Consider the following 109,609-nt stretch of genomic DNA (forward strand, 5'->3'; position numbering starts at 1 on the left):
GTTCACGGCTGCGCGCGACGTTCACGACGTCGTCGCGGAACTCCTTGGGATAGGGCTTGGGCATGGTGTACATCCTTCCATCGACGCCTCTCAGCGCCACAGATCAGGTGTCACCGAACCGTGCATCAGTCCCGACGTCGACGTCGACGTCGACGACGACGAACCCGACACCGAGCAACAGCAACAGCAACACCTGCGAGGGTGGTGTCGAGCGGCCCACCCACCACACCTCCATGGTGAAGAGAAAGGTCACCCCGATCACCAACCCGCCCGAGAGCCCCCGGACCTGGCCGATCAGCGTGGCGCGCCATCCTCCCGGTGTGGCTATTCGTCGCCCCGTGTTACGCCCTGGGGGCTGTTCCCGTTTCAGACGTTCCCGACCGAGGACAGGCAACAACGCTCGTGCGCGCCGCCTGGCCACTCCGGCTCGCACCTGTCGACCGGACTCGTGCGATCACTGGATCGGCACGGTTCCCGCTCAGCTGACGAGGATCTGGGTGGAGTTCTCCTTGAGCATGGCGTTGGCCCAGCGCAGTTGGCGCAGGGTGTCGGGGTGGCAGCGCTGGGTGACGTCGAGCAGGTCGTGGTGCTTGATGCCCTGGGCGGCCTGGCCGAGCATTTCCCAGTCGGCCGAGACCCCGGAGGTCATCGTGTACACCTCCCGCAGGTCCAGCAGGAGCAGCAGCGCGGCGTGGCTGCGGCGGCCGATGAGCTCGCTGCTCTTCTCACGCAGTCTCTCCCCGAGTCCGGTCTCGGTCCGGGGCTCGGGGTCGAGGTCCTGGTCGTAGTGCTTGCCGATCTCGGCGATCTCGCGCACGTGGTGCTGGGACCAGCGGGCGAGGTCCCGGGCGAGGTGGTAGATCGAGTGGTCGGCTTTGTGGCGCTCGGAGACGTGCAGCAGCTTGTGCGCCAGGTCGTTCTCGGAGCGGTGGAGTTCGTGCAGGACCAGACCGATCTTCATCGCCGTGCCTCCGCGGGGGTCTCGTGGATGTCCTCGTCCGCTGCGGCGGCCGGGCCGCCGACGGTGTGGTAGCCGACGTCGGTCACGGGGGCCGAGGCGGTGGTGGTCGGGGCCCGGGACGGGCCCTCGGCCGACACGATTCTCTCGATCCTGGCGGCGGCGGTCTTGAAGATCGGCTGCTTCGAGGCCGCGTCCCAGTCGGTGATGGTCAGCTCGTTGGCCGCCCGCCCGGCCTTGCCCGGCTCATGTCCTTTCTTGGTGTCCCAGTAGCCGTAGTGGAAGGGCAGGAACAGCACCCCGGTGCGGATGCCCGTGATCCGCACCTTCGCCTGCACCGACCCGCGCGGGGTGGTGACCTCGGTCAGATCGCCCTCGGCGAGCTCGATGGCGGCGGCGTCGGCGGTGGAGATCTCCACCCACACTTCGGGGGCGGCCTCCTGCAGCTGCGGGGCCCGGGCGGTCTTGGTGCGGGTGTGGAAGTGATAGAGGGTCCGCCCGGTGATCAGCTGCAACGGGAACTCCTCGCTGGGGAGCTCGTGCGGGGGCAGGTACTCGGCGGCCTTCAGGACCGCTTTGCCGGACGGGTTGAGGGCTTTGTACTCGGCCGGTTCCAGCGGGGCCCCGGTGACGAGATCGCGGCCGTAGCTCTCGCAGTACTCCGGGTCGGACCAGAAGGCCCCGTCGACGTAGATCCGCTCGGTGCCCTCAGGATGCTCCTCGTTGCAGGGCCACTGGATCCCGGAACCACCGCGCAGCTTGTCGTAACTCAGTCCGGTGTAGTCGCAGGGCCGTCCGGCGGTGCACTCCTTCCAGCCCTCGAACGCCGATTCCGGGTCGTGCCACTTGACCAGGGGGTCCCCGTCCTTGTCGCGCAGATCCAGCCGGCGGGCGTAGTCGATGAAGATGTCCAGGTCCGGTTTCGCCTCCCCGGGTGGGTCCACGGCCTTCTCCGACAGGTGCACGGTGCGGTCCACGTTGGTGAACGTGCCCGTCTTCTCGCCCCAGGTCGCCGCCGGCAGCACCACATCGGCCAGCTGAGCGGTCTCGGAGAGGAAGATGTCCTGGACCACCAGCAGCAGCCGGTCCTGCTCCAGGATCGAACGGACCCGGGCCAGCTCCGGCAGGGACACGGCCGGGTTGGTGCCGTTGACCCACAGCATGCGGATGGAGCCGTCCTCGACGTAGCGCATCATCTGCATCACGTGGGTGGGCGGGGAGTAGTGCGGAATCTGGAACGGCTCGATGTTCCACACCCGGGCCAGGTCTTCCACGTGCTCCTCGTTGGACCAGTTGCGGAAACCCGGCAGGTCCCCGTCGCCGCCGCACTCCCGGGTGTTCTGCGCGGTGGGCTGGCCGTTCATCTGCAGGATCCCGCACCCGGGTTCGCCCAGCATCCCTCGGATGATGTGGATGTTGTTGACCTGCACCGCCGCGGCGGTGGCCTGGTTGGACTGGTAGAAGCCCTGCAGCACCGTGGACAGCAACCGCTCCGCACCCCCGATGATGCGCGCGGCCTCCCGGATCTGCTCGGGCGGCACGTCGCAGATCGTCGCCACGGCCTCCGGGGTGTACTCGGCCACCCGCTTCGCCAGCTCGGCGTAGCCCACCGCGTGCGCGGCGAGGTAGTCGTGGTCGACCCAGTCGTGGGTGACGAGCTCGTGCAGCAGCCCGTTCATCAGCGCCACGTTGGTGCCCGGACGCGGGGCCAGGTGCACGGTCGCGTGCCGGGCCACCGGGGTCGGCCTGGGGTCCACGCAGATGATCTGCGGCGGGTCCTCCCCGGCCAGCCGGTCCAGGATCCGGGTCCACAGCACGGTCTGGGTCTCGGCCATGTTGTGCCCGTACAGGGCGATCACATCGGCGTGGTCGATGTCGGTGTAGGACCCCGGCTGCCCGTCGGAGGCGAAGGACTCCTTCAGCGCGGCGGCGGCGGTGGCGGTGCACAGCCGGGTGTTGCCGTCCACGTGGTTGGTGCCCAGCCCGCCGTGGGCGATCAGCCCCAGGGTGTAGTACTCCTCGGCGAAGAGCTGACCGGTGGTGTAGAACCCGATTGCGCTGGGCCCCTGCTCGGCCAGCAGCTCCCGGGTCCGGTCCACGATCCGGCCCATGGCGGTGTCCCAGTCGGTCTCCACGAGCTTGCCACGCTTGCGGATCAGCGGCTTCGTCAGCCGCTCCGATGAGGCGTTGGCCTGCCACCCGTAGAGGTCCTTCGGGCCCAGCCGGCCGTGGTTGACCCGGTCCGCCGCCCGGCCCCGGACCCCGACGATCCGCCCGTCCTTGACCGCGATGTCCAGCCCGTCACCGTTGGAGTGCAGGATCGAGGCCGACTGCACCCATTCGTCCACGTCTTCCGGGGCCACCCCCTCGGCCAGGTGGGTGTCGACCCGTACCGGCCAGTCCTCCCCGGCGGCATAGGGGGTGCGAGTGCCCCACGGCTCGGCGATCCGGTCCTTGCTCGTCATCGAGACCCCTCCGGTGTTCCCTCGACCCTGCTGCGGCCTGCTTCGACGCGGTGCCCGCGCCCGGACTGCTCCGCACTCTACGCACGCACCACGGTGACAACAAGCGTGCTGAGAGTTGTGGTCGGGGCCGATCGGCGCCCAGATCCACCCCGGACGCGGGGTGACCACCAGGATCCGGCGGACCTCTCCGCCGGCCGGGCCAGCCGCCGATGGCGCTCATGGATCGGTCCGGTTGCACGTAGTCGGGGGAGTCCAGGCCGGTGTGGTCCATGCCGTGGGCGGCCGGTCTGACCCACATCGCTTTCTGCCAGCGGGCGGCGATCGCCGCGTCATCAGCCTCGGAGCGCAGCAGGTGGCGCAGGTCGGTCTCCTGCCGGGAGAACAGGCAGCTCATCACCTTCCCCTCGGCCGTGATGCGGGTGCGGCGGCAGCCGGCGCAGAACGGCTCGGTGACCGAGGCGATGATCCCCACCGTGCCGGCCACCACTCCCGGTTCGGCCCGGCGTCGGACCTCCCAGCATTGGGCCGGGGCCCCATCGCGGCCCCGTGGGTCCGGGGCGAGCAGGAAGTCCTGCTCCAGGAGCCGGCGGATCTCCGCGGCGGTGACCATGTCATCGCGGGTCCACCCGTGGTCGGCGTCCAGGGGGCATCTGCTCGATGAACCGCAGCTCGACCCCTCGCACCAGAGCCCACTCCAGCAGCTCCGGAGCCTGGTGGTCGTTGATCCCGCGCATCAGCACCGCGTTGATCCGGGTCAGGCCGGCCTGTTGCAGAGCCGCGGCCTTGCGGTCCAGACCCAGGGCGTTGGTCGTCAGCGAGACCGGCAGATCAGGGTGCCGGGTCCGGAGATCGGCGATGATCTCCACCAGGTCGGCCCTCACCGGCAGCTCACCTCCGATCATGCGCAGCTGCCGAACCCCGAGACGGTCCACCCCGATGCCCACCAGCCGAACGATCTCCGCCCGGGGGAGCACCTGCTCCTTCGGCAACCAGATCAGACCCGTCGCGGGCATGCAGTACGTGCAGCGCACATGCACCTGTCCGTCAGCGACACCCGCAGATCCGTGGCCCGCCGCCCGTACCTGTCCACCAGCCCGGACCCGGCCTCTGTGGGTGCCTGCGAGGGCATTGCCAGTTCCACCCCCCATCCGCCGAGGCGACGTCCTCCCGGGCGCGGACCCCAGGCGTGGGCGAGGAGCGAACGTGGCACATGATGCCGTGCCCCAGCCCCGGTCAGGCCCCGACGTAGACGGAGATCAGGGCGAAGACGGCGAAGCCGCCGGTGAGCAGGATCGGGCCCCACACGCTGGTCTCACCCTCGTGGGCCTCGGTGAGCATCTCCTCGACCACCACACTGGTCAGCGCCCCACCGGTCATGGCCAGCACGGAGAGGGTGAGCGGTTGGGGGCTTGGCGCAGGGCGACGCAGCCCAGGCTCGCCCCGATCAGGATCGGGGCGGCGAAGCCCAGGGCCATCAGCACCCGGGTGCGACGCGGGATCCCGGCCGCCCGCAGGGCGGCGATGGCGGCGAGGCCTTCGGGCGCATCGGCCGGGACCTGGCCCAGGGCCAGGAGCAGCCCGAGGGAGGGGGTCAGGGCGGTGGCGGTGCTGGATGGAGTGGATGAGCTTCTCCAGGCCATGAACAGCGCCCCGCCGCCGACAAAGGCGGCGATCGGCACCCAGGGCACCGACGCCGCCAGGGCTTCGGGCATCAGTTCCAGACCGATCACAGCCGTGACGATCCCGGCGGCCAGGTGCAGCGCCAGGGACAGGACACGGTCGGAGACCTCGGGAAGCTCCGCGGCCACCCCGCCGGGGAAGTTCCCGGCCGCCGGCGGCGCGGCCAGCACCAGCACAAACCCTCCACGGAACCTCGTTCTCCTTGCCATTCACGAGACGGCGAGCGCCCCGTCCCCGATCGGGTCGGGGCGCCACCGCTCCACCGATGGTCAGTTGCCTGATGATTAGGCTGGCCGTACGACGGTGGACCCGTCCCGATCCGGCGGGCCAGGAGGGCGCCCATGAGGACCCCGGAGGTCCCCATCGCGGACGAGAACCACTCAGCCCGGGATACGGAGGACCCTGATGTTGAACAAGCTCAAGGACAAGGCGGGATCGATAGGTGCAGGCCTCTACGCTGCGGTCCTGTCGCTGGTCGTGCTGGCGGCCAGCGGGGCGGTCGGGTTGGCGCTGCATCAGCCGTGGCTGTTTCCCAGTCTCGGGCCCACGGTCATGCTGTTCTTCGAGTCCCCGCGGCAGAAGGCCTCCCGCCCGCTCAACGCCCTGATCGGACACGGGGTGGGGCTGCTGGCCGGGGCCGCGGTGCTCTACGGGCTGGGGCTGCAGGACGATCCCTCCGTCGCCTCCGGCGGTCTCACCCCGGCCTTCCTGCTGGCCGGGGCCGTGTCGGTGGCGCTGACCACTCTGGTGCTCACCGCGATCAAGACCCCGCACCCACCGGCCGGGGCCACCACCCTGATCGTGAGCCTGGGCATCCTCACCCGACCCGAGGAACTGGCCTCCATGGCCGGAGCGATCGTTTTGATCACCGCCCTGGGCTGGGGGCTGAACCTCGCGCTCGGCACCCGCCCGAACGACGGGAAGCAGTCCCCGCAGTAGCCGGTCACCGGGCCTTGCACGGCGGACCCGTGCCGCACGGGGGCCGTATCCGTCGTCTCGGGCAACCGGAGCGGATCTCGACGTGCACCGTTGCCGGTGCCCGCGGATCGCGCCAGCATGGAGGAACTGTCGACGACGAGAGGAGCCCCCGATGTCCCAGCATCGACCGCCCATGGACCCGAACACGTCCGAGGCCACCGGCCCGCAGCTCGAGCGCGCCCGCGCCCAGGGGGAGGCCTACGCCCAGGCCCTGAAGTACATGGCCGAGGAGGTCGCCCACGACGGCGGCACCCAGCAGGCCGGAGACTACCTGGTGGGCTACGCCATCGAAGACGCCGAGGGCATGTACTCCTTCCGCGACGGTGCGCTGAGCTGGGTCAACCCCGAAGAGGAGAACGTGCATGTGGAGATCGCCGTGTGCGACGCCGCCGACGGGAGATTCGTGCCGGCGGTGGGTGTGACCGCGACCCTGGTGACCCCGGGCGGGGAGGAGCTGGGCCCGTACGCCCAGGAGCTGGTGTGGCACCCGATGCTCTACCACTACGCGCGGAACTGGGTCGTGCCCGAGGACGGGGAGTACACCCTGCGGGTGCACATCGACCCGCCGGCCTTCATGCGCCACGACGAGGTCAACGGCCGCCGGTTCACCGAGCCCGTCGATGTGGAGTTCACCGGGGTGAAGATCCAGCGCGGTGCCGAGCCGGTCACCCCACCCCAACCCTGAGGAGTCGATCCCGAGACCGTTGAACCGGCCCTGTCGTGGCCTGCTCGGCCACCGCAGGGCCGGTTCTGCCGCTCTCGCACGCGGCAACAAAGCGGCCGTTCCCGCTGATCCGGGGGTGCTCCGGGCTCGGCGGTGGTGAATTTGTCGAGCTACTGCTGTTCGCCCTCGTGCTGGTCCTGCGTCTGGTCCTGAACGGTTCCCTTGTCGGCGGTCTCGGCCGGGTCCTTCTCCGGGTTCCTCTGCACGTTCTGCATCGGCTGCTCGCTGGCCCCGCTGGTCGATGATCCCACCACGGTCATCTTCTCTCGCAGGACTTCGCCGTAGCCGCTGATCGCAACGGCCACGACCTGACGACCTCATCCTCCACGGCCGTGGTCGCGGATGCCGGGCTCAGTCTCGGAGGCCTCCACATCACGTGCTGCAGAGTGCATGCTCCTGTCGCCACGGGCGCAACACCTGGTCGGAGAGCAGACGCCAACTACATCACTGAGAATTCCTGGCCGTCCGATCCATCAGCCATCGTGACCCGGCGTCTCGTTCTGTGGCTTCTACCGTCTGCGTGCCGTGGTCCATGAGGAGCTGTATGTCCTTCCTGCCCTGCCGCGATCACTTCCCGACGGTGTGGTCGGTCCGCGTCGGGTGGTCAGGAACCGGAGACGGAGTAACCGGCCTCCTCGATCGCGGCGCGCACCGTGGCCGGCAACAGCAGCCGGTCCGTGGCCACGGTCACCATCGACAGGCCGGCAGGAACCAGCTGAACCTGGACCTCTCTCACGCCCTCCACTGCTTTCACGGCATCGGTGACCCGCCCCACACAGTGCTCGCAGGTCATGCCCTCCACCTCGAAGACCGCGATCTGCGCCGGAGGGTTGTGCTGCTCAAAGGCGTCAGCGGCGGCTTCGGCGGTGGACGGAGTGGGGTCGCAGCAGGCGCAGCCGCCCCCGGCGTCGACCAGCGGCAGCGGGCGAGCGGTGATCTTCAGCGCATCGGTCACGAAAGCCCTCCTTAATTGACAGCGGATACACGACGCCCCGGTAGTGGAGGATGCGTCCAGACCAGCGAAAATATACCCCACTAGGGTATAGGTCAAGGTCAGGTCCGGGGCGTTGCCGGCCAGCACCCGCGTCAATGGCCCACGCAGAGGTCATGGGCCGTCGTAGCCGTCCCGGAGACGTTTGTGTCGCCCCGGGGTGCCTGCAGCCGGCGTTCGGTCACAGCAGGGGTTGTCGTTGGTCGAGTTTCTTGGCCACGACGACGTCAGTGGAGGAGTGGGCGAGGATGGACAGGAAGATCACCAGGGCGATGAGGTGGAATAGCTGGTCGGCCTGGCTGATCCCGGACTCCAGCACGAGCAACCCGTAGACCACCGAGGCGAAGCCCTTGGGCCCGAACCACATCGCGGCGATCTGCTGGCTGCGCGGCAGCCCGGAGCCGAGGAAGGAAACCAGCAGGGCCAGCGGGCGGGCGGCCACCAGTGCCAGGACGGCGAACACCCACCCGGTCCACGGGATCTCCTGGAAGAGGAAGGCCGGGGTGATCAGCGCGCCGAACACCAGGATCGCGGCGAGCTTGAGCAGCTCGGTGAGCAGCTCCCCGAACTGCTCGAACTCCTCCCGGAAGCCGGGACCGTAGGTGGCTACGGTGATGCCCGCGGCGAAGGCGCCCAGGAAGAGATTGGCGTGGGTGGCGGTGCAGATGGCCAGCACGAGCAGGCCGATCGAGACCGTCAGCAGCGGCTGGAGATTGTGCTGGGCCTGCAGGAAGGGCAGCCGCTCCAGGCGCAGCACGATCAAGGGCACGAGCACCCCGACCAGAACACCCAGGACGATCTCCTCGGCCAACTGCCAGCCCCCGGCCTCGGTGCCCCCAGCCGCGGCCAGCAGCACCAGCACGATGGGCAGCGCCAGTCCGTCGTTGACTCCGGACTCCACGTTGAGGAGGTGCCGCAACTTCGCGGGCACCTCCTCGCGTCCCACGATCGCCGAGGCGAACACCGGGTCGGTGGGCGCCAGCACGGCCCCGAGCAGGAAGGACTCCAACCAGGGCAGCCCGACCGCGAAGTGGGCCAGCACCGCGGTGAGCACCAGGGTCAGGGGCAGCCCCAGCAGCAGTGCGCGACCGGGCAGCCGCCAGGCCACTCGCAGATCCGTGAATCCGACCTTCATACCGTCGGTGAACAGCACCGAGAACAGGGCCAGCTCCGCCAAGGTCGCCACCACCGGGTCCCCCGAGCTGATCGGCACGACCCCGAGCACACCGCCTCCGAGGACGAACCCGCCCAGCAGGAACAGCACCGCGGTGGAGAGCACGGTGCGGCTGGCGCGTTCGGAGATCAGCATCCCGATCAGCAACAACACGGCGAAGGACAACAGCAGCGCGGACATGGAATCTCCTCCTACGGGGCCGGCCCCGTGCGGTCTTTCCCGCACGGGCGCACGACCGGACGCGTTCTCACTGGTAGCGACTCGCCTCTGAGGCGGTCCCCGTGGCAAAACGGTCGAAAAGTGAGCCGTGGCGATGGGCTGGTCTTCCGCATTGACCGCAACATCCGGCGGGAGCGTAGCCGTCGATATCATCGCCGAGAAGCTTCGACCGTCTGATGGACCGACCATCACGGCCTGACGTCTCGAGGGGGCGGGGTTTGCATGTGGCCGCTTCGCGGTCATGAAACCAGCTCAGACGTCCTCCGGTCGTGCAGGAAATCCTCCCGAGTTCATCCGCCAAGGAGGGTGTCTGTCACGCTCCAGTCGTCCTGGGCCTTGACGGATGCTGAGCCGGTCATCCAGGACATCGATGCTCGGATGTGCTTCCGGCACCCTGTTCCAGGAGCACGATGGGCATGGCTCAGTCTGGCGGGTCGTGGGGCAGGATCGCGCCGTCTCCGGCGTTGTCGGGGCCGATCACCGACAGCCGGCCGTCGGCCTCCAGGACCACGGCTTCGGCCTCCTGCAGTGAACCCATTCCGTGCTTGCGCACCGCCCCCTCGAGCTCTTTCTCGGTGAGCCGCTCCGCCCGCAGGGCATCGTGGAGCACCCGGCCCTGGTAGAGCAGCAGGGCGGGTTCGGCGGTGACCAACCGGGAGAACCGCTTGGAGCGGATCTGCAGGGAGGTCACCACGTACTGCAGGGTGATCAGCAGGGCGAAGGCGGTGACGGCCTCGACCAGGGGGACGCTGCGGGTGGTGAGGACGCGCCCGAAGGTGGCGCCGATCGCCACGGTGATCACGAAGTCGAAGCTGTTCATCCGTGACAGCGTGCGTTTCCCGGAGACCCGCAGAAGCACCACCAGTGCGGTATAGGCCAAGGTGCCGACGACCACGATGCGGGCCACCGGTTCCCAACCGTCGAAGAGGATGTTCACCACGGGTCTAGTTGTTGTGGGGCATGAGGTTCTTGCCGCGGGTGTGCCGATGAGATGAGGAACGGGCTCCTCGCCACAGGATGGAAGTTCCTACACCGTCCGTCCGCAGCAAGAGAGCCCGTTCATGCCCCACGTTAACGCACCCCTGACCCCAACCGGCCGGCTGCGCATGGTCCGCCGTCACCTCGAGGACGGAATCCCGAAGGCCCATGTGGCCGCCGAGTTCCGCGTCTCGAGGCCCACGGTGACGACCTGGGTGGCCCGCTACCTCGCCGCCGGTGAGGCGGGGCTGGCCGATCGTCCCTCAGTCCCAAGGCACAGCCCTCAGCGCACCCCGGTGGTCGTCGTGGAGCTCATCGAGTCCCTGCGGCGGGAACGGAAGTGGTCCGCCCGACGCATCCACCGCCACCTGCTCGGTCTCGGCCACGAGTTGCACCTGCGCACGGTGGGCCGGTGGCTGAACCGGCTGGGGATCTCCCGGCTGCGTGACCTCACCCCGGACGGGGACGACCTGCGACGCCCACCCCAGCGGATCCGGGCGGGGTGGCCCGGGCACATGGTGCACCTGGACGTGAAGAAGGTCGGACGCATCCCCGACGGCGGCGGCTGGCGGGCCCACGGCCGCGGATCCACCGCTGCCAAGGCAGCCAAGCGCGGGCCCGGAGCCAAGGTCGGCTACACCTACCTGCACTCGGCCGTGGACGGCTTCTCGAGACTGGCCTACACCGAGGCCCTCGCCGATGAGCGGGCGGTGACGACGATCGGGTTCTTCTGCCGAGCACGAGCGTTCTTCGCCGCCCACGGCATTGAGAAGATCCACCGGGTCGTCACCGACAACGGCGCCAACTACAGGGCCCGGGACTTCACCCGGTGTGTGGAAGCCCTGGCCGGGCGGCACCAGCGGATCCGTCCCTACACGCCCCGGCACAACGGCAAAGTGGAGCGGTTCAACCGGCTGCTGGCCGATGAGGTGCTCTACGCCCGCCCCTACGCCAGTGAGCGGGCCCGCCGGGAGGCGATCGGGGTGTGGGTGAACCACTTCAACTACCATCGGCCCCATACCGCCTGTGGTGATCAGCCCCCGGCCTCACGCGTCCCGGCCCGTGTCAGGAACGTCATGCCCTCTTACATCTAGTCCTTCCACCAGGTCCAACCGTCGTGGCGGACCAGCCCGAGCAGCGACCGGCGCCGCCCGTCCAGCCCGTCCACGGCCTCGGAGAACTCGGCCTCCTCCACGATGGGGATTCCCGCCGCACGCAGGCGTTCCAGCTCCGGGTGTGGTGGGGCCTGGTCGGCGGCGGGGATGAAGGCGGCCTCCAGGGTGTCCAGGAAGCTGTCCACCGTCGTTCGGGCGGCCGTCAGCTCCGCCTCGTCGGGGCGGGCCTCGGTGGGCACTCCGAAGCGCAGCAGGGTCAGCGCGTCGTCGAAGACCCCCACGGCCAGGGCCGGGGATTTCTGGGCCCGGGCCGCGTGGTAGTACAGCAGCACCGGATAGGACAGGTACTGCTCGGTCAGCTTCGACAGCTGCGACGTCAGCTCCGCCAGCTGCCGGTCCAGCGGGTGCAGGTCGTGGCCGTTCCACCCGGCGAGGACGACTTCGGCTCCGGTGCGCCCGAGGCTGTGCACGGAGGAGGCGAAGGCCCGTTTGTTCACCACCGCCGAGACCACCGACAGCAGGTAGGTGACGGACAGGGTCACCAGGAACATCCCGCTGGCACTGACCAGTCCGGCGAGGACCTGCCACATCCCGTCCTTGGGGCTGAAGTCCCCGTTGCCGACGGTGAACAGGGTGTAGCCGACGAACCAGATCCTCCCCGGCCAGGTGGCGTTGCCGCCGTCACGGGTGTCGGCCAGCGACTGCGGGTCCGCGGCGAAGAGCAGCACCCATCCGGCCCACAGGGCCAGCACCCACCCCACCACCGTCCCGATGAGAATCATCGGACCACACATGCTCAGCAGCCGATGCCGGCCCCTCCCCAGCCGTCGCACTGCCACCCAGGCCCAGGAGGTCACCCGCGAGGTGACCGGGCCCGCTGCCCCGTCCACCCACAGGGTCGTCCACAGGGCCTCGACGACGGTGACGACGAGTAGCCCCACTCCTAGGGCAGTGAAGACGATCTCCACGGAACCACCTCCTCATGTTCGGCCTTCGTGGCCTCTTCGATCGTGACGGTCCCGGCAGGGGCGTCCGGTCGGCAGAACACCACCGCGAATCAGCGACCGTGTCCACCCGGACCGGGCCGCTGGGCGCGGTCGGCGGATCCTTCGACCCCGGCGTGCTTCGCGCAGTGGGTGCAGCAGTAGATCGTGCTCCCGGCTTCCACGCCGTGGCCGAGGATGCGGCAGCCGCAGGTGCCGCTGGCGGCCATGAAGTCGTCTCCTGACACGGAGGTTCGGAGTCGGTTCGGGTGTGCCGGTGTCCCGGCGGGCAGCTCAGTCGAAGGAGATGAGTTCCACGAGCTCTCCGGCCCGGTTCTCGGGCATGGAGCGGGCGATGTCGGCCTGGCTGATCATGCCGACGAGATCGTGGCCGTCGATCACGGGCAGGCGGCGGACCTGGTGGTCGGTCATGGTCCGGATGGCCTCGTCCACGCTGTCGTCGGCGCCGATGGTCACGGGTTCGCCCTGGGCCAGCTGCCCGGCCTTGACCTGGCGTGGGTCGGTGCCGATCGCCAGACACTTGATGACGATGTCGCGGTCGGTCACCATGCCCTTCAGGCGGTTGTCCTCTCCGCAGATGGGCAGGGCGCCGACGTCGAGGTCCTTCATCTTCCGGGCCGCTTCCTCGAGCGTCTGGTTCTCCCCGATGCACTCGGTGCCCGGTGTCATGATCTCGCGTGCGGTAGTCATGGCTGCTCCTTCTCGGTGATTGCTGATGTCTTCGATACGGTTCTTGTCACGCCGGCCGGGGCCGGTCCCTCTCAGTCCTTGCGGGCCTGGCGGGTCTTGGCGTCGTTGGCCTTCTGCAGGGCCTGTACCAGTTCGTCCTTGTCCATGGTGGAGCGGCCCTCGACGTCGAGCTCCCGGGCCCGTTCGTAGAGGTGTTCTTTGGAGGCGTTGGCGTCCACCCCGCCGGCGGTGTCCTGCTCCGAGTCCCGGCCGCCCTCGGCGTGCTCGTCCGAGGGGCCGGCCTCGTCATTGGGTTCCCAGTGATCGCCGACGTTCTCGTGGGTGTGCTTGAGCGCGCTGTAGGCGGTGCGCGCGGCCCGGCCCTTGTCGTCGTACTCCTCGGCGGCGGAGTCGTAGGTCTTGGCGAAGGTGTCTTGGGCCTTCTGATCGGAGCGCTGCAGCGTCGAGGGCAGCTCCTCGTCCTTGGCGTGGTCGTTCTTGCCGGTCTTCGGCATGGTGTCCAGCACCCTTTCATCAGTGAACTGAGTATCTTGTGGTCAGCCTAGGGGGCGCAGGGGGAGATTGTCTGCCCTGCGCGGGCGCCGGGCGGATGGATCGATGTCGCCGGGTGCCGTGCTCGGGTCACTGGCGCTGATCCCCCTCGTGCGTGCGTTGGGCCCGCAGCTGCTCGGCGGCGCGGTCGTTGTTCTCCTGGGTGAGGCCGGTGAGCATCTGCTCGATCTGGCTCTGTGTTGCCCGTGGGGGCAGCAACGGTGTGGCGGGGTCGACGACTGCTTCGATCACGGTCGGCCGGTCGGCGGTCAGGGCGGTGGTCCAGGCGCCGTCGATGTCCTCGGGGCGGTCGATCCGGATGCCCTCGAGGCCGAGCATTCGGGCGTAGTCGGCGAAGGGGAAGGCCGGGACGTCCTGGGAGGCGGGGAAGCGGGGGTCTCCCTCCATCTCGCGCTGCTCCCAGGAGACCTCGGCGAGGTCGCCGTTGTGCAGGACGAGCACCACGAAACGTGGGTCGGCCCAGTCGCGCCAGCGGGAGGCGACGGTGATCAGCTCGGCGTTGCCGCTCATCTGCATGGCCCCGTCCCCGGCCAGCGCCACCACGGGCCGGTCGGGGTGGGCGAGCTTGGCGGCGAGCCCGTAGGGCATCGCCGAACCCATGCAGGCCAGGGTGGAGGACAGGTGCGCCGGCACCCCGGCCGGTAGGCGCAGGAAGCGGGCGTACCAGTAGACGACCGAGCCGACGTCGACGGCGACCTGCGCGTCTGCCGGCAGACGCCCTGACAGGGTGGCTATGACGGCTTGCGGGTTGAGGGGCTGGCCCGGTTGGGCGCAGCGGTCCTGGGCCACCTGCCGCCAGGTGGTCACCATGTCCTCCACCTCCCGGCGCCAGGGTCGCTCGGACCCCGTGAGCCGGGGCAGCAGGGCGCGCAGGGTTTCGGTGGCGTCTCCGGCCAGGGCCACCTCCACCGGGTACTTCGCGCCCAGGTTCCGGGCGTTGATGTCGATCTGCACGGCCCGGGCCTGCCCGGGGGCGGGATAGAACTCGGTCCAGGGGTCGTTGCTGCCCACGATCAGCAGGGTGTCGCATCCGGCCAGCAGATCGGCCGCCGCGGTGGTGCCGAGATGCCCCATCACCCCGCACGCCCAGGGAAGGGACTCGTCGACCACCGGTTTGCCGAGCAGTGAGGTCGCCACTCCGGCGCCCAGCCGCTCGACCACCTTCGCCACCTCCGGGGCGGCGCCGGCGGCGCCCTGGCCGACCAGCAGCGCCACGCGTTGACCGCTGTTGAGCAATCGTGCCGCCCGGTCCAGGTCCTCCTCGGGCGGGATGACCCGAGGAAGTGCGGTGACCGGTGCGCTGGGCACGATCCCGTGGGTATGCTCCTGCTCCGGGACCTCGGCCTGCTGGATGTCGTGGGGCACGATCACGCAGGTGGGGCTGGAGGTGGCGATCGCGGTGCGGAAGGCGTTGTCGAGCACCGCCTCCAGCTGCTCGGGGGCCGAGACGGTCTGGACGTACTGGGCGCAGACGTCCTTGAACAAGGTCGGCAGCTCCACTTCCTGCTGGTAGCCGCTGCCTTGGGCAGTGGTGACGACGTGGCCCACGATCGACACGACCGGTGTGCTGTCGAGCTTCGCGTCGTAGAGCCCGGCCAGCAGGTGCACGGCGCCGGGGCCCTGGGTGGCCAGGCACACCCCGACTTCTCCGGTGTACTTGGCGTGGCCGGTGGCCATGAATGCGGCCATCTCCTCGTGCCGGGCGGAGACGAACTCGATGTCCTCCTCCACCCGGGCCAGGGCGGCCAGCAGCGGGTCCACCCCGTCCCCGGCGTAGCCGAACACCCGGTGCGTTCCCCAGGCGCGCAGCCGGCCCACGATCCCGTCGGCGACATTGCCCATCTCGTTCCTCCTCGTGGTGCTTTCCGGGCCCGTGCTGCGGCGGCAGAGCGGCTGTCCTGCGACTGCCTCACCCGTGACGCAACGGCCCAGCTGTCATTCGGTGGTCAGCACGGTCTTGAGCCAGCCCTCGTCGCGGCGGTCGAAGCTCAGGTACGCGTCGACCACGTCGTCGAGGGGCTCGCGCTGGGTGACGAAGGGGGCCGGGTCGAACAATCCGGCGGCGACCAGGTCCAGCAGGGGAGGGGTGACCGACCGGTGGTCGCAGTTGCCGGCCCGCAGGGTGAGGTTCTTGTTGGTGGCGGCCCCGATGGGGAAGGAGGTCAGGTCCGGGGAGAACACCCCGATCATGCCGATCCGCCCGTACTTCGCCACGGACTCCACCGCCCACTGGGCCGACAGGGACGGGGCGTTGCCCGGCACCCAGTTCTCGCCCTGGACGTTGGTCTCCGGGGCGGTCTGGGCCACCTCGGCGGCGAACTGCTCGGTGCGCGCGGCGTACTTCTCCGCGGCAGGGCCGCGGGCCGGGCGCTGGGCGTCGACCCCGACGGCCTCGATGACGGCGTCCACGCCCACGCCCATCGTGGCGTCCATGATCGCCTCCACCGGGTCCTCGGCGTTGAAGTCGATGACCTCGGCGTTCTGCTCCAGGGCCTTGACGAGCCGGGTCTGCACCCCGTCGACCGCCCACACCCGGCCCGCGCCCTGGCGGTAGGCGGCGGCGATCGCCAGCTGCCCCACGATCCCGGCGCCGTAGACGGCCACCGTGTCCCCGCGCCGGATCCCGGCCAGCTGCGCGCCGAACCAGGCGGTGGGGAAGATGTCGGAGAGCAGGATCGCGTCGTCGTCGGAGACATTGTCCGGGATCGGGATGAGGGTGTTGGAGGCCCACGGGATGCGGGCGTACTCGGCCTGCAGCCCGTCCACCGGGCCGGTGGGCGCGGGGCCGCCGAAGAAACAGGTGCCGGCGGCCGGGCCGTTGGGGTTGGCCACGTCGCACTGGGCGGTCTGGCCCATCCGGCAGTAGCGGCACACCCCGCAGGACATGGTCGAGCACACGATCACCCGGTCCCCGGGGGACAGGCCCCGCACCGAGGCACCGACCTCCTCGACCACGCCCACGGCCTCGTGGCCCAGGATCGTGCCCTCGTGCATGCCGGCCATGGTGCCGCGGATGAAGTGCAGGTCGGTGCCGCAGATCGCGGACCGGGTGATGCGCACGATGGCGTCGTTCGCATCCTGGATCGAGGGGTCGGCCACGTCGTCGAGGCGGATGTCGCCCTCGCCGTGCCATACCAGTGCCTTCATGGGTCAAGCTCCTTCGTCAGAGGTGGGCGCTTCAAGGTTGTTGCCGTGGCCGGCGTCGTCGGCCGGGTCGGTCGGGGTGTCCTCCGCTCCGGCTTCGCCGTGCTGGTCCAGCCGGGGAGGGTGGGTCTTCTTCGCAGGGTGACCGGGGGCCCGTGGGGTGGCGTGGGGTGGGGCCGCACCGGGGTCGTCCCCGTGGTCGTCCGGGGTGGTCTGGGGCATGTACGCCCCTCCTTCCGTCCTGGATCCAGTCGGGGGTGATCTTCTCCCCGCCTCGAGGTCGGTGCCGGCGGGCCCAGAGGCGGCGGCACCGGAGATGTCGTCGGTGCGCCGGTGGAGTCAGGGGTGGAGGAGGACCTTGGTGTACCCGTCGAGGCGCTTGTCGAACTTGTCATAGGCGGTCACGGCCTGATCCAGGGACACCTCGTGGGAGACGATCCAGGACGGGGTGGAGCGCCCGGAGATGATCAGATCGCGCAGCTCACGGTTGTACTTCTTCACCGGGCACTGCCCGGTGCCGATGCTGATGCCCTTGGTGAAGGCGGCCCCGAAGTCGAAGGGAATCCGCCCTTCCTCGGCCAGCGGGTAGGCCGCCTCCGGGTCCTGGGGAACGTACACCCCGACCACCCCGATGGCCCCGGTGGCGCGCACGACCTTGACCAGGTTGTCGAGCACCATCTCGGGGTGTTCCTCCCCGGTGGCGTCGTGGGCCTGGTAGCCGACCGCCTCGATCCCGCAGTCCACCCCGAACCCTCCGGTGGCCTCGGTGATGGCCTCGGTGGGGTCGGTGTCGGCGAAGTTGATCGGGCTCGCCCCGATCTGCTCGGCCAGCTTCAGCCGGTCGGGTTCCTTGTCCACGACGAACACGCGCGCTGCGCCTTTCAGGTAGGCGCTGTGGGCGGCCATCAGACCCACGGGTCCGGCCCCGAACACCGCTACGGTCTTGCCGGGGGAGACCTGAGCCATTTCTGCGCCGTGGTAGCCGGTGGGGAAGATGTCCGAGAGCATCGTGAAGTCGGACTCGTGCTCGGTGCCCTCCGGCAGGTGGAGCAGATTGAAGTCGGCCCAGGGCACCCGCAGGTACTCGGCCTGCCCACCCCAGTAAGGACCCATCATCGGATAGCCGTAGCCGGCCCCGGGCTGCCCGGAAGGATTGGCCCGCAGGCAGGCATTGGTGTAGCCGTGATTGCAGTTGCGGCAAGTGCCACAGGCGAGGTTGAACGGCACCGAGACCCGGTCCCCGACCTTGATCCGCCCCACGCCGGAGCCGACCTCCTCGACCACACCCATGTTCTCGTGGCCCAGCACCATCCCGGCGTCCAGGTCCGCCCGGCCCTCGTAGGGGTGCAGGTCGGAGCCGCAGATGTTGGCGGTGGTGATCCGGATGACCGCATCCAGCGGATGCTCGATCTTGGGGTCTTCGACGTTCTCGATCGCCAGCTCGTAGGGGGCCTTGAAGACGACGGCTTTCATGCGTGCTCCTTCTGACTCGGCGGTCCGGGCCCGGCAGGCGCAGACCGCCGTGGTGGCCGCTGTCGCCGGCACTGCTGAGAGGACGGCGCCGGCTGCAGGTGTCTCAGGTGTTCACGTGCACTCCGGCAACCATAAGCACGCTTACGCATCAGCCACAACCCCTCGATTCCCAGCGCACCCGCTGGTCAGCCGCTTGCTCGGCCGTGAAGACGTGAACAGGAGCCGATCGCCGGGCAGGGGTTACCTCTGCGGGGAGGGGTCGATAGCGTGGGCATCATCGGTGCCCGGTGCTGAAGTGGGTTCCCGACCCGGGTGCCGTCTTCCATTCGATGCACGACCGACCCTGCTGCCCTGGATGGTGCCGGACCTTCAGCGACGGCACTCACGAAGGAGGTCGATCTGATGGCCATTGATGTCACCCCGGGCACGGTGGTGCTCTACACGGACATCGTCTGTGCCTGGTCGACGCTGTCGTTGCGACGGTTCTACGCCGAGCGGGAGAAGGCCGGACTCACCGAGGCCGTGCGGGTCGACCACCGGCTGTTCCTGCTCGAGGACCTCAACCGGTTCCCGATCCCGAAGAACTATCTGGATGCGGAGACCCCGGTGGTCGGGGCGCTGGACCCGGAACTGGGCTGGAAGCCCTGGCAGGGCGACCCTTCGACGTGGCCGATCACCTCGCTGCTGGCCAACGAGGCCGTGCACGCGGCCAAGTCCCAGTCCTGGGCGGCGGCCGAGGAGCTGGACATGGCCCTGCGCCTGGCGTTCTTCCGCGATTCGAGGCCGATCAGCCTGCTGCACGAGATCCTCGACGTCGCCGCCGGTTGCCCGGCGGTGGACACCGACGACCTCGTCGAGGCTTTGGATGAGGGGCGGGCGCGGGGGCCGATGATGGCCGACTACCGCGCCCACCACGGGCAGGTGCAGGGCAGCCCGCACTGGTTCCTGGCCGACGGCACCGACGTGCACAACCCCGGTATCCAACTGCACTGGGTCGGGGAGGCCGGGGCCGGGTTCCCCGTGGTCGATGCCGATGACCCCACGGCGATGGCGAACCTGGTGGCCCGGGCCGCGTCGGACAGGTAGTCGCCCGGGCGGGGCCCTCATTCGTCCGGCACGTCTGTCCTGCGACTCTTCCGTGACGGGTCGGCGTTCGACATGCACGTAGACCGGCCGGGGCCGGATCGTGGGCTGCCTGGGCTTCCCGGCAGCTCGCCGGGGGCAGTGCGGACTACGGCTGGTCCCCGCTGATGTCCTGGGCGGCGCCCTCGACGTCCTGACCATGGCCTCCGGCTCGGCCCACGGCGTTCTGCGCCAGCCCCTGCGCCTGCAGCTCCGCGTTGCCGGTGGCCGCGCCGAGCCTGTCCTTGGCCGCTCCCACCGCCCGGTCGGTCGTGGCGCCGATCCTGTCCGCGAGTCCCATCGGCGTCTCCTTCGACGTGGTGCACGAAAGAGCCCTCTGCTGGACCAGGGCCCACGGTGGACGACCCACCCCCGGAGTGCCCCGGACCTCGAGGATTGCGACCGATGCGGCGCAGCAGACGGTGGAGCAGGGGAGGCCACCGCCGCCGCCGCTGCCGCCGCAGGCGGACGTTTCCCGGGGTCGGAGCGCGAGGCCTTGCCGCGGCGAGGAATTTTGTCGCGGGCCGTGGACCGGGGGTGGTTCGCGGCGGGGTGGGCGTGGTCCGGGGGCCTGTTCCTGGTGGGGGAGGGTGCGGTGGTGCTGAGGTGTTCGGCGACCTGGCGCAATTCGGTGTTGGTGCGGGAGCTGGCGGTGCGCAACAGCAGGAAGGCTTGTTGGTCGGTGATCTTGTACCCCTCCATAAGGACAGCGAGGAGGTGGCCCCGGCGGCGGCGTGGGCGAAGGCGGGCCAGCGGTCCTCGTGTGCGAGGTCCGGCACGCACACGATCCGCTCCTGGTAGATCGCGTCCAGGCAGGGGCCCTGGTGGTGTTGTTGCTGGAGGCCGTCCACGACGGCCGGCAACTCGGAGGAGGGGGCGTGGGAGCGGAGGCGGCGCCGGTCCTCGAGCACCGAGATGGAGGCCGTGGCGGCTCCGGGGACGAGATCCAGGGCGGCGTGGACCATGGCGGCCAGGGTGGCGTCGAAGTCGGTCTCCTGCTGCAGGGCGCGGGCCAGCTCGCCGAGCTGAGCGGCCAGATCCCCGGGGCGGGCCTGTCCCGAGCAGAGGCCCTGGTCGGCGCGGGGGCCGGCGGGCAGGCCGCACGCCGGTACCGGCCGGGCGGTAGCGGCCGCCCGTGCGGCCGAGGACAGGCGGAACCAGCGGCGGCGGCACGTGCCGTGCTGCCGGCTGCCGGGCGTGGGGTGTTGGCCAGCGCAGGGTAAGTGTGCTTAGGGTGGGGGGACGGTTGAGAAGTGGCCGCACGTCTTCTGTTGGGAAGCAGGTGCTGTCATGGAGCCGAAAATCGCTGTCGTGGTGCAGGTGGATCTGGACGGGCGGCAGGTGCGGATCGAGGTCACCGGTGCGGTGACCGAGAACAATCAGCGGGGCTTGTGCCCGGTGATCGGCCGCGCTCGCCGGCTGGTGCCGGGCATCCAGGTGGTGGTGGATCTGCGCGGGGCCGAGTCCGTGGAGGCGGCCGCGATGGATCTGCTGCGTTGGTCGGCCGAGCACGAGAACCCGGCCGCAGGGGCGCGGAAAGTCAAGTTCCTGCTGGCCAGCCCCGGTGCCGCACCGGCGACCTCGACCCTCGAGGACGCCAGGCCACTGGGCCTTCCCACGATGCACGCGGCACCCGAAGCCGAGGTCACCAGATGAGCGCGGTGATGTCAGGCGTGGATGGTGTTGGCTCGCTGGCCCGCGGGGGACCCGATGTGCCCGAAGGGGCCCGGACATTCTCGGCCCCGGGTCTGCCGTTCGCCATGGCCCTGGGGGCGCTGCTCGGGCTGGTCGGCTGGTCGCTGCTGGCAACAGCCGGTCCCGGACAGGAATGGGTGGCGTTGCTGTGGCTGATCTGCGCAGCCGGTCTGGTGCCGATGCTGACGACGCTGCCCGACCGGCGCGACACCACCACCCACCGCCTCGGGGCGGCAGGCCTGCTGGCCACCGGGACCTCGGGACTGACCGTGGTGTTGACTGCCGGGTCCGCAGGGGTGCTGGCCGTACCGTTCCTGCCCCTGCTGGTCGCCTACACCGCCCTGCTGATGACCACCGGTGAGGAGGTGCCACCACAGACCGGCCGACACCAGATCGCCGCCCATGGGTGACGGTCCGTACCCCCGCCACCATCCCCATCACGTGCGCAACCAGGCGTGGCAGTGCTGACCGGCACCTGGCCGCCGAATTCACGGCCCCTGCCCGGAGTCGTGCCCACCACGATCGAAACGAGGCAAGACCATGACCGTTCCCACCCACCGCACCACCCCCCGCCGTTCGCCCGTCCAGACCGCCGCTCTTTTGTACGGCGCGGTCTTCCTGCTCGTGGGCCTCGCCGGGTTCATCCCCGGCATCACCACGAACTACGACCAGCTCATGGTCGCCGGCCACCACTCCGAGGCCATGCTCCTGGGCATCTTCCAGGTGTCCTGGTTGCACAACATCGTCCACCTGCTCTACGGCGTGGCCGGTCTCGCTCTGGCCCGCTCCGCCTCCGGGGCGCGCCACTACCTGCTGTGGGGCGGGGTGGTCTACCTGGTCCTGTGGATCTACGGTCTGCTCGTGGGCCAGGAGTCGCAGGCGAACTTCGTTCCGCTGAACACCGCCGACGACTGGCTGCACCTGTTCCTGGGCGTGACCATGGTGGGCCTGTCCTTCCTGCGCCGCGACACCCACGACCGCAGCGCCACGCACAACACCACCGGCCCGGCCTACTGACCAGCAGTTCCCGGCAGGGGAGCACGACAGCGGCGAGCAGTCCGCCGTCCCGGCACCGACCGGCCTCACCGCACCGTGCTCGGGAAGACTCCCGGCTGTGCCCGTCCGTTCCGTGTCATGCGGGACGGGCGGGCACCTCTGCTGCCGGGCAGCAGAGGTCGTGCGAAATGGGATGATGCCCGGCCCCACCGCTGCAGAACACCCAGGAACACCGCGGCGGCGCTGCAGCCCCGGCACAGGGCCGCAGCGAGGGGATGAGCACGAAGCAGATCCACCTGGGCGGGCCCACCGCCCGCTCGGGTCGATCCCACCGCTGCGCGCCCTCGATGCCGCGTAGACGCCCCGGATCGTGGCCGCCGGGACGGTGTGTCCGGGCGCGGTGCGGGTGGGAGTACGGATCAACGGCACCCTGACCGGCCGGCGCTGCTGCCGGCTGCGCGACCTGCACTGACGGCGCCCCACACCCGGTGTTCGGACCGCCCCCCCGAGAACGGCTCCTGCACCATACGCGTCAGGCCAGCGGCCCTCGCCGCGGGCTCTTCATATGGCCCTGTCAGGGGCTTCGTCGTTCTGGGGAGTCCGCGCGGTTCGGGGCAGGACCTCGGTGCGGTGTCCGCCTTCATCCCCGGGGCGTGGGGGCGGACAAGGGGCATCACTACGATGAGGAACCCGGCATCACGAACGTTCCCGGCCGACCATCGACACCGTTCAACGATCGGAGATCCCATGAGAACCGTCCATGCGCACACTCGCGTGAGCGACCGCACCTTAGATCTGCTGCGGGACGGATACACCTTCGCCGACACGGTGCGCGCCCGGATCGGCAACCTCGCGACCCGGGCTGCGCCGCTGAAGCTGATGGGCGGGCCGGCGCTGCTGATCCGTGGAACGGAGGCGGTGCGCTTCTTCTACGACACCGACAAGTTCCGCCGGGCCGGGGCGATGCCGCTGGCGGTGAAAGCGCCGCTGTTCGGGCGCGGAGCCGTGCACGGGCTCGACGACGACTCCCACCGGCACCGCAAGCAGTTGTTCATGCACGCCACTACGCCCGAGCGGGTCGAGGTCCTGGTGGCGGAGGTGGACCGGGAATGGGCCCGGGTGCTGGAGGGCGCTGGGACGCTCAATGTCTACGAGGCCTCGGTGGGGGTCTTCGGCCGCGCGGTGCTGTCCTGGGCGGGCACCGGCATGGACGCCCCCCAGATGGAGGACCGGGCGCAGCGACTGGCGGCGATCGTCGAGGGCTTCGGGGTGCCCGGGCCCCCGTGGGTCCGGGCGATGCTCGCCCGCCGCGACAGCGACGCCTGGGCGAAGGGCCTGATCACCCGGGCCCGTACGGACGAGGGCTGCGCCGGGCAGGGAGCAGGGCAGGCGCCCGCGCTGGATCTGGTCGCGGCCCACCGTGATGCGGACGGGCAGCTGCTGGACGAGCACACCGCCGGTGTGGAGCTGCAGAACATGGTCCGTCCCACGATCGCGGTCAGCCGCTTCGCGGCGTTCATCGCGCTGGCCCTGCACGAGCACCCGGACTGGGTCGCACGCCTGCGCGCTGAGACCACCGAGCGGGGCACCACGGTGGGAGGCCCCCTGGCCCGTGCCTTCGCCCACGAGGTGCGCCGGGTGTATCCGTTCGTGCCGATGCTTCCCGCCCGGGCACGCTGTCCCATGCAGTGGGGTGGGCAGCAGATCCGCACCGGTCAGCGGGTGCTGCTGGACATCCTGGGCACCAACAACGACCCCGGCGAGTGGGAGCGTCCCGCCGATTTCGATCCGGAGCGGTTCCTGGACCTGGACCCGACCGCGATCGAGAACTTCGTCCCCCAGGGCGGCGGCTCGGCCGAGGCCGGACACCGGTGCCCTGGGGAAGACATCACGGTGGGGCTGATGGCGGTGACCGCGGCACACCTGGCCGGGCGCGACTGGACCGCGGAGGACGCCGGCATGAGCTTCGATCTGCACCGCATGCCCACCCGCCCCCAGGGCGGCCCCGTGCTGCAGTTCACTCCCTGAGAGCTACCGTTCCCGTCCTTCGCTCTATCGATCACCTCGGTGCCGGTGCCGGTGCCGCGGACGGAACAGGGGCCCGGGATCCTGTTGCCCTGGGCACAACACCTGCACCGCGCAGCCGAGGTCTGCGGGGGCCGATCACGGACAGGCATGGGCGCAGGAAACACTGTGGACCGAGGCCGTGGGTGCTGACAGAACGCCGCTCTGGGCCCTGCGACGTCACCGAGTTGAGCCGGGAGCGGGCCCGACGCAGACTGCTGTGCAGGTCCAGCAGACGGCCTTCCGTCACCGACCGGCGCCCCGTTGCGGGGCGTGCCCGGGCTCGGGGAGGATCCGCATGGAAGAGGACGTCGTAGCCATGGTCCAGGCCTACCGGCTGGGCCGGCTGCTCGGACAGGCCCGTCTGCCGCCAAGAGAGGTGTGGTCGCGGTACGTGCACGCCGGTGGCACGGTCGGTGAGCACGAGGTCGAGGCCTACATCCACAGCGCCCTGATGCCGCCGGCCGCAGAGCGTGACGCCCTGGCCCGGGCCGCCAACGAGCTCACCGCCCGCCTGGGGCTGGTGCCCGCCCCGTCCAGCGGTCAGCTGTGGGGCCGGATCCGGCTCCACCCCGAGACCCGCCCGCGATGACCGACCCGGCCGGGCGGCACTCATCCGCGACGGCCCCCGTGGCATGCGCCTCGCGACCGTGACGCAACCCCGTCCGGCCGACCCGAGGCGGGCACAGGTGGTGACCAGGCGGTGCGTGGTCTGTGATGGGGACCGTGCTCGGCGCTCAGGCCCGGGGGGCGTGCCGCTCGAGGACGTCCGGCAGCTTCGGGACGGTGGCCACGACGGCGTCGCGGATCTTCCAGTCCAGGCCCAGCAGACCGGCCCGGGCGGCCTCCAGCCGTTCGGGGGTCGCGGTCTCCAGGGGTTCGGGGACCACGAATCCCTCCACATGGAAGACCTGGCCCTCGTCACGGACCCGGGCGGCGGCGGTGTGCACCCAGTCCAGGGACCGCAGGTAGGCGTCGATCTCGCCCAGCAGCGGATGCGGGTCCTTGTTGTCCACGCTGGTGGGGCGGGCGTCGATCAGCCCGGCCACGGCCGCGCGCAGGTTGGTGATCCCGTCCCTGAGGATGGAGGTGGCGATGACGATCGCCGCTGCCGCGTCGGCCCACCACCAGCCCAGCCCGATCCCGGCCACCCCTACCAGGGCCGACAGGGAGGTCATCCAGTCGGCCTTGTTCATGTCCGCGTCCGCGTAGAGGACCTTGTTGTGCAGGCCTGGGGCGAGCTTCAGCTTCTTCCGGCCCAGGATCACCGGGGGGATCGCGGTGGCCACCATGGCGGCCATCATCAGCCAGCCCAGCCAGATGGTGGTGCCGAAGAGCTGGATCCCGCCGATGGTGGGGTGGTCGACGGTGACGAGGGCGATGATCGAGTCCACGATGAGGTATCCGCCCATCACGACCAGGGCGGTGGCCGCGACCACGTGGGAGATCCCGATGGCCCGGTGGTAGCCGAAGGGCTGTTCGGCGGTGGCGGGCCGGCGGGTGATGCGCACTCCGATGAGGAAGGCGATCGGGGGGATGAAGGAGAGCATGTCCTCGATCCAGGCGGTCTTCATCGCCTGGGAGTTGCCCATCACCGCGTAGACCAGCCCGACGATGAACACCAGGGACACGATGGTGATCCACTCCAGGCGTACCGCCTTGCGCAGATCCCGGGCGATCTCCTCGGGCAGCGGCTCGTCGTCGACGTTGTGCTTGGTGCCCATCACTGCTGCCCTCCCCGGGTCTGCAGGAACTCGTCGAGGTCCAGCAGGAATGCGTTTTCGCCCTTGCGCACGGCCATCACATGCTTCTCGGTCTGGCCGAACTCGTCGACGGTCTGCGTGTAGGGGCGGGTGAGCCCGACCTTCTGCTTCCAGGGGGTCCTGTCGGTGAGCCCGCCGATGACCATGTCCAGGTCCCCGTGCTCGAGCTGGTCCACCAGCTCTTCCTCCCCATCGGCGGTCCACTCCACCTCGGCGTCCAGGGTGCTCGCGTAGTCCTCCACCAGCGCCACCTCGCGCCCGGACGGTGCAGGGCCGGCCACGGAGACAAAGGGCTCATTGTGCGAGATCCCCACCCGCAGCACCGATCCGGTAACCCGCTCCAGCGTCTTGTGCGGGTCTGCCGGGTAGGAGGCCGCACACCCGGTGGCCACCAGCACCAGGACCACCCCCAGCCCGATAATCAGCTTTCTGATGATGAGGCTCATGCCATGACGGTAGACCCGCTCGGGCGGATTGTCCCGCACCGAACCCCCGCGGGTGGCCCCGCCACCGGTGGTCGGGGCGCTGGACCCGGAGCTGGGCGGGAAGCCCTGGCAGGACGACCCCTCGACGTGGCCGATCACCTCGCTGCTGGCCAACGAGGCCGTGCACGCGGCCAAGGCCCAGGCGTGGGCGGCGGCCGAGGAGCTGGACATGGCCCTGCGCCTGGCCTTCCTCCGTGGCTCGGGACCGATCAGCCTGTTGCACGAGGTCCTGGGCCTCGCCGCCGGCTGCCCCGCCGTGGACACCGACGACCCCACGGCGATGGCGGATCTGGTGGCCCGGGCGGCGGCTGCCGGCCAGGCACCGCCGAAGGCATCATCGTCGGGGCAGTGGCCTCGCCCGTCCAGCCGGTCTCGTCCACGGAGGCGGGATGGGGCGGGTGTCGGTGCGCACCTGCGGCTCGTGGTGCCGGATTCTCTCTGCCGGACAGTCGTGCTGGAGGGGGAGCGGGCCATTCCTGGTCCTCCACGATGTCCCGGGCGGCGCCCTCGACGTCCTGACCATGGCCTCCGGCTCGGCCCACGGCGTTCTGCGCCAGCCCCTGCGCCTGCAGCTCCGCGTTGCCGGTGGCCGCGCCGGGCCTGTCCTTGGCCGCTCCCACCGCCCGGTCGGTCGTGGCGCCGATCCTGTCTGCGAGTCCCAGCGGTGTCTCCTTCGACGTGGTGCACGAAAGAGCCCTCTGCTGGACCAGGGCCCACGGTGGACGACCCGCCATCGGATCTGGCAGCAGACCGAGGATCGTGACCCCGGCGCATAGGGGGTGGAGCAGAGCGAGACCGCCGCTCGTGATTCCGCAATGTCCGGATGTCAGTGGCCACCTGACGTGAGATGTGGCCGGTTGCCGGACGCCTCGATGAGGGCGGGCTCCATGGTGGCACCAGCGGCGGCTCGATGGTGCGCGGAGTGTTCGCGGCGAGGCCGGACACCCGGCACCTTGCACATGGCCGACTATCGGTCACCTGGGACTGTCCGGTGGGGCGCAGGTTCAGCATGGTCGGTCCCCGGCTGGGCTGGGAGCAGCTCACGCCGGGGTCAAGGCCGGGGTGGCTTTCGCGGGCCGCGTCGAGGGCGCCGATCGCAGCGTTCGGGGCCTCTGGACGCCGGCAAGTCCGAGAGCCGGCGTGAAGGGGGGGCGGGGTGGGCCGCCGGATCGCGATGTGCCGTTCACCGGGTTGAGGGAGAGGATGGGTGCACTAACGCTCGTGTTGACCTGTCTCACCAGGGAGGAAACCCATGACCAGTCCTCAGCCGGCTGTCACGACCACCACCGCCTACCTCGCCCAAGCAGGGCGGGAATTGGACGACCCAGGCGCATTCCTCACCAGCACCGTCACGATTCCGGACCTGCGTCCGCACGACCTCCTCGTCCGCGTTCACGCGGTGTCGGTCAATCCCGTGGACATCAAGTCCCGCGATGCGATGTCCAGCGGCACCCGACAACTGGGCTGGGACGCCTCTGGCGTGGTCGAGGCGGTGGGATCGGCGGTGACCCGCTTCACCGTCGAGGACGAGGTGTGGTACGCCGGCGACATCACCCGGCCGGGCACGAACGCCGACCTGCACGCTGTCGATGAGCGCATCGTGGGACACAAGCCCACCACACTGGAGCACCCAGCTGCAGCAGCTCTTCCGCTGACCGCTATCACGGCCTGGGAAAGCCTGTTTGACCGCTTCCGTCTCACGGCCGACAGCACTGGAACCCTTCTCGTGGTCGGAGCCCCCGGAGGTGTCGGCTCGATTCTCATTCAACTGGCGAAGAAGTTCACCGGGTTGACCGTCATCGCCACCGCCGCGCGCCCTGAGACCCGTGAATGGGTCGTTTCCCTCGGGGCTGATCATGTCGTTGATCATCGCAACCTCACCGAAGAGACTCAGGATCTGGTCCCTGAGGGGGTCGACTATGTGTTCACTGCGCATTCGGCAGGAAATGTCCAGGCCTTCGCGGAAATCACCAAGCCGTTCGCTCAGATCACTGCGATCGACGACCCGGATGCCTTGGACCTGTTGCCTCTCAAGGCCAAGTCCATCACCTGGCATTGGGAACTCATGTTCACCCGATCGATGTTCGCCACCTCCGACATGATCGAGCAGGGCAACCTCCTCGACGAAGTCGCCCGCCTGGTGGACGACGGCACGGTGCGCAGCACCGTGACCACCGTGATACCCGGGTTGGACGCCGAAGGGCTCCGTGCAGCCCACCAGTTGGTCGCCGCTGGAACGGCTATCGGGAAGATTGTCGTCAGCCGACACCGGGACTGATGATGCGACCGTCTGACGGAGCCGGCGAACCGGCCTGCCGGAGACCGCGCAGGAGTCACGAAGCTCGACTGTTCCTCAAGGCTGAAGTGGGGGAATCCCGTGCTGCCTCGCCACGGCCAGGATGGTGTCCAGCAGACCGGGGAACAGGGCCTCGAGGTCGTCCCGGCGCAGGGCGTTCATGCGCGAGGTGCCCCGGTAGGACTGACGGATCAGACCCGCCTCGCGCAGCACGCGGAAGTGGTGGGTGGCGGTGGATTTGGTCACCGGAAGACGGAAGGACACGCACGCCATCTCGGTGTGGCCGGCGGCGAGGTCGCCCACGATGCGCAGGCGCACCGGGTCGGCCAGGGCAGCGAGCACGGCTTCCAGGGTGATCTCCTCCCGGGCCGGATGCGCGATCATCCGGGCAGATGGCGTGGTGGGCACGGATTCCCCTCTCTGTCGCGGTGGCCACAGTCTACGAGAGCCTTCGTACTACGTCCTCTGTCGTAGTACGGTGGTCGACGTACCAGGCGACGGCGCCTGCGAGATGATCCGCCAGTCCTGCGACGGAAGGAACGCGCCCATGAGCGCCCTGTTCGAACCGATCACCCTGCGGTCAGTCACCGTGCCCAACCGGGTGTGGATGTCCCCGATGTGCATGTACTCGGCCGAGGCCGACGGGCCGCAGGCCGGGGTTCCGACCGACTTCCATTTCCAGCACCTGGTCAGCCGAGCAGCCGGTGGGGTGGGTCTGGTGATGGTCGAGGCCACCGCAGTGCGCCCCGAGGGGCGCATCACCCCGTGGGACCTGGGGCTGTGGAACGAGGCGCAGCAGGAGGCGTTCACCGGCCTCACGACCGCGATCTCCGCCCAGGGGGCGGTGCCGGCGATCCAGCTGGCCCATGCCGGGCGCAAGGCCTCCACGGATCGCCCGTGGCGCGGTGGCGGTGCGGTGGTCGAGTCCGCGGGCGGATGGCCCACGGTCGCTGCCAGCCCGCAAGCCTTCGGCGACCTGCCCGCGCCGCAGGAAATGGGCGTGGAGGAGATCCGGGTTCTGGTGGAGGACTTCGCCGCTGCTGCGCGGCGAGCCTCTGCCGCAGGGTTCCAGGCGGTGGAGATCCACGGGGCTCACGGGTACCTGCTCAACTCCTTCCTCTCCCCGGTGGCCAACCGGCGTGTCGATGACTACGGCGGGTCCTTCGAGAACCGCGCCCGTCTGGTTCTGGAGGTGGTCGACGCCGTCCGGGGCGTGTGGCCGGCGGAGCTGCCGGTGTTCTTCCGGGTCTCGGCCACCGACTGGGTGCACGAGGCCGAGGGGACCGAAGCCTGGACCGGGCAGGACACCGTGCGTCTGGCCGGGCTGCTGAAGGACCACGGGGTGGACCTGCTCGACACCTCCACCGGTGGGATGGTGCCGCATGTGCGCATTCCTGTCACCCCGGGCTACCAGGTTCCCTTCGCCGAGGCCGTGCGCACCTCCACCGGGCTGCCCACCGGCGCGGTCGGGCTGATCACCGACCCCCGACAGGCCGAGGCCATCGTGGCCGAGGGCCGGGCCGACGTCGTGCTGCTGGGCCGGGAACTGTTGCGGGACCCGTACTGGGCCAACCATGCCGCCGCTGAGCTCTCCGGTCCGGCCCGGGTGCCCGTCCAGTACGAGTACGCCATCTGACGTCCTGTCCATTTCTTGACCGCCCAACCCCAGGAGGCTGCTGTGCCCACGTCCGTTCCCGCCCTGCTCGCCCCGAGTGCCGGCGCTCCTTTCGAGCGCGGCACGATCGAACGCCGCGACCTCGGCTCCCACGATGTGCTGATCGACATCGCCTACGCCGGTATCTGCCACTCCGACATCCACCAGGCCCGGCAGGAATGGGGACAGGCGATCTTCCCCATGGTTCCCGGCCACGAGATCGCCGGCGTGGTCGCGGCCGTGGGAGAGAAGGTCACCGCCCATGCCGTGGGTGATCGGGTCGGCATCGGCTGCTTCGTGGACTCCTGCCGGGAGTGCGAGAACTGTCTGGCCGGGGAGGAGCAGTTCTGCACCAGCGGGATGGTGGCCACGTACAACGGTCGCCAGTACTCCGGGGAAGCCACCTACGGTGGGTACAGCACGCAGATCGTCGCCGATGAGAACTACGTTCTGCGCATCCCCGAGAATCTCGCCCTTGATGTGGCGGCCCCGCTGTTGTGCGCGGGCATCACCACCTACTCCCCGCTGAAGCACTGGGGTGCGGGCCCGGGCCAGAAGGTCGCTGTGGTGGGGATGGGCGGGCTGGGCCACGTGGCCGTGAAGATCGCCCGCGCCATGGGCGCGGAAGTGACCGTGCTGTCCCAGTCGCTGTCGAAGCAGGAGGACGGTCTGCGCTTCGGCGCCGAGCACTACTACGCCACGAAGAACGAGGCCACCTTCCACCAGTTGCGCGGCAGCTTCGACCTCATCCTCAATACCGTCTCGGCCGACCTTGACGTCGACGCGTTGCTGGGGTTGCTGCGGGTCAACGGCTCCCTGGTCTACGTCGGGCTGCCCGAGGATGCACAGGCGTTCAGCGTCTTCTCCCTCGTGCGCGGGCGCCGCAGCCTGGCCGGATCCAATATCGGTGGAATCTGTGAGACCCAGGAGATGCTGGACTTCTGCGCCCAGCACGGCATCGGGGCCGAGATCGAACTCATCGGTGCCGACGACGTGACCGAGGCCTACGACCGGGTGGTCGCCAGTGACGTGCGCTACCGCTTCGTCATCGACACGGCCACCATCCCGGCCTGACCCCTCTATCACGCCCAACGACGACGGCGGGGGTGCTGAGGACTCCGGTTCTCAGCACCCCCGCCGTCATCGATGCAGGTCCAGGTGTCAAAGGCAGAGTCTTCTCGCTCTGCGCTGATGCCGTTCTCGAGACTGTTGATCGATCCGACGTCCCGCAACACGTCCGAGGCCCTTGGCCCCTCCGTGTCCGTGCCGGCATCGTGTGGCGTTCAGCGGATCAGGGGGTGGGCATCCCGCCGGTCGCGGCCAGGGTCTCGCCGCTGACGTAGCTGGACTCCTGGGAGGCCAGGAACACGTAGGCCGGGGCCATCTCGGCCGGCTGCCCGGGACGGCCCATCGGGGCCTCGGAGGCGCCGAACTCGGGCAGCTTCTCCGGGGGCTGCCCGCCCACGACCTGCAGCGGGGTCCACACCGGGCCCGGGGCGACCACGTTGACCCGGATGCCCTTGGGCGCCAGCTGGGCGGCCAGGGACTTGCTGAAGCCGTTGATCGCGTACTTCGTGGAGGCGTAGTCCAGCAGGATCGGGGCCGGCTGGTAGCCCTGGATCGAGGAGGTGTTGATGATCGCCGAGCCCGGGGCCAGGTGCGGGACCGCGGCCTTGCACAGCCAGAACATCGCGTACACGTTGGTCTTGTAGGTCTCGTCGAACTGCTCGTCGGTCAGCTGAAGGATGTCCGGGCAGTGCTGCTGCTTGCCGGCGATGTTGGCCAGGATGTCGATCCCGCCCAGCTCGGCCACGGCGGTGGCGATCAGCTGCTCGCAGTAGGCCTTGTCGGTCACGTCCCCCGGCACGGCCACCGCCCGGCGCCCGGCGGCCTCCACCAGCTCCACGACCTCCCGGGCGTCGGCCTCCTCGGCGGGCAGGTAGGACAGCACCACGTCGGCGCCCTCCCGGGCGTAGGCGATCGCGGTGGCCCGGCCGATCCCGGAGTCCGCCCCGGTCACCACCGCCCTGCGGCCCTCCAGCCGCCCGGAGCCGCGGTAGCTGGACTCCCCGGAGTCCGGCTTCGGCGCCATCTCCTGCTGCAGGCCCGGACCCTCCTGCTGCTGCTCGAAGCTCTCGTCGGGGCCCGGGTACTGGGTGGTCGGATCCTGCATCGTGTACTGATCGGCCATGATCGCCTCCATATTCGTCAGGTTGCTTTCCAATCAACCTGTCACGCCCTGAGGGTCACGTCAACGGTTCCGGCTCGCCGCGAACACCTTCGAGCAGTGCACCAGTGGTGCGAGCGGTCTTCCTGTCGTACGGGGCAGGCGCTGGCTTCCTCTCCGTGCCCGAGTCCCTGGACTTCGCCGCCGCTGCGCCGCTGCTGTGCGCCGGGATCACCACCTACTCCCTGCTGCGCCGCTGGGGTGCGGGCCCCGGCGGAGCCGCTGAGCCTGAACGTCTTCTCCCTGATCGGGGGCCGGTCGCACCTGCACCGGCTCGATGATCGGCGGCATCGCAGAGACCCAGGAGATGCTCGACTGCTGCGCCGAGCACGGCATCGTCCCCGAGACCGAGCTCATCGGCGCCTCCTCCATCAACGAGGCCTACCAGCGAGTGCTGGCCTCGGAGGTGCGCTACCGCTTCGTCATCGACACCGCCACCCTGGCCTGAGCCCACGCACCATGCGGACACGCTCCGTGGCACCGGCACCGGCACCGGCACCGGCACCGGCACCGGCACCGGCACCGGCACCGGCACCGGCATCGCGGCCCGAGCCCGCGGTGCCGGTCGGGACAACACGCAGGCCTGGCCCTGCCGCCCTCGGCCTGCGCACCCGCCGCACGGCCGTGATGCTTCCGGCCGTGTTGACCGCGACTCCGACGGCCTGCCGCACCACCGGCTCTTCCCCGGAGCCCCGTCCGGCGTCGACCCCGGCCAGGACGGAGGACACCGACGAGATCAGCACCCCATCCGCCGCAGCAGGCGTCCCGATCATCCTCGACATCGAGGGCACCGCGGCGACCGGAACCCTGTTCGACAACACCGCCGCACGCTCCCTGGCCGACCAGCTGCCCCCTGGAACTGACCGACCTTCTGGAGGAGCTCAACGCCGGGCGCACCATCACTGGGGACTCGCCTCTGCACGAGGTGAGGCGCCGGACGAGCCAGGAGGCCCTGCGCATCACCGGGGAGCTCGACGGCGGACACCGGGAGCCGGCCCGGGTGCGGGAGCTTTCGACCCAGCTGACCGGCAAATCGATCGATGAGTCGGTGACGGTGTTCCCGCTCTTCCACGCCGACCTCGGCAAGAACATCACCCTCGGCACACGGGTCTTCATCATTTCCGGGTGCACCTTCCAGGACCAGGGTGGGGCGGTCATCGGCGACGACTGCCTGATCGGGGGCACAGCACGGTGCTGGCCACGCTCAACCACGACCTCGTTCTCAGCCGCCGGGCGGACATGCACCCGGCGCCCATCGTGATCGGGAACAACGTGTGGATCGGCTCCCACACCACCGTGCTGCCGTCCGCTCCGCTGAAACCGCCCCGGAGATGCGCTACGGGTAGCCCGTCCGCATACCGACTTGTCACAAACGTGTTGCTGTCCTCGAATTCGCGATTGTGAGCCAATTCATGGGTACGGTTCGAAGGTCATCACTGCTCGCGAAAGTTGAGAGACCCATGAGAAGAAGTGTTGCCGGCTCCGCCCTGATCGCTGCTGTCGGATTCTCCGCTCTGACCGCAGCCCCGGCCTCCGCCCTGTCGTTCCCGCTGTTCGAGAGCTGCGATGCCGCAGCGGGCGCGGGCGTCTACAACATTCCCGTCGGGGACCCCCGCTACACCCCGGAGCTGGACTCCGACGCGGACGGGGTGGCGTGCGAGAACGCCGACTACGCATACGTTCCGCTGCCTCCGGTCGGTGATGTCCCCACCGATCCGCAGATCGAGCAGATGCCGGTCGGCGGTGCGGACACCGGGGTGGCCATGGCCCCGGAGAAGTCCAACACCGGGATCGTCGCCCTCGGCCTCGTCGGACTCGGCGGTGCCGCCGGCGGCGTGGTGCTCGCCGGCCGCCGGAGCATGCGCGCCTGACTCGCCCAGTGGCTGAACTGCCCCTGCGTTCTGGTCGGCGCGGAGCCGTTCAGCTGCGCTGAGCAGTCCGGGACTTCGCGGGCCCCGGCACCTGCAGGTGCCGGGGCCCGCGTCGTCGTGTCGCACGGAAGCCGAGGCGGTTCAGCCTTCGCTGCCCGTGCAGTGCAGCAGGTCGTGGTGCCGGCGGGCGAGCTGGGAGCGGTGGTGGAGCAGGAAACAGGAGGGGCTCGTTGGCCGGCTCGTCCTCGTGCGTTAAGGCATGTTGCGTGGCGGCAACCCGTCTGGGCGCCTCACGCCATACGGTGTCTTGCACTACCACTGATGGCTGAGGTTGGGGAGTTGACGGCAATGGCGCCGAAGACCGTTTTTCTGGCTTTCGCGGAGCAGGACGAGTTGTTCCGGGATCTGTTCACCGCGCAATGGGCCCGGGCCGGGGATCAGGCCCGGTTCCTGGACTCGCCCGGAGACGGGACGTGCCCGGGCGAGTGGAAGAAGGACGTGCGGGAGCGGATCCGCGCCTGCGACGGAGTGATCGCGCTGGTCGGCGGCTACACGCCGGACTCGGCCGAAGCGTTGTGGCAGATCCGGTGCGCGGTGGATGCGGGCAAGCCGCTGCTGGGCCTGTGGGTGGAGACCGGGCACCGGGCGAAGCCGATGGAGATGGGCCCGGCGCGCTGTGAGTCCTGGACGTGGGAGAACATCGGAGACTTCATCAACCGGCTGTAGTCCGGAGTTCCCCGGAGTTCTCGGGTGGGCGGCGCCGATTGCGGTCACGCCCGCGCCCTGCAGGGGGATCAGCCCAGGGGGTCGTTGCCTCCCGGCTCTGCCGCGCAGCCATCAGGGTTCCGCCGGTGCACGCGGTGCGCTTCTCGTGGACCTGTGCTTCGGCACTGCCTTCTCTGGTGCGGCGGTTTTCGACCCGCACCGCCTCCGGCGGAGCAGGGTGGAGGTGTGCGGCGGACGGCGTGCCGGTGTGAGCGGACGAGAAGGCAGGCACATGCAGGGGCGACTGTGCGTTCGTCGTCCCGGCATCCCAGGTGCACGGTTCGGCCCCGGGGCAACCCGCGTCTCCGGTGCGGGCCCACAGTGAGAGTGGGGTGCCTCTGTGCATCGACAAGAACCGGCGCACCCTGGGGACCGCCCATGCGGGCCGCTGCACGCGTCTGTCGACGCCGGACGAATACTGAGCAGATGCAACGGTGACGAGAAAGCACTCCGCGTGGACACCACGTACCCTGGTGCCGGTCGAACCATGTGCAGGCAACAGCAGTGGTCTCCGTCCCACCTGGTTCGCAAGTGGCCCGCTACCGGTCATCGGGCCGGCTCGGGTGCCATCCCTCCGTGATGCTGTCCCGCCTGGTGGCCTGCGATGTCGTAGCGCTGCCGTGCGGCGAGGATCGCCGGCATGTGCGTGGTGGCCCAGTCCTCCAGGGCCTTCAGCGGTTCCTGCAGGGTGTGCCCGGCCTCGGTGAGCTCGTACTCCACCCGCGGCGGGACCTGTGGGTACACCGTGCGCGTCACCAGTCCGTCGCGCTGCAGAGCACGCAGCGTCTGGGTGAGCATCTTCTGAGACACGCCGTCGATCCGGGCGGCCAGCTGCGAGAAGCGCAACGGCCCGTCGTTCAGGGCGCCCACGACCAGGACCGTCCACCGATCACCGATCCGATCCAGCACCTGCCGTGACGGGCAGTGGCGGCTGTAGGGATCTGCGGCTTCCTCGCGCATGCGGTGTCCTTTCCAGTTACTGCGGCACCCATAACATACTTTCAGGTGCCTACTTCCTCTCGGTGTGCTGGTTACTTAGGGTAACTGTTGGTGTTTCGCACCGGTAGATCTGTCATTTCCACTGTCGAAGGAGCAGCAACCCATGGCACGGATCAAGGTTCTCGGCGGCACCGGCTACGCCGGGTCGCACATCGTGGCCGAAGCGGTCGAACGCGGTCACGAGGTCACTTCCTACAGCCGCACCACCCCGGCCGCACCGGTCGAGGGCGCCACCTACGTCACAGGCTCCGTCTTCGACGACGCGTTCCTCACCCAGGCCGTGACGGAGACGGACGTGGTCATCGAAACGCTCTCGCCCCGGGGAGAGCTCGAGGGCAAGCTCGAAGGCGTCGTCGACAAGCTCGCCGATCTGGCCCAGGACGCCGGGATCCGACTGGGGGTCATCGGCGGGGCCGGGTCCTTGCTGGTCGCCGAGGGCGGCCCGAAGCTGATGGACACCGAGGGCTTCCCCTCCGAGTTCCTGCCCGAGGTCCGGACCGGTGAGGCGCTGCTGAAGGCCCTGCAGGCCCGGCCCGAACAGCTGGACTGGTTCTACGTCAGCCCCGCCGCCGGCTTCGGCGCCTTCGCCCCCGGACAGGCCACCGGCACCTACCGCGTCGGCGGCGACGTGCTGCTGACCGATGAGCAGGGCAACTCGTTCATCTCCGGGGCGGACCTGGCCACCGCCGTCGTCGACGAGATCGAGGCCCCGGCGCACCGCCGCAGACGCTTCACCGTCGCCTACTGAGCGTGCAACCATCCGGGCCCCGATCCGGGGGCCGGGGCGCCACGGTCATGGCCGGCCCGACGGCTCCGATGCCCAGGGGCGCGGCCATGAAGTGCCGCGGCCCGTCGTCCTCCATCGACCGGTCCGCGCCGATTCCTCAAGTGGTCCGCAACGGACTGGCCAGGGGGACGTAGGCGGATCGACCTGCGCCCCACCTCGGGACGACCGTCCCGCACCGAGCGGGGGCCATCCACTGCTCGTGGGGTGCGGTGCTCACCGCGCCACGTGGAAGGCCCGGGCTACGTACACTCCTGCCCATGGACCCTCTGGACGCAGGACGGATCGTGGCCGGGCTGGTGCTGCTGGTGCTGGGCGGGGAGTTCTTGGTGCGAGGAGCATCAGCCCTGGCCCGGCGTGTGGGCATCTCGTCCTTGGTGGTCGGGCTCACCGTGGTCTCGGCGGCCACCTCGGCACCGGAGCTGGCTGTGACCGTCGGGGCCGTCCTGCGCGATGAACCGGGGCTGGCCGTGGGCAACGTGGTGGGCAGCAACATCGTCAACGTCCTGCTGATCCTCGGGCTCTCCGCACTGGTTCTTCCCCTGGCCGTGAAGCAACGGCTGGTGCGGTTCGACCTGCCCCTGATGGTCGCCATGTCGGTCGGGCTGCTGGTCGTGTCCCTCGACGGTCGGATCACCGCGGTGGACGGGCTGATCCTCTTCTGCGCTGTGGTCGCGCACACGGTGCTGACCGTGGTCCTGAGCAGGCGGAATGCGAGGTCCCCGGCCCGTGCCGCGAGCCCGGCCGGCGGCTCGTCCGTCCCCGATGCCGCCGGAGAGGCCGCGGAGCCGCCGCCTGCGTCGATCGGCAGGTCGCTGCTGCTGGTGGTGCTGGGGGTTGCCCTGCTGGTGGCCGGGGCGACGCTGCTCGTCGAAGGCGCGGTGAACATCGCCACCACGCTGGGGGTGAGCAGCCTGGTGGTCGGACTGACCGTGGTGGCCGTGGGGACGTCGCTGCCCGAGCTGGCGACCTCGATCATCGCGGTGCGCCGGGGCCAACGCGACCTGGCCGTGGGCAATGTGGTGGGCAGCAACATCTTCAACATCGGGGTGGTGCTCGGGCTGCCCGCTCTGATCGCTCCGGACGGCGTCCCCGTGTCCGGTGCCGCGGCGGCCCTCGACATGCCGGTGATGCTGGCGGCCGCCGTCGCGCTGCTGCCCATCGCGTTCACCGGGTTCGCGGTGGCCCGCTGGGAGGGCGCCCTCTTCGTCGCCCTGTACCTGGCCTACACCGGATATGTCGTCCTGGCCGCCACCGCACACGACGCACTGGAAGGGTTCACCGCGGTCATGGCCTGGTTCGTGCTGCCGCTGATCGCGGTGACCCTCGTCTCCTTCACCGCCTACGAGATCGGGCTGCGCCAGGGGCGCCGAACACCCGGCTGAACCACGGGCGCCTTTGGACGTACCCAGTCCGGGGGTGCCCGACGAACGACCCGGCTCCGGCTGGCCGCACGGGGCGCCGGTTCACTGTCTGCTCCGGGGCCTTCTTCCTGCTGGCCGTCCCGTTCCCGCACCTGTCCGCGACAGCTCTCGTTGCCGGGGCGGCCTTCTTCACCGCGGCAGTGGCTGCGCTCGCCGCCACCGCCTGGCTCCGCGCCCTCGGCCCAGGACCGCTCGAACGGATCGTGGCATGCACGGCCGCACTCGGGGCAGGGCTGCGGCGGCAGCACCGCGCGCATGAGGTGGTGTGGAGGGTGGGCGTGTGCCACCTCGACGACCAGCTGCTGTGCGGCACGCCGCGGCCAGGTCCAGCGGCGACTACGGCTGCACCGCGAGATCCCCGCGGAAGGAGACGATCTCCGCCTGCGGAACGAACATGCTCGCGAACGCTCTCGCGGACGGCGACGGGTCGGAGCAGGTGGCAAGGTGCACCTCCCACTCCGGGGCGTCGGCGAGCGGCGTGTGCACGAGGTGCTGGGCTACCTGCTTCGCGGCGATCGACTCGGGCACCATCGCCATCCCGAAGCCGCGGGTGACAAGATCGACGAGCATGTGCACGTCGTTGGCCTCGACCATCGTGCGACGTGTCACACCGGCGGCGGCGAGCGCTGCGTCGAGGACGCGCCGCGCCTCCCAGGTGTCACCGAAGTCGACGGTGCGGACATCCTGAAGATCCGCAAGCGACGTGTACGGCACGTCCGTGTGCGAGAGCGCGACGAACGGCTCTCGACGCAGCAGCAAGCTGTCGTGCACGGGGACGGATCCCGCCGGTGCGGCGATGAGAGCGACGTCGAGGCGCCCCTCGTCGAGCATCGGGGCAAGGCGTGAGCTCACGTCCTGGACGAACTCGAGATCGGCGGCGGGGTGCTCGCCTGCGAACGACGTCAGGATGTCGACGATGTCGACAGCGCCGCCGAGACACTGCTCGGCGCCGATGCGCAGCTCAGCGCGCCCGGGCTCGTCGCCGATGACCGCGCGCTGGGCCTCGCGCACCTGCTCGAGGATCCGCTCGGCCCGCGGCCGGAACGCCGCGCCCGGACTCGTCAGGGACGCGCCCTGGCGACCGCGCGTGAACAGCTGAGTCCCGAGCTCGCGCTCGAGCGAGCGGATCGACGCCGACAGTCCGGGCTGGGAGACGAACGAGCGCTCGGCCGCACGCGTGAAGCTGCTCTCCTCGGCGACGGCGATGAAGAACTCCAGCTGACGAACATCCATACCCGACACGTTAGTCGGGCTGGGTCAGTACGGCTGCGTCTCCAGCTCGGTGGCGAACACCCGCAGCTGGCTGCGCTGGGTGTGCATCTGCCACAGTTTCTCCGCGAGCACCTGCGGATCCTTCTGCTCGTCGCCCGGGATGATCGCGCCGGGGATGATGAGCTGGCCGACGTAGATCGGCTCGTCCTTCAGCGCCTGGTTCAGCATTTCGACGTATGCGGTCTCGCCGGCGAACCCGATCGAGGTGCCCGCGAAGTGCTGCACCGGCTGCACAGCGCTTCCGCCGTTGACGAAGAGAAGGGAGCCCTTCTTCAGCACGCGCATGCCCTGCAGCACCTGGTGCACGCCGGCGACGGGACCGTAGACCGAGAACTCGACGGCGGCCCTGATGTCCCCGACCGTGGACTCCAGGAGCGGTCGCAGGAACTCCTTCTGCGGCAGCGGGTTCCACGACAGCACCTCGATGAGGCCGAGGTCCTGGGTCGCCTGGTCGAGGGCCGCGACGAGGCTGTCGGTGTCGCGCACGTTCGCCGCGTAGCCCTTCGCGGTGAAGCCGTCAGCGACCAGGTCGGAGGCCAGCTGGTCGACCCGTTCCTGGTTCCGGGAGATGAGGGCCAGGCTGTAGCCCTCCCGGCCGAAGCGTCGGGCGAGCGCCTCGCCAAGGTTTCGTCCTGCTCCGATGATCGCGAAAGTCGTCATGCCGAACATGCTAGGTCGGATGCTCCTCGCCGGCGGTCAGCCGTTCGATAGCGATCTCCTATGGAACCAGCGAAATACGCCGCCGGCCGAGAACGGTTGTGCTTCGTGGCTGCGGGTTCCCGGAGCCGACCGCTGATGAAGGAGAACGTCCATGACTTCCGTCCCTGAGATCCGGATCGCCGATGATGTCAGCATCCCGCAGCTGGGCTTCGGCGTGTACCAGGTTCCGCCGGAGACGACCGAGGCGGCCGTGACGATGGCCCTCGAGGTCGGATACCGCCACGTGGACACGGCGCAGATGTACGGCAACGAGCAGGGCGTCGGCGACGCGCTCAGGGCCTCCGGTCTGAGCCGCGACGAGGTGTTCGTCACGAGCAAGCTCAACAACAGCTTCCACCGTCGTGACGACGCGCTGCGCGAGGCCGAGAAGAGCGTCGAGCGGCTCGGCGGCCCGATGGACCTGTTCCTCGTCCACTGGCCGCTGCCCACGATCGACGTCGACTACCTCGAGACGTGGAAGGCCATGATCGAGATCCGTGACGCCGGCCTGACCCGCGCGATCGGCGTCTCGAACTTCCAGGTGCCCCACCTCGACCGGATCATCGCCGAGACCGGCGTCAAGCCCGCTGTGAACCAGATCGAGGTCCACCCGTACCTGACCAATGAGACGGTGCGCGCCTACAACGCGGAGCAGGGCATCGCGACCGAGGCGTGGTCGCCCATCGCTCAGGGAGCGGTCCTCGACGACCCGGCGATCACCGCGATCGCCGAGCGCCTGGGCAGGACGACCGCTCAGGTCACGCTGCGCTGGCACCTCCAGCGCAACGACATCGTGTTCCCCAAGTCCGTCACCCGCTCGCGTGTCGAGGAGAACTTCCAGCTCTTCGACTTCGAGCTCACCGACGCGGACATCCAGGCGATCACGGCGCTGAACAAGGACGAGCGCACGGGCCCGGACCCCGACACGTTCGACTACGTCCCCGCGTAACCGGCGCGCCGGCGCCGCGTCCAGCGGCTCAGGGCCGCCCGACGGCGACGCCGACGGGACGTGATGCGGCGGTTGCCGCCGCGGTTTCCCGCGGTGCTCGGCTGGGACGTCGTCGGCACGCTCATGGACGTGGCCCCGCCCTGGCAGCAGGCGCGCGGGCGGCGGGAGGTGCACCGACAATTCTGCGTGCCGCAGGGGCTGGCCGGGTTTTCTCGTGCGCAGGATGCCCGTAGGGTGCAAAGCAAGCTGATTGATTCCCCACGTGAGGATCGGTGATCCCGACACCGTCGGATTCACGATCTGCGCACTGGAACAGGAGATCACCACATGACCCATCTCGTATCCCGCGAACACGTCGAGGTGGACGGCGCCCAGCTGTCCTACCTGGCCGCCGGGGACCCGTCGGCCCGGCCCCTGCTGCTGCTCCACGGCACCTTCTGGAGCCGGGTGTGGCAGCCGGTGCTGCCGGCCCTGGGCGAGGCCGCCCGGTGCCTGGCCCTGGACCTGCCCGGCTTCGGTGCCAGCGGCGGAGAGCTCGACGTCGAGCACGCCACTGTCCCGGCCCTGGCCGACACGGTGCTGGCCGCGGCGGACGCCCTGGGGCTGGAGGAGTTCGACCTGGCCGGCCACGACATCGGCGGCGGGATCGCCCAGCACGTGGCCGCGACCAGCGGGCGGGTGCGGCGGCTGGTGCTGATGAACTCGGTGATGTTCGACTCCTGGCCGGTGCCGGCGGTCGAGCGCTTCCGGGACCCGCAGGTGCGGTCGGCCACCACTGTGGAGGACCTGCTCACCGCTCGGGCCGCTTCCACCCGTGGCAGTGTGGCGCGGGAGCTGGGGGAGGAGGAGCTGGCCGACTATCTGACGCCGTGGCGGGATGCGGCCCGGGTCCGGTCCTGGACGGCGCTGGCCGCGGCAGCGGACCCGCGGTACACGATGGACCTGGTGCCGGCCCTGCAGGAGGCGGCTCTGCCCACCCGTCTGGTGTGGGGCCGCGACGACGACTTCCAGAAGGTCGGCTACGCCCGCCGCTACGTCGAGGAGATCCCGGGCTCGGACCTGGTGGAGGTGGACGGCAAGCACATCCCCACCGAGGACTCCCCCGCCGCGGTCGCCGAGGCGATGGCGGAGCACCTCGCCGACTGAGTCGTGCCGGCTCGCCGGTTCCACGGTGGCATGCCGCCACCGCCGTGCGGCGCAGCCCGCGTCGGCCTCTCCGGTACGGCCACCCATTCCTGCCGGATCTGCACCTGAAGACCGTTCTTTCCCTGTCCCACATCTGACCGGAGGTAACCCTCATGGATTTGAACAACCGATCGATCCTGCTCACCGGTGCCGGCAGCGGTATCGGCCGCGCCCTGGCCTTGGACCTGGCCCAGTACTCGCCACGCCTGGCGCTGGTGGGCCGGCGCTCCGAGCCCCTGGAGGAGGTCGCGGCGCTGGTGCGTGAGAAGGGTGGTGAGGCGGTGGTGATCCCTGCCGATCTGACCGCTGACGGCGCCCCGGCCCGGGTCGCTGCTGCGGCCCAGGAGCAGCTGGGTGGGATCGACGTGCTGATCAACAACGCCGGCAACGTCCGCGCCGGCCGGCTGGAGGCGATCGAGGAGTCCGAGGTGCTGGCGCAGATCGCGCTGAACCTCACCGCCCCGATTCTGCTCACCCGTGCGGCCCTGCCGGCGCTGCGGGCCTCGGGCGAGGGGCTGGTGGTCAACGTCTCCTCCGGGTTCGGTCTGCTGGGGATGGCGTTCTACGCGACCTACGGTGCGACCAAGGCCGGGATCGCCCACTTCGGCGAAGCCCTGCGCCGGGAGCTGTACGGAGAAGGCGTGCACGTGCTCAACGTCTTCCCCGGCGCCACGGACACCCCCATGATGGAAAGCTCCGAGGCCGAAGCCCAGCACGGCTTCGACTACGAGAGCCCCGAAGAGGTGGCGGCCGCGACGGTGGCGGGCATGATCGGCGGAGAGATCAACGTGGTGCGCGGGGGGTCCATGGGTCAGATGCTCACCCGCAACCGAGAGGACCCGGCCGGCGTGGACCGGATGCTCGCCGAGGGCAAGGACGAGCTGGAGAAGGTCGTGGCCGACCACTCCAGCCTCTGATCTCCGAACAGGGACCGGCCACAGTGCCGTCGGGCCTTTCCTGCTCGGCGTAGGCTCGGCGGCACATCGCCCCGCCCGGGGCGGTGTGCCGCACCGACGAGGATTGAGGCAGAACCATGGTGACCAGCCCGGACCTGATCGTGTTCGATGTGAACGAGACCCTCTCCGACATGGCGCCGCTCGGCGAGGCGTTCGCTCAGGAAGGAGCTCCGGCGGGCCTGGCGGCCACGTGGTTCGCCGGCATCCTGCGCGACGGCTTCGCGGTGACGGCTGCCGGGGGCAACGCGGCCTTCGCCGAGATCGCCCAGGACAGCCTGCACCGGTTGCTGAGTGCACACGGGGTCACCGCGCCGGGTGAGTCCGTCGAGCGGATCATGGGCACCCTGAAGAGCCTGAACGTGCATCCTGACGTGGTGCCCGGAGTGGAAGCCCTGCGTCAGGTCGCCGAGCTGGTCACCCTCACCAACGGGGCCACCCAGGTCGCCGAGTCGCTGCTGAGCAGTGCCGGGGTCCGGGAACACTTCTCCGAGCTGCTCAGCGTCGAGGACGCCCCGGCGTGGAAACCGGCCCGGTCCTCCTACGACTACGCCGTCACCCACCGCGGCACGGACCCGCAGAAGATGCTGTTGATCGCGGTGCACCCCTGGGACATCCACGGCGCCCACCAGGCCGGGCTGCGCACCGCCTGGATCAACCGGACCGGGGCCCGGTATCCGGTCTACTTCGCCCGCCCCGATCTGGAGGCTGCGGACCTGCCTGCGCTGGCGGCGCAGCTCACCTCCGTGGGCGGCTGAGACCTGGCCCCGTCACACGGTGGCCTGAAGCAGTCAGCGTTCACGGTCCGGTTCGGGTCGTGGTGGCCCCGCGCCAGGCTCCGTGCAGCATCAGTGCCACCCCGCTGAGCAGCGACACCGCGGCGGTGAGGACGAGCAGCGCCCCCAGGCCCAGGCCGGGAATGATCGCACCGGCGACGGCCGGGGCGGCGACGGAGCTGGTGGCTCCCACGACCAGGCAGGCCGTGAACGCCGCGCCCGCACGGTCGGGCACCAGCTCGGCGGTCCAGACCGCGAGCACCGCCGATCCTGTCATGTACCCGGCCCCGAAGATGCACGCCGAGGCCATGGTCGCGGCCAGGGAGTCGCTGGCCAGGCCGAGCAGCGCCAGCGCCGCGCCGACCGTGACGAGGCTCAGCGCGGCAACCCGCAGACTGCCCATGCGTTGCGCGAGCGCCCCGGTCGCCACCCCGACCATGCCGGTGAGGTCGATGGCCGCGTACAGGGCGGGGACGGCTGCCGCTGGCAGGGTGCCGCGGTCGAGGGAGTCGGCGGCGTAGGTGAAGTAGATGACGACGACCGCGAAGTAGACGACGGAGTAGACGGCTGGGACCCGTAGCGCTGCCGCCGGCTCGGAGGCACCGCTCTGTGCGTTCGACCGTGGAGCCGGTCCGGTGCGGGGCACCAGGCGGAGGTTCACGACTGCGGCGGCCACCGCGGCCAGGGCGATGCCGGCCCAGACCAGGCGCCAGGAGCCCAGTGCGGCCGGAACGGCCAGGCCGCCCAGCAGCAGCAGGCCACCGCTGGTGCCGGTCGTGATGATCGCCAGCGCTCGTGGTTGCTGCCGCGCGGGCACCGCACGGGTCACGATGTCGGAGTAGGGCGCCCAGACCCAGCCACCGGCGCTGCCGGCCAGGACGACGCCGACGGCCAGCAGCCAGGGGGACTGCGCGGAGGTCACGATCACCGCCCCGGCGGCACCGCAGGCCCCGCCCACGGTCGTCGGAGCGCGCGAGCCGTGGCGGGCCGCGAGCCTCCCGGCGAGCAACAGGCCGGCCAGGTAGCCCGCGAACGTGGCGCTGGAGACCAGCCCGAGCATCAGCTCGGAGAGCTCCAGGTCCTCCCGGACGCCGGGCAGCGTCAGGCCGTAGGCGTACCGGGCCATGCCGAAGGCGACCCCGACCACCGCCGCTCCGGCCAGTCCGATCCGGTTGCCTGCGGAGAGTGTCATGCATGCCTCCTTGTGGTGCGGAGTGCACCGGTGCCGCTGCCGGACGCGGCGGAATCGGCCTCGCAGGTCCCTCGGCCTGGCCGCTCATCGAGGTGCTGGGGCGGAAGGACCCGCGAGCTGCTCGGACCGGCCACCCGGCCGTGAGGTCGCCTCGACGGTTCACCAGAGCCCCGGGCCGTCCCGGAGATCGCCGCGGTCAGCGTCAGACCGCTGGGCACCAGAGCGCGCATCGCCCCTCCTTCCCGAATTTCGCCGTTCAGAACGCTCCTTACGCTACATCCAAACGACCGTTCTGGAAGGAGGTCCCTACACTGGGAGGGTGACGACTGCCCGGAGACTCCCCGCGCGCGACCGGCTGCTCCAGGCGGCCGACCGCGTGCTGTTCGACCGCGGCATCCGCACCACACCGGTTGATGAGCTGCTGCGCGAGGCAGAAGTCTCCGCCGCCACCCTGTACGCGCACTTCGGCAGCAAGGACGCCCTGGTCGCCGAAACGCTGCGGGGCCGGCTGGCGGACTGGCGGGCGGTCTGGGACCAGCACATCGTGGCGGCCGGCGATGACATGGCCCGGCTGCTGGCGGTGTTCGACGCCCTGGTCTCCTACCGGGGCGACCAGCGCCACCCGTCACGCTGGTGCGCCTTCCTGGCCGCGGCCACCGAGCTCCCGGAGGCACCCGACGAGATCACCGAGGTCCTGGCCGCGGACACCGCCCTGCTCGCCGACCGGCTCCTGCACCTGTCCCGCCCGCTCGCCGGGGACCGTGCCCAGGAGCTGGCCGACGAGGTCCTGGTGGCCTACAGCGGAGCCCTGGCCGCCTTCCTGCGCGGCAGCCCCCGGTCCCCGATCGAGGTCGGCCGCCGCCTGGCCCGCTCAGCGGCCGAGGCCCACCGCCGCACCTGACCTGTTCGTCGGACGGTCCCGTCCCAGCACATGCGGGGCCACCGCCACCATCGATGGGAGGAAGGTCCTGCCCCCTGCGGTGCACGCATGGCTGGTGAGCGGTCGTCACACGAGGCCGACACTGAAGGGGACTGCCGCACCGATAGGTGACAAGGGGTCTCATGCCGTGGGAGTCACGGCGGGCTTCATCAAGGTCTCGTACGCGACCGGCCCATCGAGCCGACCGAGGTGTCGTCTCGGCATGTAGCAGTCCCGAGAACTCAACGCTTCATCAGAGCGAAGACTCCCCAGCCGAGATACTCACGTGTGGAGCGTGCATACCGAGCAGGCTCGGCGGTGAGTTCTTCCCGTACCTCGGTGGCCAGCTCGTCCTCCGGGTTCTGGTCGAGCCAACGGCGCAGGTTGAGCCACTGGGCCGCGGTGTAGCGGTCCCAGCTGTCCGGGTCGGCCAACATCATCTCCACGACGTCGTATCCGAGATCCCGGAACTGTGCCATCAGTTCCGGCAGGAGCAGGAAATCATCGATGCCGGTGGCGTGGCATGCCTGAGCGGTCTCCTCGTCCGGTGGGATCCGCCGCCAGTAAGGCTCGCCGATCAGCATCAGCCCTCCGGGGCGGAGGCTGCGCTCGAGCAACTCGGCGGTGCCGGCGACGCCGTTGCCGATCCAGGTGGCACCGACACAAGCGGCGAGGTCGACCGGCTGGTCCGCGACGTGGCCGGCTGCGTCGCCGTGGACGAACAGGACCCGGTCGGCGACGCCGAGTTCGGTGGCGCGGGCCTGGGCCTGCTCGGTGAAGACCGTGCTGATGTCCACCCCGGTGCCGGTGAAACCCAGGTCGCGCGCCCAGGTGCACAGCATCTCGCCCGAGCCGCTGGCCAGGTCGAGCACCCGTGTCCCGGGGGCGAGATGGAGTGATTCACCCAGGGCTGCGAGCTTCTGCGCGGTCAGCGGGTTGTGGATCCGGTGCGTGCTCTCACGAATGGTGAAGATGCGGGGAAGGTCCATGGCCAGATCTTTCCCGGCATGCCGTGCGATGGGAAGAGCGGTGGGGCGGCCGCACCGATGGGTGACGGGTTGTCACCTATCGCCGTATCCGTCCGGAGGGCGAGGCACGGTCCCTTGTTTGCCCTCGTCATATATCTGGGATCTGGGTGATGCGCTGACTGAGCGGCCGGGTCTGGCTTTACGGTTGTCATAGCAGGTCAGCGCCGGATGGACAGAGGCGCTGGGTGTGGTCATCGGGGCGGAATGGCCAGGTGCTCGAGAGGGAGCCTGTGGCGTCGGGTGTGCAGCGCGGAAGCCACTGGACCTCCCCGAACGGCTCACTGGTGATGCTCGCGGTGACCGCCTCGCAGGATCTGGGGGGATCCAAGATGAAGCAGTCCTGGTTCGAGCGGGTGCCCACCGGCGCCTGCGCGAGGATGCCGGCAGCCAACGGGGTGGCAGGTGCAGGAACGGATCACGCCGTCCGTGCCTCGATCCTCCGGCGGTCGAGGCCGTGACTACCGCGGCGGCTCAGCCGATGTTCTCCTACGCCCAGAAGTACCCGCGTCCGCCCGGTGACGTCGACGGCGACGGCCGGGACGTCGTCGTCGGGGTCGGGTGCTCGGCCACCACCGTGCGCCTGTCCTGGGTCTGCCGTCAGCGATGAGCGCTTGATGGTTCTTCCGCAGTTCACATGGACCCGGGCCGTGCTCGATCTGTCAAGGTCCGGGCATACTCCGAGGCGGTGCCGTGGATAGTGTGATGCTCCCTGTCGACTCTCTGGTGTGGCACGAGGTGTGCGAGAGTGCACGCCTCCAGAAGCTCGTGGCCGACATCCGCGTGGACCGGGTCCGTGTACCGGTGCACGTCACCTCTGACGCGTGCCCGGTGATTCTCGACGGCGCACACCGGTCTCGCGCTACCGACCTGCTGGGTGAGGCCCTGGTGCCCGCCCATGTCGTGCCGGTGCCCTGCGACTTTCTCGTGCCCGGCTGGGTCCATGCCTTTGAAGTGCCTCCGCTCATCGCGGGACTTGGGTCAGAAGGATTCGTCGTCGGCTTCCTCACCAGCGGGGGAGTGCGCCGGCCGGTGTACGCGCTGGGAACGAGCCTGTCAGCGCTCTTCGACAGTTACTGGACGGTTGCCAACAGCTATGCCGGTCGCCCGTACGCCCGCCTGGACTTCGTTCCCGAGGACCGTGCGTCGTTCGAGTGGCGCCTGCCGTCGTGGCGAGTCGTCCGGGAGATGACGACCACCCTCGGTCCTCTGCCCGCAGGAGTGACGCGGTTCGGGCCGCTCATCGCTGCTCGGTGCCCGTCGTGCTAGCGGTCCGTCGTGGAAGTCGTTGCGCGGCTGGAGTCCCCATGAACTTCGCTCTGGTCTCGGCCCGCGCCCAGGAACCGGACCATCATGGCGAGGACCGGCCAGTCAGAGTTTCTCCACGCTGATGGTGGAGCGGGCTGCGCGGACGGTCACGGATGCTGCGTGACGTCGAGCGCTGGAGACGGACGGGCCGAACCGGTGCCGGCTCGTGATCTCAGGATCCGGGGCCGTCCGGGCGCCGGTCGGTGCCCAGGGGCGCCCCCGGGCTGAGTGCGAGGTCGGCGAAGCGCCGGCCGATCCGCCGGTGCGTGGTGGCGTCGGGGTGGAGGGCGTCGGGCAGGGGGAGTTCCCGCGCGTCGGACTCTCCGTAGAGCTCGCGGCCGTCGAGGTAGAACAGGTGCGGATCCTTGTGCGCCCGCTCCGTGACGATCCGTGCCAGGTGCTCGCGGACGACCGTCAGGGTGAGCTTGCCGGCGGCGACCTCGCCGGGGTCGCCGGTCGCCTGGAAGCGCACGTCACCCCTGGCCAAGGCTTCGGGGTCGAAGGCGCCGGGTCCTGGGGTGTGTTCGTGGATCGGGCACAGGATGGGGGAGATCACCAGCAGCGGGGTGTGCGGGTGGCCGTCGCGGATCGTGTCGAGGAACCCGTGCACCGCGGGGCCGAAGGCCCGCAGCCGCATCAGGTCGAGATTGACCAGGTTGATGCCGACCTTGACGCTGATCAGCTCGGCCGGGGTGTCGGCGATGGTGCGAGCGGTGAACGGGTCGAGCAGCGCGCTGCCCCCGAAGCCGAGGTTGAGCAGATTGAGGCCGGCGCGCCGCGCGGCGACCGCCGGCCAGGTGCCGGTGGGATGCACCGCGTTCGAACCGTGGCTGATCGAACTGCCGTGGTGCACCCACACCGGGCGCGGGTCCCGGATCGGCCGGACGGGGGCGTCGGAGCGGATCTCGACCAGTTCCACGGTCTCGTTGTGCGGCAGCCACAGCTCGACCGTCTTGGGCCCCTGGGGCAGGTCGTCGAAGACGACGCCGCCGATCTCGCCCGGCACGAGCCGGCGGTCGCCGGTGGCCATGTCGATGCTCACCACGGTCGCGGCCTCGAGTTCGGCCTGCCGGGCGTGGTGGCCGTCGATGAGCAGATCGAAGACGCCGGCAGGGCGTGGCGGCGCTCCTTCGTACCGGAAGCGTGTGGCGCGCCCTCGGAGCTCGACGCGGTTCGCCTCGGTCGCGAAGAGCAGCCGCGCTCCCGAGGGCTGGGACTCGGCCATGGCCAGTTGCGGGTCCTGTGCCTGGTTCCTGGCCCGGGCGGGGAGGCGGTGCGGGATCACCCCGTCGTCCGTGCGCTCCAGCTCTAGGACGCCGTGGAGGAGCTCCTCGGTGACGGGTGCGGTGCAGTGTCGGTCGGGGATCGGCATGGTGCTCCCGTGGTGTGTCGTGTCCGGCAATGGCGGTTCAGGAACCGGGCCAGTGGCGCAGGGTGTGGTCGAGGACCTCGAGGATGCGCCTCCAGCTGGCCTGGCTGTCCGGCGCGCTGTGGCTGAAGCCCGTGCTGAGCTCCAGCGTGACGTAGCCCAGGAAGGTGCTGCCGAGCAGCCGCACCGCATGGGGTTGCTCGGACTCGGGGACGGCATAGCCGCGCAGGACGGCCCGGGTCAGCGCCGCGTGCCGTGGCCCGGCGCTGACCATGGCGGTGTCGCTGTCCAGCGGGAACCGGGTGGCGGCGAAGCGTCCGGGGTGCTCGTGGGCGTAGTCGCGGTACACGTTGCCGAGCGCGGCCAGTGCGTCGGACCCGGACCGCCCCGCCAAGGACTCCGATGCCCGCTGGGCCAGCTCCTCCAGGGCCCGCAGCGCCATCCTCGTCCTCAGGTCGTGCAGGTCCTCGATGTGCGAGTACAGGCTGGCCGAGCGCACCCCGACGTGCCGGGCCACCGAGGAGACGGTGACGTGGGCGAAGCCAGTGGTGTCCGCCAGGTCGAGAGCGGCCTCGACGATCCGTTCGGGAGAAAGACCTGCCCGCATCCCAACCTTCAATCACTCAATGTTTTCCTATAACTCGTAGGTTAGCATCGAGGTGCTGGAGGTGCGTCCTCCGGGGAGGTCCCGCCCGGGAACCAACACCGTCCAGCTCGCACGGGGGAGCCGGAGTGATTCTCGGGCCGCTGATCTTCGCGATGTCCATCTCCTCCTGCGCGAGCAGCCTGGCCACCAGGGACTCGGGTGCGGCGATCGTGCGGGTCGTCTTCGACGTCCCCCTCGCCGCCCGCTCGCCGCGATGCAGCTGTTCCGCTCCGGCTCCGTCGTCTACGGTGACGGGCTCGCCCCACGAGCCGTGCTGCCCCGGACGAAGGCCGCTGACAGCTTGTGAGCGGCCGTCCCGCTGAGCAGGAAACGGCGCAATGACGACGGCGCGGGCCCCGGCACCTTCAGGTGCCGGGGCCCGCGCCGTCGTGTCGCACGGGAGCCGAGAAAGTTCAGCTCTCGCAGTCGGTGCAGTACAGCAGCCCGTCGTGCTGGCGGGCGAGCTGGGAGCGGTGGTGGACCAGGAAGCAGGAGGCGCAGGTGAACTCGTCGGCCTGCTGCGGCACCACGGCCACGGTGAGCTCCTCGTGGGAGAGGTCAGCACCGGGCAGGTCGATGCCCTCGGCGGTGTCGGCGTCCTCGAGGTCGATCGAGGGGACCTGGGTCGTCGTACTGGTACGGGCCCGCATCGCCTCCAGGGACTCGTTGGCCGGCTCGTCCTCGGGGCGGGTGCGCGGGGTGTCGTAATCGGTGGCCATGCGCGGAAGCATGCTCCTTCACAAGGAATCAGCGGGGAGTGGACACCGACCAGAACCCCTCGAGCGCCGCCGGTATTCCAGAGGGTCATTGTCGGCGTTCGTCCTGCTGACAGTGCGCCAACCGACTCGACGTCCCCTGGCAGACCCGAGAACGAGTCCCGGTGCGGGCGGACTGAGGGCGGTCGAGGTGGTGAGGGCGTCGCGGTGCTGTCAGTCGGTGGCCTCGAGCTGGAGGCCACCCCAGGGGACGGCGACGAGCCGCCCCGAGGCGCCGTAGGGATGAGAGCTGACGGTGGCAGCACCCTCGTTGGCCGAAGTGGTCGTCGAGACGGACCAGTCGTTACGGATGCCCGTCAGAAGGCGGTGTACGAAGCTCATGATGGATCTCCTGGTGTTGTGATCTTTGGTGTCGTGCGGACAAGGACCGACGCCGCCCTGGTGCTGCCGAAGGTCCGCGCACCCGGAACCGAGTGGTACGCGAGGAGCGGTCGGCCATCAGCCGTGGACCGACTTCACTTGGAAACAGAAGGGCGGGAACAAGGGATCTGCGAATAATGCAACGTTACGCGTAATGCGCAACTCGAGTGCATGGGAAAAGTGTCCGCAGGAGCCCTGCCCCCTGTCAAGGGATTTCCGAGAGAGTTACGAGATCCAGGTCACATCCCCCCGGGATGACGCCCGGCGGCGTCCGGGCCACCGAGCACGCCATCACTGCTGAAGCTGCTTCGGCGCGGTGAGGATCTGGGGTCCGTCGTCGGTGATGGCGATCGTGTGCTCACTGTGCGCTGCCCGGCAGCCTGTCGCGCTGCGCAGCGTCCACCCGTCGGCATCGGTGATGAGCTCCGCGGTGTCGGCCATGACCCACGGTTCCAGTGCCAGCAGCAGTCCCGGGCGCAACATGTAGCCGCGGCCGGGGCGCCCGGTGTTCGCCACGTGCGGGTCCTGGTGCATCGTCGAGCCGATGCCGTGGCCTCCGAACTCGGTGTTGATCGGGTATCCCGCCGCTCCGAGGACGGAGCCGATGGCGTAGGAGATGTCGCCGATGCGGGCGCCGGGGACGGCCGCGGCGATTCCTGCGCTCAGCGCGCGTTCGGTCGTTTCGATCAGCGCGAGGCTCTCCGAGGGGCGTGAGTCGCCCACGAGGAAGCTGATGGCCGAGTCCGCGGCCACTCCGCTGTGGATGACTGCAAGATCCAGGGTCAGCAGGTCCCCGTCGGCCAGTGAGTAGTCGTGGGGGCGCCCGTGGAGCACCGCGTCGTTGACGCCTGTGCAGATGTGGTGGCCGAAGGGCCCGCGCCCGAAGGACGGTGCGTAGTCGACATAGCAGGACCGCGCTCCGGCTTCCCGGATCAGGGTCTTCGCCCACCGATCGATGTCGAGGAGGTTCGTCCCGACCGTGCTGCGGCTCTTGAGGGTCTCCAGGATGTCGGCGACCAGGGCGCCGGTGTCCCTCGCGCGGGCCACTTCGGTGGGGTGCAGGATCTCGATCATGGGGCGCCCTTCTCGTCCGACCAATAACTATCCCGGTCATATTATCCCGGTCATAGAATTGGGGGCATGGTCAGACTGCCGCTCACTCCCGCTGAGGTCGAACGCGGGCAACGCCTCGGTGCCCTGCTGCGTCGGGGCAGGGGGGAGCGGACGATGCTCGAGACGGCGCTCGATGCTGGTGTCTCACCGGAGACCTTGCGGAAGATCGAGTCCGGTCGCGTCGCCACTCCTGCCTTTCCGACCATCGCCGCGATCGCCGGGGTCCTCGGTCTCTCTCTGGACGAGGTGTGGGTCGAGATCAACCGCCCCGCCGTCGAGGGCGGACCCGCCGGAACAGGTCGCACCACAGGGGCGCGACTGGCCTCGTGAGCCCCGGAGTCGCGGCTCCGTCGTCAGGTTCGACGGCAGGCGGCCCATCGGTGCGATGTCCGACCAAGCTCTCCATCAGTCGCCGGGGTCGTCGCGGTGAACGCTCCTGCTCCTGGAGGGCCTCTGCTTGGCGCGGTACGGGGGGTGCCAGCTGGGGGGGGCCACCAATCGACCGCCGACCAGCAGCAGGGGGCCACGCCGACGGCGATCGAGTTCGCCGGCCGCTGGCGGGAGATGCGGAAGGTGTCGTTCTCCTCGGCGACCAGTGCGGCCGACGGGGCCGCCCGTCCGGCCGCCGGCGACGCGGTCACCGCGATCGCGAGATGCACGGCCGAGGCCGGCGACCTCTCGCATATTGGTAACCGAGTGGTTACCATAAGTGTCGTGGACGTCTTCACGGCTCTGGGGGACCCGGTACGACGGGCCCTGCTGCGACGGCTGGCCGAAGGGCCGGCCCGGGTGGTGGACCTGGCGGCCGATCACGACATCAGCCGCCCGGCAGTCAGCAGGCACCTGAAGGTGCTCGGTGAGGCGGGCCTGGTTGCCGGGACCGATCAGGGTCGTGAACGCCACTACACCCTGGTCCCGTCCGCGCTGGAACCGGTCGCCGTCCTGCTCGCCGAGCTCAGCGGCCGGACGCCGCGGATCCCGGAGCACGTCCTGGACGCACTCGAGCTCGAGGTCCGCCGCACCCGCCGCGACCGCGCCGGCGACCGGCACGCCCACACCGAGAGGAAGGACGCAGGATGACAACACCACAGGCCACCGGCTGGCCCGAGACCCGCCAGGACGGTGAGTGGATCGTGCTCACCCGCCACTTCGACGCCCCCATCGACGACGTGTGGGCCGCCGTCACGGACCCCGAACGCCTCGGCCGCTGGATCGGCACCTGGACCGGGAATCCGTCCTCCGGCAGCGTCGTCTTCCGGATGACCGCCGAGGACGGCATGCCGGAGGAGGTGCACCACATCGAGGTCTGCGAGCCTCCGCGGCTGCTGCGCACCCGCGCACGCAGTGAGGGCCTGGACGGGCAGGAGCACGATTGGCGCGTGGAGATCCGGCTCACCGAAGACGGTGGCGGCACCACGCTGCATTTCGGCCAGCTTCTGCCCGAACCGGAGTGGGCGCACAGCATCGGCCCCGGCTGGGACTACTACCTGGACCGGCTCACAGCGGCCGAGACGGGCCAGGATGTCGCCGCCATCGATTTCGAGCGCGACTACTACCCCGCCTTGGTCCCGGTCTACCAGCAACGTTTCCCGGTCACGCCGCAGCGGCCGTAATCGGCCCACCGTGCTCACGGGCCCAGTCATGGGTGAAGGAGGGTGCGGTGGAGCAGCGGATCCGTGAGCAACTCGTAGTGCGCCACTGTGCATGGGGCTGTCGCAAGAAGGGTGCAAGAGGCGGCGAGCGCACCTGTGCCGCTCTGTGCAAGGTCCGTCAACGGCGAACGGTGCTGTGGTGGAGGCTCCTAATCGGTCGGTGTGGTGGTGAGGATCTGCAGGGCTGCCCGCAGCTGATCGGCCAGCGCACGCGCCTGCTCGTCACCGAGGCGATCGGCCACGAAGGCCTGGCCGTCCACCCCGGCGGCCACGGCCTGGTCGATGGTCTCGAGCCCTGCGTCGGTGAGCTCGGCGTAGAGACAGCGCTTGTCGCTGGGGTGGGGCACCCGGTGGATCAGCCCCGCGTCGGTGAGCCGGGTGAGCCGGCCGGTCATGCCCCCGGTGGTGATCATCAACGACCGCGCCAGGTCCTTGGGCGCCAGCCGGTACGGTGCCCCGGCCCGGCGCAGGGCCGCCAGCACGTCGAACTCCCCGCGGCTGATCCCGAACGGGGCGTAGACGGCTTCCATCCGCTCACCCATCAGCGCGGACAGTCGGTAGATCCGTCCGAAGATCTCCATCGCCCGGGTGTCCAGCTCCGGTCGCTGCTGGGCCCACTGAGCCACGATCGCATCGACGTCGTCGCGCTCGGGCGGTCTTGTGCTGGTCATGGAACCATTATACCTTTCAACTAACTTACTACTAAGCAATTGAGGGGTTGGGATGCCGTACGCGATGACCGACCGCGCCCGGGCCACCCTGCTCGGGGCGATCGCCCCCGTGGTGTGGGGCACGACCTACGCGGTCACCACCGAGCTGCTCCCGCCGGACCGGCCGATGACGGCGGCCCTGCTGCGGGCGGCACCGGCCGGGGTGCTCCTGCTGCTGCTGACCCGGCAGATCCCGCCCGCCGGGTGGTGGGGGAGGCTGGTGGTGCTGGCGGTGCTCAACATCGGGGCGTTCTTCCCGCTGCTGTTCCTCGGCGCCTACCGCCTTCCCGGCGGGCTGGCGGCGGTGGTGGGCTCGGCCCAGCCGCTGATCGTCGCGGCGGTGCTGCTTCTGGCCTTCCGGCAGTCCACCCCGGCCCGGCAGCTGCTCTGGGCGGTCCTGGCCGTGACCGGGGTGGGGTTGGCGGTGTTCGCCGGGCCGGTCACCGTGGACGCCCTCGGGATCACCGCCGCTCTTGCCGGCACGGCCTCCATGGCCACCGGGGTGGTGCTGACCCGCCGATGGGGCCTGCCCCGCGGATGAGCGGGCTGGCGGTGACCGGTTGGCAGCTGGTGCTCGGGGCCGTGGTGATCGCCCCGCTGGTGCCCGTGCTGGACACCGGGCCCTTCGTGCTGGACGGCCCGGCGATCGCCGGCTACACCTGGCTGGCCGTGCCCGGGACCACGATCGCCTACGCGGTGTGGTTCTCCGCCGGGCGCCGTCTGCCGGCCACCAGCACGGCGATGCTGGGGGCGCTCAGCCCCGTGGTGGCCGCCCTCGTCGGTTGGGTCTGGTTGGGACAGGCCCTGTCCGGGGTGCAGAGCGCCGGCTTCGCCCTGGCCCTGGTGGCCGCCCTGCTCGGGCAGACCGCCGCGCACCGGCCCGCCGGCACGCCGCGGCGACCCGGCGGTGAGCCGGCTGGATGCCCCGGACGCGTGCCTGCTGCACCGTAGCGGTGGGAGTGCGTCGTGGGCGTGCCGGGCCGCGGCGACGCAGAGGTCCCCGCCCGAGCGGTCAGGAGGCGTAGATCCGCGACAGGAAGTCCGACAGCTCGGCCGTGGCGGTCAACGGCAGCACGTGGGCCACGTACTGGTCGGGCCGGACGAGCACCACGACGCCGTCGCGGCTCAGGCCGCGGGCCTCGAAGATGTCGTTGCCGGGGTCCACGCCCCACACCTTGTTGAGGTTGGAGATCCGGAACGGGCCGACCTGCGGGCGGAAGATCGACGGCGTCTGCATCAGCTCGACCTCCTCGTGCGGCTGCTGGTAGACGACGTGGAGGTCGAACAGCGCGTCCAGGTCCTGGCCCTCGGGGGTGAACCGGCGCACGGGCGACCCGGCGGAGTCCATCTGCTCCGCCCACGCCCGCAGCGCCGAGTCCGGTGCGGAGGACACGGCGGAGTCGGCGAAGGCGTAGATCCGCCAGCGGCCGTCGGCGACGTGCTGGTGGCCCAGGTACTTCGGGTTGGTGTCGCAGACCCGCTTGACCGGGTGGGCCTTGAAACGCTTGCCCAGCGGGAAGCCGGTGGCCAGGTCCTGGTGCACGGCCTCGCCCCGGAGCAGGCTCACCGGGTACTCGGTCATGAAGCCGGCCGGGAACTCGGCGGTCTTCACGTAGAAGTCCTCCAGCGCGGTCTCGCTCTCGAGCTCCTCCGGCTTGGCGGCCATCATGGAGGACCACTCGCGGTCGAAGTCGATGAGGTCCTGGGCGATCTGCTGGCGCTCGGCGGTGTAGGTGGCCAGGAGCTTCTCCGGGGCCACCCCGCTCAGCACCTGACCCAGCTTCCAGCCGAGGTTGAAGGCGTCCTGGATGGAGACGTTCATGCCCTGGCCCGCCTTGGCGGAGTGCGTGTGGCACGCGTCGCCGGCGATGAACACGCGCGGGCTGCGCTGTCCGGCCTCCTCGACGGGGACGTCGTCGAAGCGGTCGGTCACCCGGTGGCCGACCTCGTAGACGCTCCACCAGGCGACGTCCTTCACGTCGATGCTGTAGGGCGAGACGATCTCGTTGGCCTGGCGGATGATCTCCGTCAGCGGGGTCCTGCGGACGGCGCCGGCGTCGCTCTGGTCCACCTCCCCGAGGTCCACGTACATGCGGAACAGGAAGCCGCCCTCGCGCGGGATGAGCAGGATCGAGCCGTGCTTGGACTGGATGGCGCACTTGGTGCGGATGTCCGGGAAGTCGGTCTCGGCCAGGACGTCCATGACGCCCCAGGCGTGGTAGGACACGGCGCCGACGTGCTGCGCGCCGATGTCCCGCCGGACCCTGGAGTGGGCGCCGTCGGCGCCCAGCACGTACTTGGCGCGCACGACGCGCTCCTCGCCGGGGCCCACCCCCGCCTCGGCGCTCTCGCCGGTGCGCTTCAGGGTCACGGCGACGGGATGCTCCCCCTCGCCGACCTCCAGCCTCACGAACTCCCAGCCCCAGTACGGCTCGGTCCGGGACGGTGCGTTCTTCGCGAAGCGGGCGAAGTAGTCCAGCACGCGCGCCTGGTTCACGATCAGGTGCGGGAACTCGCTGACGCCGGCCGGGTCGTCGACGGTCCGGGCGGTGCGGACGATGTGCTCCGGGTTCTGCGGGTCCGGCTTCCAGAAGTTCATCTCGGTGAGGTCGTAGGCCTCGGCGGTGATCTCCTCGGCGAAGCCGAACGCCTGGAAGGTCTCGACGCTGCGCGCCTGGATGCCGTCGGCCTGGCCGATCTCGAGGCGCTGCGGGCGGCGGTCGACCAGACAGGTCATGACGTCCGGGAAGCTCGCCAGCTGGGCGGTGGCGGTCATGCCGGCGGGGCCGGAGCCGACCACCAGCACGTCCATGACCTCCGGCAGGTCGGGGGAGCGGTCGACGCCCACACCGGCGGCGGGCTGGATCCGGGGGTCCGTGGACACGTAGCCGTGGTGGTGGAACAGCATGGGGGGCCTCCTGGCCGGTGAGAGGAAGAGACTCACGGTGTGTTCTATAATGGAACACGTCGTTCTTTTATCGAACTCTTGCCGGTGATCATATACGGTCCGTGATCGCCCTCACAAGACCCTGCGACCCCGCTCACGCTCGGGTGCAGTGGGAGCATGGTCATCCCGGGGACGAGACCCGCCGGGCCTCTCGGGCCGGCTCCGCGGTCCCGACATGGCACTCCGGCAGACCGTCCACGGAAAGGGGCCACGGTGAACACTTCGGGACGTCCTCCCGCCCAGGTGCCGGCGAGCAGGGCACCGGCCGCGCAGGCGACCGGGAGCACGCAGGGCCGGGCGGCCTCGTCGGCACCGCTCTCCCAGACCCTCTCCCGTGGGCTGCGCATGCTGGAGCTGGTGGTCGCGGCGGACGAGGCACCGACGATCGCCGACGTGGCCGCGCAGCTCGGCGTCCACCGGTCGATCGCCTACCGGATCCTGCGCACCCTGGAGAGCCACGGCCTGCTGACCCGGGACTCCACGGGCCGCCTGATCGGCGCCCCCGGGCTGGCGGTGCTCGCGCTGGGGGTGCAGCAGGACCTCCGGACCGTTGCCCTGCCGGAGCTGACCGCGCTGGCCAACGAACTGCAGATGAGCGCGTTCGTGGCGGTCTGGGGCCAGGAGGAGTGCGTCACGCTGGTGACGGTGGAGCCCTCGCGCGGCCACGCGGTCACCCAGCGCCCGGGCACCCGCCACCCGCTGGACCGCGGCGCCCCCGGGCTCGCCGTGCAGGCTGGCATGGACCCGGACGAGCTCAGCGAGCTGACGGGCGGGGTCCGCCCCCGCGCGGAGGTGGAGCAGGCCCGGGAGCGCGGATTCGCCGTCAGCAGCAACGAGGTGCTGGACGGCGTCTCCTCCGTGGCCGTTCCCCTCCGCGTGCCCGGCCACCTGCCGGCGTCACTGGCCGTCGTCTACGCCACCCGCCGGCTCGACGTCGAGGCCCTGGGCCGGCGGCTGGCGCACAGCGCCGAGCTGGTCGCCACCCGCCTCGGGCAGCGACCGGCCCCGTCGGATCAGTAGGATCCGCGCGGCGCCGTACCCGGCCCCTGCTCCTCGCCCGCAGGAGCGCACCAGGCGTCCGCGAGCGCCTCGGTCCCGCGGGCCAGCAGCGCGACGTCGGCGCCCACGTTGACGAAGTCGGCCCCGGCGTCGAGGTAGTCCTGGGCCTGGGACCGCGCGAAGGCGTTGACCCCCACGAACTTCCCCGACTGCCGCACGGCGGCGACGACGTCCTTGACGGCGGCCACCACGTCCGGGTGGGTCTGCTGGCCGATCAGGCCCATGGAGGCGGCGAGGTCCGAGGGACCGACGAAGACGCCGTCCACCCCGTCCACCGCGGCGATCTGCGCGGCGGATCCGACCGCGGCCGCGCTCTCGACCTGCACCACCAGGGTGACCAGCTCGGCGGCGCGGGAGAGGTAGTCGGGGACCCTGTTCCACCGGGCCGAGCGGGCGAGCGCCGAGCCCACCCCGCGGACCCCGCGCGGCGGGTAGTGCACGGCGCGCACGGCGGCCTCGGCGTCGGCCGCGCTGTTCACCATGGGCACCACCAGGGACTGCGCGCCCAGGTCCAGGTACTGCTTGACCAGGACCTCGTCCAGACCGGGGAGGCGGACCACCGGGATCGAGCCGTAGCCGGCCATGGCCCGCAACTGGGCCAGGATGGTCTCCAGGCCCAGCGGCGAGTGCTCGGCGTCGATCAGCAGATAGTCCAGGCCCGCAGAGGCGCAGATCTCGGTCACCGTGGGATCTCCCGAGCTGACGAACATGCCGGCCGCCGGCCGCCCACCGCGCTCGGCGCGGGCCGCCTCGGTGAACAGGTCCTTGAGGCTCGGCTGGACCGCTAGACGAATCGGCATGTGATGGTCCCCAGTTCTCCGTAGTCGGCGTAGACGGTGTCCCCGGCGTGGACCCACATGGGCCGGGTGAACGAGCCGGCGAGGATGATCTCCCCGGCCTCCAGGCGATCCCCGTGTCCGGCGATGCGGTTGGCCAGCCAGTGCACCCCGTTGGCCGGGTGGTTCAGCACGCCGCAGGCCACCCCGGTCTCGATGACCTCCTCGTTGCGGAAGAGCGCACCGGCCACCCAGCGCAGGTCCACGGCGTCCGGGGCCACCGGGCGGCCGCCGATCACCATGGAGCCCAGGGCGGCGTTGTCCGAGATGGTGTCCGTGATGGTCCGGCCCTGCATCTCGATGCGGGAGTCGAGCACCTCCAGGGCCGGCACCACGTACTCGGTGGCGCGCAGCACGTCGAAGAGGCCCACCCCCGGTCCGGACAGGTCCTCCTTGAGCACGAAGGCCAGCTCCATCTCGATGCGCGGATGGGTGTACTTCGCCCACTCGTAGACGTGGCCGGACTCGACCACCTGGTCGTCGAAGACGATCCCGTAGTCGGGCTCGTCGATGCCGGTGGCGTCCTGCATGGCCTTGGAGGTCAGGCCGATCTTGTGGCCGACCTTGCGCCGGCCGGCCTCCTCCTGGCGCTGCGCCCAGATCCGCTGCACCGCGTAGGAGTCCTCGATCTCCATCTGCGGGTAGCGCTGGGTCAGCAGCGGCACCGGAGTGCGGTCCAGCCCGGCTCGGTGCAGCTCGTCGGCGATCGCCACGTGTGTGTCGTGGTCCAGCATGTGCTCTCCTGTCCTGTCCTGTGCTCTGCAGGTGCTCCGCCCGGGGGCCGACGACGGCCGGCGGGCTCCACCCAGGAGCCGACCGGCCGCCGTCGGCCCGGGGGGGCTCAGAGCTGGTTGCCGATCTTGAAGCCCTTGGCGGCCTCGCCCTTGTAGCTGCCCGAGTCGTCACCGGGGCGGGTGTAGGAGAAGCCGTCGGCGCCGATGGTGACCTCCATCTCGGAGTCGTCGGTGCGGGCGACGACATCCTTCGGGTTGCCGTCCAGGTCCAGCACCAGGGAGGCCTCGGTGTACCAGGACGGCACGACCGGGTTGCCCCACCAGTCGCGGCGCTGGTTGTCGTGCACGTCCCAGGTGACCACCGGGTTGTCCGGGTCGCCCGTGTAGTAGTCCTGGGTGTAGATCTCGATCCGGTGGCCGTCCGGGTCGAGGATGTACAGGTAGAACGCGTTGGAGACGCCGTGGCGGCCGGGCCCGCGCTCGATCAGGTCGGACATGCGCAGCGCGCCGAGCTTGTCGCAGATCGCCAGGATGTTGTGCTTCTCGTGCGTGGCGAAGGCGACGTGGTGCATGCGCGGCCCGTCGCCGCCGGTCATGGCGGTGTCGTGCACGGTCGGCTTGCGGCGCATCCAGGCCGCGTACACGGTGCCCTGCTCGTCCTGGATGTCCTCGGTGACGCGGAAGCCCAGGTCCTGCATGAACTTCGTGGCGCGCGGCACGTCCGGGGTGACCTGGTTGAAGTGGTCCAGCCGGACCAGGGCGCCCGGGGTGTAGAGGTCGTAGCGCCAGGCCAGGCGCTCGACGTGCTCGACGTCGTGGAAGAACTCGTACGGGAAGCCCAGCGGATCCTCCACGCGCACCGACTCGCCGATGCCCTTGGTGAAGCCCTCCGGGCGCCGCTCCACGCGGCAGCCCAGCTCCTCGTAGAAGGCCACCGCCCGGTCCAGGTCCTCCGGGGTGCGCACGCGGTAGGAGAAGGCGGCGACGGCGGCCACCGGGCCCTGCCGCAGCACCAGGTTGTGGTGGATGAACTCCTCCAGGGACCGCAGGTAGACGGCGTTCTCGTCCTCCTCGGTCACGGTCAGCCCGAGCACGTCCACGTAGAAGTCCCGCGAGCGCTTCAGGTCGGTGACCACGAGCTCCATGTAGGCGCAGCGCAGGATGTCCGGCGCCGGGGCGGAGGGTGTCGGGATGGGGTTGTCGGCGGCGATCGGGGCCTCCTGCGAGACGTAGAAGCCCGAGGACGTCATCGTCCGGTCGTCGAGGTGGGTCATGGTGGTGTCCTTGCTGTGAGAGGGGTCGGTGCCGGAGAGCGCGGGAGTTCAGGCCTGCAGGTTCTCGGCGGCCTGCTCCTGGCGGCCGAAGACCGGGTTGTGGACCTCGCCCAGGTTGATGTGCACGGCCTGCTGATCGGTGTAGAAGTCGATCGAGCGGTAGCCGCCCTCGTGGCCCAGGCCCGATGCCTTGACGCCGCCGAACGGGGTGCGCAGGTCGCGGACGTTGTTGGAGTTCAGCCAGACCATGCCGGCCTCGACGTTCTGGGCGAAGTTGTGGGCCCGCTTGAGGTCGTTGGTCCAGATGTAGGCCGCCAGGCCGTACCTGGTGTTGTTGGCCAGCGCCAGCGCCTCCTCTTCCGTGTCGAACGGGGTGATGGCCACGACCGGGCCGAAGATCTCCTCCTGGAAGATCCGGGCGTCCGGGGCCACGTCGGCGAAGACGGTCGGCCGGATGAAGTTGCCCTCCGGGTACTCCTCGGGACGGCCGCCGCCGGCGGTCAGGCGGGCCTCCTGCTTGCCGATCTCCACGTAGGACATGACCTTCTCGAAGTGCTCCGGGTGCACCAGGGCGCCCACCTCGGTGCTCTCGTCGTGCGGCAGGCCGACCCGCACGCGCTGGGCCTGGGCGGAGTAGCGCTCCACGAACTCGTCGTAGATGCCGCGCTGGACCAGGATGCGCGAGCCGGCGGTGCAGCGCTCGCCGTTGAGGGAGAAGACGCCGAAGATCGTCGCGTCGATGGCGGCGTCCAGGTCGGCGTCCTCGAAGACGACGGCCGGGGACTTGCCGCCCAGCTCCATGGACAGGCCCTTCAGGAACGGCGCGGCGTTGCCGAAGATGATCTGGCCGGTGCGGGACTCGCCGGTGAAGGAGATCAGCGGGACGTCCGGGTGCTTGACCAGGGAGTCGCCGGCGAAGCCCTCCTCGCCGTAGCCGTGCACGATGTTGAACACACCGGCCGGCAGGCCGGCCTCCTCGAAGATGCCCGGCCACAGGGACGCGGACAGCGGGGTGAATTCGGCCGGCTTGAGCACCACGGTGTTGCCGGTGGCCAGCGCCGGGCCCAGCTTCCAGGACTCCAGCATGAACGGCGTGTTCCACGGGGTGATGAGCCCGGCCACGCCGATCGGCTTGCGGTTGACGTAGTTCACCTGGCGGCCGGGCACCTTGTACGTGTCGTCGGCCTGGGCGACGATCAGGTCCGCGAAGAAGCGGAAGTTCTCGGCGGCGCGGCGGGCCTGGCCGAGGGCCTGCTTGATCGGCAGGCCGGTGTCGAAGCACTCCAGCTCGGCGAGATCCTGACCGCGGGACTCCACGATGTCGGCGATCCTGTGCAGCACCCGGGAGCGCTCGCGCGGGAGCATGCCCGGCCACGGGCCGTTCTCGAAGGCGTCCTTGGCGGCGGCGACGGCGGCGTCGACGTCGGCGACCTTGCCGGAGGCGGCCTGGATGTAGGTCTGGTTGGTGACCGGGTCCAGCACGTCGAAGGTGTCGCCGTCGATCGAGTCGACGTGCTCACCGTTGATGTAGTGCTGGATCTTCTCCGGCAGGTGGGCCGGAACCCAGCGCTGTGCGGTGTCGGTGGTGGTCTCGGGGCTCATGGTGTGTCCTTTCGGCGTGCAGTGTCCTGGGGCGTGGTACGTGAGGCCAGGTAGGCGTCGAGCGTGTTGAGGCGGTGTGTCCGGGCGGCGGCCTCGACGGTGTCGAAGGGGGCGCCTTCGGCGATGAGGTCCAGCAAGTGGTCGTGCTCGTCCACGGAGGCACGGGCCCGGCCGGGGACGTACGCGAAGGTGGACGAGCGCAGGGCGGCCAGCCGGTTCCACCCCCGGTGCACCAGGTCGAGGATGTGGGCGTTCTGGTGGTGCTCGTAGAGCGTGGAGTGGAACTGCTTGTTCAGCGTGGTGAACTGCACCGGGTCGAACTCGTCCAGGATCCGGCGCATCTGCTCGTTGATCCCCCGGGCCCGTTCCAGCTCGGCGTCGGTGATCAGCGGCGCGCACTGGGCGGTGGAGAATCCCTCGACCAGGGCGAGGGTCTCCATGGTGTTCCGGTACTCCACGGGGTCGATGCCCACCACGGTGGCGCCGACGTTGCGCTGATAGGCCACCAGGCCGTCCTGCTGGAGCATGCGCACGGCCTCGCGGACCGGCACCACGGACATCCCGAGCTCGGCGGCCAGCTGCGCCAGCACGAGGCGGCTGCCCGGTGCGAAGCGGGCCTGCTGGATCCCCTCGAGGATGGCCTGGTAGGCCAGCTCCGACTTGGAGTGGAGGGCCTCGGTGCTCACGGGGCGTCCTGGCCGGCGCGCGACTGCCGGTGCTCCTGGTACCTGCGCTTCCACTCGGCGTTGGGCGGGAACAGCCCGTCCACCGGGTGGCCCTCGGCCACGCGGTCGTACACCCAGGCGTCCTGCTGCTCCTGCTCCCAGGCGTCGGTGATCACCTCGGTCAGCAGCTGCGGGGGGACGACCACGACGCCGTCGTCGTCGCCGATGACGATGTCGCCCGGCTGGACGGTGGTCCCGCCGCAGGCCACCGTCCCGCCGACCTCCCAGGGGATGTGGCGGCGGCCGAGCACGGCCGGGTGGACGCCGCTGGAGTAGACCTGGATGCCGACCTCGGCGACCGCGGCGGAGTCGCGGACGCCGCCGTCGGTGATCACGGCACTGGCGCCGCGCACCTGGGCGCGCAGGGCGAGGACGTCGCCGAGGGTGCCGGTGCCCTTCTCGCCGCGGGCCTCCATGACCACCACGTCGTCCGGCTGCACCGTGTCCATGGCGCGCTTCTGGGCGTTGAACCCGCCGCCGAAGGCCGTGAAGAGATCCTCCCGGTTGGGCACGTAGCGCAGCGTCTTGGCGTAGCCGAGGATGCGCCGGCCGGGGTGGGTGGGCCGCACGCCGTCGATCGTGGCGTTGTCGATGCCCCTCTTCCGCAGCTGTGCGGTGATGGTGGCCACCGCCGTCGCATTGATCGTGGCCTTCAGCTCATCGGTGAGCAGGGCGCGGTCCGGCCGCGGCTGGGACGGCACGTAGTGGTCGGACTCCTCCGCGCCGCCCCGATCGTCCCGGGCCTCCTGCGCCTCGGCCGGCGGCAGCCCGGCGGCCTCGCGCGAGCCCCACGCCTCCTCCCGCTGGGTGTCGTCCACCTGCGGCTGCGCCCCGTACGGGGCCATGGCGTGCTCGCCGGCCACCACGTGCGTGACCAGGCGGCCGCTGGAGGGCTGCCCGGGTGCCGCGGGCGCGTCCACCTCGACCTCGACGACGTCGCCCGGCTGGGCCACGGAGGAGCCGGCCGGGGTGCCGGTCAGGATGACGTCGCCCTCCTCCAGCGTCATCAGCTGGGACAGGTCCGCCACGAGCTGACCGAAGGAGAAGGCCAGCGCCTCGGTGGTGTCGTCCTGGACCAGCTCCCCGTTGACCCAGGTGCGGAGGCGGAGCGCGGCCGGGTCGAGCCCATCGGTCGGGATGACGTCCGGGCCCAGCGGGGTGTAGCCGTCCCCGGACTTGTTCTTGACGTTGGAGCCCTTGTCGGCATGACGCAGGTCGTACAGGCCCCAGTCGTTGGCGGCGGTGATGCCGGAGACCTTGGACCAGCCCTCCTCCGGGCGCACGCGGCGGCACGCCTGCCCGATGATCAGGGCGATCTCGCCCTCGTAGGCCAGCAGCTCGGTGCCGGCCGGGCGCTCGATCGTGTCGCCGGTCCGGGCGATGGAGGTGCCGGCCTTGAGGAAGTAGCCGGGGAACTTCGGGGAGCGGCCCCGCTGGGCGATGCGGGAGGGGTAGTTCAGGTGCAGGGCGATGACCTTCCCGGGGCGGTGCGCCCTGTCGGTGAAGTCAACGGGCCCGGTGGCCCCGCGAGGAGCCGGTGTCGTCTCTGCCATGCCGTCCTGCCTTCGTGGTCTTCGGAGTCGGTCCGGGTCCAGCACGTCCAGCGGTGTGTCCCAGGTCTCGTGATTCTGATCGTATATGATACGAAGTGCTCGGCGCTAGCCCCTCCGTGGAATTCCCCCGGGCTGCGTCGGCAAGCTTCTCCAGGGTCCGGGCCGCCGGCCGGCTGCAGCCTCGCCGGCGCGTCCAGGGCGGCGTCGAGGTCATCCAGCAGGAGGTCGGCGTGCTCGCGGGTGAAGACCGGCGCCATCGGCTGAGGGCGGAGTGCCGGGTTGCGGCGCCGGCATCCGGTCGACGATGTCGGACGGTCACGCACCGCTCGGTCCGCCGCATCCGGTGACCCTGGGCCGCCCGGCCGCACCTGCCCGGCGCTCAGGGGCGTTGCCCGTGGGCCGGCCCGTGCAGGGTCCTCGCCAGGTCCACCATCGCCTCGGCGCGCCGCGACGGGCGGACGTTGGAGTCCCACGCGAGGCAGACCCCCACCGGATGCGGACGTGGTTCCAGGGGGCGGGTCGTGAGGGGCCGGCCTCCCCAGGTGAGGCTGCTCGAGGGATGCTGGACGAGGATCGAGTACCCCAGGCCCCTGCCGACCAGGGATCGGGTGAGTTCGTAGTCGGTGGTGCGGAAGCGCACCTGTGGCGTGATGCCGGCGTGGTCGAAGAGCGTCATGGTGTTCTCCCGGCTCGGCGGCAGGTCCAGGAGGATGAAGGGCTCGGAGGCCAGGAGGTCCAAGGGCAGGGGCTGGTCCTCGTCCTGGGCCAGGCGGTGGTCGGCGGGGAGCACGACCTGCGGGGCGGCCTGGTACAGGCGGTGCACCTGGATGGTCGGTGGCAGGGCCACGTCGTAGACCACGGCCAGGTCGAGCTCGCCGCCGGCGAGCCGGTCCACGAGGTCGGCCTGGCTGCCGCTGACGAAGTCCAGGTCCACGCCGGGGTGCCGCTCGGTGTAGGCCGCCAGCAGCTCGGCCAGCACGGTGGGCGCCAAGGTGTGGTAGCTGCCCACCATGAAGGGGCCACGCAGATCGTCTCCGGTGTCCCGCGCGCGCGACTCCAGGTCCTCGGCCTCGTCCAGGAGGCTCCGGGCCCGGCGCAGCACGTCGTGCCCGCTGGTGGTGAGGGTGACGCCGTGCGCCCGCCGCCGGACCGTGAGCTGGGTGCGCAGCACGCGCTCCAGCTCGTCCACGGCGCCTGAGACCGCTGAGGGGGAGACGCGCAGCTGCTCTGCCGCAGCGGTGATGCTGCCGTGCTCGGCCACGGCGACGAAGCAGAGCAGCTGGCGCAAGGTGTAACCGACGAGCCGCACCCTCTTCCCTTCCACGGTTTTTCTGAGGAATATAGACCGATCTTTGTCCTTTTCCCATGTTGTGCGCCGAGTCACACTGGGAAAAGTCCAGGTCCGGCCCGTTGTCGGTCCCAGCCTTCCGCGAAGGAGACCATCACGATGACGAGCACCGCCCCTGAAGCCGTTGACTGCCCCACCGCTGACTGGGTCACCATCCCCGACCTCTACCGTGATCCGTTCCCGATCTACCGGCGGATGCGCGCGGAGGCCCCGGTGCACTGGGTGCCGGCGGTCAACCGGTACATGGTGACCGACTACGCCGCCTGCCACACGATCGAGCAGGACGCCGAACGCTTCAGCGCCGACGAGACCGATTCGCTGATGAAGCGCTCGATGGGGCACTCGATGCTGCGCAAGGACGACCCCGAGCACAAGGTGGACCGGGACTCCTACGGCGCCACCCTGCGGCCGAAGACCATCAAGCAGCACTGGAACGCGATCTTCGCCACCAACAACCGCACCTACCTGGACGAGCTGAAGGCCAAGGGCCCCGGGGCGGACTTCGTGTGGGACTACGCCGCCCCCTACGCGGCGGAGAACCTCCGGCTGATCTGCGGGTTCCACAACGCCACGCAGCAGGACCTGCAGCGCTGGAGCCAGACCATGATCGACGGCACCGGCAACTACGCCGACGACCCGGAGGTCTGGGCCAGGAGCGAGACGTCCTCCGCGGAGGTCGACGCGGCCATCGACGAGATGCTGCCCCACCTGGCGCAGAACCCCGATCACAGCCTGCTCTCCGGGCTGTCCTCGATGCCGATCCCGCTGGAGGCGATCCGCGCCAACCTGAAGATGACCATCGGCGGGGGCCTCAACGAACCGCGCGACGTGCTCTCGACCATCGTCTGGGCGCTGCTGACCCACCCCGAGCAGCTGCACAAGGTCCAGCAGGATCCTGCCCTGCACCTGGCCGCGTTCGAGGAGTCCGTGCGCTGGGTCGCCCCGATCGGCATGTACCCCCGCCAGGTCGTGGCCGACACCGTCCTGGAAGGGGTCCGGCTGCCCGCCGGGGCCCGTCTGGGCGTGGTCATCGGGGCGGCCAACCGCGACCCGAGGATCTGGGACGATCCCGAGACCTTCGACGTCTTCCGCCCCAAGCGCCCGCACCTGGCCTTCGGCGGCGGCGCCCACTTCTGCGCCGGCACCTGGGTCGCCCGGGCCTCCGTCGCCCAGATCGCCATGCCCGCCGTGCTCGCCGAGCTGCCCGGCCTGCGCCTGGACCCCCAGGACCCGCCGGTGGACGCCGGCTGGGTCTTCCGCGGCATGGTCCACATGCCCGTCCACTGGGACTGACCCCACCCGCGCCGCCCCGCACCCCCCCAGATCCGCTCACCTTGTGATCCGTTCACCGATCGATCCGCACCAGGAGTTCCCATGCCCACGATCACCTATCACCAGCCCAGCGGGGCGGCCCGCACCCTCACCGTCGAGGAGGGCACCTCGGTCATGCGCGCCGCAGTCGTCGCGGGCGTGCCCGGCATCGTCGGGGAGTGCGGCGGCCAGGCCATGTGCGCCACCTGCCACGTCTACGTCCGCCCCGGCGCCGAGGAGCTTCCGCCGATCGGTGAGGACGAGGACGAGATGCTCGACTGCACGGTGGCCGAGCGCACCGACCGGTCCCGGCTGGGCTGCCAGGTGAGCGCCGGCGGCCGGCTGCAGGACCTCGAGGTCGACGTTCCCGCCGAGCAGGTGTGACCATGAACGCCGAGCACAGCCGGCCCGGGGTCGTCGTCGTCGGCGGCGGCCACGCCGGGATGCAGGCCGCCGAGTCCCTGCGTACCGAGGGCTACGAGGGCCCCGTCACGGTGGTCGTCGACGATCCCCACCCGCCCTACCAGCGGCCGCCCCTGTCCAAGGACTACCTCGGCGGCAGCCACGCGGCACCCCTGCCCCTGCGCGGCCCCCGCTTCGCCGCGGAGCACCGCATCCACCTGCGCACCGGCGTGAGCGCCACCGGGATCGACCGGCAACGGCGCACCGTCCACCTCGACACCGGCGAGGAGGTGCCCTACACGCACCTGGTCCTGGCCACCGGTGCCGCCAACCGGCGGCTCACCTGCCCGGGTGCGGAGCTGGACGGTGTCCACGGCCTGCGCACCCTGGCCGACGCCCAGCGGCTGAACGCCGAGCTGGCCGCAGCCCGCCGGGTCGTGGTCGTCGGGGCCGGGTTCATCGGCCTCGAGTTCGCCGCCGGCGCCCGGGCCCGCGGACTGGCGGTCACCGTCCTGGAGTTCGCGCCACGGCCGATGGGCCGGGCCGTCAGCCCCGTCACCGGGGACTGGTTCGCCCAGGCCCACATCGCCTCGGGCGTCGACCTGCGCCTGGGCGAGGGCATCGACCGGTGCGAGGGCACCGGCCGCGTCGAAGCCGTCGTGTCGACCACCGGGGACCGGTATCCCGCCGACCTGGTCGTGGTCGGCATCGGCGTAGCACCCAACACCGCACTGGCCGGGGACGCGGGGCTGGAGGTCGACAACGGCGTCGTCGTCGACGCGTCGCTGCGCACCTCCGACCCGGCGGTGCTCGCCGTCGGGGACTGCGCCAGCTTCCCCAGCGTGCACGCCGGCGTCCGCAGTCGGCTGGAGTCGGTGCAGAACGCCACCGACCAAGCCCGCCATGCCGCCCGCACCATCCTGGGCCGCAGCGCCGACTACACCGACCTGCCGTGGTTCTGGAGCCAGCAGGGACCGTGGAAGCTGCAGATCGCCGGGCTGTACCGGGCCGGTGACCACACCGTGGCGCGCGGAGACCCCACCGCCGGGAAGTTCTCCGTCTACTGCTTCCGCGACCGCGCCCTGGTCGCCGTGGAGTCGGTCAACCGCCCCGCCGACCACATGACGGCGCGCAAGCTCATCAATGGGCAGGTGCCGCTGACGCCCGCACAGGCCGCCGATCCCGCCCTTGATCTCAGAGCCGTCGCCCACGCCGCCACGATCGCGGCCTAGAACCGGCCCGGCCAGCCCAGAAACGAGACCCGCACCATGCCCGAGAACCCCAGCCGTGACGCCGGCGCCAACCAGCGGCGCGTCGTCGCCGCCACCATCGTGGGCATCACGATCGAGTGGTACGACTTCTTCATCTACGCCACGGCCGCCGGACTGGTCTTCGCCCAGCTGTTCTTCGAACCGGCCGGGCCCAGATCGCGCTGCTCCTGGCCTTCGCCTCCGTCGGCATCTCCTTCCTCTTCCGCCCCCTCGGGGCCTTCCTGGCCGGCCATTTCGGTGACAGGATCGGCCGCCGGGCCATCCTGGTCATCACCCTGCTCCTGATGGGCGGGGCCACCTCGGCCATCGGGCTCCTGCCCACCTACGAGACCGCCGGTGTGGCCGCCCCGATCATCCTGCTGCTGCTGCGGATCCTCCAGGGTGTGTCGGCCGGCGGCGAATGGGGAGGCGCCGTGCTGATGGCCGTCGAGCACGCCCCGGCCCGCCGGCGCGGACTCATGGGGGCCTGTCCCCAGATCGGCGTGCCGCTGGGGATGCTGCTCGCCTCCGGCGTCATGGCCCTGATGACGGGGTGGATCGCACCGGGCGAAGCATTCCTCGCCTGGGGCTGGCGGGTGCCGTTCCTGCTGAGCATCGTGATGATCGCCGTCGGCTACTTCGTCCGCCGCTCCGTGGACGAGTCCCCCGTCTTCGAGCAGATCGCCGTCCGCAAGCAGCAGACCAGAGTGCCGATCGCCGAGCTGTTCCGCAAGCACTGGATCCTGGTCCTCCTCGCCGCCCTGGTCTTCGCCGGCAACAACGCCGCCGGCTACATGACCACCGGCGGGTTCATCACCAGCTACGCCACCGACCCGAGCGGACCGGTGGGGCTGGATCGCACCCCGGTGCTGCTGGCGGTGACCGCCAGCGCGGCGCTGTGGCTGGTCTTCACCCTGCTCGGAGGGTGGCTGTCCGACCGGATCGGACGCCGCAGCACCTACTTCGTCGGCTACGGATGCCTGATCCTGGCGACGTTCCCGCTGTTCGCCCTGGTCGACACGGGCCGGATCGAGACGCTCTTCCTCGGGCTGGCGCTCTTCACCGTCGGGCTGGGCCTGACCTACGGCCCCCAGGCCGCGTGGTACTCGGAGATCTTCCCCGCCCCGGTCCGCTTCTCCGGGGTGTCGATCTCCTACGCCCTGGGCGCGATCCTCGGTGGGGCCTTCTCCCCGCTCATCGCCCAGGCGCTGGTCCAGGCCACCGGCGGGACCACCGCGGTCGCCGTCTACCTCATCGGCATGGCCGCCCTAGGCATCCTGGCCACCAGCCTGCTCCGCGATCGCAGGGGCATCGACCTGGGCATCGACAACCAGGCAGCCCAGGAGCAGGGAGCCACGATCCTGGAGCGTGCGCGACCCTCCGCGGACCGGGCGGACGTGCCGGCCGTCCCGTGAGGCCGTGGGCCACGGTGGGGCGGTTCGGGGCACCCGGTCCGTCCCGCCGCCGTCGGCCGCCGTCGACGCCACGGACCGAGGGCCCCGCCATTCCGCGGTGCAGGAACATCCCGGGTGCCGCATCCGGGAGGCCGCCCGGGGTCAGGCTGTACCGGTGCTGTCCCGCCGCCGGTGGCGCAGGTCGACGACGCCCACGGCGAGAGCGCAGAGGATGATGAGCCCGATCAGCCCGAAACCGGCGGTGATGGCCTGGGCCCAGTCCGAGCGGGGCAGCACGGTGAAGGACACCGCGGTGATGACGGCGATGCCGATGGAGGTGCCGATGCGCTGACCCGTCTGCATGATGCCGCCGGAGCTGCCGGCGTACTCCAGGGGGACTTCGGCCAGGGTAAGGGTCTGGTTGGGGCTCACCACCGCGCCCTGTCCCAGCCCGACGAAGGCAAGGGTGGCCAGCAGCCACCACTCACTGCCGATCCCGTGGTCCTGCAGCTCGATGACGAGCACGCTCAGCGCGAGGCCGAGCAGCACGCTGAGCATCCCGCCCACCACGACCTTCCGGCCGAGCCGGAGCACGTGACGGCCGGCCCAGTTCGCCGCCAGGGCGCTGGCGAGGGCGTTGGGCAGCCCGATCAGCCCGCTCTCCAGCGCGGTGTGCCCCAGCCCCTGTTGCATGTACAGGGCCAGGAGCACCCACACACTGGTGACGCCGAGGAAGTAGAGGCCGATCAGGGTCGAGCCGTAGGAGAAGCTGCGGACCCGGAAGATCGCCAGATCGACCATCGGACTGTGCCCGCCGGCCTTGTACCGGCGCTCCCAGCGCACCCACACCAGCAGGAGCGCGGCACCGACCGGCAGCAGCGCCCACCACCAGGCCGAGACCGCGGCCCTCGCCTCGATGAACGGCAGCAGCAGGGCCAGGACCGCCAGCCCCAGCAGGAGGGCCCCCACGGGGTCCAGCTCGGACAGCGCCTTTCCCGCCGTGCGTCCGCGGGGGAGCTTCAGCAGCGGCCGCGGGAACCACGCCAATGCCAGGGCCAGGGCGAGCAGGCCCACCGGCACGTTGACGAAGAACATCCAGCGCCATCCGTCGGCAGTCCCGCCCAGGTGGATGAGCAGGCCGCCGAGCAGCGGCCCGACTCCCACGGAGATGCCCACCATGCTGCCGAACATGCCGAAGGCCCTGCCCCGCTCCGGCCCGCGGAAGTACTGCTGGATCATCCCCACACCCTGCGGATTGAGCAACCCCGAGCCGAGGCCCTGGACGAACCGGGCGACGGTGAGCACCACCGGGTCGCCGGCGAACCCGGCCGCCAGCGAGGCGAGGGTGAAGATGACGACACCGAGGATGAACAGGAAGCCGCGGCCGAAGATGTCCCCGGCTCGACCTGCTGCCACCAGCACCACCCCGAAGGTGAGCGCGTACCCGGAGAGCACCCACTGGATCTGGGCCTGACTGGCTCCCAGACCCTGTTGGATCGACGGCAGGCCGACATTGACGATGCTCACCCCCACCAATGACATGAAGACGGCCACGAGCAGCACCGCCAGGACGCGCCACCGATCCGGACCGGGCTCGGCCGCGCCCCGCGCCTCGTGCCCTGAGCGCATGCGCTGGGTCGACGTTCCCTGGGCCGATGTTTTCTGGGCCGATGTTCCCTGGGTGGCAGTCCCTGCCGGCCTGTCAGCAGGACACCCGATCGCGTCGGCAGCAGCGTCCGCATCGGAGCGCGAGCGAGGGTCCATGCCGCAACCACAGTCCTTCCGGGGGTACTCCACTCAGCAGGGGGTCTGCCCAGCGTAGACCCGCGGCCGGAACCTGCAGTCCGGCGTCCCGCGCCACGGCAGCACCCGAGCGACCCGGTGGACCACGCATCGGCGCATTCCCGCGGTCTCGCACCGGACGGCGGGTGCCGGAGCGCCGTCCTCGGGGGCGTCGCGCGTTCGCCACCCGGGCGCTGCGGGGCTCGCAGAATCTTAGGGAATCTTGAGGATTGCGCAACGCGAGCGAAAGGTGCGGCAGAGATCCTGAACGGAGGCAGGACATCGGATGCGGCTCGGGGCGGGGCCCCGGGGCGTGCCGGGGAGATCGGGGGAGCCCATGAGCTGGACGGCCAGAGCGGAAGGTTCCGCCCCGGTGGGTGCCGCGGGTGGCGCCCCCCGGCCCCCGGGGTGGGTGGCGGGTCTCGACGCGACCCGCGGGCTGGTGCTGATCGGACTGATCTGCGTCGACGTCCTGCCCCAGGCCGTCCGCGGGGCCCACGGGGCGAGCTGGGTGTCCCTTGTCCTCCCGGGGTCTGCGGCGGCGCTGGTCGCCCTGCTGGCCGGGGTGGGGCTGGCGCTCGGCTGCGGGGGCCGGTTCCCGCACGAGGGCCGGTGGCTGGCCGCCGACCGGTTGGGGACGGCTGTGCGGGCCGTGCTGGTCGGCGGGGTGGGCCTGGGGGCCGGGGCGCTGCTGCCCGAGGACGTCCCGGCGGGCGAGGTCCTGGTCTGCTACGGGCTGCTCTGTCTGCTGGCGATCCCGTTCCTGCACCTGTCGGCGAGGGCCCTGTTCCTCGGCGCGGCGGTCTGCTGGGTCGTGGGTCCGCTGCTGGTGGCGGCCCTGCGGGCGCTGCTGCCCGCAGCCACCTCCTCCACTGCGGTCGCCGGCGTGCTGGAGGAGCCCGCGGGGGCCGTCGCACCGCTGCTGCTGACCGGTACCTCCCCGGCTCTGCCGTATCTGGCCTGTCTGCTGGCCGGGCTGGGCGTGGGGCGGGTGCGCCTGCGCGACAGGGGGATCCAGCTGCGGCTGCTGGCGGTGGGTGCAGTACTGGTCGTCACTGCCCCGCACGTCGGCCGCCCGCTGGGGACGGTCGCTGCCGGTCTGGGGGCGGGGCTGCTGGTGCTGGGGGGCTGTCTGCTGCTCTCGAGGGGGTCCGGGGCATGGGCGCTACCGCTGTCGGCGATGGGCGCGATGGGCCTGACCCTGTACACCACCCACCTGGTGGTGCTGTCCGTGGGGCTCCGCACCGACCCGTCCTTCCCCTGGTACCTCCTCCACCTGGTGGTCGCAGCGCTGCTCGCCCTGCACTGGCGCCGGGCACTGGGGCGAGGACCGCTGGAGCGGGCGGTCGAGGCGAGCGTGCACGCGACCCGCCGCGCCGTGCTCCGCCGTTCCCACCAAACATAAGCACGGGAGATGAGCACCGGGCAGGAGCACCGGGCAGGAGCACCGGGCAGGAGGGGCCGCCCCCGGCCGTGCTCACCACCGAGGGGCCCACCCTGACGGCTCCGGAGACCACCCCGACATATTTCAAGCGGCGCTTCCGGCCCGGCCTGCCGTTCACTAGGGTCGGCTGCGGGCGAACGCATAGACCCCGCCAGTGCGCCGTCCGCCCCTCCCGAGGTCCTCGCCGTGCAGCAGCACGGCCGGTTCCCCTCGGGCCCCCGTGCTTCCACGGACTCCGTGACGGAGTCGGGAGACCGGGAAACGGAGCACTCCACCGGACCTCTCACGCCTGCGTGGGGGCACCGGCCCAGCACACCACTACAACGACGTAGGGAAGCGCCATGACCACAGCACCCAGCATCCACTCCGGAACGACACCACCGGCACGGCCGGCTCCGCAGGAGATCGACGGCACCAGCCGGGCGACCTGGACCGGGCCCGCCGACCTCGGGGTCGAGAACCTCCGGCGTTCCCCGCACCGGTGGAGTGCCGAGCGGGAACGTCCCGAGGACGACGAGGCGGTCATCACCGCGGTGCTGGCCACCGTCACCCACCGGTCCTTCCGGGAGCGTCCCGAGGACGACGAGGTGATCCTCACCTACACGAGCGAGCCCGCCTGCCGGCACATGAGGTGAGGCCCGCGTGCGCGCTGCTCGGGCCACGCCGTCGCTCGAGCGGCGTGCACCGGCCGGGTGCTCGACCAGCGCGTCGCCGCAGTCCTCGCCCAGCCCGTCGACGAGAGTGCAGAACCCCTAGGACGGGCCCGCACCTGCGACGACGCCCGCCCGCCGGGACCCTGAGATCGGCGTGGGCCCGGCCGGAGCCGTCCGCCGAGCACCCTGCGCGGGGCCGGCGGGCGGCTCCGGCGGTGCCTCAGCACCGTCATGGCTGCGCCAGGTGGGTGTGCATGCGCACGCCTTCACCGTTGAAGATGCTGAGCACCTGTGCGGGGTGCCTGCCCGCGGCGCTCATCGCATGGGGCACGTGGGTGTCGAACTCGGCGGCTTCGCCGCGGACGAGGACCAGGTCCTGCTCGCCCAGCCGGAGCCGGAGTCTGCCCGTGAGCACGTAGAGCCACTCGTACCCGTCGTGCACCCGCAGCTCCGGCAGCGTGTCGACGGGCGGATAGGTGATCTTGTAGGTGTGGATGGCGGCCCCTTCGGGGGCGAGGGGGGCGATGGTGAGCCCGTCGCGACGAACGACCGGGCGGCGCACCCTGGGATCGCGGGCCTCGGGCTGCAGGAGGTCGTCGATGCGGATCCCGAGCTGCCGGGTCAGGGGCACCAGCAGCTCCAGCGAGGCCTGGCGCTTCCCCGACTCCAGCCTCGACAGGGTGCTCGTGGACATGCCGGCCTGTGCCGCCAGGTCCCCCAGGGTCAGGCCGCGGGCGCGGCGTGCCGCCCGCAGCCGCGGCCCGACCTGCTCCAGTTCCCCGCTCACCATGTCTCCTCACGTCCTGCCGGCTTGCCACCATTTTGCCATTTCTGCAAGAACCTTTGCCACAGATCGGGCCTGTTGCGCAGACTCGGTCCATGGACGAGATGCAGTGGGATGTCATGGTGATCGGTGGCGGTGCGGCGGGACTGAGCGCCGCCCTGCTCCTGGGGCGGGCGCGCCGGCGCACGCTGGTGGTCGACGCGGGGAGTCCCCGCAATCGGTTCGCGGAGCACATGCACGGCGTGCTCGGCATGGAGGGGGTGTCGCCGGCCGAGCTGCTCGAGCGCGGACGGGCCGAGGCCTCGGCCTACGGAGTGCAGATCGTCCCCGGGGCGGTGCAGCGGGTGGATCCGACCGGGACCGGGGTCGAGGTGACGCTGGACGACGGTGAGTCGGTGCGGGCCCGGATGGTGATCGTGGCGACCGGGATGACCGACGAGCTGCCCGTGATCCCGGGGCTGGCGGAGCGGTGGGGCAGCACCGTGCTGCACTGCCCCTACTGCCACGGCTGGGAGGTCGCCGATCAGCACCTCGGTGTGCTCACGACCTCACCGCTGGGGCTGCACCAGGCCCAGCTCGTGCGGCAGTGGAGCGACACGGTGACCGTGTTCACGGCGGGACTCGGGCCCCTGGACGCGGCCGCCGAGAACCGGCTGCGGTCCCGTGGCATCGGCCTCGTGGCCTCCCCGGTCGTCGAGATCCTCGGTGGCTCCGAGGCCGTCGACGCGGTGCGCACCGCCGACGGCGCGCTGATCGCGGTCGACGCCCTCTTCACGGCCGGCGCCCCGCGGCCGCACACCGCGTTCCTCGACCATCTCGGCCTCGCCACGACGGACACGCCGATGGGCCGGTTCCTGGCCGTGGACGGGACGGGCCGGACCAGCAACGAGCGCATCTGGGCGGTCGGCAACGTCACCGATCCGGTCCTGACCGTCCCCATGTCCATCGGCGCGGGCGCCCGCACCGGCGGAGCTGTGAACGCGGCCCTGGTCATCGAGGACTTCGACCGCTCCGCCGCCCCCGACCGGGCGGCGGAGCCGGCCCCGGGCGAGTACTGGGAGGACCGCTACAGCTCCGCCGAGCGGATGTGGTCGGGGCGCGTCAACCAGGTCCTCGCCGAGATCGCCGCGGACCTGGTGCCGGGCCGTGCCCTGGACCTGGGGTGCGGCGAGGGCGCGGACGCGATCTGGCTCGCCCAGCACGGCTGGACGGCCACCGGCATCGACATCTCCGGCACCGCGATCCGGCGGGCCACCGAGGCCGCCCGTGCCGCGGGGGTCCCCGCCGAGCGGATCTCGTTCGTCGCCGCCGATCTCTCGACCCTGGGTGAGGGCGGCCGGTACGACCTGGTCACGGCCAGCTTCCTGCACTCGCCGGTCGCCCTGCCGCGCACCGAGATCCTGCGGGCCGCGGCACGCCACGTCGCACCGGGCGGGCACCTGCTGATCACCGGCCACGCCGCCGCTCCCGCCTGGGCGGACCTGCCTCCGGGGCACGAGCCGCGGTTCCGCACGCCTGCCGAGGAGATCGAGGACCTGGGCCTCGACCCGGAGCGGTGGGCGGTCCGCGTCGCCGAGACCCGCCCTCGGCAGGTCACGGATCCGCAGGGTCGGCCGGCGAGCCTCGACGACGCGGTCGTGCTCCTCCAGCACCACCAGCACCACCCAGCGGGTGTTGCTGCGGGATCCGGCGAGCGGCGCCGCTGACACAGGGCGGAGCTCGAGCACGTCGTCGTGTCCGGGCCCGCGGACACCGATGCCCGCACGTACCGCCGCGCCCCCGGCCACGGGCCGGGGGCGTCGTGACCTGGGCGTTTCTCTGTGTCCGTCGGTGAACACGCTTTTGCATGCACAGTTGAGAACCGCACGCCCGGAGTGCTCAGGTGGGGAGGACAGGGCCGAGATCGGGTGGGGACGCCGGCCGGCGTGGGGCTCTGCGGGCGGAGCGGGTACGCCAAAAGATGTGGGCGGGACGCAGTGCGCCGCCCACGGCGCCTCGTCGGGGGCCGGGAAGCAGTCCCCGGGACCGTGGGACCCGCCCGGGCGGCGAGCGGAGAGGAGCCACAGGGACATGGTCTTCGCCGGGATGCTGCTGCTGACGGCGGCCCTGCTGCTCGTCCTCCTCCTGGCCCGTGCCACCGTGCTCGAGACGGTCCGCTTCCAGCGGCTCACCGCGATGGCGGTGCTGGGTCTGATCGTGGTCGCCGCGGCGATGTTCGCGGCCGGCCTCCTCGTGACCGGTGGTGCGGTCCTCGGGCTGCTCTGAGCGTGTCTCCGGCGGCCGCGGTCAGGAGGCGTTCCCGGCAGGCCGGGGCCTTGGCCGGAGCGAACCGGGAGGGCGCCCAGGTGCTCTCCGTGCCGTCGCGGTCTCCCGGCACGGAATCACCTCGATCGGGTGATGCCGGCCGACCGGGGGAGGCGGACAGTGGTGGTGATGGTCAACCCGTCCTGCGGGGAGCCTGCAGGACACCTACCGGAGGGAACAGTCATGGCGACCACCACGTTCGACCGGGACACCGGCCGACAGGACCACAGCCGCGGCGCGGTGGCCGGGACGGCCGCTGCCGGCGTCTTCCTGGCCCTGGTCGGGATCCTGCACGTGCTCCAGGGTCTCGTGGCGCTCTTCAACGACGAGTTCTACGTGTACGGCGAGGAGTACATCTTCACCTTCGACATGACCGGCTGGGGCTGGACCCACCTCATCGCCGGCGTCGTGCTCGCCGTGACCGGCTTCGCCCTGATCCAGGGAGCGCTGTGGGCGCACACGCTCGCGGTCGTCCTCGCGGGTCTGAGCATCGTCGTCAGCTTCCTGTGGATGCCCTTCTACCCGCTGTGGAACATCGTCGTCATCGCCTTCGACGCTTTCGTGATCTGGGCGGTCACCACGCGCAGACGGGAGCTCACCCGCTCCTGAGCAGCGTCACGGGCCGGCGGCCTCTCCTGGGCCGCCGTTCCGCGCGGGGGCGGTCAGGGGCTGAGCGAGGTGAGCACTCCGGTGAGCACCAGGACGAACAGCAGCAGGGCTCCTTCGGTGTGCAGCGCCGAGCGCAGGTCGTCCCGGGCCGCCGGATCGGAGCGGGCGCGCACCCGGGGGAGGAGCCTCCAGCGGTTCCAGGCGGCGACACCGACCACGCCGGCGACGACGAGGACCTTGAGCAGCAGCAACCGGCCGTAGCCGGTGGTCACCAGGGCCTCGGCGTCGCCCAGGATCCGCCACCCCAGGATCACACCGGCGACCGTGAGGGCCAGCACCGTCCCGGCGGCCACGGTGGAGAACCGCACCAGGGTGGCCGTGGCCTGGTGGACCGGGAGGTCCCGGGCCTGTCCCAGCACGGCGAGCAGCCCCAGGATCCCACCGATCCAGACGACCCCGGTGGCCACGTGCACCGCGTCGGCGGTGACCACCAGCCAGCTCGGCGCGACGGCGCGGCTGTGGCCCACGACCACCAGCGAGGCGACGGCCAGGGCCACCCCGCCCAGCGCCAGCCGGCCGGCCGGAGCGGCCCGGTCGCCCGCGGCACGGGGGAGGGCGCCCACGGCCACGACCGTGCCGACGCCGGTCATGGCCGCGGCCACCGCGGCGTCGGAGCCGATCGCGGTGCGCCACAGGCCCGGGTCGGCCAGGGCTATCAGGGTGGCTCCGCTCTGCCACATCACCGTGGCCGGGACGGAGGCCACGGCCCCGGCCGCCGCCGCGGCGGCCCCCAGGCCGGCCAGGGCGCGGACCCGCCGGCGGCTGCCCGGCGCCGTGCCGGGCGGGGCGGCCAGCAGCAGGAGGTCGAAGACGACCAGACCGGCCGCGGCGAAGATCCCGAGGTAGACCAGCGTCTGGGCGGCGTGGTGGGCCACCAGCGCGCCGTGCGCGGCCGCCGGGGCGCCGTGCCCGGTGGGCGGCGTCGCCGGGGCGCCGATCGAGAAGGTGAAGGACCCGGAGATCGGGTGCCCGTCGGCCGAGGGCACCCGCCAGGTCACCCGGTGGGTGCCCTCGGCCGCGAGGGGCGCGGCCGGGGTGACGGCCACGGTGGAGTCGAGGGCTTGGACGTCCACCGGGAGGGGCTCGCCGGAGGGGCCCGCCACCTCGATGTCCTCGGCCGTGGCGCCGACGGGCTCGGTGAAGGACATCGTGACCGTGCGCGGCGGCTTCTCGAGGACCCGGGCGTCGGCCGGATCGGTGGCCGGCTGCTCCGTGTGGGCCGCGGCGGCCGGTGCGGCCAGGAGCGTCAGCAGCATCGCGGTCAGGGCGGTGAGGAGGGCCAGGACCATCCGGGGGGCCCTCCGCTCCTCGCTGCGAGGGCCCGGTGTGGCCCGGCCCGTCCTGGTCGACTGCATGGGTCGAACCCTAGTCGGCCGGACGGGCGCGGGGACGCCGCACCGGGTTTCCGCCGCGGCGTCACCCCCGGTAGGTTTCGGACCAGGGGCTCAGGCGGTGTGCCGGCCCGGGGCAGGGGGCAGCAGTGGAGGACAGCCGATGAGCCGGCGCGCGGCAGCGTGCTGGCTCCGGTCGTTGCTGGTCACCGCCGTCGTCGTCTCCCTGGCCGCCGCCGGACACCTGGCTGCCGGCGGCGCTCTTCCCCCCGCCCTGCCGATGCTGGGGCTGGGCGTGGGCCTGCTGGGCCCCGTGGCCTGGGTGGCCAGGCGGACGCTGAGCCTGCCCCGCGTGCTCGTGCTCCTGGGAGTCACTCAGATCGGGCTGCACGAGGTCTTCACCGCCTGGTCGACCCCCGCGGACTGCCCTGCCGGTGGCCACGGCCACCACATGCCCCCCGCACCCGGCCAGTCCTGCCTGCCCGGGGGCGTCCCCGGGATGGGCCACCACGGCCTGGACGAGTTCGGCGCGGCCATGCCGGCCGGTCACCTGGCGGCGGTGGTGCTCACCGCCGTGGCGATCTCGACGGCGGAGAACGCCCTGGAGTGGGCGCTCGCCTGGCTGCGGCCCCTGGTCGCTGTGCCGCACCCACCCCGTCTGCCCCTGGGATTCCGGCCGGGGGACCTTCCCCCGGCGGAGCGCCCCGTGCTGAGACGGCGAGGGCTGCGGCGGGACCGGGTGCGCGGGCCGCCCGTGCCGCGGGCGCCGAGGGGAACCTGCTGGGGATGACCCCGGCGGGGCGGTCCCGGGCGCCCGCCTGCCGTTGACCCCACGACTCCTCCTGCGCCGCCGTGTCCCGGCGGCGCGCACGAAAGGCCCATCGTCATGACGAACACCACTGCCCCGCGCCTGATCACCAGCACGTCCGTCCTCGCCGTCGCCGCCGGGCTGACGGCCCTGGGACTGTCTCCCGCCGCCGCCCACGTCTCGGCCACCTCCACCTCCACCGCCGCGGAGGGCTACGCCCAGGTCACGTTCTCCGTGCCCAACGAGTCCGACACCGCCTCCACGAACAAGCTGGAGCTCACCCTGCCCGAGAACACCCCGTTCGCCTCGGTGCGGACCAAGCCCGTGGAGGGCTGGAGCGCCGAGGTCACCGAGGAGCAGCTGCCGGAACCGGTGCAGATCGGGGAGGGCGCCATCACCGAGGCGCCCGCCACCATCACCTGGACGGCGGACGAGGAGCACGCGATCGAGCCGGGCCAGTTCCAGACCTTCACCATCTCGGTCGGCCCGCTCCCCGAGGAGGGGACCACCCTGCTGCTGCCGGTGACCCAGTCCTACACCGACGGCCGCTCCGTGGCCTGGGACCAGCCCATGGCCGAGGGGGAGGCCGAGCCCGAGCACCCGGCACCGTCCCTGACCACCACCGCCGCCGAGGCCGACGGCCACGGGCACGGCACCGACGACAACGCCGGGGCCGCCACCGCGGCCGAGGAGGCCTCCACCCAGGGGTCCGTCGGCACGGGGCTGGGCTGGGCCGGACTGGTCGCCGGGCTGCTGGGGCTGCTCGCCGGGGTCGTCGCCCTGGTGCGCACCCGTCGCCGCGGCTGACCTGCGCCCGGCGCGGTCCGGGACGGCACCCCGCGAGGCGCGGAAGCGCCCCGCAGGGGTGCCGTCCCGGTCGGGTCCGCTGCGCCGGCCGGTCCCGGGGCACCGCTCCGGGACCGGGCGGCGCGGCCCCAGGTGCGCTCAGAGCGTGCCCTGCTCCTCTGACCCGGCCGGCAGCGGTGCCATGGTGGTGACGACGACGGGCTGGGCGGTCAGGCCCTCGATCAGCGTGTTCAGGCGTGCGACCGCCGGCCCGGCGGCGTGGGCCGCGAGGTCGCGCTCGGACGCCCACTTCTCGAGCATCACGATCGACCCGTCCGCGGCGTCGTGGAGCGCGTAGAGCAGGCATCCCGGTTCGTCGTGGACCGCGGGAACGGCCGTCCGCAGGGCCTCGACGAGACGGTCCCGGGAGCCGGTGGCGGGGGTGAAGACTGCGGTGACGACAACGGTCATGATGCTGTCCTTCCGGACGACGGTGGATGGCCGAGCTGGCTGGAGCGACCACGGTAGCGCATCGCACGGGAAGCCCTGTCCGCCCGCACGCGCCGCCGGGCCCCGACGTGCCGTCCTCCCCGGGTGCCCCGTCGACCTGGCGCGGACAGCAGGGCAGACTGCTGTCCGGGAGCACTGCGCTGTTGTGCCACGACCGGGGAGGACACCCATGGACCACCGCCACCTCGTCGTCGGTGCCGGGCCCGTCGGCCGGGCACTGGCGCACCAGCTCGTCGACCGCGGTCACGAGGTGACCGTCGTGACCCGATCGGGCTCGGCCGCCGTGCCCGGCGCCCGGTCGCCGGCGCTCGACGCCTCCGACGAGGACGCCCTGACCCGGGCGGCGGAGGGCGCCGGGGTGCTCTACAACTGCGCCAACCCCGGCGACTACACCCAGTGGGGAAAGGTCTGGCCGCCGTTGGCGTCCGCGCTGCTCGCCGCCGCCGAGCGCACGGGAGCCGTCTACGCGATGACGGGCAACCTGTACCCCTACGGCCCGGTCGACGGCCCGATGCACGAGGGGTTGCCGGACGCCGCGACGGATGCCAAGGGCCGGCTGCGGGCGGCGATGTGGCGCGCCGCCCGCACCGCCCACGACGAGGGGCGGGTACGGGTGGTCGAGGTCCGGGGATCCGACTACATCGGTCCGGGGGTCGGCTCGAACGGGCACATCACGCGCGTGCTGCCCGCGGCGCTGCGGGGCCGGCCGGTCACGGTGCTGTTCGCCAAGGACCAGCCGCACACCTTCACCAGCCCCGCCGACGTGGCGCGGCTGCTCGTCGCGGCGGCCGAGGACGACACCGCGCACGGGCGGGTGTGGCACGTGCCCAGCAATCCTCCCCGCACGCAGGAGCAGGCGCTGACCGATGTCCTGCGCGCTGCGGGCAGGCCGCCGGTCAAGGTGCGGGTGCTGCGCGATCCCGCGCTGGCCGGCATCTCCCTGGTCGTCCCCGTGCTGCGGGAGATGCGCGCCCTGTCCTACCAGTGGGACCGGCCCTACGTGCTCGACGACGCGGCCGCCCGCCGGCACTTCGGCCTCGAGCCCACGCCGTGGGACGAGGTGTGCCGCAGCACCGCGCACGGCGTGCCGGACGGGCGCTGAGACCTCCGGACCGCCCCTGGGGCCCGTCACGCAGCCGTGCGGTGCCGTGCCCGCGTCCCGTGGGCGGGGGACCTCGGCCGCTGCTCCGGGGCCGTGGGCGGGGCGGAGCGGACGTGGCGGTGTCCGGCTCCGGGCGCGGGGCGTCGAGGTGCCCGGTGCCGGGCGGCCCCGTTGGGGAGGTCTGCGCCGCGCGAACGCGGCCCCGGCCGCAGCTCGTCGGCGGGAGCGCGCCGGGCGGGCGCGGCGGACCTCCCTTGTGGGGACACTCGCCGGTTTCCCCTCTCCGTGTGCCTTCGCACATGATGAAGTGGGTGTGCGACGCCGTCCCACACCGGTTGCTCCTGATCTTGTCCCCGGGATGGCCACGGGTGGTTGCGCGGACAGGGGAAGGACGCCACGGATGAATCCTGCGGTGCTGCAGACCGAGGACCTGGTGAAGACCTACGGCCACGGCCCCCACGCCTTCACGGCCCTCCGCTCGGTGAGCCTGGCGATCGAGGCGGGGGAGTCGGTGGCGATCGTGGGCAAGTCCGGGTCGGGCAAGTCCACCCTGATGCACCTGCTGGCCCTGCTGGACGCGCCGACCTCCGGGTCGGTGGCGGTGCGGGGCCAGGACGCCGGGTCCCTCTCGGTCCGGGAGCTCAACGCCCTGCGCAACACGATGTTCGGGTTCGTGTTCCAGCAGTTCTTCCTCACCCCGGGGCAGACGGTGCTGGAGAACGTGGTGCTGCCCCTGAAGATCGCCGGGGTGCCCCGGGCGGAGCGGCGCCGCCGCGGACTGGCGGTGCTGGAGCGGCTGGAGATGGCGGAGAAGGCGGCCAGCCGGGCCACCGACCTGTCCGGGGGCCAGAAGCAGCGGGTGGCGATCGCCCGGGCACTGGTCAACGACCCGTCCGTGATCTTCGCCGACGAGCCCACGGGAAACCTCGACTCGGCCACCGGTGCCGTGGTCCAGGACATCCTCTTCGAGCTCAACCGCGAGCGGGGCATCACCGCGGTGATCGTCACCCACGACGCGGAGCTGGCTGCACGCTGCGACCGCCAGGTGCACCTGCGCGACGGGCTGATCGTGGAGGCCCCGGCTTCCGTGCCGGCGGACCCGCTCGAGGCCGTCGTTCCCGCCGACCGGGACGAGGTCGCCCTCGGGGTCTCCGGAGGCGCCCGGTGACGTGGACCGACATGGTCGGCTCGGCCGTGGCCAGCACCTTCCGGGGCCGGACCCGCACGGTGCTGACCGTGGTGGCGGTCTTCATCGGCGCGCTGACCCTGACGCTGACCTCGGGCATGGGCACCGGGGTGAACCGCTACATCGACCAGACCGTGGCCGCCTTCGGCGACACGGACGCGCTGTACGTGCAGAAGTCCCAGCCGCTGCTGGAGCTCTCCACCGGCACCGGCCCACGGGCCTACGACCCGGAGGACACCCAGGTCGCCACGGGCTTCGGGGTCTCCTTCGCAGGGCTCACCGAGGAGGACGTCACCACCGTGGAGGACACCCCCGGTGTCACCGAGGTGCACCCGGTGTACAACGTGGTCCCCACCTATCTGCGCGCCGACGGGGCGAGGTTCCAGCTCGCGCTCGGCATCCCGGTCGACGGCGAGGGCCTGCAGGTGGTCGCCGGAGCCACTGCCGCGGACGGGGCGGACGAGCTCGCGATCCCCGACAGCTGGGTCGCCGACCTGGGGTTCGCCTCGGCGGAGGACGCGGTCGGGGAGGTCCTGGAGGTGGTCATGACGAACATGGCCGGGACGGAGCAGGCCTTCGAGGCCACGGTCTCGGGGGTGACCCAGGCCAGCCTGGCCGGGGTCGCGATGAATCCGCTGCCCTCGACCTCCTTCAACGAACGTCTCTACGCCTACCAGATCAGCGGGGGGCCGGAGGAGGTGGCGGCCAGCTACATCATGGCGCGCGCCGTCATGGACGATCCCGCGCAGGCTCCCGCGGTGCAGGAGCGGCTGGAGGAGGCCGGCATGGTCGCCTCCACGGTCGAGGACCAGCTCGGGATGTTCCGCACCGTGATCGACGCCGTGATCTGGATCCTCAACACGTGCGCGGTGATCGCCCTGCTGGCGGCGAGCCTGGGCATCGTCAACACGCTGCTGATGTCCGTGCAGGAGCGCACCCGCGAGATCGGGCTGATGAAGGCCCTGGGCACCAGCGGGGCGAAGGTCTTCGGGCTGTTCTCCCTGGAGGCGGTGTTCATCGGCCTCCTCGGCGCGGTCCTCGGCGTGACCACCGCGGTGGTGGCCGGGTCCTGGGTGGCCCGGTGGCTGGCCGAGGGGTTCCTGGCGGGGCTGCCGGGGCTGTCCCTGTTCGTCTTCCGGGCTCCGGAGATCGTACTGATCGCCGTGGCCGTGCTCACGATCGCCTTCGCGGCCGGCACGATCCCGGCCGTCCGGGCCGCGGGCAAGGACCCCATCACCGCCCTGCGCCACGAGTGACCGCACCCACCGTCCGGCCCGCACCGTCCCGGAACTCCTCGCCGCGGGCCGAGCGTGCGGGTCAGGTGCGGTAGCAGTAGGAGTCGGAGGAGGCGTCCCCGCCCTGCAGCCGGATCTGGTGGACGCGCAGGCCGCGGAAGTCCTCCTGGTCGAGGAAGAAGTCCTTGTCGATCGACAGGCCGCCGGTGTCGGTGTCGGCGTCGATCTTGGCCATCCAGGCGCCGATCCCGTGCGGGTAGAGCTGGTCGTCCCAGGCCCCGTAGAGCGAGTTGGTCACGTAGACCCGGGTGCCGTCGCGGCTGGTCTCCACCATCTGCGGGCCGCCGCCGAGCCAGGTGTCCGGGGCGGAGGGGTGGGCGGCGCGGTCCCCGATCCCGCCCAGGCGCACGGACCCGGTCTCCCGCGGGTGGGCCGGGTCGGAGACGTCGTACTGCTTGAGCTCCCCGGTGCCCCAGCAGGAGACGTAGAGCCACCGGTCGTCCACGGACAGCGAGATGTCGGTGACCAGCGGCGGCACCGCGCCGAACGGGCGCAGGAACTCCGGCAGCTTCTCCGCGTCGAGCGGTTCGGCCGGGATGGAGATGACCTTCTCCGCGGTCCAGTCCCCGGCCTCGGTGCGGTGCCAGTGGAAGATCGAGGCCGAGAGGTCCTCGGTGGAGATCACCGCGTCCACCAGCCCCCAGGTCGCCTCCGGGTCGTGGGCCGGACGCAGCTCGAGGGCCATCTGGTGCTCGGGCCCCAGCTCCACCCGCTGCAGGTGCCGGCCTTCGGCGAGGTCCCAGAAGTGCAGGGCGTGGCCGTACTCCTGGTTGAGGAGCTGCTCGGGAACGATGCCGTTCTCCACCATGGCCGGGGTGCCCCACTCGCTGGTGATCAGCGTGTTGTGCATCAGGTGCCACCACGCGTCGTAGGCCAGGTGCTGGGGGCCGCGGTCGGTCTCCCACCTGCCGATCACGTCGAAGGTGCTGTGGTCGAGCACCGCGATGCCGCCGGGTCCGCCGTCCCCGGAGGCGGTGCCCAGGCAGGAGAGGTACACCCCGTCCGGGCCGCAGTGCAGGGTGTGCGGGCGGGAGTACCCGGCCTTCTCTGCCAGCTCGTCGGCGGTGATCGTCTTGACCACTCGCGGATTCCGGGGGTCGGGGTGGGTGTCGGCAACGTGCACGTTGGACGAGCGCAATCCGGGCATCAGCAGGTACCGGCGGGACAGGTCGTCCATGTCGTGGCCTTCGTGCATCAGGGAGCTGCTGCAGGCGTTCCAGCCGAAGTGGTGCAGCTCGTCCCCGGTGCCGGGCATGTCCTCCCAGCCGACCACGGTGCCGTAGGAGTCGGAGTCCGGGTCGAGGTCGATCACGCTCAGCGCGTCCGGGCGCTGGGCGTCGTGGTCGAAGGCCACCACGTAGGCCAGTGTCTCCCGCGGGGCCGCGATGGCCTGGGTCGGGGAGCGGTAGAACGTGGGATCCATCGCCGGGACCGCTTCGGCGTCGGACCCGTGGTCGTGGCCGGTGGAGTGGTGGTCGTGCTCGGAGGAGTTCATCGGACCTCCCTTGCTGGGGCGGGCGGGTGGATGCCGGGTGCTCCGTCCCGGGTCTCCCGAGGAGGGGCGGCCGGCACGGCACCAGTCTTCCACCCCGTCAGCGAGTAGACCAGGTCACACGTCGTCCTTCCAGGCCTCGGCTCCGACGTCCAGCCACACGGCGTGGTCGGGCGGCAGCTGCCCGTCGCCGAGCGGGCCGCTGGCCAGCAGCACCTCGGCACCGGCGGGCAGAGGGACCTCGGCGCCGGAGAGGTTGACCAGGCAGCGGAACCCGGCGCCCCGGCCGTAGGCCAGGCACCCGGACGGGGCCTCCGCCCAGGCGAAGTCGGTGGTGGCCAGTCCGGGGTGGGCCCGCCGGATCCGCAGCGCACGCCGGTACAGCTCGAGGGTCGAGCCGTCCACCCCGTCCTGGGCCTCGACCGACAGCTCCCCGAAGTGCTCCGGCTGGGGCAGCCACGCGCCGCCCTCGCCGAAGCCGAAGGAGCCGCCGGACCGGGTCCAGGGCAGCGGGACGCGGGCGCCGTCGCGGCCCTTGAGCCTGTGGCCGGTGCGGTGCCAGACGGGGTCCTGCAGGTGCTCGTGGGGGATGTCGGGCACCTCGGGCAGGCCGAGCTCCTCGCCCTGGTAGAGGTAGGGCGAGCCCGGCAGGGCCAGCATCATGAGGGTGGCCGCCCGCGCCCGGTCCAGTCCCAGCCGGGAGTCGAGCACGGGGTGGCGCCCGTCGGCGAGCAGCCACGCGTCCGGGTCGGTGTCCTCGGGCAGGGCCAGGCGGGAGGCGTGACGGGGGACGTCGTGGTTGGACAGCACCCAGGTGAGGCCGCCGCCGGCTCCCGTGTGGCCGGCGAAGGCCTGGTCGATCACGTCCACGAACTGGTCCCGGTCCCACCGGGACTTCAGCAGGGAGAAGTCGAAGACCTGCCCGAGCTCGGTGGGGCGGGCGTAGAGCCAGGTCCGCTCGTTGGCCGGGTGCCACGTCTCGGCCACCGCCATCCGCGGGGGGTCGTACTCGTTGAAGACCTCCCGCCACTCCTGGTAGATCGTGTGCACCTCCTCCCGGTCGTAGAGCGGGTCGGTGCCGTCCAGCGGGAGCATGCGGTCCAGGGTCGGCTGGTCGCGCAGCGGGTGGGAGAGGTCCTTCGCCAGGGAGTGGGCCACGTCGACGCGGAATCCGTCCACCCCGCGGTCGGCCCAGAACCGCAGGGTGTCCTCGAAGTACCGGCGCACCTCGGGGTGGTCCCAGTTCAGGTCCGGCTGCTCCTTGGCGAAGAGGTGGCAGTACCACTGACCGTCGTCCACCCGCTCCCAGGCGGGCCCGCCGAAGTGCGAGACCCAGTTCGCGGGCGGGCAGGCGCCGTCGTCGCCGGTGCCGTCCCGGAAGATGTAGCGCCCGCGGGCGGGGGAGCCCGCCGGTGCGGCGAGGGCCTCCTGGAACCAGGGGTGCTGGTCGGAGGTGTGGTTGGGGACGATGTCGACGATGATCCTGATGCCCAGCCCGTGGGCGCCGGCCACCACCCGGTCGAAGTCGTCGAGGGTGCCCAGCCGCGGGTCGACGTCGCGGTAGTCGCTGATGTCGTAGCCGCCGTCGGCCAGCGGGGAGGGGTAGAAGGGGCTGAGCCAGATCGCGTCCACCCCCAGCTCGGCGAGGTACGGCAGGCGGGAGAGCAGCCCGCCCAGGTCCCCGAGACCGTCACCGTCGGAGTCGGCGAAGGACCGGGGGTAGACCTGGTAGACGACCGCCGTCCGCCACCAGTCCGGATCGGGGGCGGCCGGGAGCGGGGCGAGGGAAGAGGACATCGGGACTCCGTCCGTGGAAGAGGGGGAAGGTGCGGCGGCGGGCAGGTGCGGGTGCGGACCGGCCGCGGTGGTCGCCGGCGGTCCGCACCGGCTCAGCCCTTGACCGAGCCGGCGAGCATGGCCTTGACGATGTGGCGCTGGAAGAAGAGGAACACCAGGATCATCGGGGCCATGATGAGCAGGGACCCGGCGTTGAGCAGGACCACGTCGGTGGAGTACTGGCCGACGAAGTTCTGCAGGGCACCGGCCATGGTGCGCTTGGCCGGGTCGTCCATCAGCACGATGGCCAGCAGGAACTGGTTCCAGGTGGAGATGAACATCAGCAGCCCCAGGGAGGCGACCGCGGGCAGGGCCAAGGGCAGGTGGATGGCCCGGAAGGACTGCCAGGTGCTGGCCCCGTCCATGCTGGCGGCCTCGGAGAGCTCGGCGGGTGCGTTGAGGAAGTGGGCGCGCATCCAGAACACGGCGAAGGGCATGTTCAGCCCGATCAGCGGCAGGATCAGCCCCAGGCGGGTGTTGAGCAGGCCCATCTCGCGGATCTGGTAGTACAGCGGGACGATCGTGACCTCGAACGGCAGGGTCAGCCCCAGCAGCAGCAGCACGAAGAGGATCGACCCACCGGGGATGCGCAGCTGGCCCAGGGCGTAGCCGGCCATGGTCGCCAGCAGCACCCCGAGGGGCACCACGCCCAGCACGAGCAGGAAGCTGGAACCGGCCAGGGTGGTGATGTCGGCGACGTTCCAGGCGTCGATGAAGTTGTGCCACTGCGGGTCCGCCGGCCAGCTCAGCCCCAGCGGCACGGACCCCTGGGGCTGCAGGGCGGTGAAGAACATGCTCAGCAGCGGGAAGACGGAGAAGGCCATGGCCAGCAGCAGCAGGGCCACTCCGGGGATCTGGGTGCTTTTGGAGGTTCTCATGCTCACTTCTCCCGGAAGAGCTTCTGGAGGGGCAGGATCACGGCCAGCACCAGGGCGCTGAGGACCAGCGCCAGGGCGGAGGCGAGGCCGATGCGGGACTCGGTGAAGCCCAGCTGGTACACCTGCACACCGGGCACCATGGTGGAGTACCCGGGTCCGCCCTGGGTGGACATGAACACGATGTCGAAGCTGGCCAGGGCGGCGATGATGGTGATGGTCACGCACACCCCGATCTCCTGGCGCAGCCCGGGCAGGGTGATCGCCCGGAAGGTCTGGAAGAACCCGGCCCCGTCGAGCTTGGCCGCCTCGTAGAGGGAGGTGTCGATCTTGCCGATGCCCGACATCAGCAGGATGGTGCAGAACCCGAGGTTGATCCAGGTCCCGATCAGACCCACCGCAGGCAGCGCCCAGGCCGGGTCCCCGAACCAGGCGCGGGTCACAGCTTCGAGCCCGACGACCGACAGCAGCTGGTTGACCGCACCGGTGGTGGCGTACATCCAGCTCCAGGCGATCGCCGCGGCCGCGGCCGGGATGACGTAGGGGATGAACAGCAGCGTCTGGGCCAGTCTGCCCAGGCCCTTGCTGCGCAGCTCCCGGATCAGCCCGGCCACCAGCAGCGCCACCGTGACGGGGACAACGGTGAAGAAGATGATCAGGAAGAAGGCGTGCCAGATCGAGGACAGCAGCTGCGGGTCGGTGAAGACCCGCACATAGTTCTCCAGCCCCACGAACGTGGCCGGTGTGATGCCGTCCCAGTCGTAGAAGGAGTACTGGATCGAGGCGGCCAGCGGCCGCAGCACGAACACCGCGTACATCAGTGCTGCCGGGGCCGCGAACAGCCATCCGGCCCAGTTCTTCCTCCGCCGCCGGGGGCGCGGTGCCCGCTCGGGGGTCCGCTCCTGACCGGCGGGCGCCGCCGGGGCGGGCCGGGTCAGGCCCTGCAGGAGGCCGCTGGAACCGTCGAGGGAGCTCATCGTCCCAGCTCGTCCTCGTACTTGGACTGGACCGCGTCCAGCATGTCCTCCGGGGTGGTGGCCCCGTCGACGAGGCGCTGGGCCTCGGAGTTCCAGGTGGTGGTCAGCCCGTTGGTGGCGTTCTGCACGAACTGCACCTGCCCGTCGGCCTCCACCAGCTGGGCGAAGGCCTCCTGGATCTGGGCCCTGACCGAGCCCTCCTCCGTGGCCGGGACCTCCCCTTCGCCGGAGGGGGCGAAACCGGCATCGGCGACCACCTGACGGGCCTCCTCGGAACGCAGGAAGTCCAGGAACGCCGCGGCGGCGTCCTTGGCGTCCGAACCGGCCGGGATGGCGAAGTTCGAGGCCGGGTCCGACATCGTCGCCGGCTCCTGGCCCTCGGGGGCGGGAGGCAGGAAGAACCCGACGTTGTCGCCCATCTGCTCGTCCAGGGCGGCGGCGTCCCAGTTGCCGGAGGCGTAGAACAGGGCCTCACCGTTGGCGAAGCGCCCCAACGCCGCGGTGGCGTCGGTGCCGTTGGTGTCCTCCGGGTAGTACCCGGCCTCGGCCCAGTCCTGGATCGTGGCCAGGGCCTCGGCGGCCTCCGGGGTGTCGATGGTGGCCTCGGGGGCGTGGAAGATCCACTCGTTGACCGACTCCGCGCCCAGGGCGTGGTTGAGCATCATCTGCGTGCTGGTCATGACCTGGCCGGTCTGGTTGCCGGCCATGATCGGCACCATGCCGGCCTCCTCGGCCTGAGCCAGAAGTTCCTCCAGCTCCTCCATGGTCTGCGGCGGGGTGGACATGCCCAGCTGCTCGGCCAGCTCCTTGTTGTAGTAGAAGCCGGTGACGGTGAAGCCGTCGGCCATCGTGTACTGCGAGCCCTCCCCGCGCACCCCGTCCTCGTTCACCCGGTACTGGGCCAGCTGACCCTCCGGCAGCTCGTCCCAGGTGTAGGCGTCGGCGTAGGCGTCCAGGTTGGTCAGCAGCCCGTCCCCGGCCACATCCGACAGGGCGATCACCCGGGCGATGTCCGGCGGGTCGTCCGAGGCCAGCACCCGCGGGGCGTTCTGGGCCTGCACGTCATCGGGGTCATAGCGGCCGGTGATGGTCACGTTCGGGTGCTTCTGCTCGAACGCCGCGATCAGCGCCTCGTCCTTGGCCTTGAGCCCGGCACCGTCGTAGAGGGTCAGCTCGATGGGCTCCTCGCCCAGCTCGGTGGACACATCCGTAGGCGCCGCCTCGGGAGCCGCCGGAGCCGAGCCCCCACCGGGAGGCGCGCAAGCGGCCAGGGCGAACACTGCGCAAGCACCTGCTCCCAGCACACGCAGCCTCGTGCGTGTCAGACGGGCAGAATCCTGGGTGACCAGACGATCGGTCATGGAACTTCCTCCTCCGGAAAGGGTGTCGCCCCCTTTTCGGAAGCGCTTCCGAATATGATTCAGGTCATAGAGAAACAATGTCAACCCCATAGGGCGCACAGTTTTGCGTGGATTCTGTGCGGAGGGAGCATTGTTCGTCGTGATGTCGGAACGTTGTTTGGGAAGCGTTTCCGAAGGATCTACACTGAGGCCATGACCTCCTCGAGAACCGTCGGCCTGGCGGACGTGGCCCGTGAGGCCGGCGTCTCCCTGGCCACCGCCTCACGGGCGCTCAACAGTGCCTACGGCGTGGCCGCGGCCACCAGGGAGCGTGTCACCGAGGTCGCCCGCCGCTTGGAGTACGTCGCCTCCCCGGAGGCCTCGCGCCTGGCCACCGGAGCCACCCGCAGCGTCGCCCTGGTCGTGCCCCACCTGGACCGCTGGTACTTCGGGGAGATGGTCGGCGGCCTCGAGGAGATCCTGCGGGAGGCCGGTCACGACGTGCTGCTCTACCACGTCGGGGATCCCGAGGGCCGCCACGCGTTCTTCGAGCGCCTGCCCGCCCGCCGCAAGGTCGACGCGGTCGTGGTGGTCGCGGTGCCGGTCACCGACCACGAGCGGCGCCGCCTGGAGCTCATGGGCGTCACCATCGTCGCCGCCGGCGGCCAGGACGCGACCTATCCCTACGTCTCCATCGACGACGCCGCCGCCGTGCGGCAGGCCACCGACCACCTGCTGCGCCTGGGTCACCGGCGGATCGCCATGATCACCGCCGTCGACCCCGACCGCGCCGATCAGCCGGCCCACCGGGGGCGCACGCGGGGCTTCTACGCGGCCATGGCCCACGCCGGTGTCCCGGTCGACGAGGAGCTCGTCGTGACCACCGACTGGGGCGGGGTGCCGGCCGCCGAGGCCATGGAGAAGCTGCTCAGCGTCCGCGAGCTCCCCACCGCCGTGCTGGCCCACTCCGACGAGATGGCCCTGGGCGCGATGCGCACCGTCCGCCGCGCCGGACTGCGGGTGCCCGAGGACATCTCCGTCATCGGCATCGACGACCACCCTCTCGCGGAGCTAGTCGACCTCACCACCGTCCGCCAGCCGGTCCGGGACCAGGGGCTGCAGGCCGCACGGCTGCTGCTGGCGCTGCTGCGCGGGGAGGACCCCGACCCGGCGCAGAAACTGCCCACCCGCGTCGTCGTGCGCCGCAGCACCGCCCCGGTCCGCGACGCACCGTCCGGCTCCGCGGCGGAGACCCCCGCGCGCTGAACGAGGCCCGCGGCCCCGGGGCCGCACCCGGACGCGGGCGCCTACGCTGGACGGGTGAGCAGCACAGCACCCGCCCCGTGGGTCGAACGCCACCAGGTGGCCGTCTACCTGGGGGCCATCGCCGCCGCGGTCCTCGTCGGCTGGGCGGTGCCCGGTGCGCCCGCGCTCGCCCCGGCCGTCACCCCGGTGCTGGGACTGCTGCTCTTCGCCACGTTCCTGGCCGTCCCGTTCGCCGCGATCGGCCGGGCCTTCACCGACCTGCGCTTCCTGGCGGCCGTGCTGGTGGTGAACTTCGCCGTGGTGCCGGTCGTGGTGCTCCTCCTCTCCCGGGCGGTCGCCGACCACGAGGCCGTGCTGATCGGGGTGCTGCTGGTGCTGCTGGCTCCGTGCGTGGACTACGTCATCGTCTTCACTGGTCTCGCCGGCGGCGCCGCCGACCGGCTGCTGGCCGCCGCCCCGCTGCTGATGCTGGGCCAGATGCTCCTGCTGCCCGCCTGGCTGCTGGTCCTCGCCGGCCCCGAGGCGGTCGCCCTCGTGGAGCTGGGGCCCTTCGTGGAGGCGTTCGTGCTGCTCATCGTCCTGCCCCTCGCCGCGGCCGCGGCGGTGCAGCGGGCGGCGCCGGGCTCCGCCGCGGCGCGCCGGGTCGTCACGGCCACGGCCGCGGCGACGGTGCCGCTGATGGCGCTGACGCTGTTCACGGTGATCGCCTCGCAGGTGCGCGGGGTGGGGGAGCAGCTGGCCGAGCTCGTGACCGTGGTGCCCCTCTACATCGGCTTCCTCGTGGCCATGGTCCCGCTCGGGCTCCTGGCCGCCCGGATCGCGGGCCTGGACGTGGCGGCCTCCCGGGCGCTGGTGTTCGGCGGTGCCACCCGCAACTCCCTCGTGGTGCTCCCCCTGGCCCTGGCGCTGCCGGAGCGGCTGGCGCTGACACCGTTCGTCGTCGTGGCCCAGACCCTGGTGGAGCTGGTGGGGATGGTGGTCCTCGTCCGGCTGGTCCCCCGCCTGGTGCCGGGCCGCGATCCACGACACAGTGGGGGCACCACCCCGTCCGATCGAAAGGCACCCCGCCCATGACGCAGCGCCTCCGTCCCGCCGCCCAGGCCCTCCGACTGTGGGGGGTCCGCCAGTGGGGGGTCGCAGCGCTCGCAGGGCTCGTCGCCGCCGCGCTCCTGGGCCTGCTCTGCGCCCCCGTGCCCGGGCTCCTCCTCGGCCGGGAGGACCCGGCCGTGGGGTGGCGCCCCGCCTGGATCGGCGTCTCGCTGCTCACGGGCGCGCTCGTGGCCTCCTACGTGGTGCCGGTCGCCGGCGGCACCCCGCTCCCCGAGGACGACGACGTCGCCGCCGTCACCGTGGCCCGGGCCCTCGAGTCCGCGGAGCGCCGCAGCGCGCTGCTCGGCGCCGTCGGGGCGGTGCTGGTGGTGGCGGGCTCCGTCCTGCCGGGGGTCGGCGTCCTGGCGCTGGTGGTGGCCGCCCTGGCCGTGCTGCACCGCCTGTCCGGGCAGGCGGCCTGCCCCGTCAACGCGCCGGTGAGCGCCGCCAGGAACAGCGTGGTCCCGCCCGCGTCCGAGGTCCCGCCCGAGGACTGATCACTGCCGCGGATCGAGCGCGGCCCAGGTCTCCAGGCGGCTCACGGCCGTGCCCACACCGTCCTCCGCGCGGATCGCGGCGCCCAGCCGCCGCGCCCGCTCCCGCAGCGACCCGTCCCGCAGGCACCGGTCGAGCGCCTCGACCAGGCGCTCGGTCGTCAGCCGTCTCCGGGGGACGGGGGCGGCTCCCGCGCCGAGCTCGTGGACCCGTGCCGCCCAGAACGGCTGGTCGACCCCGTAGGGAACCGTGACGTGGGGGATGCCCGCGCGCAGTCCCGCCGCCGTGGTCCCGGCCCCCGCGTGGTGCACCACGACCGCCGCCCGCGGCAGCAGGAGGTCGTGCGGGACGGCGGTGCGCACCAGGATTCCCGGACCGGGGTCGCCGTCGAGGGCGAGTCCGCCCCACCCGGTCAGCAGCACCCCGCGGGAGCCCGTGGCGCGCAGGGCGGCCGTGACCGTCGCCGAGGTCCGGCGGGCGTCGGCGCTGGACATGCTCCCGAAGCCGACCACCACCGGGGGCGGCCCGTCGGCCAGGAACGCCTCGAGCTCGGGGTCGAGGGCGGCCCCGGGATCGTCGAGGAGCCAGTACCCGGTCAGCACGTGACCGGTCGGCCAGTCGGGGGGCTGGGGGAGCACCTGGGGGCTGATGCCGTACAGGGCGCCCGTCTCCGGCCGGGCGGCGGATCTCTCCGCGAGGCCGGCGGCCGTCCGTGCGGCGCGCTCGGCCGGGCGCGTGGGGGCGGCCGCCGCGAGGGCGGTGATCCGGTGGGCCAGGCGGTTGCCGGCCCGCCCCGACCACCGGGGCACGTGCGGGGCCAGAACTCCGGGGAACGCGCCGGTGACGGGACCCAGCGGATGCAGGTGCGCCGAGAGGAACCGTGCCCCGGTCCGTTCGGCGACCGCACGGGCGATGGGGGCGCCGCCGATGCCCGCCAGGACCACGTCGGCCTCCGGGGCGGCCTCCAGGAGCGCGGCGGTCCGCACGGCGGCCTGGCGGCTCACCTCCTCCTGCATCCCGCGCGGCACCAGACCGCGCATCCCCTCGCTGGAGGGCAGGCGCGCGGCGGCCTCCTGCATGCTCCCGGGCAGGGCGAGGGCCGGGACGCCGTGCTGCTCCGGGAGCCAGGTGAGGTCCTCGGGCGCCGCGACGACGGTGGGGTGGCCCCGGGCCCGCAGGCCCGCGGCGAGCGCGGTGTAGGGCTGGACACCACCGCGGGTGTCGACGGCGACGATGAGCACGTCCATGAGCACCTCCCTTAATGCAACACATTGTTGCATTAAGGGAGGTGCTCACCCCAGATGTCTCGAGCCGACGGCGCGGGTTCCCGGGGCGGCCGGCGTCCGGGGGCGGGCGCGGCGGGCGACAATGGGGGCATGTCCGTCACCGGCTCCGCCCCCGAGCCCCGCCCGGCACGGTCTCCCGGCCGGGCGGGACGTCCCGCCGTGCCCATCGACGGCGTGGTGCTGGCCGCCACGCTCGAGGAGCTGGCCGTGGCCGGACCGCACGCGCTGAGCGTCGACCGGGTCGCGCGGCGGGCGGGCGTCCACCGGACCTCCGTGTACCGGCGCTGGCCGGACCGCGGATCGCTCGTCGTCGCCGCCCTGGAGCACCAGCTGGACGCCCTCGGGGCGCCGGCGGACACGGGCCGGTTGCGCACGGACCTCGCCTCCGTGCTCGGGCCGCTGGCGCGGCACCTGGCCACCCCGGGCGGCCGGGCCCTGCTGCTCGTGGCCCTGGCGGACGGGCTCTCCGGCGAGGTGGAGGCGGTCGTCGCCCGGCGTCTGGCCGCCACGGAGCAGCCGCTGGACGCCCTGGTCCGCCGGGCTCGGGACCGCGGGGAGTGGGGACCGGGCACCACCGCCGCCGAGGTGGCGGACGCCCTGGTGGGCGCCGCGCTGCACCGGGTCGTCATGCTCCGGCAGCCCGTGACGGACGAGTGGGTCGACGCCGTGTGCGGCCTGCTGGCGCGGGGGGCGGCGGCCGGGACCGGCCGCGGCTGAGGGCTACCGGCCGGACCGGCCGCTGCCGCTGTCGTCGGCCGGATAGGGCTCGGCGCGCAGCAGGCGCGCCAGGTGGGCGGCGTTGCGGGCGGCCCCGGCCGTGGTGGCCGCGACCTTTTCCGGCACCTCGTCCAGGTCCTGGTAGTCCACGGTGTGCATGGCCTCGCCCACCCAGTAGGTCCCGGCCTGGGCCGGGACGGTGAACCCGACGTCGCTGAGGGCCTGCGTCATGTCGGCGATCGTCTTGTGCGCGCCGTCCTCGTTGCCGACCACGGCCACGATCGCGGTCTTGTCGTACATGATCGGCCGGCCCTGGTCGTCGGTCTCGGCGAGGTCGGCGTCGAGGCGCTCGATCACCCGCTGGGCGACGCTGCAGGGGTGGCCCATCCAGATGGGGGTGGCGAGCACCAGGATGTCCGCGTCCAGGACCTGCTGCCGCAGGGCCGGCCACTCGTCCCCGGAACCCATGTCCACCTGGACCCCCGGCTTCACGTCGTGGTCGACCACCCGCACGGAGGAGGTGGTCACCCCGTGCTGCTCGAGCGCCTCCAGCACGTGGCGTGCCATCAGCTCGCTGCTGGACGGGGCCGGTGACGGGGTCAGGGTGCAGACGAGGGCGACGGCGGAGAGCTGGGGCATGGGAGGGTCCTTCCGGGCAGGTGCGGGCATCGGTGCGGTCTCCCTGCCCAACCTACTCCGTCGCTCCCCGCAGGGGCGGCCCCTCGTGCGATCCGCCCGGGGTTCGTAGACTGGCCGTTCGCGCCGCGGAACCGCGGTGGTCGACGAGAGAAGGGCATCCCCATGACCGATCAGCACGACGGCGCCGCCAAGGTGCGCGAGCTCATCCGGAAGACCCGCATCGCCATGCTCACCCACGCCGACGAGCACGGCAACCTCATCTCCAAGCCGATGGCCACGCAGGACGTGGACTTCGACGGCACCGTGTACTTCATCGCCGAGCGCACCTCGGACCAGGTGCAGGACCTCCAGCAGCGGCCCTCCGTCAACGTCGCCTACGCCGGCGAGGGCGCCTGGGTCTCGCTCACCGGGACCGCGCTGGTGCTCAACGACGTGGACAAGCTCAAGGAGCTGTGGGACAGCTTCACCGGCTCGTGGCTGGAGGGCGGGCCCGAGAACCCGGACAACGTCCTCATCGAGGTCACCGGCCGTTCCGCCGAGTACTGGGACACCCCCGGCGGGGGCAAGGTCACCCAGGTGGCCAACTTGGTCAAGGCCAAGGTCACCGGGGACACCGTCAAGGGCGACAAGGGCGTCGTCGACCTCTGACGCCTCCGCCGTCCGCTCCGCCGGCCGCTCGGCCGGGCCGGAGCGGACGGCTCCGGCCCGGGCGTGTCCGGCGGTGCGAGCGTAGACTCCGGGCATGGCTACCACACTGGTCCGTCCCCGCAACGGCAAGCTCCTCGCCGGCGTCTGCGCGGCGCTGGCGAACCGCTTCGGTCTCCCGAAGTTCCTGGTGCGCCTCGGCTTCATCGTCTTCGGCCTCGTGGGCGTGGGGGAGCTGGTCTACATCGCGCTGTGGATCATCATTCCCAAGCAGACCTGAGCCACCGCGGGCACCGCTCCGCGCGCCGTGGCGCCGCCACGGGGCGCCCTCGCGTCGCGGCCTCCGCACCTGTCCGCGCGCTCATTCCCGCGCGCTCACCGCGCCGCGGCCGGCACGCCGCCGAGCAGGCGGCGGTAGCTGCGGTGGACGTTGAGGGCCACGGCGGTGGCCACGACCGCCTTGAGCAGGTCGCCGGGGACGAACACGAGCGAGCCCAGCAGGGACGTGGACAGCGGCAGCCCGGCGACCACGGCCGTCCAGGGCACGCCGAAGGCGTAGACGACGCCGATCCCGCCCATGACCGTGCTGAGCAGGACGGCGGCGAACCGGGCCGCGGGCCGGGCCTGCCGCAGCGCCCAGTGCTGCACCAGGAGACCGATGACCAGGGCGGCCGGGATCCAGCCGAGCACGTAGCCGCCGGTCGGCCCCAGGAACACCCCGAGCCCGCCCCGGCCGCCGGCCAGCAGCGGCAGCCCGGCGAGCACGAGGACCTCCAGCACGACCACCGAGAGCATGCCGCGGACCGGGCCGAGCAGCGCGCCGGCGAGCATCACGCCGAGGGTCTGCAGGGTGATGGGCACGGGAACGATGCCCACGGTGATGGGCGGCACCAGGCCCAGGGCGGCGATCAGGGCGGCGAACACCGCCACGAGGACGGTGTTCTGGGTGGTCTGCGGGTTCTCGGCGGCCATGGGGATCCTTCGGGTGGGCGGGACGGGAGCTCAGTCGGACAGGGGAGGAGCGGGGCGCGGCTGCGGCGGGGCGGAGTCGTAGCACCGGGCGTCGATCGCGGCGGAGATGTCCTGGGCGGACTCCAGCGTGCGCACCAGCAGGGGCACCAGTACGGCCACCGGGCGGTGGTGCAGGCCGCGGGCGAACTGCGCTTCGCGGATCGCGAGGTACTGGGTGCGGATCTCGGGGATGAACCGGATCGTCATGGACAGGGCCAGACTGATCTGGGCCGGGTTCAGGCCCAGGCGCCGGGCCGGGCGCAGCAGCGCCTCGAACAGGGCCAGCATCTCGCTGAACGCGGTGCTCAGGGTGACGGCGTAGGCGAGGAAGCAGAGGCTGAGCAGCCGCAGGGCCGAGACCGCGGCGGCCTCCCAGCCGGTGGTCAGCACCAGGGTGACGGCGACGACCCCCACGACGAGGAACAGCCCGGCCAGCATGCGCGCCAGCCGCAGCAGCGGTGTGCGAGTCAGCAGCACCGCCGCCGCCGCGAGGACGAAGAAGCCGATCTGCGCCGCGAGCCCGGGCACCGCGTACAGGGCGATGCTGGCGAGGAAGAGCAGCGCGAACTTGGGCCCGGCCGGCACGGCGGCCAGCGGCCCGGCGGGGCGGGCGCCGGTCACGAGTCGCTGATCCGGCAGTAGAACTCGAGCGCCCGGCCGGGATCGCCGTCGAAGGCGATGCGGCCCTCGTGGACCACGAGGGCGCGGTCGTAGGCCTCGACCATGTCCAGGTCGTGGGTCACCACGATCGCCCGCTGGTCCAGGCCGTCGATCGTGGCCTGGAGCCGGCGGCGGTTGCGCCGGTCGAGCATGGTGGTGGGCTCGTCGAAGACGACGGTGGAGGGTTCCATCACCAGCACCGCGGCCAGGGCGACCATCTGCTTCTCCCCGCCGGAGAGCGTGTAGGACTCGCGGTCCCGCAGGTGGGCGATGTCCAGGCGATGCAGGACCGCGTCCACCCGGTCGGTGAGCTCGGCGCCGCGCAGCCCGAGGTTCTGCACGCCGAAGGCGATGTCCTCGCCCACCAGGGGCATCACGATCTGGTTCTCCGGGTGCTGGAACACGAACCCCACCTGGCGCCGGATCCGCTTGGCGTCCCGGGCGGTGCTCACCCCGCCCACCTGCACCGTTCCGCGGGAGGGCAGCACCAGGGCGTTGAGCAGGCGCACGAGGGTGCTCTTGCCCGAGCCGTTGAGCCCGATCACGGCGATGCGGTGCTCGTCGAGGGTCAGGTCCACGTCCCGGAGGACGTCCCGGCCCTCCCGGGTGACGGTGACGTCCGTGAGCCGCAGCCCCGGGTGGGGGCCGGAGGGGCCCGGGGGCGCGGAGCGCTCTCCCCGGCGGCGCGGGCGGCCGGGGACGGAGGGGGCGGGGCGGGGGATCGGCACGGTGCGGATCAGTCCTCGAAGTACAGGGAGGCGTGCAGCCGGCATCCCGGGTTGAAGCGCGCACCGCAGCGCGGGCAGCCGTCCGCGTCCCGGTACTCGCGCACGGTCAGCTCGTGGGCGCAGACCCCGCAGAGGACGGCCGCGGCGTCGCGCTCGGCGGCCGGCCACGGCACGGCCGGGTGCCCCGCGCTCTCCGCGTGGCACAGGTGGCAGGGATAGTACTCCTGGCAGCACCAGAACCTGATCGCGACGACGTCCAGCGCCGTGCGGTAGTGGGTGCACCTCGTCTGGTCGTCGACCGTGCTCCCCAGGACTCTCGGCACGGTCACCTCTTCTGCTCGATCCTTGGTCCTTGACGCATCTGTGCTGTGCGCGTCCGGGCCGGGCCGGCTCGGACGCCGATGCCATTATCTCTGCTCGGGTTCGGCCTGCCCGTTCCGGCGCGTCCAGCCGGCACCCAGAGGGCTGTCCTACAGTTCGGGGCTGACGTACGGTGCCCTCCTGGTGCGCCCCGACGCCATGCCCGAGCCGACGCAGGAGCCGCATGCCGACCTTTCCTCGTTCCCAGCCGTCCGCCCCGGCGCCGCTGCACCGGTGGCGGCTGGCCGTGGCGCTCGCCGTCGCGCTCGTCCTGCTGGTGGCGGCCACGGTCTCGGCCACGGCCGTGCGCTTCGCCCGGCTGGCCGGGAACATCGACACGGTGGACCTGGTGCGGGAGGACGTCGCCGCGGTCGGCGGGGGCGGGGTCAACCTCCTCGTCGTCGGCTCGGACGCCCGGGACGACGACCCGGGGATGGGGGACCGTGCTGACTCCATGGTCCTGGTCCACCTGAGCGAGGACCGCTCCCGGATCGACGCCGTGCAGATCCCGCGCGACACCGTGCTGGACCTGCCCGCGTGCACCGAGGACCTCGGCTACGCGTTCTCCGGCTACTACGGCATGGTCAACGGTGCGCTGGGCGCCGGCCCTGGCTGCCTCGTGTCGGCGGTGGAGGCACTGAGCGGGGTGCGGCTCGACCACTTCCTCGAGCTGCGCTTCGAGGGCTTCGCCCGCGTCGTCGACGCGCTGGACGGTCTGCCCGTGGACCTGCCCGAGGCCATGTTCGACCCGAAGGCGGAGCTGGACCTGCCGGCCGGTGAGCAGGTGCTCGACGGGCAGCAGGCCCTGGCGTGGGCGCGGACGCGGGACAGCTTCCCGGAGGGCAGCGACATCGGGCGGATGGGCAACCAGCAGACGGTGATGTACACGATCGTGGACCGGGTCCGGGAACGGAGGCTGGTCACGCATCCCGGCCGGGCGTACTCCTTGGCGGACGCCGTGACGTCTTCGGTGCGCGCCGACACCGACCTCGCCGATCGCCGGACCCTCGTCCGGCTCGGGGCCGGCCTGGCGCGCGTTCCGCGGGAGAACATCAGCATCGCGACGATGCCGTGGGAACCGGACCTCTACGATCCCAACCGTGTGGTGCCCTCGGCGGCGGCGGAGGAGCTCTTCGCCGCCCTGGCCCGCGACGAGCCGGCTCCGGGTCCTGCTGATCCGGCCCCGCCGATCGGGGCGTCCGGCACGGTCTCGTGAGGCCGGCGGGCCTCAGCCGGTGGAACGGCCCAACCGCTGCGCGTGGTGCAGGTCCCCGGGGGCCGTGCCGCTCAGGGCGGTCTCGGCCAGCGCCTCGCCCAGCGCGGGGGCCTGCTTGAACAGGTTGTGCCCGGCCAGGGCGGTGAGCCCGTCCTCGGACCACACGCCCACGCCGTCGTCGCCCCAGGGCAGGCGGGTGACCCAGCAGTGCACGTGGTCCACCGGGGACGGGTCGAGCCCGGGCAGGGCCCGCCGCACATAGCCGACCGTGCGTTCGGCGAACGCGGCGAGCTGCCCGGGGTCGGCCAGGCTGCCGTCCGCGCGGGCGTCCGTGTCGGCGCTGAGGCCCACGGAGTAGTGCCGGCCGTCCGGGTACGGCGCGGCGTAGACCCCCGTCTCCCCGAACGCGCCGCTGCTGTCCTGGAACGTGGGCAGCCCGGCCGCCCCCGGCGGGTCCGGCACGGCGAAGGTCAGCCGGACGTGGGCGCCCAGGGCGACCGGCAGCCGGAGACCGGCCCCGTGCGCCAGCGGGGCGGTGCCCCGCCCGGCGCACAGGACCACGTGGTCGTGGTCCTCGCAGGTGGTGCCGGTGCGCACCTCCACCCGGCCGGGGCCGGTGCGCCGCACCGAGAGCACGTGCTCGTGCAGCATCGACTCCCGCAGCCGGTCCGCGAGGGCGCCCACGGCGGCCAGGGTGCGGATCGCCCCGCCCTCGGCGTCGAGCATGGCCGGCCCGTCCCAGGCGGCCAGCAGCGGCAGTCGCTCGCGCAGCTCCGCGGGCTCGAGCCGCCGGACGGGGATGTCCGGGAAGGCCTCCAGGGTGCGCAGCTTCTCGGCCACGCCGTCCCCGATGGCCACGGCCCCGTCCGGGGAGATCAGCTCCACGCCGAACTCCTGCTCCCAGGCCCGCCACAGAGCCCGGCTGCGGGCGACCAGCGCCACCAGCCGGGGGTCGTCGTGGGCGTGCCGGAAGATCCGGGACTGCCCGGCGGACTGGCCGCCGCCGGGCGGGCCGGACTCGTACAGGGTGACGTCGGCGCCCCGGGCGCGCAGGGCGTGGGCGGTGGCGAGGCCGACGATGCCCGCGCCCACCACGGCCACCCGGCTCATCGTGGTCCTCCGGAGGCTCTCAGGTGCCGTCGCGTGGGCTCAGCCGTCCTGCGCGGGATCGGTGCTCTCCCCGAGGATGTCGTCGAAGGCCTCGCGCACCGCCTGCCGGGTGGCCAGGCGCACGCTCGCGGCGCCCTGCTTGTCCGCGGTGTCCGCGTCGGCGATGTTCTGGCGTTCCTCGCGCTCCTGCTCCAGGGCGTGGTCGCGGGCGGAACGGATGCGGTCCATGATCTCGTTGGCTTCCATGACCCCATCCCATCACGGGAACCCCCTGTTTGCACAGGGGGCTGATCATTCGGCGCGCGGCCGGGCCAGCTCGACGGGCCCGGTCACCGCGGGGGCCTCGGGTGTCCCGCTGCCCACCATGACCACGGCGCTGGCCGCCACGACCAGGCCCATGCCCAGCAGCTGCAGGACGGTGAGCCCCTGGCTGAGCACCAGCAGCCCCGCCAGCGCCGCGACGGCGGGCTCCAGGCTGAGGAGGATCCCGAAGACCTTCGGCGGGATGGACCGCAGGGCCAGGAGCTCGAGCGAGTAGGGCACCACCGAGGACATCAGGGCGATCCCCACCCCGCCGGCGAGCACGCCCCACGTCAGGGCCGGGGCGTGGGCGGTGGCGACGCCCACGGGGGTGACCAGGACCGCGGCCACGACCAGCGCCACGGCGAGGCCGTCCAGCTGGTCGAAGTGCCGGCCCGCGGAGCGGCTGCCCAGGATGTAGGCCGCCCAGCCCACCCCTGCCAGCGCCGCCCAGGCGATGCCCACGAGGTCGAGCTCCGCCCACGGCACCGTGAGCGCCTGGGAGATCAGCACGACCCCGGCCAGCGCTGCGAGCACGGCGAGCACGTCCCGGCCGCGGCGGGAGAGCACCGCCGAGAGCGCGAGCGGGCCCAGGAACTCCACGGTCACCGCCACGCCCAGCGGCAGCGTGGCCAGGGACTGGTAGAACGCGAAGTTCATCCCGGCCAGCGCGGCCCCGAACAGCAGTCCGGCGCGCCAGGCCTCGCGGCTGCGTCCGCGCAGCCGCGGCCGGATGACGAGCAGCATGATCACGGCGCTGAGGAGCAGGCGCATCGTCACCGTGGCGGAGGCGCCGATCAGCGGGACGAGGACCGCGGCGAGGGCACCGCCGAACTGGACGGAGACGACGGCCGCCAGCACGTAGGCGGTCGGGCGCAGGCCGGGGCGGCGGGCAGGGGAGAGGGTGGTCACCCGTTCAGGGTAGGGCCCCGCCGCCGTCCCCGCTCACGGCCGGTCCGCCAGGCGCAGCGTGCCGTGCACGGGTGCGCGGTCGAGCACCCGCACCTCACCGAGCCCCCGCCGCGCGGCGGCCTCCCGGAGTCGCTCCCGCAGCAGCGGCTGGTGCACCGCGAGGCCGCCGCCGACCACCACCGGCCCGGACAGCGCCAGGCGCCGGGACACGGTCGCGGCGAGCTCCGCCAGGGCGTCCGCGGTGCGGTCCACCAGCCGCATCGCGTCCTCGTCCTGCGCGGCCGCCTCGAACGCCACCCGGGAGAGGCCCGCCCAGAACCCGCGCTCGGGGAGCGTGTGGAAGCGTTCGATGAGTCCGCCGGGCTGTGCGAGGCCGCAGCGGTCGAGGACCGCCCGGTCCAGGGCGTCGGGGGCCTGCCCGTCGTCGTGCCGGGCGAGCGCTCGGCGCACCAGCTCCCGGCCCATCCAGTAGCCGCTGCCCTCGTCGCCGAGCAGGTGGCCCCAGCCCCCGGCGCGGGCTTCCCGCCCGCCGGGCGCGGTCCCCCACGCAGCGGAGCCCGTGCCGGCGATGACCGCGATCCCCGTGCGGCAGCCTCCGGCGGCCAGCACGAGCCGGGTGTCGTGCACCACGACGACGCGGGCCCGGCCCGCGTGCGGGGCGATCAGCCCGCGCAGCGCCTCCGCGTCGGCCGCGGTGTCCACCCCGCCGGCGCCCGCCACCACGACGTCCGCGTCCGGGGCCCCCAGCTCGGCGAGGACCTGCGCCAGCACGGAGGCCGCCGCGTCACGGCTGACGTTCTGCACGTTCGCGCTGCCGCCGAACGCCTCCTGCGCCACCGTGCCGCCCTCGGCGCGCAGGCCGTGGGTCTTGGTGCCGCCGATGTCCAGGCCGATGAGGATGCTCATGGACCCATCCTGCCGGTCCCGCTTCCCGGGCGGGGCGTCCGCGGCGGTGCCCGGCGCGGTGCGTCGGCCCGGTGCGTCGTCGCCGGCCGCACCCCTGGCGGGAGCGCACCGGCGCGGTTGCCCGCGCAGGCGGCCGGCGGTCAGACTGTCACGGTCGTCCCGCGCTCCCGGCGCGGACCGGCGCGACGTCCCTGGCGGGCGTCCGGGCCGGGACGCCCGCACCGCGGCACGCCGGCCCGCCACGTCTCCTCGTCCGGCACGGTGAAAGGACCAGCCCATGACCTCGGCCCGGTACGTGGTGGTCGGCGCCGGCTTGATGGGCGCCGCCACCGCCTGGCAGCTGGCCGAGCGCGGCGAGGAGGTCGTGCTCGTGGAGCGTGACGTCCCGGCCGGCCCGCGGGGCTCCTCGCACGGGTCCGCCCGGATCTTCCGCTACGCCTACGCGGATCCCTTCTACGCGGAGCTCGTCGTCCGCTCCGAGCCGTGGTGGGCCCAGCTGGAGCGCGGGTCGGGGCGCCGGCTGATCGACCGGGTCGGCGGCGTGGACCACGGCCGGGGGCGGGAGCCCGAGCGCCTGGCCCGTGTCCTCGAGGCGGCCGGCGTGGCGCACGAGCTGCTCGGCCCGACCCGGGCCCGCTCCCGGTGGCCGCAGCTGACCGTCGAGACCCCGGTCCTGTACCAGCCGGGGGCCGGGGTGCTGGACGCCCAGGCGACCGTCGAGGCCATGGTGGAGCTCGCGGCGGCGGCCGGGGCGCAGCTGCGCACCGCCTGGCCGGTCCGGGGGATCGTCCGGACCGGCGCCGGGTTCACGGTCTCCGGCCCCCGCGGGGAGACGCTCGACGCCGGGCACGTGGTGGTCGCCGCGGGCGGCCACCTGCCCGACCTGCTGGGGGAGCTGCCCCTGCCGCCGGCGTTCCTGGCAGGCCTGCCGCGGCTGAGCGTGCGGCAGGAGAACGCCTTCCACTTCCCGTACCGGGACCCGGGGCAGCCCTGGCCCACCACGATCCACGAGGACGGGGGGAAGCCGGTCTACTCCCTGCCCGGCGGGCGGGACGCCGGCTGCCGCGGCCAGAAGGTCGCCGAGTACCACGGCGGGCGGCTCCTGCGCTCGGCGGCCGTGCAGGACGGCGTGGTCGACCCCGCCCACCGCGCCCGGGTGGTGGCCCACGTGCGGGCCCGCCTGCCGGGACTGGTCCCCGAGCCCTACGCCGAGGCCACGTGCCTGTTCACCAGCACCCCGGACGAGGAGTTCGTGCTGGACTCCGCCGGCGGGATCACCGTGGTCTCGCCCTGCTCGGGGCACGGGGGGAAGTTCGCGCCGCTGCTCGGGGCGATGGCCGCCGATCTCGCCACCGGGGCCGGCGGGGTCCCGGCCCGCTTCCGCCCGGGCACGTCCGCCCGTCGGCGCCGGGGCTGAACGGCGCCGCGGCTGAGCGGCGCCGGGTCACCCCGGCGCCGGGGCGTCCTCCCGCAGGTGCCGGTCGAAGAAGGCCGTGATCCGCCGCCGGGCGTCCTGGGTGGCGGGATCGTCGTAGGCGGTGCGGCTGAACCGGCCCAGCACCCTCAGCAGGAGGGTGAGGTCGGCGGGGTCGTGGTCGTTCATGAAGCCGTGGCCCACCCCGGGGTAGATCCTGATGTCGTGCTCCACCCCGGTCTCGGTGAGGATGCCCTCCAGGCGGCGCCCGGCGTCCGCGCCCAGGGGCGAGCCGTCCGCGCCGCCGTAGCTGCCCACGATCGGGCAGGCCCGCGGCAGCCACTGCTCCGCTCCCTCGGGACAGCCGCCGTAGTTCGTGCTGGAGGCCGCGAAGCCGTGCTCCGCGGCCAGTGCGAGGGCGTAGCCGCCGCCCATGCAGAAGCCGATGACGCCGATCCGCCCGGTGCAGTCGGGGCGGGCGGCGAGCCAGCGGCGGGCCGCCTCCACGTCGTCGAACGTGCGCCCGCGGCGGGCGCCGAGGTCCTTCAGCACCGTGCGCAGGCAGCGCAGCCGGCCACCCCGGTGGAAGAGGTCGGGGGCCACGGCGAGGAAGCCCTCCTCCGCCAGCCAGTCCGCCTGGTGGCGCAGGTCCCGGCTCATCCCGGTGAAGTCGTGCACCACGACCACACCGGGCCAGGGCGGCTCAGCGGCGGGCACCGCCACGTGGGCGGGCATCGGTCCGTGGTCGGTGGCGAGCAGCGCGGTGGTCATGGCCGGATCCCCTCGACGGGCGGTGGAGACCGAGTCTGCCACCCCGCCGGGGACCCTGCCACGGACGGGGACCGGGTTACGCCCGGACGGACAGGGGGCGGGCGTCCCCGCGCGCCACGAGCCGGCGGCGGTGGACGATGCCGCCGCCGAGGGCGGCCACGAACACCACCGACATGACCACGAGCAGCGGCCACGGGCCGAACTGGTAGATCAGCGGCACCGAGGCGGCCGTGACCAGGCCGCCGCCGAAGAACGGCTCGAAGAACAGCTGCTTGTAGCCGAAGGCCTCCATGGCCGGGCTCTCGTCGTGCGGGTCGGCGATGCGCATGAGGATCAGGCCGGTGGCCGTCACCCCCATGGACTGCCCGAAGTCCCCGATGCCGCGCTCGAGCCAGTAGTCGGGAATGACCTTGGGCACGAAGTAGAGCAGGAAGCCGGTGCAGAACACCACGCCGGCGAGGGAGAGGACCAGGAAGGCCTCCCAGTTCGCGGCGATCGCGGTGAGGGACAGGGTGGCGATCGCGGCGAGGATCAGGAAGTCGAGGGCGAGCCCCTGGATGCGCAGCATCATCTGGTGGTCCAGCAGGTGGCCGATGCCGCGCCGGTCCATGACCAGCTGCACCACCACCCCGCCCAGCATGGCCAGGGGGAAGAGCGGCACGAAGGCGAGCAGCTCCACGGTGTCCGCCCACAGGGCCTGCTCGATCCACTGCAGGGCGGTGAGCATGAGGTAGCCGATGAGGATCGCGACGCCCACGACGGCCACGTGCAGCGTCAGCGGCTCGATGGACGCCGGACGGGAGGTCATCATGGCCGCGGGGATGTTCTCGTCGCGGCGGTAGAGACCCTTCTGCTCCTCCACGGACTGCTCGACATCGCCCTGGAGCACCCGGGTGCGCCCGGTCCGCACGCCCCAGTTGATCACCGCGATGCCGATCACGATCCCGCCCACGAGGCCGATCGTGGCCATGCCGAGGGCCAGGTCCGCGCCGTCGGCGAAGCCCACCTCCTCCATGACGCCGCGCATGCCGGCGGCCGTGCCGTGGCCGCCCTCGAAACCGATCTCGATGAGCGCCCCGGCCATGGGGGAGATGCCGAACAGCGGGGTGAGCACCAGCACCACCAGCAGCAGCCCCACCACGTACTGCCCGGAGCCGAAGGCCAGGCCCACGGACAGCTGCGGGCCCGCGAGCTTGGCCACGCGCCGGGGTCCGGGGATCGTGGCGCCGAGGAAGAGGGTCGCGAAGACCACGCTGATCAGCAGACCGGGCAGCGCGGACC

112 protein-coding genes and 4 pseudogenes (1 of these 116 cut by a window edge) are annotated in these 109,609 nt (G+C 71.6%); 53 read left to right on the forward strand and 63 right to left on the reverse strand.

The features are described 5' to 3' along the window. Nucleotides 1–103 precede the first annotated feature (103 nt). From PU704_RS00005 to PU704_RS00030, 6 genes and pseudogenes are all read right to left on the reverse strand, one after another. A complete protein-coding gene (locus PU704_RS00005) occupies nucleotides 104–433 on the reverse strand; it encodes a DUF2391 family protein (protein ID WP_338130202.1) in 330 nt (109 codons plus the stop codon). Nucleotides 434–478: 45 nt separating this feature from the next. Further along, the gene (locus tag PU704_RS00010; RefSeq protein WP_277549620.1) at nucleotides 479–961 is read right to left on the reverse strand and encodes a hypothetical protein; all 483 of its coding nucleotides are present in this window, start codon (nucleotides 959–961) and stop codon (nucleotides 479–481) included. Next, nucleotides 958–3,423, reverse strand: coding sequence for a molybdopterin oxidoreductase family protein (locus PU704_RS00015; RefSeq protein WP_277549621.1), 2,466 nt, complete (start codon nucleotides 3,421–3,423; stop codon nucleotides 958–960). The genes PU704_RS00010 and PU704_RS00015 overlap by 4 nt, the downstream gene beginning before the upstream one ends. 202 nt (nucleotides 3,424–3,625) lie before the next feature. Then, nucleotides 3,626–4,552, reverse strand: a pseudogene (gene moaA / locus PU704_RS00020) (GTP 3',8-cyclase MoaA); the annotation flags it as partial. Between the two features lie 104 nt (nucleotides 4,553–4,656). Then, on the reverse strand, nucleotides 4,657–4,809 hold the full coding sequence (locus tag PU704_RS00025) for a hypothetical protein (protein ID WP_222845007.1): 153 nt from the start codon (nucleotides 4,807–4,809) through the stop codon (nucleotides 4,657–4,659). Next, nucleotides 4,797–5,279, reverse strand: coding sequence for a ZIP family metal transporter (locus PU704_RS00030; RefSeq protein WP_277549622.1), 483 nt, complete (start codon nucleotides 5,277–5,279; stop codon nucleotides 4,797–4,799). The genes PU704_RS00025 and PU704_RS00030 overlap by 13 nt, the downstream gene beginning before the upstream one ends. 229 nt (nucleotides 5,280–5,508) lie before the next feature. Between PU704_RS00030 and PU704_RS00035 the strand changes: the two genes are divergently transcribed. Together PU704_RS00035 and PU704_RS00040 are read left to right on the forward strand one after the other, a co-directional pair. Further along, nucleotides 5,509–6,042: an HPP family protein gene (locus PU704_RS00035; protein WP_277549623.1), complete on the forward strand. Its 534-nt coding sequence runs from the start codon at nucleotides 5,509–5,511 to the stop codon at nucleotides 6,040–6,042. A gap of 151 nt (nucleotides 6,043–6,193) precedes the next feature. Next, on the forward strand, nucleotides 6,194–6,766 hold the full coding sequence (locus PU704_RS00040; protein ID WP_152683424.1) for an iron transporter: 573 nt from the start codon (nucleotides 6,194–6,196) through the stop codon (nucleotides 6,764–6,766). A 149-nt stretch (nucleotides 6,767–6,915) separates the two neighbouring features. On the opposite strand, the gene PU704_RS00045 is transcribed toward PU704_RS00040, so the two are convergent. From PU704_RS00045 to PU704_RS00060, 4 genes are all read right to left on the reverse strand, one after another. After that, the gene (locus PU704_RS00045; RefSeq protein WP_277549624.1) at nucleotides 6,916–7,110 is read right to left on the reverse strand and encodes a hypothetical protein; all 195 of its coding nucleotides are present in this window, start codon (nucleotides 7,108–7,110) and stop codon (nucleotides 6,916–6,918) included. 299 nt (nucleotides 7,111–7,409) lie between these two features. Beyond that, entirely contained in the window at nucleotides 7,410–7,760 is a 351-nt protein-coding gene (locus tag PU704_RS00050; protein WP_277549625.1) for a heavy-metal-associated domain-containing protein, read from the reverse strand. A 217-nt stretch (nucleotides 7,761–7,977) separates the two neighbouring features. Next, the gene (locus tag PU704_RS00055; protein ID WP_277549626.1) at nucleotides 7,978–9,150 is read right to left on the reverse strand and encodes a cation:proton antiporter domain-containing protein; all 1,173 of its coding nucleotides are present in this window, start codon (nucleotides 9,148–9,150) and stop codon (nucleotides 7,978–7,980) included. 460 nt (nucleotides 9,151–9,610) lie between these two features. After that, entirely contained in the window at nucleotides 9,611–10,129 is a 519-nt protein-coding gene (locus PU704_RS00060; protein ID WP_203225642.1) for a DUF421 domain-containing protein, read from the reverse strand. Between the two features lie 121 nt (nucleotides 10,130–10,250). On the opposite strand from PU704_RS00060, the gene PU704_RS00065 reads away from it, so the two are divergent. Next, complete coding sequence (locus tag PU704_RS00065; RefSeq protein WP_277549627.1) at nucleotides 10,251–11,261, forward strand: IS481 family transposase; 1,011 nt, start codon at nucleotides 10,251–10,253, stop codon at nucleotides 11,259–11,261. Here the strand turns inward: PU704_RS00065 and PU704_RS00070 are convergent. The 7 genes from PU704_RS00070 to PU704_RS00100 form a co-directional block, all read right to left on the reverse strand. Next, nucleotides 11,258–12,250, reverse strand: coding sequence for a potassium channel family protein (locus PU704_RS00070; protein ID WP_277549628.1), 993 nt, complete (start codon nucleotides 12,248–12,250; stop codon nucleotides 11,258–11,260). The two genes, PU704_RS00065 and PU704_RS00070, sit on opposite strands and share 4 nt — an antisense overlap. A gap of 309 nt (nucleotides 12,251–12,559) precedes the next feature. Then, a complete protein-coding gene (locus tag PU704_RS00075) occupies nucleotides 12,560–12,976 on the reverse strand; it encodes a CBS domain-containing protein (RefSeq protein ID WP_075873002.1) in 417 nt (138 codons plus the stop codon). A 71-nt stretch (nucleotides 12,977–13,047) separates the two neighbouring features. Further along, nucleotides 13,048–13,470, reverse strand: coding sequence for a ChaB family protein (locus tag PU704_RS00080; RefSeq protein WP_277549907.1), 423 nt, complete (start codon nucleotides 13,468–13,470; stop codon nucleotides 13,048–13,050). Nucleotides 13,471–13,597: 127 nt separating this feature from the next. Further along, nucleotides 13,598–15,370 carry a thiamine pyrophosphate-requiring protein gene (locus PU704_RS00085; protein WP_047804275.1) on the reverse strand — a complete coding sequence of 591 codons (1,773 nt, stop codon included), beginning with the start codon at nucleotides 15,368–15,370 and terminating at the stop codon, nucleotides 13,598–13,600. Between the two features lie 93 nt (nucleotides 15,371–15,463). Then, nucleotides 15,464–16,675, reverse strand: a complete 1,212-nt coding sequence (locus tag PU704_RS00090; RefSeq protein WP_047804274.1) for an alcohol dehydrogenase catalytic domain-containing protein — start codon at nucleotides 16,673–16,675, stop codon at nucleotides 15,464–15,466. A gap of 3 nt (nucleotides 16,676–16,678) precedes the next feature. Beyond that, nucleotides 16,679–16,894, reverse strand: a complete 216-nt coding sequence (locus tag PU704_RS00095) for a hypothetical protein (protein WP_047804273.1) — start codon at nucleotides 16,892–16,894, stop codon at nucleotides 16,679–16,681. Between the two features lie 117 nt (nucleotides 16,895–17,011). Then, nucleotides 17,012–18,145: a glutathione-independent formaldehyde dehydrogenase gene (locus PU704_RS00100; protein ID WP_277549629.1), complete on the reverse strand. Its 1,134-nt coding sequence runs from the start codon at nucleotides 18,143–18,145 to the stop codon at nucleotides 17,012–17,014. Nucleotides 18,146–18,547: 402 nt separating this feature from the next. Here PU704_RS00100 and PU704_RS00105 point away from each other — a divergent pair, with 402 nt between their 5' ends. Next, nucleotides 18,548–19,231, forward strand: a complete 684-nt coding sequence (locus tag PU704_RS00105; RefSeq protein WP_075873008.1) for a DsbA family oxidoreductase — start codon at nucleotides 18,548–18,550, stop codon at nucleotides 19,229–19,231. Nucleotides 19,232–19,376: 145 nt separating this feature from the next. On the opposite strand, the gene PU704_RS00110 is transcribed toward PU704_RS00105, so the two are convergent. Both PU704_RS00110 and PU704_RS20020 read right to left on the reverse strand, forming a co-directional pair. Beyond that, nucleotides 19,377–19,568, reverse strand: coding sequence for a CsbD family protein (locus tag PU704_RS00110; RefSeq protein ID WP_047804295.1), 192 nt, complete (start codon nucleotides 19,566–19,568; stop codon nucleotides 19,377–19,379). A 350-nt stretch (nucleotides 19,569–19,918) separates the two neighbouring features. Beyond that, nucleotides 19,919–19,969 (reverse strand): annotated as a pseudogene (locus tag PU704_RS20020) (hypothetical protein); the annotation flags it as partial. 588 nt (nucleotides 19,970–20,557) lie between these two features. On the opposite strand from PU704_RS20020, the gene PU704_RS00115 reads away from it, so the two are divergent. The 5 genes from PU704_RS00115 (at nucleotide 20,558) to PU704_RS00135 (ending at nucleotide 24,614) form a co-directional block, all read left to right on the forward strand. Next, nucleotides 20,558–20,923 carry a hypothetical protein gene (locus PU704_RS00115; RefSeq protein ID WP_053005002.1) on the forward strand — a complete coding sequence of 122 codons (366 nt, stop codon included), beginning with the start codon at nucleotides 20,558–20,560 and terminating at the stop codon, nucleotides 20,921–20,923. Nucleotides 20,924–20,931: 8 nt separating this feature from the next. Then, complete coding sequence (locus PU704_RS00120; RefSeq protein WP_277549630.1) at nucleotides 20,932–21,372, forward strand: hypothetical protein; 441 nt, start codon at nucleotides 20,932–20,934, stop codon at nucleotides 21,370–21,372. Nucleotides 21,373–21,502: 130 nt separating this feature from the next. Continuing rightward, nucleotides 21,503–21,979: a DUF4383 domain-containing protein gene (locus tag PU704_RS00125; protein ID WP_277549631.1), complete on the forward strand. Its 477-nt coding sequence runs from the start codon at nucleotides 21,503–21,505 to the stop codon at nucleotides 21,977–21,979. Nucleotides 21,980–22,732: 753 nt separating this feature from the next. Continuing rightward, nucleotides 22,733–23,986 carry a cytochrome P450 gene (locus PU704_RS00130; protein WP_277549632.1) on the forward strand — a complete coding sequence of 418 codons (1,254 nt, stop codon included), beginning with the start codon at nucleotides 22,733–22,735 and terminating at the stop codon, nucleotides 23,984–23,986. A 334-nt stretch (nucleotides 23,987–24,320) separates the two neighbouring features. Then, a complete protein-coding gene (locus PU704_RS00135) occupies nucleotides 24,321–24,614 on the forward strand; it encodes a hypothetical protein (RefSeq protein ID WP_277549633.1) in 294 nt (97 codons plus the stop codon). A gap of 145 nt (nucleotides 24,615–24,759) precedes the next feature. Here PU704_RS00135 and PU704_RS00140 read toward each other — a convergent pair whose 3' ends face one another. Together PU704_RS00140 and PU704_RS00145 are read right to left on the reverse strand one after the other, a co-directional pair. Continuing rightward, a complete protein-coding gene (locus PU704_RS00140) occupies nucleotides 24,760–25,746 on the reverse strand; it encodes a cation diffusion facilitator family transporter (RefSeq protein WP_277549635.1) in 987 nt (328 codons plus the stop codon). Beyond that, a complete protein-coding gene (locus PU704_RS00145; RefSeq protein ID WP_277549636.1) occupies nucleotides 25,746–26,441 on the reverse strand; it encodes a transporter substrate-binding domain-containing protein in 696 nt (231 codons plus the stop codon). The genes PU704_RS00140 and PU704_RS00145 overlap by 1 nt, the downstream gene beginning before the upstream one ends. 1,081 nt (nucleotides 26,442–27,522) lie before the next feature. On the opposite strand from PU704_RS00145, the gene PU704_RS00150 reads away from it, so the two are divergent. Then, a complete protein-coding gene (locus PU704_RS00150; RefSeq protein WP_277549637.1) occupies nucleotides 27,523–28,548 on the forward strand; it encodes a zinc-binding alcohol dehydrogenase family protein in 1,026 nt (341 codons plus the stop codon). 75 nt (nucleotides 28,549–28,623) lie between these two features. Here the strand turns inward: PU704_RS00150 and PU704_RS00155 are convergent, their stop codons facing one another. Beyond that, nucleotides 28,624–28,974 carry an ArsR/SmtB family transcription factor gene (locus PU704_RS00155; protein WP_277549638.1) on the reverse strand — a complete coding sequence of 117 codons (351 nt, stop codon included), beginning with the start codon at nucleotides 28,972–28,974 and terminating at the stop codon, nucleotides 28,624–28,626. A 139-nt stretch (nucleotides 28,975–29,113) separates the two neighbouring features. Here PU704_RS00155 and PU704_RS00160 point away from each other — a divergent pair, with 139 nt between their 5' ends. Both PU704_RS00160 and PU704_RS00165 read left to right on the forward strand, forming a co-directional pair. Further along, nucleotides 29,114–30,202, forward strand: coding sequence for an NADH:flavin oxidoreductase/NADH oxidase (locus PU704_RS00160; protein ID WP_047804262.1), 1,089 nt, complete (start codon nucleotides 29,114–29,116; stop codon nucleotides 30,200–30,202). A 42-nt stretch (nucleotides 30,203–30,244) separates the two neighbouring features. Beyond that, nucleotides 30,245–31,294, forward strand: a complete 1,050-nt coding sequence (locus PU704_RS00165) for an NAD(P)-dependent alcohol dehydrogenase (protein ID WP_277549639.1) — start codon at nucleotides 30,245–30,247, stop codon at nucleotides 31,292–31,294. 217 nt (nucleotides 31,295–31,511) lie between these two features. Here PU704_RS00165 and PU704_RS00170 read toward each other — a convergent pair whose 3' ends face one another. Further along, on the reverse strand, nucleotides 31,512–32,411 hold the full coding sequence (locus PU704_RS00170; RefSeq protein WP_277549640.1) for an SDR family oxidoreductase: 900 nt from the start codon (nucleotides 32,409–32,411) through the stop codon (nucleotides 31,512–31,514). Nucleotides 32,412–32,648: 237 nt separating this feature from the next. On the opposite strand from PU704_RS00170, the pseudogene PU704_RS00175 reads away from it, so the two are divergent. The 4 genes and pseudogenes from PU704_RS00175 to PU704_RS00190 form a co-directional block, all read left to right on the forward strand. After that, a pseudogene (locus tag PU704_RS00175) lies at nucleotides 32,649–32,895 on the forward strand (NAD(P)-dependent alcohol dehydrogenase); the annotation flags it as partial. 477 nt (nucleotides 32,896–33,372) lie between these two features. Then, the gene (locus PU704_RS00180) at nucleotides 33,373–33,708 is read left to right on the forward strand and encodes an LbetaH domain-containing protein (RefSeq protein WP_238985948.1); all 336 of its coding nucleotides are present in this window, start codon (nucleotides 33,373–33,375) and stop codon (nucleotides 33,706–33,708) included. A 199-nt stretch (nucleotides 33,709–33,907) separates the two neighbouring features. Next, entirely contained in the window at nucleotides 33,908–34,318 is a 411-nt protein-coding gene (locus PU704_RS00185; protein ID WP_047801714.1) for an excalibur calcium-binding domain-containing protein, read from the forward strand. 321 nt (nucleotides 34,319–34,639) lie between these two features. After that, nucleotides 34,640–35,044: a nucleoside 2-deoxyribosyltransferase gene (locus PU704_RS00190; protein ID WP_255396306.1), complete on the forward strand. Its 405-nt coding sequence runs from the start codon at nucleotides 34,640–34,642 to the stop codon at nucleotides 35,042–35,044. Between the two features lie 585 nt (nucleotides 35,045–35,629). Here PU704_RS00190 and PU704_RS00195 read toward each other — a convergent pair. Next, nucleotides 35,630–36,043 carry a winged helix-turn-helix transcriptional regulator gene (locus PU704_RS00195; RefSeq protein ID WP_277549641.1) on the reverse strand — a complete coding sequence of 138 codons (414 nt, stop codon included), beginning with the start codon at nucleotides 36,041–36,043 and terminating at the stop codon, nucleotides 35,630–35,632. A gap of 142 nt (nucleotides 36,044–36,185) precedes the next feature. On the opposite strand from PU704_RS00195, the gene PU704_RS00200 reads away from it, so the two are divergent. After that, the gene (locus PU704_RS00200) at nucleotides 36,186–36,830 is read left to right on the forward strand and encodes an NAD(P)-dependent oxidoreductase (protein WP_047801712.1); all 645 of its coding nucleotides are present in this window, start codon (nucleotides 36,186–36,188) and stop codon (nucleotides 36,828–36,830) included. A 296-nt stretch (nucleotides 36,831–37,126) separates the two neighbouring features. Next, nucleotides 37,127–38,251, forward strand: coding sequence for a calcium/sodium antiporter (locus PU704_RS00205; protein WP_277549642.1), 1,125 nt, complete (start codon nucleotides 37,127–37,129; stop codon nucleotides 38,249–38,251). A 375-nt stretch (nucleotides 38,252–38,626) separates the two neighbouring features. Here the strand turns inward: PU704_RS00205 and PU704_RS00210 are convergent, their stop codons facing one another. Beyond that, nucleotides 38,627–39,523, reverse strand: a complete 897-nt coding sequence (locus PU704_RS00210; protein WP_075872701.1) for a LysR family transcriptional regulator — start codon at nucleotides 39,521–39,523, stop codon at nucleotides 38,627–38,629. A 24-nt stretch (nucleotides 39,524–39,547) separates the two neighbouring features. After that, the gene (locus PU704_RS00215; protein ID WP_277549643.1) at nucleotides 39,548–40,222 is read right to left on the reverse strand and encodes an SDR family NAD(P)-dependent oxidoreductase; all 675 of its coding nucleotides are present in this window, start codon (nucleotides 40,220–40,222) and stop codon (nucleotides 39,548–39,550) included. A 151-nt stretch (nucleotides 40,223–40,373) separates the two neighbouring features. On the opposite strand from PU704_RS00215, the gene PU704_RS00220 reads away from it, so the two are divergent. The 4 genes from PU704_RS00220 (at nucleotide 40,374) to PU704_RS00235 (ending at nucleotide 44,106) form a co-directional block, all read left to right on the forward strand. After that, nucleotides 40,374–41,210, forward strand: a complete 837-nt coding sequence (locus tag PU704_RS00220; protein WP_047801710.1) for an aldo/keto reductase — start codon at nucleotides 40,374–40,376, stop codon at nucleotides 41,208–41,210. A 327-nt stretch (nucleotides 41,211–41,537) separates the two neighbouring features. Beyond that, nucleotides 41,538–42,356: an alpha/beta fold hydrolase gene (locus tag PU704_RS00225; RefSeq protein WP_277549644.1), complete on the forward strand. Its 819-nt coding sequence runs from the start codon at nucleotides 41,538–41,540 to the stop codon at nucleotides 42,354–42,356. Nucleotides 42,357–42,508: 152 nt separating this feature from the next. Further along, nucleotides 42,509–43,312: an SDR family NAD(P)-dependent oxidoreductase gene (locus PU704_RS00230; RefSeq protein ID WP_047801707.1), complete on the forward strand. Its 804-nt coding sequence runs from the start codon at nucleotides 42,509–42,511 to the stop codon at nucleotides 43,310–43,312. A gap of 116 nt (nucleotides 43,313–43,428) precedes the next feature. Continuing rightward, entirely contained in the window at nucleotides 43,429–44,106 is a 678-nt protein-coding gene (locus tag PU704_RS00235; RefSeq protein WP_277549645.1) for a haloacid dehalogenase type II, read from the forward strand. Between the two features lie 40 nt (nucleotides 44,107–44,146). Here PU704_RS00235 and PU704_RS00240 read toward each other — a convergent pair whose 3' ends face one another. Next, a complete protein-coding gene (locus tag PU704_RS00240; RefSeq protein ID WP_277549646.1) occupies nucleotides 44,147–45,316 on the reverse strand; it encodes an MFS transporter in 1,170 nt (389 codons plus the stop codon). A gap of 319 nt (nucleotides 45,317–45,635) precedes the next feature. Between PU704_RS00240 and PU704_RS00245 the strand changes: the two genes are divergently transcribed. After that, nucleotides 45,636–46,217 carry a TetR/AcrR family transcriptional regulator gene (locus PU704_RS00245; protein ID WP_075872705.1) on the forward strand — a complete coding sequence of 194 codons (582 nt, stop codon included), beginning with the start codon at nucleotides 45,636–45,638 and terminating at the stop codon, nucleotides 46,215–46,217. Between the two features lie 260 nt (nucleotides 46,218–46,477). Here the strand turns inward: PU704_RS00245 and PU704_RS00250 are convergent, their stop codons facing one another. Continuing rightward, nucleotides 46,478–47,224, reverse strand: a complete 747-nt coding sequence (locus PU704_RS00250; RefSeq protein WP_277549647.1) for an SAM-dependent methyltransferase — start codon at nucleotides 47,222–47,224, stop codon at nucleotides 46,478–46,480. A gap of 493 nt (nucleotides 47,225–47,717) precedes the next feature. On the opposite strand from PU704_RS00250, the gene PU704_RS00255 reads away from it, so the two are divergent. Both PU704_RS00255 and PU704_RS00260 read left to right on the forward strand, forming a co-directional pair. Beyond that, entirely contained in the window at nucleotides 47,718–47,870 is a 153-nt protein-coding gene (locus PU704_RS00255; protein ID WP_158041283.1) for a hypothetical protein, read from the forward strand. Nucleotides 47,871–47,965: 95 nt separating this feature from the next. Further along, the gene (locus tag PU704_RS00260) at nucleotides 47,966–48,529 is read left to right on the forward strand and encodes a ParB N-terminal domain-containing protein (protein WP_277549648.1); all 564 of its coding nucleotides are present in this window, start codon (nucleotides 47,966–47,968) and stop codon (nucleotides 48,527–48,529) included. Nucleotides 48,530–48,740: 211 nt separating this feature from the next. Here the strand turns inward: PU704_RS00260 and PU704_RS00265 are convergent, their stop codons facing one another. The 5 genes from PU704_RS00265 to map all read right to left on the reverse strand — a co-directional run bounded on the left by PU704_RS00265 (nucleotide 48,741) and on the right by map (nucleotide 52,793). Then, the gene (locus PU704_RS00265) at nucleotides 48,741–49,940 is read right to left on the reverse strand and encodes an SGNH/GDSL hydrolase family protein (RefSeq protein ID WP_277549649.1); all 1,200 of its coding nucleotides are present in this window, start codon (nucleotides 49,938–49,940) and stop codon (nucleotides 48,741–48,743) included. 37 nt (nucleotides 49,941–49,977) lie between these two features. Then, complete coding sequence (locus PU704_RS00270) at nucleotides 49,978–50,544, reverse strand: TetR/AcrR family transcriptional regulator (RefSeq protein ID WP_277549650.1); 567 nt, start codon at nucleotides 50,542–50,544, stop codon at nucleotides 49,978–49,980. Between the two features lie 452 nt (nucleotides 50,545–50,996). After that, nucleotides 50,997–51,302, reverse strand: a complete 306-nt coding sequence (locus PU704_RS00275; protein ID WP_277549651.1) for a DUF4193 domain-containing protein — start codon at nucleotides 51,300–51,302, stop codon at nucleotides 50,997–50,999. Nucleotides 51,303–51,512: 210 nt separating this feature from the next. Then, entirely contained in the window at nucleotides 51,513–51,680 is a 168-nt protein-coding gene (locus PU704_RS00280) for a hypothetical protein (protein ID WP_158041307.1), read from the reverse strand. A gap of 330 nt (nucleotides 51,681–52,010) precedes the next feature. Next, nucleotides 52,011–52,793, reverse strand: coding sequence for a type I methionyl aminopeptidase (gene map / locus PU704_RS00285; protein ID WP_047802573.1), 783 nt, complete (start codon nucleotides 52,791–52,793; stop codon nucleotides 52,011–52,013). A gap of 66 nt (nucleotides 52,794–52,859) precedes the next feature. Here map and PU704_RS00290 point away from each other — a divergent pair, with 66 nt between their 5' ends. The 3 genes from PU704_RS00290 (at nucleotide 52,860) to PU704_RS00300 (ending at nucleotide 54,445) form a co-directional block, all read left to right on the forward strand. After that, nucleotides 52,860–53,162 (forward strand): helix-turn-helix domain-containing protein, encoded by a 303-nt coding sequence (locus PU704_RS00290; RefSeq protein WP_277549653.1) that lies wholly within the window; start codon nucleotides 52,860–52,862, stop codon nucleotides 53,160–53,162. Between the two features lie 144 nt (nucleotides 53,163–53,306). After that, nucleotides 53,307–53,912, forward strand: a complete 606-nt coding sequence (locus PU704_RS00295; protein WP_277549654.1) for an ArsR/SmtB family transcription factor — start codon at nucleotides 53,307–53,309, stop codon at nucleotides 53,910–53,912. Beyond that, the gene (locus PU704_RS00300; RefSeq protein WP_277549655.1) at nucleotides 53,909–54,445 is read left to right on the forward strand and encodes an SRPBCC family protein; all 537 of its coding nucleotides are present in this window, start codon (nucleotides 53,909–53,911) and stop codon (nucleotides 54,443–54,445) included. Before PU704_RS00295 ends, PU704_RS00300 begins: the two co-directional genes overlap by 4 nt. Nucleotides 54,446–54,633: 188 nt before the next feature. Here PU704_RS00300 and PU704_RS00305 read toward each other — a convergent pair whose 3' ends face one another. Continuing rightward, nucleotides 54,634–55,155 carry a MarR family winged helix-turn-helix transcriptional regulator gene (locus PU704_RS00305; RefSeq protein ID WP_047802578.1) on the reverse strand — a complete coding sequence of 174 codons (522 nt, stop codon included), beginning with the start codon at nucleotides 55,153–55,155 and terminating at the stop codon, nucleotides 54,634–54,636. Between the two features lie 52 nt (nucleotides 55,156–55,207). Here PU704_RS00305 and PU704_RS00310 point away from each other — a divergent pair, with 52 nt between their 5' ends. Beyond that, nucleotides 55,208–55,735 (forward strand): DMT family transporter, encoded by a 528-nt coding sequence (locus tag PU704_RS00310; RefSeq protein WP_277549656.1) that lies wholly within the window; start codon nucleotides 55,208–55,210, stop codon nucleotides 55,733–55,735. An 11-nt stretch (nucleotides 55,736–55,746) separates the two neighbouring features. Further along, entirely contained in the window at nucleotides 55,747–56,145 is a 399-nt protein-coding gene (locus PU704_RS00315; protein WP_277549657.1) for an EamA family transporter, read from the forward strand. Between the two features lie 61 nt (nucleotides 56,146–56,206). Here PU704_RS00315 and PU704_RS00320 read toward each other — a convergent pair whose 3' ends face one another. Continuing rightward, nucleotides 56,207–58,102 carry an FAD-dependent monooxygenase gene (locus PU704_RS00320; RefSeq protein ID WP_047802579.1) on the reverse strand — a complete coding sequence of 632 codons (1,896 nt, stop codon included), beginning with the start codon at nucleotides 58,100–58,102 and terminating at the stop codon, nucleotides 56,207–56,209. A 282-nt stretch (nucleotides 58,103–58,384) separates the two neighbouring features. On the opposite strand from PU704_RS00320, the gene PU704_RS00325 reads away from it, so the two are divergent. Further along, a complete protein-coding gene (locus tag PU704_RS00325; RefSeq protein WP_047802580.1) occupies nucleotides 58,385–59,161 on the forward strand; it encodes an IclR family transcriptional regulator in 777 nt (258 codons plus the stop codon). Here the strand turns inward: PU704_RS00325 and PU704_RS00330 are convergent. From PU704_RS00330 to PU704_RS00360, 7 genes are all read right to left on the reverse strand, one after another. After that, a complete protein-coding gene (locus PU704_RS00330) occupies nucleotides 59,155–60,000 on the reverse strand; it encodes an HpcH/HpaI aldolase family protein (protein WP_075872916.1) in 846 nt (281 codons plus the stop codon). The genes PU704_RS00325 and PU704_RS00330 overlap by 7 nt on opposite strands. Then, nucleotides 59,985–60,770, reverse strand: a complete 786-nt coding sequence (locus PU704_RS00335) for a fumarylacetoacetate hydrolase family protein (RefSeq protein ID WP_075872917.1) — start codon at nucleotides 60,768–60,770, stop codon at nucleotides 59,985–59,987. Before PU704_RS00335 ends, PU704_RS00330 begins: the two co-directional genes overlap by 16 nt. Nucleotides 60,771–60,877: 107 nt before the next feature. Further along, the gene (gene hpaD / locus PU704_RS00340; protein WP_075872918.1) at nucleotides 60,878–62,044 is read right to left on the reverse strand and encodes a 3,4-dihydroxyphenylacetate 2,3-dioxygenase; all 1,167 of its coding nucleotides are present in this window, start codon (nucleotides 62,042–62,044) and stop codon (nucleotides 60,878–60,880) included. Nucleotides 62,045–62,092: 48 nt separating this feature from the next. After that, complete coding sequence (hpaE, locus tag PU704_RS00345; RefSeq protein WP_277549658.1) at nucleotides 62,093–63,646, reverse strand: 5-carboxymethyl-2-hydroxymuconate semialdehyde dehydrogenase; 1,554 nt, start codon at nucleotides 63,644–63,646, stop codon at nucleotides 62,093–62,095. Continuing rightward, nucleotides 63,643–64,332, reverse strand: a complete 690-nt coding sequence (locus tag PU704_RS00350; protein WP_075872919.1) for a GntR family transcriptional regulator — start codon at nucleotides 64,330–64,332, stop codon at nucleotides 63,643–63,645. The genes hpaE and PU704_RS00350 overlap by 4 nt, the downstream gene beginning before the upstream one ends. After that, the gene (locus PU704_RS00355; protein ID WP_075872920.1) at nucleotides 64,329–65,924 is read right to left on the reverse strand and encodes a fumarylacetoacetate hydrolase family protein; all 1,596 of its coding nucleotides are present in this window, start codon (nucleotides 65,922–65,924) and stop codon (nucleotides 64,329–64,331) included. Before PU704_RS00355 ends, PU704_RS00350 begins: the two co-directional genes overlap by 4 nt. Nucleotides 65,925–66,303: 379 nt before the next feature. Next, nucleotides 66,304–67,248: a LysR substrate-binding domain-containing protein gene (locus PU704_RS00360; RefSeq protein WP_277549659.1), complete on the reverse strand. Its 945-nt coding sequence runs from the start codon at nucleotides 67,246–67,248 to the stop codon at nucleotides 66,304–66,306. 123 nt (nucleotides 67,249–67,371) lie between these two features. On the opposite strand from PU704_RS00360, the gene PU704_RS00365 reads away from it, so the two are divergent. The 4 genes and pseudogenes from PU704_RS00365 to PU704_RS00380 all read left to right on the forward strand — a co-directional run bounded on the left by PU704_RS00365 (nucleotide 67,372) and on the right by PU704_RS00380 (nucleotide 71,650). Further along, nucleotides 67,372–68,565: a cytochrome P450 gene (locus PU704_RS00365; protein ID WP_075872921.1), complete on the forward strand. Its 1,194-nt coding sequence runs from the start codon at nucleotides 67,372–67,374 to the stop codon at nucleotides 68,563–68,565. 81 nt (nucleotides 68,566–68,646) lie between these two features. After that, the gene (locus tag PU704_RS00370; RefSeq protein ID WP_277549660.1) at nucleotides 68,647–68,967 is read left to right on the forward strand and encodes a 2Fe-2S iron-sulfur cluster-binding protein; all 321 of its coding nucleotides are present in this window, start codon (nucleotides 68,647–68,649) and stop codon (nucleotides 68,965–68,967) included. Nucleotides 68,968–68,969: 2 nt separating this feature from the next. Then, a complete protein-coding gene (locus PU704_RS00375; protein WP_277549661.1) occupies nucleotides 68,970–70,217 on the forward strand; it encodes an NAD(P)/FAD-dependent oxidoreductase in 1,248 nt (415 codons plus the stop codon). Nucleotides 70,218–70,253: 36 nt separating this feature from the next. Further along, nucleotides 70,254–71,650: pseudogene (locus tag PU704_RS00380) on the forward strand (MFS transporter). 141 nt (nucleotides 71,651–71,791) lie between these two features. Here the strand turns inward: PU704_RS00380 and PU704_RS00385 are convergent. Continuing rightward, on the reverse strand, nucleotides 71,792–73,258 hold the full coding sequence (locus PU704_RS00385; RefSeq protein ID WP_277549662.1) for an MFS transporter: 1,467 nt from the start codon (nucleotides 73,256–73,258) through the stop codon (nucleotides 71,792–71,794). 526 nt (nucleotides 73,259–73,784) lie between these two features. Here PU704_RS00385 and PU704_RS00390 point away from each other — a divergent pair. Further along, the gene (locus PU704_RS00390) at nucleotides 73,785–74,816 is read left to right on the forward strand and encodes a DUF418 domain-containing protein (RefSeq protein WP_277549664.1); all 1,032 of its coding nucleotides are present in this window, start codon (nucleotides 73,785–73,787) and stop codon (nucleotides 74,814–74,816) included. 380 nt (nucleotides 74,817–75,196) lie between these two features. Further along, complete coding sequence (locus PU704_RS00395; protein ID WP_277549665.1) at nucleotides 75,197–75,490, forward strand: hypothetical protein; 294 nt, start codon at nucleotides 75,197–75,199, stop codon at nucleotides 75,488–75,490. Between the two features lie 247 nt (nucleotides 75,491–75,737). On the opposite strand, the gene PU704_RS00400 is transcribed toward PU704_RS00395, so the two are convergent. Beyond that, complete coding sequence (locus tag PU704_RS00400; RefSeq protein ID WP_277549666.1) at nucleotides 75,738–76,295, reverse strand: helix-turn-helix domain-containing protein; 558 nt, start codon at nucleotides 76,293–76,295, stop codon at nucleotides 75,738–75,740. A gap of 92 nt (nucleotides 76,296–76,387) precedes the next feature. On the opposite strand from PU704_RS00400, the gene PU704_RS00405 reads away from it, so the two are divergent. The 3 genes from PU704_RS00405 to PU704_RS00415 all read left to right on the forward strand — a co-directional run bounded on the left by PU704_RS00405 (nucleotide 76,388) and on the right by PU704_RS00415 (nucleotide 79,205). Continuing rightward, entirely contained in the window at nucleotides 76,388–77,998 is a 1,611-nt protein-coding gene (locus tag PU704_RS00405; protein WP_277549668.1) for an FAD-dependent oxidoreductase, read from the forward strand. Nucleotides 77,999–78,362: 364 nt separating this feature from the next. Then, on the forward strand, nucleotides 78,363–78,557 hold the full coding sequence (locus PU704_RS00410; protein WP_075872929.1) for a hypothetical protein: 195 nt from the start codon (nucleotides 78,363–78,365) through the stop codon (nucleotides 78,555–78,557). Between the two features lie 222 nt (nucleotides 78,558–78,779). Further along, nucleotides 78,780–79,205 carry a DUF7144 family membrane protein gene (locus tag PU704_RS00415; RefSeq protein WP_047802598.1) on the forward strand — a complete coding sequence of 142 codons (426 nt, stop codon included), beginning with the start codon at nucleotides 78,780–78,782 and terminating at the stop codon, nucleotides 79,203–79,205. A 53-nt stretch (nucleotides 79,206–79,258) separates the two neighbouring features. Here the strand turns inward: PU704_RS00415 and PU704_RS00420 are convergent, their stop codons facing one another. Then, entirely contained in the window at nucleotides 79,259–80,620 is a 1,362-nt protein-coding gene (locus tag PU704_RS00420) for a copper resistance CopC/CopD family protein (protein ID WP_277549669.1), read from the reverse strand. 139 nt (nucleotides 80,621–80,759) lie between these two features. Here PU704_RS00420 and PU704_RS00425 point away from each other — a divergent pair, with 139 nt between their 5' ends. Continuing rightward, nucleotides 80,760–81,386 (forward strand): hypothetical protein, encoded by a 627-nt coding sequence (locus PU704_RS00425; RefSeq protein WP_075872931.1) that lies wholly within the window; start codon nucleotides 80,760–80,762, stop codon nucleotides 81,384–81,386. Between the two features lie 96 nt (nucleotides 81,387–81,482). Further along, nucleotides 81,483–82,211, forward strand: a complete 729-nt coding sequence (locus PU704_RS00430; RefSeq protein WP_075872932.1) for a YcnI family copper-binding membrane protein — start codon at nucleotides 81,483–81,485, stop codon at nucleotides 82,209–82,211. A 138-nt stretch (nucleotides 82,212–82,349) separates the two neighbouring features. On the opposite strand, the gene PU704_RS00435 is transcribed toward PU704_RS00430, so the two are convergent. Continuing rightward, nucleotides 82,350–82,661 carry a putative quinol monooxygenase gene (locus PU704_RS00435; protein ID WP_075872933.1) on the reverse strand — a complete coding sequence of 104 codons (312 nt, stop codon included), beginning with the start codon at nucleotides 82,659–82,661 and terminating at the stop codon, nucleotides 82,350–82,352. 208 nt (nucleotides 82,662–82,869) lie between these two features. Here PU704_RS00435 and PU704_RS00440 point away from each other — a divergent pair, with 208 nt between their 5' ends. The 3 genes from PU704_RS00440 to PU704_RS00450 all read left to right on the forward strand — a co-directional run bounded on the left by PU704_RS00440 (nucleotide 82,870) and on the right by PU704_RS00450 (nucleotide 86,244). After that, nucleotides 82,870–83,802, forward strand: coding sequence for an NAD-dependent epimerase/dehydratase family protein (locus PU704_RS00440; protein WP_277549670.1), 933 nt, complete (start codon nucleotides 82,870–82,872; stop codon nucleotides 83,800–83,802). A 400-nt stretch (nucleotides 83,803–84,202) separates the two neighbouring features. Further along, entirely contained in the window at nucleotides 84,203–84,970 is a 768-nt protein-coding gene (locus PU704_RS00445) for an ABC transporter ATP-binding protein (RefSeq protein ID WP_083665235.1), read from the forward strand. Further along, nucleotides 84,967–86,244, forward strand: coding sequence for an ABC transporter permease (locus tag PU704_RS00450; protein ID WP_277549671.1), 1,278 nt, complete (start codon nucleotides 84,967–84,969; stop codon nucleotides 86,242–86,244). Before PU704_RS00445 ends, PU704_RS00450 begins: the two co-directional genes overlap by 4 nt. A 61-nt stretch (nucleotides 86,245–86,305) precedes the next feature. Here PU704_RS00450 and PU704_RS00455 read toward each other — a convergent pair whose 3' ends face one another. The 5 genes from PU704_RS00455 to PU704_RS00475 all read right to left on the reverse strand — a co-directional run bounded on the left by PU704_RS00455 (nucleotide 86,306) and on the right by PU704_RS00475 (nucleotide 92,668). Then, the gene (locus PU704_RS00455; protein ID WP_277549672.1) at nucleotides 86,306–87,778 is read right to left on the reverse strand and encodes a selenium-binding protein SBP56-related protein; all 1,473 of its coding nucleotides are present in this window, start codon (nucleotides 87,776–87,778) and stop codon (nucleotides 86,306–86,308) included. Between the two features lie 114 nt (nucleotides 87,779–87,892). Continuing rightward, the gene (locus tag PU704_RS00460; RefSeq protein WP_277549673.1) at nucleotides 87,893–89,572 is read right to left on the reverse strand and encodes a glycoside hydrolase family 13 protein; all 1,680 of its coding nucleotides are present in this window, start codon (nucleotides 89,570–89,572) and stop codon (nucleotides 87,893–87,895) included. Nucleotides 89,573–89,664: 92 nt separating this feature from the next. Continuing rightward, nucleotides 89,665–90,489: a carbohydrate ABC transporter permease gene (locus PU704_RS00465; RefSeq protein ID WP_277549674.1), complete on the reverse strand. Its 825-nt coding sequence runs from the start codon at nucleotides 90,487–90,489 to the stop codon at nucleotides 89,665–89,667. A 2-nt stretch (nucleotides 90,490–90,491) separates the two neighbouring features. After that, complete coding sequence (locus PU704_RS00470) at nucleotides 90,492–91,463, reverse strand: carbohydrate ABC transporter permease (protein WP_082157266.1); 972 nt, start codon at nucleotides 91,461–91,463, stop codon at nucleotides 90,492–90,494. After that, on the reverse strand, nucleotides 91,460–92,668 hold the full coding sequence (locus PU704_RS00475) for an extracellular solute-binding protein (RefSeq protein ID WP_277549675.1): 1,209 nt from the start codon (nucleotides 92,666–92,668) through the stop codon (nucleotides 91,460–91,462). The genes PU704_RS00470 and PU704_RS00475 overlap by 4 nt, the downstream gene beginning before the upstream one ends. Nucleotides 92,669–93,016: 348 nt before the next feature. Here PU704_RS00475 and PU704_RS00480 point away from each other — a divergent pair, with 348 nt between their 5' ends. Genes PU704_RS00480 through PU704_RS00490 form a run of 3 tightly spaced genes read left to right on the forward strand, consistent with a single transcriptional unit; the run spans nucleotide 93,017 to nucleotide 95,655 of the window. Continuing rightward, entirely contained in the window at nucleotides 93,017–94,069 is a 1,053-nt protein-coding gene (locus tag PU704_RS00480; RefSeq protein ID WP_277549676.1) for a LacI family DNA-binding transcriptional regulator, read from the forward strand. A gap of 54 nt (nucleotides 94,070–94,123) precedes the next feature. Then, nucleotides 94,124–95,143, forward strand: coding sequence for a bile acid:sodium symporter (locus PU704_RS00485; protein ID WP_075872938.1), 1,020 nt, complete (start codon nucleotides 94,124–94,126; stop codon nucleotides 95,141–95,143). Beyond that, nucleotides 95,140–95,655 carry a hypothetical protein gene (locus PU704_RS00490; protein ID WP_277549677.1) on the forward strand — a complete coding sequence of 172 codons (516 nt, stop codon included), beginning with the start codon at nucleotides 95,140–95,142 and terminating at the stop codon, nucleotides 95,653–95,655. Before PU704_RS00485 ends, PU704_RS00490 begins: the two co-directional genes overlap by 4 nt. Here PU704_RS00490 and PU704_RS00495 read toward each other — a convergent pair whose 3' ends face one another. Then, a complete protein-coding gene (locus PU704_RS00495; protein WP_277549678.1) occupies nucleotides 95,656–96,900 on the reverse strand; it encodes a glycosyltransferase in 1,245 nt (414 codons plus the stop codon). It abuts the gene before it with no gap. Between the two features lie 129 nt (nucleotides 96,901–97,029). Between PU704_RS00495 and PU704_RS00500 the strand changes: the two genes are divergently transcribed. Then, a complete protein-coding gene (locus PU704_RS00500) occupies nucleotides 97,030–97,656 on the forward strand; it encodes a TetR/AcrR family transcriptional regulator (RefSeq protein ID WP_277549679.1) in 627 nt (208 codons plus the stop codon). A gap of 3 nt (nucleotides 97,657–97,659) precedes the next feature. Here the strand turns inward: PU704_RS00500 and PU704_RS00505 are convergent, their stop codons facing one another. Continuing rightward, nucleotides 97,660–98,295 carry a flavodoxin family protein gene (locus PU704_RS00505; protein ID WP_047802612.1) on the reverse strand — a complete coding sequence of 212 codons (636 nt, stop codon included), beginning with the start codon at nucleotides 98,293–98,295 and terminating at the stop codon, nucleotides 97,660–97,662. Between the two features lie 162 nt (nucleotides 98,296–98,457). Here PU704_RS00505 and PU704_RS00510 point away from each other — a divergent pair, with 162 nt between their 5' ends. Beyond that, complete coding sequence (locus PU704_RS00510; RefSeq protein WP_047802613.1) at nucleotides 98,458–98,943, forward strand: pyridoxamine 5'-phosphate oxidase family protein; 486 nt, start codon at nucleotides 98,458–98,460, stop codon at nucleotides 98,941–98,943. 94 nt (nucleotides 98,944–99,037) lie between these two features. After that, nucleotides 99,038–99,220 (forward strand): PspC domain-containing protein, encoded by a 183-nt coding sequence (locus PU704_RS00515; protein ID WP_047802614.1) that lies wholly within the window; start codon nucleotides 99,038–99,040, stop codon nucleotides 99,218–99,220. A 95-nt stretch (nucleotides 99,221–99,315) separates the two neighbouring features. Here PU704_RS00515 and PU704_RS00520 read toward each other — a convergent pair whose 3' ends face one another. From PU704_RS00520 to PU704_RS00535, 4 genes are read right to left on the reverse strand one after another with little or no spacing between them, the layout of a single operon-like run. Beyond that, a complete protein-coding gene (locus tag PU704_RS00520; RefSeq protein ID WP_277549681.1) occupies nucleotides 99,316–99,912 on the reverse strand; it encodes a biotin transporter BioY in 597 nt (198 codons plus the stop codon). Nucleotides 99,913–99,942: 30 nt separating this feature from the next. Further along, the gene (locus tag PU704_RS00525) at nucleotides 99,943–100,572 is read right to left on the reverse strand and encodes an energy-coupling factor transporter transmembrane component T family protein (RefSeq protein WP_277549682.1); all 630 of its coding nucleotides are present in this window, start codon (nucleotides 100,570–100,572) and stop codon (nucleotides 99,943–99,945) included. Continuing rightward, complete coding sequence (locus tag PU704_RS00530) at nucleotides 100,569–101,339, reverse strand: energy-coupling factor ABC transporter ATP-binding protein (protein WP_277549683.1); 771 nt, start codon at nucleotides 101,337–101,339, stop codon at nucleotides 100,569–100,571. The genes PU704_RS00525 and PU704_RS00530 overlap by 4 nt, the downstream gene beginning before the upstream one ends. Nucleotides 101,340–101,347: 8 nt before the next feature. Further along, nucleotides 101,348–101,668, reverse strand: a complete 321-nt coding sequence (locus tag PU704_RS00535; protein WP_277549684.1) for a CHY zinc finger protein — start codon at nucleotides 101,666–101,668, stop codon at nucleotides 101,348–101,350. Between the two features lie 215 nt (nucleotides 101,669–101,883). On the opposite strand from PU704_RS00535, the gene PU704_RS00540 reads away from it, so the two are divergent. After that, a complete protein-coding gene (locus PU704_RS00540) occupies nucleotides 101,884–102,915 on the forward strand; it encodes an LCP family protein (protein ID WP_277549685.1) in 1,032 nt (343 codons plus the stop codon). 12 nt (nucleotides 102,916–102,927) lie between these two features. Here the strand turns inward: PU704_RS00540 and PU704_RS00545 are convergent, their stop codons facing one another. The 4 genes from PU704_RS00545 to PU704_RS00560 are packed head-to-tail and all read right to left on the reverse strand — an operon-like array spanning nucleotide 102,928 to nucleotide 106,143. Continuing rightward, nucleotides 102,928–104,025: an NAD(P)/FAD-dependent oxidoreductase gene (locus PU704_RS00545; RefSeq protein ID WP_277549686.1), complete on the reverse strand. Its 1,098-nt coding sequence runs from the start codon at nucleotides 104,023–104,025 to the stop codon at nucleotides 102,928–102,930. A gap of 39 nt (nucleotides 104,026–104,064) precedes the next feature. Further along, nucleotides 104,065–104,271: a hypothetical protein gene (locus PU704_RS00550; RefSeq protein ID WP_047802618.1), complete on the reverse strand. Its 207-nt coding sequence runs from the start codon at nucleotides 104,269–104,271 to the stop codon at nucleotides 104,065–104,067. Nucleotides 104,272–104,316: 45 nt separating this feature from the next. Continuing rightward, entirely contained in the window at nucleotides 104,317–105,237 is a 921-nt protein-coding gene (locus PU704_RS00555) for an EamA family transporter (protein ID WP_277549687.1), read from the reverse strand. A 33-nt stretch (nucleotides 105,238–105,270) separates the two neighbouring features. Then, on the reverse strand, nucleotides 105,271–106,143 hold the full coding sequence (locus PU704_RS00560) for an N-acetylglucosamine kinase (protein WP_277549688.1): 873 nt from the start codon (nucleotides 106,141–106,143) through the stop codon (nucleotides 105,271–105,273). Nucleotides 106,144–106,420: 277 nt separating this feature from the next. Here PU704_RS00560 and PU704_RS00565 point away from each other — a divergent pair, with 277 nt between their 5' ends. After that, nucleotides 106,421–107,560 carry an FAD-dependent oxidoreductase gene (locus tag PU704_RS00565; protein WP_277549689.1) on the forward strand — a complete coding sequence of 380 codons (1,140 nt, stop codon included), beginning with the start codon at nucleotides 106,421–106,423 and terminating at the stop codon, nucleotides 107,558–107,560. A gap of 27 nt (nucleotides 107,561–107,587) precedes the next feature. Here PU704_RS00565 and PU704_RS00570 read toward each other — a convergent pair whose 3' ends face one another. After that, nucleotides 107,588–108,328: a dienelactone hydrolase family protein gene (locus PU704_RS00570; protein WP_277549690.1), complete on the reverse strand. Its 741-nt coding sequence runs from the start codon at nucleotides 108,326–108,328 to the stop codon at nucleotides 107,588–107,590. A gap of 76 nt (nucleotides 108,329–108,404) precedes the next feature. Beyond that, nucleotides 108,405–109,609, reverse strand: the 3' portion of a protein-coding gene (locus PU704_RS00575) for a sodium/glutamate symporter (protein ID WP_047805279.1). It continues 235 nt past the right edge of the window; 1,205 of the gene's 1,440 nt are visible here — the last part of the coding sequence; its start codon lies off the right edge, out of view; the stop codon is at nucleotides 108,405–108,407.

The sequence above is a fragment of the Kocuria oceani genome, assembly GCF_029524215.1.
Lineage (GTDB): Bacteria > Actinomycetota > Actinomycetes > Actinomycetales > Micrococcaceae > Kocuria > Kocuria oceani.

Bases quoted from the DNA above. Each gene is read 5' to 3' on its own strand.
- PU704_RS00490 (WP_277549677.1), top strand. From the start codon at position 95,140: ATGACGCAGCGCCTCCGTCCCGCCGCCCAGGCCCTCCGACTGTGGGGG.
- PU704_RS00415 (WP_047802598.1), top strand. From the start codon at position 78,780: ATGGCGACCACCACGTTCGACCGGGACACCGGCCGACAGGACCACAGC.
- PU704_RS00550 (WP_047802618.1), bottom strand. From the start codon at position 104,271: ATGGAAGCCAACGAGATCATGGACCGCATCCGTTCCGCCCGCGACCAC.
- PU704_RS00425 (WP_075872931.1), top strand. From the start codon at position 80,760: ATGAGCCGGCGCGCGGCAGCGTGCTGGCTCCGGTCGTTGCTGGTCACC.
- PU704_RS00420 (WP_277549669.1), bottom strand. From the start codon at position 80,620: ATGCAGTCGACCAGGACGGGCCGGGCCACACCGGGCCCTCGCAGCGAG.
- PU704_RS00290 (WP_277549653.1), top strand. From the start codon at position 52,860: ATGGTCAGACTGCCGCTCACTCCCGCTGAGGTCGAACGCGGGCAACGC.
- PU704_RS00085 (WP_047804275.1), bottom strand. From the start codon at position 15,370: ATGGGCAATGTCGCCGACGGGATCGTGGGCCGGCTGCGCGCCTGGGGA.
- PU704_RS00230 (WP_047801707.1), top strand. From the start codon at position 42,509: ATGGATTTGAACAACCGATCGATCCTGCTCACCGGTGCCGGCAGCGGT.
- PU704_RS00140 (WP_277549635.1), bottom strand. From the start codon at position 25,746: ATGGGCACCAAGCACAACGTCGACGACGAGCCGCTGCCCGAGGAGATC.
- PU704_RS00270 (WP_277549650.1), bottom strand. From the start codon at position 50,544: ATGCGGGCAGGTCTTTCTCCCGAACGGATCGTCGAGGCCGCTCTCGAC.
- PU704_RS00410 (WP_075872929.1), top strand. From the start codon at position 78,363: ATGGTCTTCGCCGGGATGCTGCTGCTGACGGCGGCCCTGCTGCTCGTC.
- PU704_RS00365 (WP_075872921.1), top strand. From the start codon at position 67,372: ATGACGAGCACCGCCCCTGAAGCCGTTGACTGCCCCACCGCTGACTGG.
- PU704_RS00235 (WP_277549645.1), top strand. From the start codon at position 43,429: ATGGTGACCAGCCCGGACCTGATCGTGTTCGATGTGAACGAGACCCTC.
- hpaE (WP_277549658.1), bottom strand. From the start codon at position 63,646: ATGAGCCCCGAGACCACCACCGACACCGCACAGCGCTGGGTTCCGGCC.
- PU704_RS00570 (WP_277549690.1), bottom strand. From the start codon at position 108,328: ATGACCACCGCGCTGCTCGCCACCGACCACGGACCGATGCCCGCCCAC.
- PU704_RS00075 (WP_075873002.1), bottom strand. From the start codon at position 12,976: ATGACTACCGCACGCGAGATCATGACACCGGGCACCGAGTGCATCGGG.
- PU704_RS00015 (WP_277549621.1), bottom strand. From the start codon at position 3,423: ATGACGAGCAAGGACCGGATCGCCGAGCCGTGGGGCACTCGCACCCCC.
- PU704_RS00055 (WP_277549626.1), bottom strand. From the start codon at position 9,150: ATGTCCGCGCTGCTGTTGTCCTTCGCCGTGTTGTTGCTGATCGGGATG.
- PU704_RS00470 (WP_082157266.1), bottom strand. From the start codon at position 91,463: ATGAGCTCCCTCGACGGTTCCAGCGGCCTCCTGCAGGGCCTGACCCGG.
- PU704_RS00145 (WP_277549636.1), bottom strand. From the start codon at position 26,441: ATGTCCAGCTCCTCGGCCGCCGCCCACGCCTGGGCCTTGGCCGCGTGC.
- PU704_RS00065 (WP_277549627.1), top strand. From the start codon at position 10,251: ATGCCCCACGTTAACGCACCCCTGACCCCAACCGGCCGGCTGCGCATG.
- PU704_RS00305 (WP_047802578.1), bottom strand. From the start codon at position 55,155: ATGACCAGCACAAGACCGCCCGAGCGCGACGACGTCGATGCGATCGTG.
- PU704_RS00375 (WP_277549661.1), top strand. From the start codon at position 68,970: ATGAACGCCGAGCACAGCCGGCCCGGGGTCGTCGTCGTCGGCGGCGGC.
- PU704_RS00150 (WP_277549637.1), top strand. From the start codon at position 27,523: ATGACCAGTCCTCAGCCGGCTGTCACGACCACCACCGCCTACCTCGCC.
- PU704_RS00355 (WP_075872920.1), bottom strand. From the start codon at position 65,924: ATGGCAGAGACGACACCGGCTCCTCGCGGGGCCACCGGGCCCGTTGAC.
- PU704_RS00160 (WP_047804262.1), top strand. From the start codon at position 29,114: ATGAGCGCCCTGTTCGAACCGATCACCCTGCGGTCAGTCACCGTGCCC.
- map (WP_047802573.1), bottom strand. From the start codon at position 52,793: ATGATCGAGATCCTGCACCCCACCGAAGTGGCCCGCGCGAGGGACACC.
- PU704_RS00240 (WP_277549646.1), bottom strand. From the start codon at position 45,316: ATGACACTCTCCGCAGGCAACCGGATCGGACTGGCCGGAGCGGCGGTG.
- PU704_RS00320 (WP_047802579.1), bottom strand. From the start codon at position 58,102: ATGCTGTTCCACCACCACGGCTACGTGTCCACGGACCCCCGGATCCAG.
- PU704_RS00170 (WP_277549640.1), bottom strand. From the start codon at position 32,411: ATGGCCGATCAGTACACGATGCAGGATCCGACCACCCAGTACCCGGGC.
- PU704_RS00040 (WP_152683424.1), top strand. From the start codon at position 6,194: ATGTCCCAGCATCGACCGCCCATGGACCCGAACACGTCCGAGGCCACC.
- PU704_RS00225 (WP_277549644.1), top strand. From the start codon at position 41,538: ATGACCCATCTCGTATCCCGCGAACACGTCGAGGTGGACGGCGCCCAG.
- PU704_RS00115 (WP_053005002.1), top strand. From the start codon at position 20,558: ATGGAGCCGAAAATCGCTGTCGTGGTGCAGGTGGATCTGGACGGGCGG.
- PU704_RS00520 (WP_277549681.1), bottom strand. From the start codon at position 99,912: ATGGCCGCCGAGAACCCGCAGACCACCCAGAACACCGTCCTCGTGGCG.
- PU704_RS00135 (WP_277549633.1), top strand. From the start codon at position 24,321: ATGGAAGAGGACGTCGTAGCCATGGTCCAGGCCTACCGGCTGGGCCGG.
- PU704_RS00190 (WP_255396306.1), top strand. From the start codon at position 34,640: ATGGCTGAGGTTGGGGAGTTGACGGCAATGGCGCCGAAGACCGTTTTT.
- PU704_RS00095 (WP_047804273.1), bottom strand. From the start codon at position 16,894: ATGCCCCAGACCACCCCGGACGACCACGGGGACGACCCCGGTGCGGCC.
- PU704_RS00395 (WP_277549665.1), top strand. From the start codon at position 75,197: ATGACCACAGCACCCAGCATCCACTCCGGAACGACACCACCGGCACGG.
- PU704_RS00455 (WP_277549672.1), bottom strand. From the start codon at position 87,778: ATGAACTCCTCCGAGCACGACCACCACTCCACCGGCCACGACCACGGG.
- PU704_RS00035 (WP_277549623.1), top strand. From the start codon at position 5,509: ATGTTGAACAAGCTCAAGGACAAGGCGGGATCGATAGGTGCAGGCCTC.
- PU704_RS00310 (WP_277549656.1), top strand. From the start codon at position 55,208: ATGCCGTACGCGATGACCGACCGCGCCCGGGCCACCCTGCTCGGGGCG.
- PU704_RS00545 (WP_277549686.1), bottom strand. From the start codon at position 104,025: ATGAGCCGGGTGGCCGTGGTGGGCGCGGGCATCGTCGGCCTCGCCACC.
- PU704_RS00330 (WP_075872916.1), bottom strand. From the start codon at position 60,000: ATGCCGATTCGTCTAGCGGTCCAGCCGAGCCTCAAGGACCTGTTCACC.
- PU704_RS00495 (WP_277549678.1), bottom strand. From the start codon at position 96,900: ATGGACGTGCTCATCGTCGCCGTCGACACCCGCGGTGGTGTCCAGCCC.
- PU704_RS00510 (WP_047802613.1), top strand. From the start codon at position 98,458: ATGACCGATCAGCACGACGGCGCCGCCAAGGTGCGCGAGCTCATCCGG.
- PU704_RS00220 (WP_047801710.1), top strand. From the start codon at position 40,374: ATGACTTCCGTCCCTGAGATCCGGATCGCCGATGATGTCAGCATCCCG.
- PU704_RS00260 (WP_277549648.1), top strand. From the start codon at position 47,966: ATGCTCCCTGTCGACTCTCTGGTGTGGCACGAGGTGTGCGAGAGTGCA.
- PU704_RS00215 (WP_277549643.1), bottom strand. From the start codon at position 40,222: ATGACGACTTTCGCGATCATCGGAGCAGGACGAAACCTTGGCGAGGCG.
- PU704_RS00370 (WP_277549660.1), top strand. From the start codon at position 68,647: ATGCCCACGATCACCTATCACCAGCCCAGCGGGGCGGCCCGCACCCTC.
- PU704_RS00105 (WP_075873008.1), top strand. From the start codon at position 18,548: ATGGCCATTGATGTCACCCCGGGCACGGTGGTGCTCTACACGGACATC.
- PU704_RS00280 (WP_158041307.1), bottom strand. From the start codon at position 51,680: ATGAGCTTCGTACACCGCCTTCTGACGGGCATCCGTAACGACTGGTCC.
- PU704_RS00195 (WP_277549641.1), bottom strand. From the start codon at position 36,043: ATGCGCGAGGAAGCCGCAGATCCCTACAGCCGCCACTGCCCGTCACGG.
- hpaD (WP_075872918.1), bottom strand. From the start codon at position 62,044: ATGACCCACCTCGACGACCGGACGATGACGTCCTCGGGCTTCTACGTC.
- PU704_RS00515 (WP_047802614.1), top strand. From the start codon at position 99,038: ATGGCTACCACACTGGTCCGTCCCCGCAACGGCAAGCTCCTCGCCGGC.
- PU704_RS00460 (WP_277549673.1), bottom strand. From the start codon at position 89,572: ATGTCCTCTTCCCTCGCCCCGCTCCCGGCCGCCCCCGATCCGGACTGG.
- PU704_RS00540 (WP_277549685.1), top strand. From the start codon at position 101,884: ATGCCGACCTTTCCTCGTTCCCAGCCGTCCGCCCCGGCGCCGCTGCAC.
- PU704_RS00335 (WP_075872917.1), bottom strand. From the start codon at position 60,770: ATGCTGGACCACGACACACACGTGGCGATCGCCGACGAGCTGCACCGA.
- PU704_RS00300 (WP_277549655.1), top strand. From the start codon at position 53,909: ATGACAACACCACAGGCCACCGGCTGGCCCGAGACCCGCCAGGACGGT.
- PU704_RS00265 (WP_277549649.1), bottom strand. From the start codon at position 49,940: ATGCCGATCCCCGACCGACACTGCACCGCACCCGTCACCGAGGAGCTC.
- PU704_RS00385 (WP_277549662.1), bottom strand. From the start codon at position 73,258: ATGCGCTCAGGGCACGAGGCGCGGGGCGCGGCCGAGCCCGGTCCGGAT.
- PU704_RS00480 (WP_277549676.1), top strand. From the start codon at position 93,017: ATGACCTCCTCGAGAACCGTCGGCCTGGCGGACGTGGCCCGTGAGGCC.
- PU704_RS00210 (WP_075872701.1), bottom strand. From the start codon at position 39,523: ATGGATGTTCGTCAGCTGGAGTTCTTCATCGCCGTCGCCGAGGAGAGC.
- PU704_RS00560 (WP_277549688.1), bottom strand. From the start codon at position 106,143: ATGAGCATCCTCATCGGCCTGGACATCGGCGGCACCAAGACCCACGGC.
- PU704_RS00080 (WP_277549907.1), bottom strand. From the start codon at position 13,470: ATGCCGAAGACCGGCAAGAACGACCACGCCAAGGACGAGGAGCTGCCC.
- PU704_RS00010 (WP_277549620.1), bottom strand. From the start codon at position 961: ATGAAGATCGGTCTGGTCCTGCACGAACTCCACCGCTCCGAGAACGAC.
- PU704_RS00110 (WP_047804295.1), bottom strand. From the start codon at position 19,568: ATGGGACTCGCGGACAGGATCGGCGCCACGACCGACCGGGCGGTGGGA.
- PU704_RS00440 (WP_277549670.1), top strand. From the start codon at position 82,870: ATGGACCACCGCCACCTCGTCGTCGGTGCCGGGCCCGTCGGCCGGGCA.
- PU704_RS00090 (WP_047804274.1), bottom strand. From the start codon at position 16,675: ATGAAGGCACTGGTATGGCACGGCGAGGGCGACATCCGCCTCGACGAC.
- PU704_RS00465 (WP_277549674.1), bottom strand. From the start codon at position 90,489: ATGAGAACCTCCAAAAGCACCCAGATCCCCGGAGTGGCCCTGCTGCTG.
- PU704_RS00445 (WP_083665235.1), top strand. From the start codon at position 84,203: ATGAATCCTGCGGTGCTGCAGACCGAGGACCTGGTGAAGACCTACGGC.
- PU704_RS00250 (WP_277549647.1), bottom strand. From the start codon at position 47,224: ATGGACCTTCCCCGCATCTTCACCATTCGTGAGAGCACGCACCGGATC.
- PU704_RS00205 (WP_277549642.1), top strand. From the start codon at position 37,127: ATGGACCCTCTGGACGCAGGACGGATCGTGGCCGGGCTGGTGCTGCTG.
- PU704_RS00505 (WP_047802612.1), bottom strand. From the start codon at position 98,295: ATGCCCCAGCTCTCCGCCGTCGCCCTCGTCTGCACCCTGACCCCGTCA.
- PU704_RS00435 (WP_075872933.1), bottom strand. From the start codon at position 82,661: ATGACCGTTGTCGTCACCGCAGTCTTCACCCCCGCCACCGGCTCCCGG.
- PU704_RS00200 (WP_047801712.1), top strand. From the start codon at position 36,186: ATGGCACGGATCAAGGTTCTCGGCGGCACCGGCTACGCCGGGTCGCAC.
- PU704_RS00430 (WP_075872932.1), top strand. From the start codon at position 81,483: ATGACGAACACCACTGCCCCGCGCCTGATCACCAGCACGTCCGTCCTC.
- PU704_RS00500 (WP_277549679.1), top strand. From the start codon at position 97,030: ATGTCCGTCACCGGCTCCGCCCCCGAGCCCCGCCCGGCACGGTCTCCC.
- PU704_RS00565 (WP_277549689.1), top strand. From the start codon at position 106,421: ATGACCTCGGCCCGGTACGTGGTGGTCGGCGCCGGCTTGATGGGCGCC.
- PU704_RS00405 (WP_277549668.1), top strand. From the start codon at position 76,388: ATGGACGAGATGCAGTGGGATGTCATGGTGATCGGTGGCGGTGCGGCG.
- PU704_RS00275 (WP_277549651.1), bottom strand. From the start codon at position 51,302: ATGGCCACCGATTACGACACCCCGCGCACCCGCCCCGAGGACGAGCCG.
- PU704_RS00185 (WP_047801714.1), top strand. From the start codon at position 33,908: ATGAGAAGAAGTGTTGCCGGCTCCGCCCTGATCGCTGCTGTCGGATTC.
- PU704_RS00120 (WP_277549630.1), top strand. From the start codon at position 20,932: ATGTCAGGCGTGGATGGTGTTGGCTCGCTGGCCCGCGGGGGACCCGAT.
- PU704_RS00100 (WP_277549629.1), bottom strand. From the start codon at position 18,145: ATGAAAGCCGTCGTCTTCAAGGCCCCCTACGAGCTGGCGATCGAGAAC.
- PU704_RS00125 (WP_277549631.1), top strand. From the start codon at position 21,503: ATGACCGTTCCCACCCACCGCACCACCCCCCGCCGTTCGCCCGTCCAG.